General features: G+C 68.3%; 100 protein-coding genes (2 of these 100 only partly in view). 60 read left to right on the top strand and 40 right to left on the bottom strand.

Going from position 1 to position 114,308, the window contains the following annotated elements:
* The 4 genes from aguA to ABIC66_RS12040 form a co-directional block, all read right to left on the bottom strand.
* Positions 1–454: the 5' portion of an agmatine deiminase gene (gene aguA / locus ABIC66_RS12055; protein WP_354070521.1), read on the bottom strand. It extends 671 nt beyond the left edge of the window; 454 of the gene's 1,125 nt are visible here — the first part of the coding sequence; it begins with the start codon at positions 452–454; its stop codon lies off the left edge, out of view.
* Between the two features lie 49 nt (positions 455–503).
* Entirely contained in the window at positions 504–1,943 is a 1,440-nt protein-coding gene (locus ABIC66_RS12050) for an APC family permease (RefSeq protein WP_354070520.1), read from the bottom strand.
* Between the two features lie 4 nt (positions 1,944–1,947).
* A complete protein-coding gene (gene ptcA / locus ABIC66_RS12045; RefSeq protein WP_354070519.1) occupies positions 1,948–2,994 on the bottom strand; it encodes a putrescine carbamoyltransferase in 1,047 nt (348 codons plus the stop codon).
* A gap of 356 nt (positions 2,995–3,350) precedes the next feature.
* Positions 3,351–3,605, bottom strand: a complete 255-nt coding sequence (locus tag ABIC66_RS12040; protein WP_354070518.1) for a hypothetical protein — start codon at positions 3,603–3,605, stop codon at positions 3,351–3,353.
* Positions 3,606–3,929: 324 nt separating this feature from the next.
* On the opposite strand from ABIC66_RS12040, the gene ABIC66_RS12035 reads away from it, so the two are divergent.
* The 3 genes from ABIC66_RS12035 to ABIC66_RS12025 are packed head-to-tail and all read left to right on the top strand — an operon-like array spanning position 3,930 to position 7,251.
* Entirely contained in the window at positions 3,930–5,147 is a 1,218-nt protein-coding gene (locus tag ABIC66_RS12035) for a CDP-glycerol glycerophosphotransferase family protein (RefSeq protein ID WP_354070517.1), read from the top strand.
* Positions 5,147–6,268, top strand: coding sequence for a glycosyltransferase family 4 protein (locus ABIC66_RS12030; RefSeq protein ID WP_354070516.1), 1,122 nt, complete (start codon positions 5,147–5,149; stop codon positions 6,266–6,268). The genes ABIC66_RS12035 and ABIC66_RS12030 overlap by 1 nt, the downstream gene beginning before the upstream one ends.
* 38 nt (positions 6,269–6,306) lie before the next feature.
* Entirely contained in the window at positions 6,307–7,251 is a 945-nt protein-coding gene (locus ABIC66_RS12025) for a metallophosphoesterase (protein WP_354070515.1), read from the top strand.
* A gap of 110 nt (positions 7,252–7,361) precedes the next feature.
* Here ABIC66_RS12025 and ABIC66_RS12020 read toward each other — a convergent pair whose 3' ends face one another.
* From ABIC66_RS12020 to ABIC66_RS12005, 4 genes are all read right to left on the bottom strand, one after another.
* Complete coding sequence (locus ABIC66_RS12020) at positions 7,362–8,063, bottom strand: VIT1/CCC1 transporter family protein (protein ID WP_354070514.1); 702 nt, start codon at positions 8,061–8,063, stop codon at positions 7,362–7,364.
* Between the two features lie 30 nt (positions 8,064–8,093).
* On the bottom strand, positions 8,094–10,508 hold the full coding sequence (locus tag ABIC66_RS12015; protein ID WP_354070513.1) for a TonB-dependent receptor: 2,415 nt from the start codon (positions 10,506–10,508) through the stop codon (positions 8,094–8,096).
* 29 nt (positions 10,509–10,537) lie between these two features.
* The gene (locus tag ABIC66_RS12010; protein WP_354070512.1) at positions 10,538–11,494 is read right to left on the bottom strand and encodes a FecR family protein; all 957 of its coding nucleotides are present in this window, start codon (positions 11,492–11,494) and stop codon (positions 10,538–10,540) included.
* Between the two features lie 118 nt (positions 11,495–11,612).
* Positions 11,613–12,134: an RNA polymerase sigma factor gene (locus tag ABIC66_RS12005; protein WP_354070511.1), complete on the bottom strand. Its 522-nt coding sequence runs from the start codon at positions 12,132–12,134 to the stop codon at positions 11,613–11,615.
* 184 nt (positions 12,135–12,318) lie between these two features.
* Here ABIC66_RS12005 and ABIC66_RS12000 point away from each other — a divergent pair, with 184 nt between their 5' ends.
* Genes ABIC66_RS12000 through ABIC66_RS11975 form a run of 6 tightly spaced genes read left to right on the top strand, consistent with a single transcriptional unit; the run spans position 12,319 to position 17,383 of the window.
* On the top strand, positions 12,319–13,032 hold the full coding sequence (locus ABIC66_RS12000) for a thermostable hemolysin (protein ID WP_354070842.1): 714 nt from the start codon (positions 12,319–12,321) through the stop codon (positions 13,030–13,032).
* On the top strand, positions 13,029–14,480 hold the full coding sequence (locus ABIC66_RS11995) for an AMP-binding protein (RefSeq protein ID WP_354070510.1): 1,452 nt from the start codon (positions 13,029–13,031) through the stop codon (positions 14,478–14,480). The genes ABIC66_RS12000 and ABIC66_RS11995 overlap by 4 nt, the downstream gene beginning before the upstream one ends.
* Positions 14,481–14,492: 12 nt before the next feature.
* Positions 14,493–15,155: an iron-containing redox enzyme family protein gene (locus ABIC66_RS11990; RefSeq protein ID WP_354070509.1), complete on the top strand. Its 663-nt coding sequence runs from the start codon at positions 14,493–14,495 to the stop codon at positions 15,153–15,155.
* Positions 15,148–15,900, top strand: a complete 753-nt coding sequence (locus ABIC66_RS11985) for an SDR family NAD(P)-dependent oxidoreductase (protein ID WP_354070508.1) — start codon at positions 15,148–15,150, stop codon at positions 15,898–15,900. Before ABIC66_RS11990 ends, ABIC66_RS11985 begins: the two co-directional genes overlap by 8 nt.
* 19 nt (positions 15,901–15,919) lie before the next feature.
* Positions 15,920–16,579, top strand: a complete 660-nt coding sequence (locus ABIC66_RS11980; RefSeq protein ID WP_354070507.1) for a tetratricopeptide repeat protein — start codon at positions 15,920–15,922, stop codon at positions 16,577–16,579.
* A gap of 3 nt (positions 16,580–16,582) precedes the next feature.
* Positions 16,583–17,383, top strand: a complete 801-nt coding sequence (locus ABIC66_RS11975; RefSeq protein ID WP_354070506.1) for a phosphatase PAP2 family protein — start codon at positions 16,583–16,585, stop codon at positions 17,381–17,383.
* 183 nt (positions 17,384–17,566) lie between these two features.
* On the opposite strand, the gene ABIC66_RS11970 is transcribed toward ABIC66_RS11975, so the two are convergent.
* Complete coding sequence (locus tag ABIC66_RS11970; RefSeq protein WP_354070505.1) at positions 17,567–19,855, bottom strand: TonB-dependent receptor; 2,289 nt, start codon at positions 19,853–19,855, stop codon at positions 17,567–17,569.
* Between the two features lie 232 nt (positions 19,856–20,087).
* On the opposite strand from ABIC66_RS11970, the gene ABIC66_RS11965 reads away from it, so the two are divergent.
* A complete protein-coding gene (locus ABIC66_RS11965) occupies positions 20,088–20,552 on the top strand; it encodes a MarR family winged helix-turn-helix transcriptional regulator (RefSeq protein ID WP_354070504.1) in 465 nt (154 codons plus the stop codon).
* A gap of 18 nt (positions 20,553–20,570) precedes the next feature.
* On the opposite strand, the gene mhpT is transcribed toward ABIC66_RS11965, so the two are convergent.
* Genes mhpT through pobA form a run of 9 tightly spaced genes read right to left on the bottom strand, consistent with a single transcriptional unit; the run spans position 20,571 to position 29,321 of the window.
* Entirely contained in the window at positions 20,571–21,788 is a 1,218-nt protein-coding gene (gene mhpT / locus ABIC66_RS11960; protein ID WP_354070503.1) for a 3-(3-hydroxy-phenyl)propionate transporter MhpT, read from the bottom strand.
* A gap of 60 nt (positions 21,789–21,848) precedes the next feature.
* Positions 21,849–23,030, bottom strand: a complete 1,182-nt coding sequence (gene pcaDC / locus ABIC66_RS11955; protein ID WP_354070502.1) for a bifunctional 3-oxoadipate enol-lactonase/4-carboxymuconolactone decarboxylase PcaDC — start codon at positions 23,028–23,030, stop codon at positions 21,849–21,851.
* On the bottom strand, positions 23,030–24,178 hold the full coding sequence (pcaB, locus tag ABIC66_RS11950; protein WP_354070501.1) for a 3-carboxy-cis,cis-muconate cycloisomerase: 1,149 nt from the start codon (positions 24,176–24,178) through the stop codon (positions 23,030–23,032). The genes pcaDC and pcaB overlap by 1 nt, the downstream gene beginning before the upstream one ends.
* 20 nt (positions 24,179–24,198) lie before the next feature.
* Positions 24,199–24,849, bottom strand: coding sequence for a protocatechuate 3,4-dioxygenase subunit alpha (gene pcaG, locus ABIC66_RS11945; RefSeq protein WP_354070500.1), 651 nt, complete (start codon positions 24,847–24,849; stop codon positions 24,199–24,201).
* Positions 24,842–25,546, bottom strand: a complete 705-nt coding sequence (pcaH, locus tag ABIC66_RS11940; RefSeq protein WP_354070499.1) for a protocatechuate 3,4-dioxygenase subunit beta — start codon at positions 25,544–25,546, stop codon at positions 24,842–24,844. Before pcaH ends, pcaG begins: the two co-directional genes overlap by 8 nt.
* A gap of 9 nt (positions 25,547–25,555) precedes the next feature.
* Positions 25,556–26,755: a 3-oxoadipyl-CoA thiolase gene (pcaF, locus tag ABIC66_RS11935; protein WP_354070498.1), complete on the bottom strand. Its 1,200-nt coding sequence runs from the start codon at positions 26,753–26,755 to the stop codon at positions 25,556–25,558.
* Complete coding sequence (locus ABIC66_RS11930) at positions 26,752–27,411, bottom strand: CoA transferase subunit B (RefSeq protein WP_354070497.1); 660 nt, start codon at positions 27,409–27,411, stop codon at positions 26,752–26,754. Before ABIC66_RS11930 ends, pcaF begins: the two co-directional genes overlap by 4 nt.
* On the bottom strand, positions 27,411–28,127 hold the full coding sequence (locus tag ABIC66_RS11925; protein WP_354070496.1) for a CoA transferase subunit A: 717 nt from the start codon (positions 28,125–28,127) through the stop codon (positions 27,411–27,413). The genes ABIC66_RS11930 and ABIC66_RS11925 overlap by 1 nt, the downstream gene beginning before the upstream one ends.
* Before the next feature lie 18 nt (positions 28,128–28,145).
* Entirely contained in the window at positions 28,146–29,321 is a 1,176-nt protein-coding gene (gene pobA, locus ABIC66_RS11920) for a 4-hydroxybenzoate 3-monooxygenase (RefSeq protein WP_354070495.1), read from the bottom strand.
* Positions 29,322–29,468: 147 nt separating this feature from the next.
* On the opposite strand from pobA, the gene ABIC66_RS11915 reads away from it, so the two are divergent.
* The 8 genes from ABIC66_RS11915 to ABIC66_RS11880 all read left to right on the top strand — a co-directional run bounded on the left by ABIC66_RS11915 (position 29,469) and on the right by ABIC66_RS11880 (position 40,663).
* A complete protein-coding gene (locus tag ABIC66_RS11915) occupies positions 29,469–30,359 on the top strand; it encodes a helix-turn-helix domain-containing protein (RefSeq protein WP_354070494.1) in 891 nt (296 codons plus the stop codon).
* A gap of 110 nt (positions 30,360–30,469) precedes the next feature.
* Positions 30,470–31,882 (top strand): aldehyde dehydrogenase, encoded by a 1,413-nt coding sequence (locus tag ABIC66_RS11910; RefSeq protein ID WP_354070493.1) that lies wholly within the window; start codon positions 30,470–30,472, stop codon positions 31,880–31,882.
* Between the two features lie 53 nt (positions 31,883–31,935).
* On the top strand, positions 31,936–32,763 hold the full coding sequence (locus ABIC66_RS11905; RefSeq protein ID WP_354070492.1) for a p-hydroxycinnamoyl CoA hydratase/lyase: 828 nt from the start codon (positions 31,936–31,938) through the stop codon (positions 32,761–32,763).
* A 42-nt stretch (positions 32,764–32,805) separates the two neighbouring features.
* Positions 32,806–34,296 carry an AMP-binding protein gene (locus tag ABIC66_RS11900; protein WP_354070491.1) on the top strand — a complete coding sequence of 497 codons (1,491 nt, stop codon included), beginning with the start codon at positions 32,806–32,808 and terminating at the stop codon, positions 34,294–34,296.
* A gap of 50 nt (positions 34,297–34,346) precedes the next feature.
* Complete coding sequence (locus ABIC66_RS11895) at positions 34,347–35,288, top strand: AraC-like ligand-binding domain-containing protein (RefSeq protein WP_354070490.1); 942 nt, start codon at positions 34,347–34,349, stop codon at positions 35,286–35,288.
* 116 nt (positions 35,289–35,404) lie between these two features.
* A complete protein-coding gene (locus ABIC66_RS11890; RefSeq protein WP_354070489.1) occupies positions 35,405–37,978 on the top strand; it encodes a TonB-dependent receptor in 2,574 nt (857 codons plus the stop codon).
* Between the two features lie 108 nt (positions 37,979–38,086).
* Positions 38,087–39,550, top strand: a complete 1,464-nt coding sequence (locus ABIC66_RS11885; RefSeq protein ID WP_354070841.1) for a benzaldehyde dehydrogenase — start codon at positions 38,087–38,089, stop codon at positions 39,548–39,550.
* Between the two features lie 12 nt (positions 39,551–39,562).
* Positions 39,563–40,663 (top strand): NAD(P)-dependent alcohol dehydrogenase, encoded by a 1,101-nt coding sequence (locus ABIC66_RS11880; protein ID WP_354070488.1) that lies wholly within the window; start codon positions 39,563–39,565, stop codon positions 40,661–40,663.
* A gap of 60 nt (positions 40,664–40,723) precedes the next feature.
* Here ABIC66_RS11880 and ABIC66_RS11875 read toward each other — a convergent pair whose 3' ends face one another.
* A complete protein-coding gene (locus ABIC66_RS11875; protein WP_354070487.1) occupies positions 40,724–41,674 on the bottom strand; it encodes a PDR/VanB family oxidoreductase in 951 nt (316 codons plus the stop codon).
* Entirely contained in the window at positions 41,671–42,747 is a 1,077-nt protein-coding gene (locus tag ABIC66_RS11870) for a Rieske 2Fe-2S domain-containing protein (RefSeq protein ID WP_354070486.1), read from the bottom strand. Before ABIC66_RS11870 ends, ABIC66_RS11875 begins: the two co-directional genes overlap by 4 nt.
* 125 nt (positions 42,748–42,872) lie before the next feature.
* On the opposite strand from ABIC66_RS11870, the gene ABIC66_RS11865 reads away from it, so the two are divergent.
* From ABIC66_RS11865 to ABIC66_RS11795, 15 genes are all read left to right on the top strand, one after another.
* Complete coding sequence (locus tag ABIC66_RS11865; RefSeq protein WP_354070485.1) at positions 42,873–43,607, top strand: GntR family transcriptional regulator; 735 nt, start codon at positions 42,873–42,875, stop codon at positions 43,605–43,607.
* Positions 43,608–43,704: 97 nt separating this feature from the next.
* On the top strand, positions 43,705–44,154 hold the full coding sequence (locus tag ABIC66_RS11860; protein WP_354070484.1) for a MarR family winged helix-turn-helix transcriptional regulator: 450 nt from the start codon (positions 43,705–43,707) through the stop codon (positions 44,152–44,154).
* Between the two features lie 126 nt (positions 44,155–44,280).
* Positions 44,281–44,793, top strand: a complete 513-nt coding sequence (locus ABIC66_RS11855; RefSeq protein WP_354070483.1) for an RNA polymerase sigma factor — start codon at positions 44,281–44,283, stop codon at positions 44,791–44,793.
* Complete coding sequence (locus ABIC66_RS11850) at positions 44,790–45,767, top strand: FecR family protein (RefSeq protein WP_354070482.1); 978 nt, start codon at positions 44,790–44,792, stop codon at positions 45,765–45,767. Before ABIC66_RS11855 ends, ABIC66_RS11850 begins: the two co-directional genes overlap by 4 nt.
* A gap of 88 nt (positions 45,768–45,855) precedes the next feature.
* Positions 45,856–48,363 carry a TonB-dependent receptor gene (locus ABIC66_RS11845; RefSeq protein ID WP_354070481.1) on the top strand — a complete coding sequence of 836 codons (2,508 nt, stop codon included), beginning with the start codon at positions 45,856–45,858 and terminating at the stop codon, positions 48,361–48,363.
* A 61-nt stretch (positions 48,364–48,424) separates the two neighbouring features.
* Entirely contained in the window at positions 48,425–50,137 is a 1,713-nt protein-coding gene (locus ABIC66_RS11840) for a sulfatase-like hydrolase/transferase (RefSeq protein WP_354070480.1), read from the top strand.
* The gene (locus ABIC66_RS11835; protein WP_354070479.1) at positions 50,134–51,783 is read left to right on the top strand and encodes a sulfatase family protein; all 1,650 of its coding nucleotides are present in this window, start codon (positions 50,134–50,136) and stop codon (positions 51,781–51,783) included. The genes ABIC66_RS11840 and ABIC66_RS11835 overlap by 4 nt, the downstream gene beginning before the upstream one ends.
* 7 nt (positions 51,784–51,790) lie before the next feature.
* A complete protein-coding gene (locus ABIC66_RS11830) occupies positions 51,791–52,732 on the top strand; it encodes a formylglycine-generating enzyme family protein (protein ID WP_354070478.1) in 942 nt (313 codons plus the stop codon).
* Positions 52,733–52,861: 129 nt separating this feature from the next.
* Positions 52,862–53,926 (top strand): LacI family DNA-binding transcriptional regulator, encoded by a 1,065-nt coding sequence (locus ABIC66_RS11825; protein ID WP_354070477.1) that lies wholly within the window; start codon positions 52,862–52,864, stop codon positions 53,924–53,926.
* 348 nt (positions 53,927–54,274) lie between these two features.
* Positions 54,275–56,464 carry a TonB-dependent receptor gene (locus ABIC66_RS11820; RefSeq protein ID WP_354070476.1) on the top strand — a complete coding sequence of 730 codons (2,190 nt, stop codon included), beginning with the start codon at positions 54,275–54,277 and terminating at the stop codon, positions 56,462–56,464.
* A gap of 76 nt (positions 56,465–56,540) precedes the next feature.
* Positions 56,541–58,496: a glycoside hydrolase family 3 protein gene (locus tag ABIC66_RS11815; RefSeq protein WP_354070475.1), complete on the top strand. Its 1,956-nt coding sequence runs from the start codon at positions 56,541–56,543 to the stop codon at positions 58,494–58,496.
* 16 nt (positions 58,497–58,512) lie between these two features.
* A complete protein-coding gene (locus ABIC66_RS11810) occupies positions 58,513–60,714 on the top strand; it encodes a beta-glucosidase family protein (RefSeq protein ID WP_354070474.1) in 2,202 nt (733 codons plus the stop codon).
* A 14-nt stretch (positions 60,715–60,728) separates the two neighbouring features.
* Positions 60,729–62,291: a carboxylesterase/lipase family protein gene (locus ABIC66_RS11805; protein WP_354070473.1), complete on the top strand. Its 1,563-nt coding sequence runs from the start codon at positions 60,729–60,731 to the stop codon at positions 62,289–62,291.
* A complete protein-coding gene (locus tag ABIC66_RS11800; RefSeq protein ID WP_354070472.1) occupies positions 62,288–62,476 on the top strand; it encodes a hypothetical protein in 189 nt (62 codons plus the stop codon). The genes ABIC66_RS11805 and ABIC66_RS11800 overlap by 4 nt, the downstream gene beginning before the upstream one ends.
* Positions 62,477–62,651: 175 nt before the next feature.
* Positions 62,652–63,506: an alpha/beta fold hydrolase gene (locus ABIC66_RS11795; protein ID WP_354070471.1), complete on the top strand. Its 855-nt coding sequence runs from the start codon at positions 62,652–62,654 to the stop codon at positions 63,504–63,506.
* A gap of 101 nt (positions 63,507–63,607) precedes the next feature.
* On the opposite strand, the gene ABIC66_RS11790 is transcribed toward ABIC66_RS11795, so the two are convergent.
* From ABIC66_RS11790 to ABIC66_RS11780, 3 genes are all read right to left on the bottom strand, one after another.
* On the bottom strand, positions 63,608–66,589 hold the full coding sequence (locus ABIC66_RS11790; protein ID WP_354070470.1) for a prolyl oligopeptidase family serine peptidase: 2,982 nt from the start codon (positions 66,587–66,589) through the stop codon (positions 63,608–63,610).
* 172 nt (positions 66,590–66,761) lie between these two features.
* A complete protein-coding gene (locus ABIC66_RS11785; protein WP_354070469.1) occupies positions 66,762–68,114 on the bottom strand; it encodes an ATP-binding protein in 1,353 nt (450 codons plus the stop codon).
* A 2-nt stretch (positions 68,115–68,116) separates the two neighbouring features.
* Complete coding sequence (locus tag ABIC66_RS11780) at positions 68,117–68,824, bottom strand: response regulator (protein WP_354070468.1); 708 nt, start codon at positions 68,822–68,824, stop codon at positions 68,117–68,119.
* Between the two features lie 154 nt (positions 68,825–68,978).
* Here ABIC66_RS11780 and ABIC66_RS11775 point away from each other — a divergent pair, with 154 nt between their 5' ends.
* From ABIC66_RS11775 to ABIC66_RS11765, 3 genes are all read left to right on the top strand, one after another.
* A complete protein-coding gene (locus ABIC66_RS11775) occupies positions 68,979–69,386 on the top strand; it encodes a hypothetical protein (RefSeq protein WP_354070467.1) in 408 nt (135 codons plus the stop codon).
* Positions 69,387–69,451: 65 nt separating this feature from the next.
* Positions 69,452–69,871, top strand: coding sequence for an EF-hand domain-containing protein (locus tag ABIC66_RS11770; protein ID WP_354070466.1), 420 nt, complete (start codon positions 69,452–69,454; stop codon positions 69,869–69,871).
* Entirely contained in the window at positions 69,868–70,800 is a 933-nt protein-coding gene (locus ABIC66_RS11765; RefSeq protein WP_354070465.1) for an alpha/beta hydrolase, read from the top strand. Before ABIC66_RS11770 ends, ABIC66_RS11765 begins: the two co-directional genes overlap by 4 nt.
* Before the next feature lie 125 nt (positions 70,801–70,925).
* Here the strand turns inward: ABIC66_RS11765 and ABIC66_RS11760 are convergent, their stop codons facing one another.
* A complete protein-coding gene (locus tag ABIC66_RS11760) occupies positions 70,926–73,598 on the bottom strand; it encodes a TonB-dependent receptor (protein WP_354070464.1) in 2,673 nt (890 codons plus the stop codon).
* A gap of 599 nt (positions 73,599–74,197) precedes the next feature.
* Between ABIC66_RS11760 and ABIC66_RS11755 the strand changes: the two genes are divergently transcribed.
* From ABIC66_RS11755 to ABIC66_RS11725, 7 genes are all read left to right on the top strand, one after another.
* Positions 74,198–75,289, top strand: a complete 1,092-nt coding sequence (locus ABIC66_RS11755) for an aldose epimerase family protein (RefSeq protein WP_354070463.1) — start codon at positions 74,198–74,200, stop codon at positions 75,287–75,289.
* 312 nt (positions 75,290–75,601) lie between these two features.
* Positions 75,602–78,424, top strand: coding sequence for a TonB-dependent receptor plug domain-containing protein (locus ABIC66_RS11750; protein ID WP_354070462.1), 2,823 nt, complete (start codon positions 75,602–75,604; stop codon positions 78,422–78,424).
* A 79-nt stretch (positions 78,425–78,503) separates the two neighbouring features.
* Positions 78,504–79,163: a putative 2OG-Fe(II) oxygenase gene (locus tag ABIC66_RS11745; protein ID WP_354070461.1), complete on the top strand. Its 660-nt coding sequence runs from the start codon at positions 78,504–78,506 to the stop codon at positions 79,161–79,163.
* Positions 79,164–79,203: 40 nt separating this feature from the next.
* Positions 79,204–81,513 carry a heparinase II/III domain-containing protein gene (locus tag ABIC66_RS11740; RefSeq protein WP_354070460.1) on the top strand — a complete coding sequence of 770 codons (2,310 nt, stop codon included), beginning with the start codon at positions 79,204–79,206 and terminating at the stop codon, positions 81,511–81,513.
* A gap of 152 nt (positions 81,514–81,665) precedes the next feature.
* Positions 81,666–82,136, top strand: coding sequence for a DUF2147 domain-containing protein (locus tag ABIC66_RS11735; protein ID WP_354070459.1), 471 nt, complete (start codon positions 81,666–81,668; stop codon positions 82,134–82,136).
* A gap of 7 nt (positions 82,137–82,143) precedes the next feature.
* The gene (locus ABIC66_RS11730) at positions 82,144–82,980 is read left to right on the top strand and encodes a helix-turn-helix transcriptional regulator (RefSeq protein ID WP_354070458.1); all 837 of its coding nucleotides are present in this window, start codon (positions 82,144–82,146) and stop codon (positions 82,978–82,980) included.
* 82 nt (positions 82,981–83,062) lie between these two features.
* Entirely contained in the window at positions 83,063–83,845 is a 783-nt protein-coding gene (locus ABIC66_RS11725) for a DoxX-related protein (RefSeq protein ID WP_354070457.1), read from the top strand.
* Here the strand turns inward: ABIC66_RS11725 and ABIC66_RS11720 are convergent.
* From ABIC66_RS11720 to ABIC66_RS11700, 5 genes are read right to left on the bottom strand one after another with little or no spacing between them, the layout of a single operon-like run.
* Entirely contained in the window at positions 83,839–84,159 is a 321-nt protein-coding gene (locus ABIC66_RS11720) for a plasmid stabilization protein (RefSeq protein WP_354070456.1), read from the bottom strand. The two genes, ABIC66_RS11725 and ABIC66_RS11720, sit on opposite strands and share 7 nt — an antisense overlap.
* Before the next feature lie 51 nt (positions 84,160–84,210).
* Positions 84,211–84,546: a hypothetical protein gene (locus ABIC66_RS11715; protein WP_354070455.1), complete on the bottom strand. Its 336-nt coding sequence runs from the start codon at positions 84,544–84,546 to the stop codon at positions 84,211–84,213.
* Positions 84,543–86,075: an FAD-dependent oxidoreductase gene (locus tag ABIC66_RS11710; RefSeq protein WP_354070454.1), complete on the bottom strand. Its 1,533-nt coding sequence runs from the start codon at positions 86,073–86,075 to the stop codon at positions 84,543–84,545. Before ABIC66_RS11710 ends, ABIC66_RS11715 begins: the two co-directional genes overlap by 4 nt.
* Before the next feature lie 45 nt (positions 86,076–86,120).
* Positions 86,121–87,587 carry a M56 family metallopeptidase gene (locus tag ABIC66_RS11705; RefSeq protein ID WP_354070453.1) on the bottom strand — a complete coding sequence of 489 codons (1,467 nt, stop codon included), beginning with the start codon at positions 87,585–87,587 and terminating at the stop codon, positions 86,121–86,123.
* On the bottom strand, positions 87,577–87,960 hold the full coding sequence (locus tag ABIC66_RS11700; protein WP_354070452.1) for a BlaI/MecI/CopY family transcriptional regulator: 384 nt from the start codon (positions 87,958–87,960) through the stop codon (positions 87,577–87,579). The genes ABIC66_RS11705 and ABIC66_RS11700 overlap by 11 nt, the downstream gene beginning before the upstream one ends.
* Before the next feature lie 130 nt (positions 87,961–88,090).
* Between ABIC66_RS11700 and ABIC66_RS11695 the strand changes: the two genes are divergently transcribed.
* The 16 genes from ABIC66_RS11695 (at position 88,091) to ABIC66_RS11620 (ending at position 99,970) form a co-directional block, all read left to right on the top strand.
* A complete protein-coding gene (locus tag ABIC66_RS11695) occupies positions 88,091–88,669 on the top strand; it encodes a 2'-5' RNA ligase family protein (RefSeq protein ID WP_354070451.1) in 579 nt (192 codons plus the stop codon).
* Positions 88,669–89,340: a DNA alkylation repair protein gene (locus ABIC66_RS11690; RefSeq protein WP_354070450.1), complete on the top strand. Its 672-nt coding sequence runs from the start codon at positions 88,669–88,671 to the stop codon at positions 89,338–89,340. Before ABIC66_RS11695 ends, ABIC66_RS11690 begins: the two co-directional genes overlap by 1 nt.
* A gap of 82 nt (positions 89,341–89,422) precedes the next feature.
* On the top strand, positions 89,423–89,770 hold the full coding sequence (locus ABIC66_RS11685; RefSeq protein ID WP_354070449.1) for an ArsC family reductase: 348 nt from the start codon (positions 89,423–89,425) through the stop codon (positions 89,768–89,770).
* Between the two features lie 106 nt (positions 89,771–89,876).
* Complete coding sequence (locus ABIC66_RS11680; protein WP_354070448.1) at positions 89,877–90,563, top strand: HAD family hydrolase; 687 nt, start codon at positions 89,877–89,879, stop codon at positions 90,561–90,563.
* Between the two features lie 47 nt (positions 90,564–90,610).
* Entirely contained in the window at positions 90,611–90,793 is a 183-nt protein-coding gene (locus ABIC66_RS11675) for a hypothetical protein (protein WP_354070447.1), read from the top strand.
* 9 nt (positions 90,794–90,802) lie between these two features.
* The gene (locus ABIC66_RS11670) at positions 90,803–91,219 is read left to right on the top strand and encodes a hypothetical protein (RefSeq protein WP_354070446.1); all 417 of its coding nucleotides are present in this window, start codon (positions 90,803–90,805) and stop codon (positions 91,217–91,219) included.
* Positions 91,219–91,734 (top strand): RNA polymerase sigma factor, encoded by a 516-nt coding sequence (locus ABIC66_RS11665; RefSeq protein ID WP_354070445.1) that lies wholly within the window; start codon positions 91,219–91,221, stop codon positions 91,732–91,734. The genes ABIC66_RS11670 and ABIC66_RS11665 overlap by 1 nt, the downstream gene beginning before the upstream one ends.
* A complete protein-coding gene (locus ABIC66_RS11660) occupies positions 91,731–92,039 on the top strand; it encodes a hypothetical protein (protein ID WP_354070444.1) in 309 nt (102 codons plus the stop codon). The genes ABIC66_RS11665 and ABIC66_RS11660 overlap by 4 nt, the downstream gene beginning before the upstream one ends.
* Before the next feature lie 113 nt (positions 92,040–92,152).
* Positions 92,153–92,545: a DUF6249 domain-containing protein gene (locus ABIC66_RS11655; protein WP_354070443.1), complete on the top strand. Its 393-nt coding sequence runs from the start codon at positions 92,153–92,155 to the stop codon at positions 92,543–92,545.
* A gap of 21 nt (positions 92,546–92,566) precedes the next feature.
* Positions 92,567–93,151, top strand: coding sequence for an RNA polymerase sigma factor (locus ABIC66_RS11650; protein ID WP_354070442.1), 585 nt, complete (start codon positions 92,567–92,569; stop codon positions 93,149–93,151).
* On the top strand, positions 93,144–93,524 hold the full coding sequence (locus ABIC66_RS11645; protein ID WP_354070441.1) for a hypothetical protein: 381 nt from the start codon (positions 93,144–93,146) through the stop codon (positions 93,522–93,524). Before ABIC66_RS11650 ends, ABIC66_RS11645 begins: the two co-directional genes overlap by 8 nt.
* Before the next feature lie 190 nt (positions 93,525–93,714).
* Positions 93,715–94,542 (top strand): 3-methyl-2-oxobutanoate hydroxymethyltransferase, encoded by an 828-nt coding sequence (gene panB, locus ABIC66_RS11640; protein WP_354070840.1) that lies wholly within the window; start codon positions 93,715–93,717, stop codon positions 94,540–94,542.
* Between the two features lie 153 nt (positions 94,543–94,695).
* On the top strand, positions 94,696–95,457 hold the full coding sequence (locus tag ABIC66_RS11635; RefSeq protein ID WP_354070440.1) for a tetratricopeptide repeat protein: 762 nt from the start codon (positions 94,696–94,698) through the stop codon (positions 95,455–95,457).
* Entirely contained in the window at positions 95,454–96,884 is a 1,431-nt protein-coding gene (locus ABIC66_RS11630; protein ID WP_354070439.1) for a PQQ-like beta-propeller repeat protein, read from the top strand. Before ABIC66_RS11635 ends, ABIC66_RS11630 begins: the two co-directional genes overlap by 4 nt.
* 118 nt (positions 96,885–97,002) lie before the next feature.
* Positions 97,003–98,769: a ribosome biogenesis GTPase Der gene (der, locus tag ABIC66_RS11625; protein WP_354070438.1), complete on the top strand. Its 1,767-nt coding sequence runs from the start codon at positions 97,003–97,005 to the stop codon at positions 98,767–98,769.
* Between the two features lie 58 nt (positions 98,770–98,827).
* On the top strand, positions 98,828–99,970 hold the full coding sequence (locus ABIC66_RS11620; protein WP_354070437.1) for a serine hydrolase domain-containing protein: 1,143 nt from the start codon (positions 98,828–98,830) through the stop codon (positions 99,968–99,970).
* On the opposite strand, the gene ABIC66_RS11615 is transcribed toward ABIC66_RS11620, so the two are convergent.
* The 6 genes from ABIC66_RS11615 to radA form a co-directional block, all read right to left on the bottom strand.
* A complete protein-coding gene (locus tag ABIC66_RS11615; RefSeq protein WP_354070436.1) occupies positions 99,967–101,478 on the bottom strand; it encodes a methyl-accepting chemotaxis protein in 1,512 nt (503 codons plus the stop codon). The genes ABIC66_RS11620 and ABIC66_RS11615 overlap by 4 nt on opposite strands.
* Positions 101,479–101,671: 193 nt before the next feature.
* Positions 101,672–102,427, bottom strand: coding sequence for an SDR family NAD(P)-dependent oxidoreductase (locus ABIC66_RS11610; protein WP_354070435.1), 756 nt, complete (start codon positions 102,425–102,427; stop codon positions 101,672–101,674).
* Between the two features lie 49 nt (positions 102,428–102,476).
* Positions 102,477–103,454, bottom strand: coding sequence for a bile acid:sodium symporter family protein (locus ABIC66_RS11605; RefSeq protein ID WP_502910342.1), 978 nt, complete (start codon positions 103,452–103,454; stop codon positions 102,477–102,479).
* A gap of 125 nt (positions 103,455–103,579) precedes the next feature.
* The gene (gene purF / locus ABIC66_RS11600) at positions 103,580–105,082 is read right to left on the bottom strand and encodes an amidophosphoribosyltransferase (RefSeq protein ID WP_354070433.1); all 1,503 of its coding nucleotides are present in this window, start codon (positions 105,080–105,082) and stop codon (positions 103,580–103,582) included.
* Positions 105,079–105,696: a CvpA family protein gene (locus ABIC66_RS11595; RefSeq protein WP_354070432.1), complete on the bottom strand. Its 618-nt coding sequence runs from the start codon at positions 105,694–105,696 to the stop codon at positions 105,079–105,081. The genes purF and ABIC66_RS11595 overlap by 4 nt, the downstream gene beginning before the upstream one ends.
* Positions 105,693–107,075 carry a DNA repair protein RadA gene (gene radA, locus ABIC66_RS11590; RefSeq protein WP_354070431.1) on the bottom strand — a complete coding sequence of 461 codons (1,383 nt, stop codon included), beginning with the start codon at positions 107,073–107,075 and terminating at the stop codon, positions 105,693–105,695. The genes ABIC66_RS11595 and radA overlap by 4 nt, the downstream gene beginning before the upstream one ends.
* Positions 107,076–107,198: 123 nt before the next feature.
* Between radA and ABIC66_RS11585 the strand changes: the two genes are divergently transcribed.
* Positions 107,199–107,822 carry a hypothetical protein gene (locus tag ABIC66_RS11585; protein WP_354070430.1) on the top strand — a complete coding sequence of 208 codons (624 nt, stop codon included), beginning with the start codon at positions 107,199–107,201 and terminating at the stop codon, positions 107,820–107,822.
* Here the strand turns inward: ABIC66_RS11585 and ABIC66_RS11580 are convergent.
* The 5 genes from ABIC66_RS11580 to ABIC66_RS11560 all read right to left on the bottom strand — a co-directional run.
* Positions 107,812–109,986: a DUF6311 domain-containing protein gene (locus ABIC66_RS11580; RefSeq protein WP_354070429.1), complete on the bottom strand. Its 2,175-nt coding sequence runs from the start codon at positions 109,984–109,986 to the stop codon at positions 107,812–107,814. The two genes, ABIC66_RS11585 and ABIC66_RS11580, sit on opposite strands and share 11 nt — an antisense overlap.
* Positions 109,987–110,028: 42 nt before the next feature.
* A complete protein-coding gene (alr, locus tag ABIC66_RS11575; protein WP_354070428.1) occupies positions 110,029–111,132 on the bottom strand; it encodes an alanine racemase in 1,104 nt (367 codons plus the stop codon).
* Between the two features lie 39 nt (positions 111,133–111,171).
* Positions 111,172–111,858, bottom strand: coding sequence for a MarC family protein (locus ABIC66_RS11570; RefSeq protein ID WP_354070427.1), 687 nt, complete (start codon positions 111,856–111,858; stop codon positions 111,172–111,174).
* Positions 111,859–112,025: 167 nt separating this feature from the next.
* Positions 112,026–113,540, bottom strand: a complete 1,515-nt coding sequence (locus tag ABIC66_RS11565; RefSeq protein WP_354070426.1) for a replicative DNA helicase — start codon at positions 113,538–113,540, stop codon at positions 112,026–112,028.
* Between the two features lie 214 nt (positions 113,541–113,754).
* Positions 113,755–114,308, bottom strand: the final stretch of a protein-coding gene (locus tag ABIC66_RS11560) for a TonB-dependent receptor plug domain-containing protein (protein WP_354070425.1). Its footprint extends 1,873 nt past the window's final position; the window shows 554 of its 2,427 coding nt (coding positions 1,874–2,427); its start codon lies off the right edge, out of view; it ends in the stop codon at positions 113,755–113,757.

Here is a 114,308-nt window from a genome sequence, read left to right as displayed (position 1 = left end):
AGTCCGGCCCGTAGCGATCGTCGCGCTCCAGCTCGATGACCTTCTCGCCGACGAGGTCGTCCTGATCCCAGGGGAAGTAGAGCCCGCCAATCAGCCCGCCCCAGGCGTTGAACTTCCAGTCGACGCCGCGCACGCAACCGGCCGCGTCGATCACGAAGGTTGGGCCGCAATCTCGGATCCAGCTGTCGTCGCTGGTCATCTCCACCACGCGCACCGCCGGGACAAGCATTTCGCGGGCGATGACGTACTGCGCCGGCGAGACGCAGACGGTGACGGGTTCGCCCTGAACGATCGCCGCGGCCACGGCGGCGAAGGCATGCTGCGCCGGCTTGGCGCCGCCCCGCCAATTGTCCGAACGCTCGGGCCAGAGCATCCAGCAGCCGGCATGGGGCTCCCACTCGGCGGGCATGTGAAAGCCGTCGGCGCGCGGCGTCGTGGTCAGAAGGCGGCTCATGGAAGGACTTGTCCGTTCGCGGGCTGTTGGTCGGAGCGCGCTTGGCCGCTCAGGCGGGCGGGGTTTGGGGCCGGGGCGGCGGCGGCGTCGCGGCGCGGCGATTGGTTTTCATCGCGCCGATCACCCCTTCTCCGATCACCAGGGTAAGGGCGATCCCGCCCAGGATCGGGCCGGTCTTGCTCCAGTCGACCGCCACGCCGGGAACCCAGAGGAAGAAGACGATGGCCTGGACGATGAACAGGGTGCACACGACCGCCAGGATCCAGGCGCCCAAGGCGCCGCCGGGGACACGATAGGGGCGGGGCGTGAGCGCATCCTTGCGTCGAAGGCGCAGAAAGGCCGGAAAGAGCGCCAGATAAGGCAGCAGGAAGATCACCGAGCTGAACGCGAACAAGGACCAAAACAGATCCTCGGCGCTCCGGGCCAGCACCCCGTAGGCGATGATGACGCCGGTCGAGACCAGGCCCGTGAGCACATAGGCCCCGACCGGAGTCTGGTTGGATTTGCGCAACAGGCCGAACACCTTGGGCAGCTCGCCATCGGCGGCGGCGGCTTGCGCGGCGCGGTTGGCCCCCATGGACCAGGTCACGAGGTTGGCCAGGATCGTGAACACCGCCGCGACACCCAGCACGATGATGATGACGTCGAGCGCTGGCGCGCCGGCGAGCAGGGCTCGCAAGGTGTCGAGGAGGCCCTTGATCAGGCCAATGTCGGCGATCGGCAGCGCCACAAGGATGCCGAAGGTGGCCAGAAGATAGAAGGCCGAGATCAGCAGGCCGGCGGTGATCACCGCGATGGGGATGTCCCGTCCCGGATTGCGCATTTCCTCGCCGGCCCCGGAGACGAGCTCAAAGCCCATGAAATTGTAGACGATGACCGGAAGAAAGCCCAAGCCGGCGTCCCAACGCGGCGTCAGGCTGGACCAGGACAGATCATTGGCCGCGCCGCGCGTGAACAGGACATAGAGTCCCGCGCCGCCGATTAGCAGCATGATCGCCGCCTTGATGAAGGCTCCAAGGTTGGGCACCCACTTGGCGGCCGACAGCCTGGTGATCCCGATCAGTACGGTCAGCCAGGTCGCTACGATCCCGATCAGGATCTTGCTCCACAGGCCCATCTCCACGCCCGTGATCTGCGAGATCAGGCCGGCCAAAAGGATATAGCCCGAGGGCATCCACAGGGCGACGTTGACCCAATAATACCAGGTGGCGCGGGCCGCCCAGCGGTCGCCAAACGCGCGGCGGATCCAGGTCTGGATCCCGCCTTCGCCCGGATAGGCCGCGCCGAGCTCCGCGGCGATCAGGCCATAGGGAATGAAGAAAAGGCCGAAGGTTATGACCCACCAACTCAGGGCCGAGGCGCCGATCGCCGCCGAGGCGGCCAAGGTGTCGATCACCAGGATCGCGCACACGGTGAAGAGGGTGACATCGAACAGACCCATGACCCGCGCGAAGCGCGGGCGGGCTCGAGCGGAGGAAGGCTCGGTCATGGCTTCAATCCTCATGCTGCGTGGCGGGCGTTTCAGCGCCCGCCAGTCTGTGGTCATGCAGGAAAGCGCCCAGCGCGTGGGCGTATTGCGCCGATCGCCGGGCCGAGGGGATTTTGAGGTGAGGCCGCACGAACGCTACGAGGATGGCCTTCTCGGCGTGCAGTCGGTTCTCGGCCTGGTCGTAGATGATCGACCTTGGGCCATCCATCACCGCATCGGTGACCTCGACGCCGCGAGAGGCCGGCAGGCAATGCATGAACTTGGCGTGCGGCGAGGCTTTGTCCAGCAAGGCGGCGGTGATCTGATACGCCGGCATGAACGCGGCCGTCCGGTCGGGGATCTCGGCCTCCTGGCCAATCCACCACCAAAGATCGGTGTAGACGAAATCGGCCCCGGCGACGGCGGCCACCGGGTCGTCCGTGGTCCAGAACCGGCCGCCAGATTGCGCGCAATTGGCTCTCGCGACCGATTGCCAAGCGTCCGGCGCCTGATAGCGGGGCGGCGCGCAGTGCACGAACTCCATGCCGATCTGGGTGCAGATCATCATCAGCGAGGAGCAGACGTTGGTCGCGTCGCCGATGAAGGCCACCTTGAGGGCTTCAAGCGCCTTTCCGGGTGGGCGGTGCTCGCGCATGGTGAAAAGATCGCAGAGCACCTGGGTGGGATGATTGTAGTCCGTCAGGCCGTTGATCACGGGCACGCTGGCGTAGCGGGCGAGCTCGGTGACCGTAGCGTGCTTGAGCGTGCGGGCCTCGATCGCATCGACCATGCGGCTAATCACGCGCGCGGAGTCCTTGATGCTTTCGCGCACGCCCAAATGTATCTCGCCGGGTTTCAGATAAAGCGCGTGGCCGCCAAGCTTGGTCATGGCCACCTCGAACGAGATGCGCGTGCGCGTCGAGGGCTCCTCGAAAATCATGCCCAGGGACGCGCCGGCGAGCAGGGGCGGAAGGGCGCCTTCGCGGTCCGCCGTCTTCAGAAGACCGATCAAGTCCATGAGCCACACGAGCTCAGCCTTGGAGAAGTCCTGGGTATCGATGAAGTGGCGCACGGCGAGGCTCGCATGAAGATTTCTACCCAGCCTAGGCCGGCCAAGACGTCGCGGACTGATCTGGATCAAACGGCCGAGTCTCTGTGCGCCGCTCACACCACGGCCCTGGCCCGCATGACCGGACCCTGCGCCGTCCGTGATCTGGCCGGTCGCCGCCGGAAGCGCGCTCACACACGGGGCGCGAGCGCGGTTCGGCCGACCCCTTCCGCGGCCGCGGACCGCTCTCTGGCGTACGGGATGGTGGCGCTAGGGCCGAGACGGCGCGGTCGGCGAGAGGCCGGCTGGGGCCTCCGCGCAGGCCGCAGCGCGATAGGCGCCGGATCACCGCTTGGTTGGGACGGTACCGCTGGCGCGGGTCAGGCGTCATTCAAAAGCGGCGCCGAAACGCCCGCGGCGCGCAGGCGCGTCGCCGCCAAGCGATCGCCGAGGCTCAAACTGTCATCGAGGAGCTGGGCTCCGGCCTCGAAGACCGCGAGCGGACTGGCGGCCTGTGTCAGGCGCGTGAGATAATCGACCCAGGCTTCGCAGGCGCAGGCCCACGCATGACAGGATTCGTCCAGCACTTCGGAACCGGTGATTGCGCGTTCCGCGTCGGCGGTGTCTCGGGACATGGCGATCTCCATTCGCGGGTCCAGCTTCGCATCGTCGTCGAACGCGCGGCTTGACGCAGGTCAACGCCGCCGGACCAACGCCGGACGGACTCACGGGCTGCCGCGCGATCGTCGATGGTCATTCTGGCGCCGATCGCGGCCAGCGGAGCGCGACCATGGTCAAGAACTGACGACCGTTCGCCCCAGCTTCAACCCATCGGGCGATGATCGTGCGGCGCCCAGCCTGAATGACTCTCCCGGGCGGCCCGGAGAACCGCGCCCAGGGACTTTGGGTCAGAAACTTTTGAGGCGCCTCGAAGGGCATGGCGTCGTTGGGCCATGCGCATGGGGTTTCTCTTCAACCACGATCAGGTTCATCAGGTGGCCCACAGCCTGCCGATCGCGCTGGCCCTGGCCCGGCGCGCGCGCGATTTCGAGGTTGTGGTGGCCACCACCAACAGGCGCCTGACCGCCGAAGTTATCCGTCTGGGCGGCGGCATGGTTGGCCATGAGGTGCGCCTGATCGAACTGGCCTTGACCAAAAGCACCTCAAGGCTTGTGGCCGCCACGGCGGAGGCGGTGCTGCCCGCGACCAAGCTTCTGGTCTATGGCGACAACCTCGACTTCTTCCGATCGCTCGACATTTTGGTCGTCGCCGAGAAGACGTCGCTGGTCCTCAAGACCCGTTACGGCCTTCGCGACCTCAAGATCGTTCACACCCGTCACGGCGCCGGCGACCGCGCCATCGGTTTCGACAAGGCCAGCGCCGGCTTCGACCACGTGCTGGTCTCGGGTCGCAAGATCCGCGATCGGCTGGTGCGCGAGACGGGTATCGATCCCGACAAGATCTCGGTTGTCGGCTATCCCAAGTTCGACCTGACGCCGGCGCGGAGCACGACCCATCCGCTGCTCGATGATGGCCGGCCGGTGGTTCTCTACAATCCGCACGTCTCGCCACACCTATCCTCTTGGTACAAGGCCGGGCGCCAGGTGCTGGACTGGTTCGTCGAGCATGACGACCATCACCTGATCTTCGCGCCGCACGTGATGTTGTTCGAGCGCCCCTTCGTGGCGACGATCGACAAGCTGCGGCTGGACCGAGCGGGGCGGATCGAGGAACGCTATTTGCGCGCCCCCAACATCCACATCGATCTGGGTAGCCGGGCCTCGACGACCATGGCCTACACCCAGCGCGCCGACCTTTATCTCGGCGACGTCAGCAGCCAGGTCTACGAATTCCTGCTCAGGCCTCGGCCTTGCGTCTTTCTTAACAGTCATCGCTTCGTCTGGGGCGACGATCCCAATTTCGACCACTGGCGCGCCGGCCCGGTAATCGAGGACGTCACCGATCTAGGCGCGGCCATGAGCCGCTCGCGCCAGCAGCACGAAAGCCTGTGGCGCCCGGTGCAGGAGGCGTTGTTCAGCCAAAGCTTCGACCTGACCGAAGAGCCGTCCGCTGAGCGCGCGGCCCGCGCTGTGGCCTTGTTCGCCGGCCAGGCCTGGCCCGATCCGCCAAGGACCGACCTCGCCGCCGCGGCCCTCGCCCGAACGGGGACCTCCTGATGCGGATCTTTTACGTGATCAACTCGCTCGAGGGCGGTGGCGCGGCCCTACCAGTCCCCGCCGTGGCCCGAGCGCTCGCGGCCCAGGGCGCCAAGGTCGAAATCCTGGCTCTGACCCGACGCGACGGCCGAGCACTGGCGCCGATGATCAGGGAGGGGTTGAACGTCCGCGTCCGCCCCGGCGGCGAGAGGGACCATCTCGACGCCCTGACCTGGCTCGACCGGATCGTCGCCGAGGAGCGGCCCGACCTGCTGTGGACCTCTTTGACCCGCGCGACCCTGCTGGGCCAGATCGTCGGCTTGCGCCGGGGCGCGCCGGTGGTCAGCTGGCAGCACAACGCGTTTCTGAAGCCAGCCAACCGTCTGCTGCTGCGCGCGACACAGCGGCTGTCGGGCCTGTGGATCGGCGACTCCCATAGCGTCACGGCCCTGACGGCGTCGCGCCTGAAGGTGAGGCCTGACCGTCTGGTCACCTGGCCTCTGTTCGCCGCCGATCCGGCCGCGCCGCAGGCCAGGCCCTGGCGGTCGGGCGAAACGCTCCAACTGGGCGCCTTGGGGCGCTTGCACCCCGCCAAGGGCTATGACCTGCTGATCAAGGCCCTGACGCATCTGCGCGCCACGGGCTTCAAGGCGCCCACGCCCTTCGAGGTCCGGATCGCGGGGGAGGGCGGCCAAAGGGCGAGGCTTCAGGCGATGATCGACGCGGCCGGCCTGGACAACGTCTTCCTCACCGGGTTCTGCGACACGCCGCGTGCGTTCCTGGCGGGGTTGCACCTCTATATCCAGCCGTCACGGCGCGAAGGCCTGTGCCTCGCGGCGCACGAGGCGATGCAGGCCGGTCTGCCCACGCTAGTCACCGCCGTGGGCGAAATGCCCTACAGCGTGGTGGATGGCTTGACCGGACGGGTCGTTCCGCCTTGCGATCCCGAGGAATTGGCCAAGGCGCTGAAGTGGTTTCTGCAGGCGCCCGACAAACTGGCGGGCATGGGCGAGGTCGCCCGGTCGCGGGTGCTGGACCGGTTCGGTCAGGCCCAGTTCGCCGCCAAGGGCGCCGAGATCTTCGCCCGGCTGCCGGTCCGCCGCGACGTCACGCCTGCGGCCGTCGCGAGGCCGGCGGCGTGACGCGTCCCACGATGTCGGCGCGGAGGCCTACGGTCGCAATGGCCTCGTCGCCCATTTACCGCCGCACGGTCCTGCAAGGGCTGGCCGCCTGCGCCGCCTGGCCCGCGACCGCCGCTGCGGCCGATCACGAGGTGCTCAACTTCCTGGCCTTCGGCGATTGGGGACGTGAGGGCCAACGATCGCAAGGCGTCGTCGCCGAGGCGATGGGCGCCGCCGCCGCGGAGATCGCCAGCCGCTTCGTTATCTCGGCCGGCGACAACTTCTATCCGGCGGGCGTCCGGTCCGTGACCGATCCTCATTGGCGGCGCTCGTTCGAGGACGTCTATACGGCGACCGCCCTGCAAACGCCCTGGTACGCCGCGCTCGGAAACCACGACCACCGGGGTCTCGCCCAGGCCCAGATCGACTACACCCACCTGAGTTCCCGCTGGCGGATGCCGAGCCGCTACTACAAGGTCGCCGGCCAGGCTCTGGGGACGAGCATCCTGGATCTCTTCGTGCTCGACACCTCGCCGCTGGCCGATCGCGGCAATTACGACGAGATGATGCAGCAGCTGGCCCGTGGGCATCTGGAGGCCCATGACGGCCGGCGTCAGATCGCTTGGCTCGAGGACGAACTGCGCCGGTCGACCGCGCCGTGGAAGATCGTAGTGGGGCACCATCCGATCTATTCTGGAGATCATGGCGATTCCGCCGCGTTGGTCGCCCAGGTCGCGCCGCTGCTCGAAGCCCATGGCGTTCAGGTCTATATCAACGGCCATGACCACAACTTGCAGCATATCCGTCGGGGTCGTGTCGACTACGTCTGCGCGGGCGCGGGGGCGGACGCCGTCGGCCGGGTGGTCGCGGTGGAAGGCACTCGCTATTGCCTCTCGCGGCCGGGCTTTGCGATGTTCGGGCTGGACGGCGAAACCCTTCGATTGGAGTTCCGCGACCTGACGGGGCGCACGCTTTATCGGATGCAGCGGCGATGTGTGGAATGAATTCGGCGCGGGAAAGCGGCCGGTCTGGCCCGATCGCGCTTGCTCGTTGCCTGGCGGTGGCGCCCTGGTCGATCGTTTGAAAGCATGCGCTCTTCAAGGCCGTAGCGCCGCTAGATCGCCGTCCCGACCAACCGGCCGATGCCGGCCGTTACGCTCATGGCCAGCGCGCCCCAAAGCGTGACTCTCGCCGCCGCGCGCCAGGCCGGGGCTCCGCCGGCCTTTGCTCCCGCCACGCCCAAGAGCGCCAGGCAAGCCAGGGCCGTCAGCACGACGGTCGGTAAGATCATCGACGCCGGCGCCAGGGCGGCGACGAACAGGGGCAGGGCCGCCCCGACCGTGAAGCTAGCCGCCGAGGCCAGGGCGGCCTGTACGGGCCGCGCCGTCGTCGCCAGCGAGATGCCCAACTCGTCGCGGGCGTGGGCGTCGAGCGCGTCCCTGGCCATCAGCTGCTGAGCCACGACCCTGGCGGTCTCGGGCTCGAGGCCACGCTGGACATAGATCTGGGCCAGTTCGGCGTGCTCGGCGTCGCTGTCGCTGCTGAGTTCGGCGGTCTCGCGCGCGATGTCGGCCTTTTCGGTGTCCGACTGCGAGCTGACTGAAACATACTCCCCGGCCGCCATCGACATGGCGCCAGCCACGAGGGCCGCCGCGCCAGCGACCAGCACCTCGCTAGGTTTGGCCGAGGCCGATGCGACGCCGACGATCAGGCTGGCGGTCGAGACCAGACCATCGTTGGCGCCCAGGACGGCGGCGCGCAGCCAGCCGATCCGAGAGACGAGGTGGGCTTCGGCATGGCGATAGGATCGGGGCATGCGTCTTCTCTGGAAGCGCGTCCGGCCTGCCTAGTAGGCGACGCGGACGCTGAGGGAGAGGGTGCGGGGGCGGAGCGGCGTCACTTGGTCGGTCGATCTTAGCGAGAACGGATTGCCGTAGGCGAAGGTGTCGCCGCGCGCATTGGTCGGATTGTCCAGGGCCAGGGTCGTCCGCCAGCGCTGGGCGGCCAGACCCACGGCCAAGCGGCCCGTCGCGTAGCCGCCCATCAAGGGCGCGGTCGCGGCGTCGAAGGTGAGGTGGGAGTGGCCGACATAGGCGTAGCGACCGTCGAACTCCAAGGTCATGTCGGAGCCCAGTGGGCGCTCATAGTGCGCCGTCACGCCGCCGGCGCGATGGGGCACGCCAGCCAGGCTCACATCCTTGCGGACGGGGAAGGCGGGATTGGCCTTCTCCAGTTCGGGCGCGTTGAATAACAGGTTGGCGCTCAGTTGCAGTCCGGCCACGCGGTAGCTGCCTTCGACCTCCAGGCCCAGGTTGCGCCCGTCGCCGATGTTGGCGGTGAAAGGCAGGCCCGACGGCGACAACTGATCGCTCTGGATGTCCTTCCAGCGGGCTTGGAAGGCCGCCGCTCGCAGACGCAGCCGGCCGTCGAGCAGCGAGACCTTGCCGCCGGCCTCCAGGCTCCACAACTCGTCGCCGTCGTAGCGGCGGCGCGGTTCGGCCTCATTGTTGGGCGAAAACACCTGACCGGGCGGTCCCGTTGTGTTGAAGCCGCCGGCCCTATAGCCCTCCGTCGCTTGGACATAGATCAGGGCGTTGGACGACAAGGTATAGGACAGCACCAGTTTCGGCGCGAAGCCGGAGCTTTCAAGCGCGCCGGCAAACGAGGTGAGCGTTCCGCCGAAGGCCGTCGTATGGCTTGTCACCCGTGTCTTGGACTTGAAAAGCCGCCCGCCCAGCGTCGCGCTGAAGGACCGCCCGAAGGGCAAGGTCGTCTCGCCGAAGAGCGCGGCCTCGTCCAGCGTGTCGCGCCGCCTCTCCGCCAAGGCACGAACGGGGGCGTCGGCCAGACGCGTCAGCGCCAGGTCGATGTCCTGATGAGTGCGCGCCACGAAGGCGCCGACCAACCATTGCACCCGAGCATCTTCCGGCGAGGCCAGGGAGCCCTCGGTCACCAGGCTATGGGTCCGGTCGTCGTCGTCATAAGCGGCGGGGCCCGGCGCCAGGGCGATCGGCGGCGCTGAGCTGGCGTCGTAGCGGCTGGTGATGTCGTGATCGACCGCCGAGATCGTCCACCGCGCCTGGATCCCACCGATCTCGCCCTTCAAATTGAGGTGCGCTTCGGCGAAGTCGTTGTCGTGCGGCTCGCGCACTCGGTTTCGGCGATTGTAGGGCGGTTCGGTCGTCAGGGCGTATTGGGTGTCGTCGGAATTGATGAACTGGGCGGCCCCGCCGCCGGTCAGGGTCCAGCCGCCGCCCAGGCCGACCTTTACGTTCAGGCGGCCGCCGGAGCGAAGGGCGCGATTGACGGTCTTCAGGTCGAGGCCGGCATCGTCGATATAACCGCCTTGTTGGTCGCGATAGACCACGGCGCGGACCGCGCCTCGGCCCCGGAAGATCGGCAGGTTGACCATGGCGGACAGGCCGTTCGAGCCGTCGCCGCCTTGTGTCGCGCCGACATCGCCCGCGATCCAGGCTTCGAAGCGATCGGGGGCGGGCGGCTCGGTGACCAGGTGCAGAACCCCGCCCAGCGAACCGGACCCGTAGAGCGCGCCCTGCGGTCCGCGCAACACCTCGACCTGGGCCATGTCGACCAACAGCAGGTCTGGATCGGGCGCGTTGTAGGTCAAGCGGGTGTCGTCGAGATAAAGCCCGACCATCGCCTGGGTTCGACCGGTCAGCGGCCCGTCCGACAGGCCGCGCAGCATGATCTTGTCGCGGCCGGGACCCAGGTTGGTCACCGTCATGGCCGGGACCGCATACGCCAGGTCGTTGGCGTCGCGCAGGCCTTGCCCAGCGATCGCCGAGCTCTCGACCGCGCTGACGGCGTAGGCCAGTCGGTCGGCGAGGGTCGGGCGGCGGGTGGCGACCACGACCAGCTCGTCGAGCGCGGCGGACGAATGGGGCTCTTCCCGGGCGACTGTTCGGGTGACGGGCGAGGCGGGCGGCAACCTGACGATCTCGACGGCGCTGGCGTCGATCATCCGATAGCCGCAGCCTGTGCCCGCCAGCATTCTGGCCAGGCCGTCCTGAAGCGTGAAGCGCCCCCGCACGGGCTGGCTGGTCGGCGCGCAGCCGGCCGCGGCCTGAGTGCTGATCGAGGCGCCGGCCTGGACAGCCAGATCGACCAGGGCCGCCTTCAGCGGCTTGCTGGGAATGTCGAAGCTCAAGCGGGGTTGGGCCGCCGAGGCGGGGTCGCCCCATCCGGCCACGCACACGACGCTGGAAGCCAGCGCCCAGCGCCGCCATGCCTCAGCTCGCAACGAAACGCCCTCCGACTTCCAGGACGGCGCTACCGTAGTTCGATTTGTCGGTCGGTGCGATGCACGGACAGCGAGAAATAGCCGGCCAGCCGTTTGACCACCAGATCCTGGTCGCCTAGCTCCAGCACGCCCGAAAAGCGCCTGCTAGCCAAGGCCGGCGAGATCCTGATCGGCGTCGGATAGCGGCGGTTCAGATAGGCGACCATGTCGCCGAGGGTTTCGTCGTCACAGACCAAACGGCGCTGGGTCCAGGCGAAGGCGGGGTCGGGGTCGGCGGAGGTCTGCACCGATTTGGGCGCGCCTTCGACATGGCTCAGGCTCTGGCCGGCCACCAGGCGGGCCACCGGAGTCGAGCCCAAGGCGGGCTGGCGCACTTCGACGATCCCGCGACGCACGGTCACCCGAACGGTCTTGTCGTAGTGGCGAATATTGAACTCGGTGCCGACGACCCGGACCTGCTGGTCGCCCACCGAAATCAGGAAGGGCCGTCCCGGGTCCTTGGCGACGTCGAAGGCCGCCTGGGCCTCGGCCATCTGGACGCGCCGCTCGCGCCAGCCCAGCTGGACCCTCAGGGTCGAGGCCGCGTCCATTCGGATGCGCGAGCCGTCGGCCAGGACGATCTGGCGCGTCTCGCCGGGACGGGTCTGATAGACTGTCGGGGTTCCCTGGTAGTCGCGCCAGACCATCGGGCCGACAATGGCCGCGAGGACGGCGGCGGCCGCGGCGGCGGCCCAGACGGGCAGGGCGGCGCGGCGGCGCAGCGGTACGACCAGTGAAGCCGTCGTGTTGACCGCCGGGGCGATCTCGGCGGCGCGGGCGTCCAGCTCGGCGGCGAGGTCTTCAATCTCCTCGAAGGCGGCCAGATGGTCGTTGGACGCCTCCAGCCAGGCGGTCAGGGCGGCCCAGTCGTCGGCCGTGGCTTGGTCCGACTGCACGCGGATCAGCCACGCGACGGCCTCGTCGCGCAGGGCGTCAATCGCCCTCATGCCGTCCGCGCCGCTCATCGGTGCTCACCGTTCCTCAAGGCGCATGCCTCGTTGCTCGCCCCAATGACGCCATAAACGCCCAGGCGCCTCCAAACTTTCTTGAGACTGTCTCCGGACCTCATCGGCCCACCTTGGCGAGGATGCGCTTGAGGCTGGTCATGATGTACTTCTCGACGCTGGATCGCGACACGCCCATGGCCGCCGCCGTCTCCGCGTGACTGAGGCCCTCCAGCTTGTGCAGCCGGAACGCTTCCTGGACGGCCGGCGGCAGGTCGTTCACCACCGCCACGATCTGGGCCAGCCGCTGGCGGGCGGCCAGGGCGTCATCGGCCCGGGGCTCGTCCGCTGTTTCCCAATCGGTGACGCTGGGACCGCCCGCGCCGCGCCACTGGGCCTCGCGCTGGCCCGCGCGCCGCTTGGTCTTGATCCGGTCCAACATCAGGTTCGTGCCAAGCCGATAGAGATAGGCGGCGGGATTGTCGATCGGCGCGACCGGTGGCGGCGTGATCTTCAGATAGATGTCCTGCACCAGGTCCTGCGCGGCTTCCTCGGATCGCAGCCGCACGCGGAAATAGCGCACCAACTCGTCCCGTCGTTCGAGATAGCAGGCGAGCAGGGGATGGACGTCACTGTCGTCCAAGGACTCGATCGCGCTCCGGGCTCATGGCCGTTCGACGGCGGGAATCCGACGTCCAGCGCAGTGTTTCCGATGCGGTCTCCACACGCAATCGCAATCCGTTTGAGGAGGTCTCGAGGTCGCGTCGTCATGGCTCATCGAAGAGCGTCCCAACGCTCGCCAGGATGTGGAGACCGCCTTGCTGGAAGTGATGATGCTGGACGACGGGGCCCCACGCGGCAGCCTGCGGTTCGATGAGGCGCGGATGCGGCGCTTCAGCGGTCTGGCGCCCAAGGTGATCTCGATCCATCACTTGATGCGACCGGAGCGCCGGAGGGTGGAGGCATATCTGGAGGCCGCCTACGCCGCGGCGTTCAATGGCATGATCCGCAACCACTATCCGACGCTGATGAGCGTGCAGGACGGCGAGGGCCGCATCCACGCCGCCGTCGGCTTCCGGTTTGCGGCCGCGGAATCACTGTTCCTGGAGCAATATCTCGACGAGCCTGCGGAGTCCGCGATCGCCCGCAAGCTGGGCGAACCGGTGATCCGCGGCGGCGTGGCGGAGATCGGCAACCTGGGTTCGGACAGCGCGGGCGCCTCGATGTTCCTGTTCCTGGCCCTGGCCCGTCATCTCGACCAGAACGGCTGCACACACGCGGTGGCCACGGCCACGCGTCAGCTGCGCCGCAGTTTTGGCCGGGTCGGCTTCGAGACGCAGGTCCTGACCCGCGCCGAGCCCTCACGCCTCGGCGAGGCGGCCGCCGAATGGGGCGCCTACTACGAGCGTGACCCGGAAGTGCTGGCCGGTGCGATCGGCCCGGCCTTGCGACCCTTGAGCCAGATGCTGGTGGCCGAACCCGTCCAGGTCGAGGCTATTCGCCCCCGCCTTCATCCGACCTGCCCGGAGATTGGCCAATGAGCCGGATCCTCCGGGCGATCGACGCCCACGCCGCCGCCACGCCCGACGCCATCGCGCTGAGCACGTCCTCGGCGACCTGGACCTACGCCCAGTTGGGTGAGGCGGTGAGCGAGGCGGCGAGGGCCCTGTTCGCCTTCGCGCCGCTTGTCCGGCCCGGTTCGCCGGTGGCCGTTCGCCTGCCCAACGGGCCGGCCTGGGTAGTCCTGGACCTGGCCCTGATCCGGCTGGGCTGGCCCAGCCTGCCCCTGCCGGACTTCTTCACCCCCGCCCAACGCGACCACGCCCTGGCTGACGCCGGCGCGACCCTGTTGATCGAGGCGGCGAGCGGGGCGGGGCAGTTGGCCGTGGCGGGCGCGGCGATCACCGTGACGCCTTGCCTGACGGCCGCGGTTCCGCTCCCGGCGGGCACGGCCAAGATCACCTATACCTCGGGCTCCACGGGCCAGCCCAAGGGCGTCTGCCTGTCGCAGGCCCAGATGGAGGCGGTGGCCGGGGCCCTGGTCGAGGCGATCGGCGCCGACTATGCCGGCCGGCACCTGCCGTTGCTGCCGCTATCAATCCTGCTGGAGAACGTGGCGGGACTCTACGCCACGCTGATCGCCGGCGGGCGCTACCACGTGTTGCCGGCCGCGGCGCTGGGCCTGGATACTCCGTTCCGACCCGACCTGGCGGCCCTGGCCGGCGCGATCGCGGCCGAGGCGGCCTCCAGCCTGATCGTCGTGCCCGAGCTGCTGCGGGCCCTGCTGATGGTCATGACCTTCACCGGCGCGCGGTTCCCCGCTCTGAAGCTGGTGGCGGTGGGCGGGGCCAAGGTCTCGCCGCAGCTGCTGAACCAGGCCGACGCCCTGGGCTTGCCGGTCTACGAAGGTTACGGCCTGAGCGAATGCGCGTCGGTCGTGGCGCTCAACACGCCAGCCGCCCGCAAGATGGGGATGGTGGGCCGGCCGCTGACGCACCTGACTGTCGAGATCGCCTCGGACGGCGAGATCGTCGTTGGACCTCGCCCGTTCCTTGGCTACGCCGGCGGCGAGTTGAACACGGGAAAGGTCCGCACCGGCGACCTGGGAGCGTTCGACGCCGACGGCTTCCTGCGCATCGAGGGGCGTCGCAGCAACACCATCATCACCGCCTTTGGCCGCAACGTGGCGCCCGAATGGGTCGAGAGCGAGCTCTTGGCCCAGCCCGAGATCCGCCAAGCGGTGGTGTTTGGCGAGGCCCAGGCCGCCTTGGGCGCGCTGATCGTGCCGCTGCTGCCGGACATGGACGAGGCCGCGATCGCCCAGGCGGTGGCCCGCGCCAACCAGGCCTTGCCCGACTACGCCCAGGTCAAGCGCTGGCGGATCCGCGCGCCGTTCGACCCGGCCGCCGGCGAACTTACCGACAACGGCCGTCCGCGTCGGGCGGTCCTGCTGTCGCGTCACCGCGACTTCATCGAAGCCTCGCTATAGGAGCCCGACTTGATGTTTTTCCAGAGACTGGTCGCCGAGACCGCCGAGGGGCAGCAGACCCTGGCCGGCGTGCCGCAGATCCAGGACGGCCTGAACGGCCAGATTTCGCGCGAGACCTACATCGCCTACCTCACCGAGGCCTATCATCACGTCAAACACACCGTGCCGCTGATGCAGGCCGCGCGCGCGCGCCTCGACGAGGCCCATGACCGTTTTCGTCACGCGCTGGACGAATACATCGCCGAAGAGACCGGTCACGAGCACTGGATCCTCAGCGATATCAAGAACGCTGGGGGCGATCCTGAAGCGGTGCGGCTGGGTCAGCCGCGCGAGGCCACCGCTCGCATGGTCGCCTTTGCCTACGACTACATCGCCAAGGTCAATCCGATGGGCTTTTTCGGCATGGTCTTCGTGCTGGAGGGGACCAGCGTTCGCCTGGCGACCCAGGGGGCCGAGGCGGTGGCCAGGAACCTGAACCTGGGGCCTGAATGCTTCAGCTACCTGACCTCGCACGGCGCGCTCGACATGGAGCACCTGGTCTTCTTCCAGAAGCTGATGGACGAGGTGACCGACCCTGACGACCAGGTCGCGATCATCGAGGTCGCCAAGGCGATCTTCGAGCGCTTCGCCGACGTCTTCCGGTCGATCCCGCACGATCAGGTGGCCTATGTTTAAGGACAAGACTGTACTGCTGACCGGCGGTTCAGGCGGCCTGGGTTCACGGATCGCCGCGCAATTGGCGCAAGAAGGGGCGCAGGTCGTGATCCTGGGGCGCTCGCTCCCCGCCGGCGGTGGCGCCTTCCTGCGACATGACCTGTCGACGGTCGAGGGGATCGAGGCGGCCGCTGCGGCCGTGGCGCTTCGCGACTGGGACATTGTCGTCAACCTGGCGGGCGCCCAGCATTTTGGGCCGCTCGAGCGCCAAGCCCCTGACCATCTCGTCGCCAGCTACATGATCAACCTCGTGGCTCCGGTTCGCCTGGTTCAGGCCGTGCTGCCGCGCATGAAGGCGGCGGGCGGCGGCCAGATCGTCAACGTCGGCTCCATCTTCGGGTCGATCAACTTCGCCCATTTCGTGACCTATTCCAGCGCCAAGGCGGGGCTTCGCGGCTTTTCCCAGGCGCTGCGGCGCGAGCTGTCGGGCACGGGGATCGATGTGACCTATGTGGCGCCGCGCGCGGTCAGGACGGCGCTCATAACGCCAGCCGTGATGGAATTCGCCAAGCTCACCCAGATGAACATGGATCCGCCAGAGCGGATCGCCAGGCGGATCGTCGAGGCCATGCGGACGCGTGAACGCGACGTCTATTTCGGCTTTCCCGAAAGCCTGTTCGTCCGGATCAACGCCCTCTTCCCGCGCCTCGTCGACGGCGCGCTTTCCGCCAACGACCGCAAGGCCGCGCGGCTGTTCTCTCATTGACGGTCTGGAGTTCTCGACCATGAAACTTTCCATCCTGGCCGCGATGACGGCCATGGTTTTGGCCGCCACGCCCGCCCTGGCCGCCGACCCGGCCTTCGACGCGCGGATCGACGGCTTGGCCCGCGCCTGGGCCCACGTGAACTATGAGGTGCGCGACAAGGCGGCCCAGGCGACCGAGGCGGCCAAGCTGGCGGCCGAAGCCGACGCCATGGCCAAGCAGTATCCCAACCGCGCCGAGCCGCTGGTCTGGGAAGCGATCTCCACGGCCACGGAGGCCGGCGCCGCCGGCGGCATGGGTGGTCTGGCCTTGGCCAAACATGCCCGGCGCATGCTGGAACAGGCCGAGAAGATCAATCCGGCCGCTTTGGGCGACGGCTCGGTCTACACCAGCCTAGGCTCGCTCTACGCCCAGGTGCCGGGCTTCCCGATCGGGTTTGGGGACGCCGGCAAGGCGCGCGCTTACCTAAACAAGGCGCTGGCGGCCAATCCGAACGGCGTGGATCCCAACTTCTTCTACGGCGACTTCCTGATCCGCCAGGGCGACTATGCCGGAGCCGAGGCCGCCCTGCAGCGCGCCGTCAACGCGCCGCCGCGCCCGGGGCGCGAGGTGGCCGATCGCGGACGCAAGGCGCAGGCGGCCGCGCTCCTGGCCACCGCCCGTCAAAAGGCGCATGGCTAGGCGATGGCCACGGCACGCGCCTTCGACACGACTCCGCGACACGCGTCCCTCAAGCGAAGCGGGGCGCTCGTCGCCGCGCTGCTGCTGATCGTCATGGTGCTCGGCGTCGCGGTTCGCGCGTCGGGCGGGACGACGGGGGTCGACGAGGTCTTCGCCGCGGCCGTCTGGCGCCTTCGTCAGCCCTGGCTGGACGAGGCCGCGATGGCGCTATCGGGGTTTGGCGATGGCTTGCCGCGCTGGTGCGTCACCGCCCTGGTTTCGGCCTATCTGGTGATGACACGACGGCGCGGCTGGGCCTTCGCGCTCGTCGCGGCCATGGGCGCATGCGCTTTGCTTGCTCCGGCCTTCAAGCTGGCGTTCCACACGCCCCGGCCTTCGCCGCTCTACACCGGGGTCGATGCATTCAGCTTTCCCAGCGGCCACGCGGTCTCCGCCGCTGCGCTCTATGTCATGCTGGGCGCTCTGGCCGCGGAGGGCCTGACGACCGCTTGGAGGCGCCTGGCCGTGGGTTTGGCGGCGGGGATGGTCCTGTCGATCAGCCTGTCGCGGGTCTATCTCGGCGCCCACTGGTTGTCCGATGTCGTGGCGGGCGCTGCTCTGGGGGGCGCCATCGCCATCGCCGCCATCGCGTTGGCGCGACGCGCGCAGGCCGGGCGCTCCCTCGCCGAGGGGCGCGACAGCCTAGCGATCGTCATCTGTCTTGCCATCGTGGCCGCGGGGACGGGGCCGATCGTCGTCGCCAAGGCGCATCGACTTTATGCGCCCTTTCTGAGCCGAACCGTGACGCCGCCTCCGCCGCCCTGAAGGCCAGCGTCTCGACGACGTCGCCCCGCGCCTTTGCCGCACGCCGAGCCGTTAGGCGAAGCCTGCCGGGAGGTGTTCGGACGCTGGCGGTGGAAGCCGCCAGCGTCCAGACGGCGCTATCATCGTCCGACCCAAAGGCGTGATCAGACATATCGAGGGCTGCCGCGAGCGCGGCGTTCGGACTCAGAACTTGCGGCTGAGGCTGACCCCCCATTCGCGGGGACGGCCAAAGCTTGCCTCCTTCAGGCCGAAGCCGCTCGAGGCGTTACCCGACACCATGTAGCGCTCGTCAGACAGGTTCGTGCCGAACAACGCCGCCTGCCAGACTCGGCCGGGCGAGGCGTAGGCCAGCCGCGCGCCGAATAGATCGTAGGCGCCCTGGGTCAGGTCCGGATCGTTGGCCACGTCGTTGTAGACGGTGCTGTAGTGCGACCAGTCGACCCGGGCGGTCAGGCGACCGCCGCCCGGCAGCTCATGGCCGTACTCGACCCCGCCGTTCAGCGTCCACTTGGGCGCCTTGACGAAGTGGGTGGCCAGGGTGATCGGCAGCACCTGGCCCGCCGCCAGGCCGGACCCGACCTCGGTATATTTGGCGTCCATATAGCCGCCGCCGAAGTTGAAGCTCCAGTTGGCGGTCGGCTTGGCCTGCAGTTCGACCTCGACGCCCTTGACCTCGCCCGCCGCGGCGTTGGCCACGAAGTTGCGCGGCGTCTGGTTCACCGTCACCTGGATGTCCTGATAATCGCTGAAATAGCCGGCGACGTTGAGGATCAGGCGGCGGTCCAGCCAGGCGGTCTTGGCGCCGGCCTCGTAGGTCAGCAGGGTCTCGGGCTGGTACTCGGTGACCTCGCTGGCGTCGTTGAGCGGGCGGGCGTTGAAGCCGCCGCTCTTGAAGCCCTTGCCGACCGAGGCGTAGAGCAGCACGTCCGGCGTGGCCTTGAACTCGAGGCCCACCTTGGGCGTGAACGAATTCCAGGATCCGCCAGGGCTGACCTGGGCGATGACGCCGCCGTCGCGAATGCGGCGGTGGTCGAGCACATAGTCCTTCTCGTCGCGGTTATAGCGGGCGCCGACCGTGGCGCTGAGCCGATCGGTCAGGGTCAGACTGCCCTGGGCGAACAGCGCATAGGTGGTGCTGGTCACCTTGGTGTAGACGGCCGCCGACGGGCTATAGGGCGGCGGCGAGGCGCCCGGCGCCAGGCCCAGCGCCAGCTTGGCGTAGCCGGAGTCGGTGCCGCGCTCGCGGAACACATAGGCGCCGGTCACCCAGGTCAGGCGATCGCTGAACGACTGGCCGCTGAACTGGAACTCCTGGCTGTATTGCGCCTGGACGTCATGATTGAACGTCTCGCGGAACGTGAACGGCGTGTTGTCGCCGTCGCGGGCGAAGGTCGCCTTCAGGCCGCGCACGGCGGTGATGCTCTTGAAGCTGACCTCGCCGAGGTCCCAGTCCACGGTGGCGGAAGTCCCCCACAGGTCCAGGTCGTTGATGTTGGGGCCCGTACCATAGGTCGTGAACGGGCTGTCCGTCAGGAACGAGGTGTTCAGGCTCTTGGCCCCGTTCGGCGCGGTGATCCCCAGGCCGGGCGCGACATAGGTGTTGAAGTTGGCCATGAACGGCCCGACCGCGAAGCCCGGGACCGCGCCGATCACCAGCAGCTTCTGCGGCGCGGAGTGCTCCCGCGCCCGCGTGTAGTCGGCCGACAGGCTGACGGTCACCGCGTCGGACGCTTCCCAACGCAGCTGGGCGCGGGCGGCGGTGGCGTTGCGGTCGCCCAGGTCGTCGCCGGTCAGCAGGCGCTTGCCGTAGCCGTCGCGGGTGAGGCGCGCGGCCGAGAGCCGGGCCGACACTTTCTCGCCCAGCGGGATATCGACGTGACCCTTGACGTCCAGCCGGTCGTAGCTGCCCGTAACGCCCTCGATCTTGCCCCCGAATTCGGTCTTGGGCTGGTCGGTGGTGATGATCACCGCCCCGCCGATGGTGTTCTTGCCGAACAGCGTGCCTTGCGGCCCGCGCAGCACCTCGATGCGGCTGACGTCGAAGGCGTCCAGCGTGCCGCCGATCGAGCGGGCGTAGTAGACGCCGTCCACATAGACGCCCACGCCGGGGTCGCTGAAGATGGCGAAGTCGTTCTGACCCACGCCGCGAACAAAGACCGTGGCGTTGTAGTTGCCGCCGCTCAGCGCCGCCGCGCCGTCGAAGCGGATGCTGGGGGCGAATTTGGCGATCTGATCGACGCTGTCGACGCCCCGGCTTTCCAGAGCCTCGCCGGCCAGAGCGGTCACGGCGACCGGCGTGTCTTGCAGCCGCTCCTCGCGCCGGCGGGCGGTGACGACGACTTCCTCGATCTGGACGGTGGGCGTCTCGGCCTGGCCGGCGGCGAAGGCGGGCGAAGCGATCGCCTGCGCGCCGGCGGCGGCGCAGATCAGCAGGCTTCCGGCGCGCAGGCGGCCGGAAATATCCGTGGGCATTGTTTCCTCCTCATACGTCGTTGTTTCTCGACGACTCCGGGGAGTTCGCCGGCACGCGCATTTTGTTATGAGTACTAATTATCACAGATCATGATTGTATGGCGTGTACAATCGGTGATCTGCTGACGCTCGCCCATTCAAAGACCGTTGTTGCGCGAGGGCCACTAGCGACACGGGCGCTCCGAATCCGCCCGGTGTGCTACGAGGATCGGAACGACGGAAAGAACCGAAAATGATCGAGGCGAGCGGGCGCAAGGAGGTGATCGACGAGCAGGTTTCGCTCGGCGGCCTGGAATCCACCGTGGGGTTCATACTGCGCCTGGCTCAGGTGGCGGTCTTCAAGGATCTACTGGCCGCGTTGAAGCCATTCGACCTGCGTGTCACCGATCTCTCCGTGCTGCTGGTCATCGAAGCCACCCCCGGCCTGCAGCAGCGCGCCATCGGCGAGGTGCTGCGGATCCAGCGTCCGAACCTAGTGACCATAATCGACCAGCTCGAGACCCGCGGCCTGGTGCGGCGGGGGCCTGTTCCGGGTGACCGGCGCGCCTACGCCTTGTCGTTGACGCCCGCGGGTGAGGCGCTGCTGAAGAAGGCCAAGGCCGCGCACGCCCGACACGATCGTAAGGTCCTCGACGCCCTCGGCGACCTCGATAAGGACCGGATGCTGGCCGCCCTGGAGCGGATCGCCGCCCTGTGAGGCCGCGCAGAGGGCGCGTCAGTCCTCCGCACGCGGGCGGGTCGCCAGCCACAGGCTGGTTAGACCGCCCACGGCGATGACCGGCAGCAAGGCCAGCAGCACCTGGTTGGAGGATCCGCCAGCGCCGATCAGTGTGGCGGCCAGCAGCGGACCGGCGGCCGAGCCGAGCCGTCCCATGACCACGGCCGCGCCCACGCCCGTGCCGCGCAGGCGAGCGGGATAGAAGCCCGGCGCCAAGCCGTAGACCACCGACTGGACGCCCGAGACGGTGGCCCCCAGCGCCGCGCCGACGCCGAGGAAGACCGTCAGCGAGGCCGGCGCGCCAGCGGCCGCCGCCACGGCCGCGGCGGACGCGCCGAACACGACCAGGATCGTCAGTGTCCGCCAGCGGCGGTGGTCCATCAGCCAGCCGGTGGCGACGCTGCCCGCCGCGCCCGCCAGGTTGAAGGCCATCTGGATCAGCCCCGCCTCAGGGCGGCTCAGGCCTCGCCCGATCATCAGCGACGGCAGCCAGCTGAGCAGCAGGTACATGATCAGCAGGGCCAGGAAGAAGGTGATCCACAGCAGGAGCGTCGTCGGGCCTCGGCCGTCGCCAGCGAGCGCCTCGGCGAAGCCGGATTTGCGATCTTGGGGGTCCGCGGCGTCTGCCCTGGGCGGGTTGGGCAGCAGGGCCAGGGCCAGCACCATGGCCAGCAGCGGCCCGACGCCGCCGACAAAGAAGATCACGCGCCAGTCCGAGGGCGCGGCGCCGGCAAGGCTGACCAGGCTGGCCAGGGCGCCGCCGCAGGGCAGGCCGGCATAGAGGAAGCCGACCGCCCGTCCACGCAGCTTGGGCGAGACGCTCTCGGCCACGATGGCGATCAGATTGGGCAGGGCCCCGCCCAACCCGACTCCGGTCAGGAAGCGGGCCAGGAGCAGGCTGTTCAGGTCATGGGCCAGGCCCGTGGCGATCGACAGCACGCCGAACGCCCCCACCGAGACCAGGAGCGTGGCCTTGCGCCCGAAGCGGTCGGACAGTCGCCCGCCAATGGCGGCGCCGGCCATCAGGCCGAAGGTGCTGATGCTGAAGAACCAGCCCAGGTCCTGGGGCTTCAGGCCCAGATCAGGCGCTAAGCGCGGCGCGGCGACGCCGGCGGCCTGGAGGTCGAACCCCTCGAACAGCGCGAGCAGGCAGCAGATCGCGACGGCGATCAGGCCGCCGTGGTTTCGGGACTCGGATCGGTCGCCAGTGGTCATCGGATCTCCTGGGGTTTCCTCGGCGTCGAACTCTTCGGTCCGATCTGGGTGGGGCGGCGATCAGCCGAGGTCGGACATCACGTCCGCGGCCTCGGTAAAGGCGGTGTTGGCGGCGGGGACGCCGGCGTAGATGGCGATCTGCATCAGCGTCTCCTTGAGCTCGTCCTGGGTGAAGCCGCCCTGTTCCAGCCCGGCGCGGACATGGAGACGGAACTCTTCCCAGCGGGCCAAGCTGGCGCAGATCGCCAGCACCAGCAGGCGGCGCGTGCGATGGTCCAAACCGGGGCGGCCCCAGATCTCGTTCCAGGCATAGCGGGTGATCATCGCCTGGTAGTCGGCGGTGAGGGCCGTGCGGTTGGCCAGGGAGCGGTCGACCCAGGCGTCGCCCAGCACCTTGCGCCGGGTGACGAGGCCCGCCTCGAACAGGACATCCTGGGCGTCGCGGACGGCGGTCCCGTGAAGAACCTCGCTCAGGAAGCCGCGCACGGCGCCGGCGAACGCGGCCGGGGCTTCCAGGCTGGGCAGGTGGGCGCCGTCGACCACGGCGTGGCGGGCGCGGGGAACAGCGGCGACGATCCGCTCCCCGTGGCCTTCGAACGGCGTCGCCGCGTCCTTGGCGCCGGTCAGGACCAGGGTCGGCGCGGTGATGGCCGGCAGGCGGTCCAGCAGGGCCATGTCGCGGATCGCCGCGCCGCAGCCGCAATAGCCGTCGGGGTTCTGGGCCAGCATGCCGGCGCGGACGGTCTCGACCACCTCGGGATGCCGGGCGCGGAAGTCGTCGGAGAAGAACCGCCCCATCACCGCCTCGACGATCGCTGAGAGCCCCTCGGCGCGGATCAAGGCCAGGCGCTGATCCCAGGTCGACGGATCCATCGCCGGCGAGGTGCAGGCCAGGATCAGGGCCTCGACCCGTTCGGGCGCCTTCGGGGCCAGCGCCATGGCGATCATCGCGCCCAGCGAGGTGCCGCAGATTGCGGCCTTGGCCACGCCCGCCACGTCCATCACCGCCAGCACGTCGTCGGCCAGTAGGTCGAGGCTGTAGTCGCCGGCCGGGGCGTCCGAGGCGCCGTGGCCGCGCGTGTCGATGCGCAGGACGCGGAAGTCGGGCGTCAACAGCGGGACGACAGGATCGTACAGCGACAGATCGCAGCCGATCGAGTTCAGCAGCACCAGCACGGGCTTGTCGGCCGCGCCGTCGAACCGCCAGTAGAGCTTCGCGCCGTGCGAAGAAGCGAAGGGCATCAGCGGTTCTCTCTGTGGGTGGTAAGGGCGCGGGCGGCGAATATGGCGGACTCGCCGGTGTCGGTCCCGACCTCGGCGGCGGCGAGGTTCTCGGCCATGCGGTTGGTGTCGACCTCGAGACCTTCGATCACCTGGACCATGGCGGCCAGGGCGCCGTGGGTTAGCTGGAACAGCTCGGCCAGCACCGGCCCCTCGGCCTGCCATCCGCCCAGGCCGCGCTCGTGCTGCTGCGGCAGGGCGGCGACGATGGTCGCGGCCAGATGCGGCGCGCGCAGGGCGGCCGAGAGGGCGATCTGGCAGCCGGTCGGATTGCGCTTGTGCGCCATGGCCGAGGATCCGCCGCGGCCGGCGACCCTGGGCTCGAAGGCCTCGGCGACCTCTGTCTGGGCCAGCAGGGCGATGTCGCCGGCGATCTTGCCGACCGCGCCGGTCAGTATGGCGAGGCTGGAGGCCAGGCCCGCCAGGCCCTCGCGACGCGCGTGCCACGGCGTCTCGGCCCGGGGCAGGCCGAGCAGGGCGGCTAGGCGTTCGGCGATCTCGCCGGCGCGGCCGTCCAGCCCGGCCAGCGAACCGGTCGCGCCGCCCAGTTGCAGCTGAATGGCGGCGGTCTCGCGTTCGAACCGGGCGAGCGCGCCATCGACGCCCTGCAACCAGCCGGCGGCCTTGAGGCCGAAGGTGATGGGCATAGCGGCTTGCAGTAGGGTCCTGCCCAGCATCGGCGTCGCGGCGTGCCGTTCCGCCATCGTCGCCAAGGCCTCGGCGAGACGGCGCGCCTCGCGAACCACCAGCGCGGCGCCGGCCTTGGCCTGCAGCATCAGGGCGGTGTCGGCCAGGTCCTGGCTGGTCGCGCCCTTGTGGACCAGGCGGGCGATTTCGGGGTCGGCGATCCGTTCGCGGATCAGCGCGACGAGCGGGATGGCCAAGGTTCCGGCATGGGCCGCAGCCTCGGCCAGGCTCTCGATGTCCGGAAGCTCGGCGCAGGCGGCCGCAATCGCCTCGGCCGCCGCGGCCGGGATCAGACCCGCGTCCGCCTGAGCGCGCGCCAGCTTGGCCTCGAAGGCCAGGGCCGCGCGCAACAAGGACACGTCGCCGAACGCCTCCAGCATTTCGGGCGTTGTGGCCGGGCGATCGCGCAGCAGGCAGGTCAAGATGGCGACTCCGTTCGGCCTCAGATGTCGAAGAAGACGGTTTCGCCTTCGCCTTGCAAGACGATGTCGAAGCGCCAGACCGAACCGGCCTCGCGGGCCATCAAGGTTTCGCGACGCTGGGCGGGAACCAGAGCCAGGACCGGATCGGCGGCGTTGGCGGGGTCATCCTCGAAATAGATCCGCGTCGCCAGCCGCTTGAGCAGCCCGCGCCCGAAGACGCCGACGGCGATGTGCGGCGCCTGTCGATCATCGACGCGGCCGGGGCGGACGGTGACGAAGCGATAGACGCCGTCCTCGCCGGTCGAGGCGCGGCCCCAGCCGATGAAGCCGGTATTGCTGGAGCCGTCGGCGTAGCGGCCGGCGGCGTCGGCCTGCCAGATCTCGACCATGGCGTCGGGCACCACCTTGCCGTCGGCGTCCAGCACGACGCCCTCGATGACGATCGGCTCGCCCGCCACCTCGCCCTTGGCGCGGGGCGTGGCCAGGACATAGTGCTCGGCCGGGAACAGCTCGGGGCGGGCGCCGATGTCGCTGTCGCCGATCAGGTCGGCGCAGCCCTTCCACGGCAGACCGTAGTGGAAGAAGGGACCGACGGTCTGGGAGGGGGTCTGGCCGAACAGGGCCGGATCCTGGTTGTCGAGGCGCGGGGCGGGGTTGATCTGATCAGTCATGGTCGTCCTCGAACGGCGTCGCCTCGCGCCCGCGCAGCACCACGTCGAACAGATAGCCCAGCGCCCAGTTGGGCTTGGTGGTCTCGATGTCGAACCGCGAGACCAGCCGCTGGCGATAGGGCAGGGGCACGGCGTTGGCGATCGGATCGATCTCGATCAGCGGGTCGTCGGGGAAATACATCTGGGTCACCAGGCGTGTGGCGAAGGCCGGGCCCAGCAGCGACAGGTGGATGTGCGCCGGCCGCCAGGCGTTGTGGTGGTTGCCCCACGGATAGGCGCCGGGCCGGACGCTGATGAACTGGTAGCGGCCCTCGTCGTCGGTGATGACCCGGCCCGCGCCGGTGAAATTGGGATCGAGCGGGGCGTCCCACTGGTCCTTCTTGTGGATGTAACGGCCGGCGGCGTTGGCCTGCCAGATCTCCATGACGGTATTGGGAACGGGACGGCCGTCCTCGTCCAGCACGCGGCCCGAGACGATGATCCGCTGGCCCTGGGGCATGGCTTGGTGCTGGGTCGTCAGGTCCGCCATCGCCCCGCCCATCAGCCGGGGCCAGGCGCTGGTCGGCCCCGTGGTCTCGGTCAAGGTGTGCGGGATCCTGACCAAGGGCTGTCGCGGCGACCGCGCGACGGTCGAGGCGTAGGGCGCGTGCAGCGACGGCGGCTGGCCGGCGTCCTCGCGCTTGAAGCTCTGGCTCATCGGGAACTCCTAGACGCGTTCGAAGGCCAGGGCCGCGCCCTGGCCGACGCCGATGCAGAGGGTGGCGAGGCCGCGCTTGCCGCCGGTCGCCTCCAGCTGCCGCAAGGCGGTCAGCACCAGCCGCGCGCCGGACGCGCCGAGCGGATGGCCCAGGGCGATGGCCCCGCCGTTGGCGTTCACATGCGCCCCGTCGTCGGGCAGGCCCAGTTGGCGCAGCACCGCCAGGCCCTGGGCCGCGAAGGCCTCGTTCAGCTCGACGGTGTCGAAGTCGCCGATCGAGAGGCCCGTCTTGGCCAGCAGCTTGCGGACCGCCGGGACCGGCCCGATCCCCATCACCTGCGGCGGGACGCCGGCGGTGGCGTAGCCGGTAATGCGGGCGCGCGGCGTCAGGCCGTGGCGCTTCACGGCGTCTTCGGACGCGATGATCAAGGCAACCGCGCCATCGTTGACGCCCGAGGCGTTGCCGGCGGTCACCGTGCCGCCCTCGCGGACGACGGGCTTCAGCTTGGCGAGAGCCTCCAGCGTGGTCTCGCGCGGGTGTTCGTCGCGAGCGACGATCGTGGGCCCCGCCTTGCCCGGAATCTCGACCGGCGTGATCTCGCCGGCCAGGAAGCCCGAGTCCTGGGCGGCGGCCGCCCGCTGCTGGCTGCGCAAGGCGAAGGCGTCCTGGTCCTCGCGGTTGACGCTATGGTCGGCGGCGACGTTCTCGGCGGTCTCGGGCATGGAGTCGACGCCATAGGCCTTGCGCATGGCCGGATTGACGAAGCGCCAGCCGATCGTGGTGTCGAAGATCTCGGCGTTGCGCGAGAAGGCGCTGTCGGCCTTGCCCATCACGAACGGCGCGCGGCTCATGCTCTCGACGCCGCCGGCGATCAGAAGGTCATTGTGGCCTGACAGGATGGCCCGGGCGGCGTAGCCGACGGCCTCCAGGCCCGAGGCGCAGAGCCGGTTGACGGTCACGCCCGGGACCTCGACGGGATAGCCCGCCAACAGCAGGGCCATGCGGGCGACGTTGCGATTGTCCTCGCCGGCCTGGTTGGCGCAGCCCAGCACCACCTCGTCGACGGCCGAAAGATCCAGGCCCGGATTGCGGGCGACCAGGGCCTTCAGCGGGATCGCGGCCAGGTCGTCGGGCCGGACCTTAGCCAGCGCGCCGCCGTAGCGGCCGATCGGGGTGCGGATCCCGTCACAGATGTAGGCGGTGGTCATGCGAAGGCTCCCAGTTCGAAGTCGGCCTCGGTCTTGGCCTCGACCTCGTCGAGCGTGACGCTGGGCGCAAGCTCCAGCAACGTCAGGGCCTTCTCCCCCTTGGCGCCTTTTCGGTTGAGGTCGAAAACGCAGAGGTCGGTGATGACCAGGTCGACGCAGCCGGCCCCTGTCAGCGGCAGGGCGCAGCGCTTGAGCACCTTGCTCTGGCCGGCCTTGTTGGCGTGGTCCATGACCACGATCACCCGCTTGACGCCGGCGACCAGATCCATGGCCCCGCCCATGCCCTTCACCATCTTGCCGGGGATCGTCCAGTTGGCGATGTCGCCATTCTGGGCCACTTCCATCGCGCCCAGCACCGTCAGGTCGATGTGGCCGCCGCGGATCATGGCGAAGCTCTGGGCGCTGTCGAAGAAGCTGGAGGTCGGCAGTTTGGTGATCGTCTGCTTGCCGGCGTTGATCAGGTCCGGATCGGCTTCGCCCTCATAGGGGAAGGGACCCATGCCCAGCATGCCGTTCTCGGACTGCAGGGTGACATGCACGCCTTCCGGAATGTGGTTGGCCACCAGGGTCGGGATGCCGATGCCCAGGTTGACGTAGAAGCCGTCCTTTAGCTCTCGGGCGGCGCGGGCCGCCATCTCGTCGCGGGTCCAGGCCATCAGACGGTCTCCGTTTCGCGAGGGCGGGTGGTCAGCTTCTCGATCCGCTTCTCGTTGATCGTCGAGCGGATGATGCGGTCGACGTAGATGCCCGGCGTGTGGATGACGTTGGCGTCTAGTTCGCCGGCCTCGACGATCTCCTCGACCTCGACGATGGTGATTTTGCCGGCCGTGGCCATCACGGGATTGAAGTTGCGGGCCGTCATCCGGAACATCAGGTTGCCTTCCGGATCGGCCTTCCAAGCCTTGATGATGGCGAGGTCGGCGCGCAGCCAGGTCTCGCGGACATAGGTCTCGCCCTCGAAGTCCTCGACCGGCTTGCCTTCGGCCACCACCGTGCCGACGCCGGTCTTGGTGTAGAAGGCCGGGATGCCCGCGCCGCCGGCTCGGATGCGCTCGGCCAGGGTGCCTTGCGGGTTCAGCTCCAGTTCGAGTTCGCCCGACAGGTAGAGCTGTTCGAACAGCTTGTTCTCGCCGACATAGGAACTGATCATCTTCCGGATCTGGCCGTTGTCGAGCAGCATCCAGAGGCCGAAGCCGTCTGCCCCGCAGTTGTTGCTGATCACGGTCAGGCCCTTGACGCCGGTGTCCTTCAGGGCCGGGATCAGGGTCTCGGGATTGCCCGACAGGCCAAAGCCGCCGGACATCAGGGTCATGCCGTCGAAGACGACCCCTTCCAGGGCGGCCGCGGCGCTGTCGTAGATCTTGCTTTTCATGATGTCTCCAAGGCGCGGCTAGACGAGCGGCAGGCCGACATAATTCTCGGCGAGGGTCACCTGGGCGGCGCGTGAGCTCTTGATGTAGGCCAGTTCCGCGACCTGCATCTTGCGGTCGAAGCCGTCGCGGTCGGGAAAGCGGTGGGTCAGGCTGGTGAACCACCAGGAGAACCGCTCGGCCTTCCAGACGCGGGCCAGGGCCCGGGCCGAATAGCCGTCGATCCCCGCGCCGGAGCGCTCGGCATAGTGCTCGATCAGGGCCTCGGACAGCATGATGACGTCCGAGACGGCCAGGTTCATGCCCTTGGCGCCGGTGGGGGGCACGATGTGGGCGGCGTCGCCGGCCAGGAAAAGGCGACCATGGCGCATCGGCTCGGTGACGAAGCTGCGCAGGGGGGCGATCGACTTCTCGAACGACGGCGCGCGCACGATGCGAGCGGCCGCCTCGGGGCCCAGCCGGATCGACACTTCGTCCCAGAAACGCTCGTCGGGCCAATCCTCGACGTGATCGTCCAGCGCGCACTGCACGTAGTAGCGGCTGCGGGTCGGCGAGCGCATCGAGGCCAGGGCGAAGCCGCGTTCGTGGTTGGAATAGATCAGCTCGTGATCGCAGGGCGGAGCCTCTGTCAGTATGCCCAGCCACCCGAACGGATAGACGCGCTCGAAGGTCTTGAGCACGCTCGCGGGGATCGCCGCGCGGCTAACCCCGTGATAGCCATCGCAGCCGGCGACGAAGTCGCAGTCCAGCCGATGCTCGATCCCGTCCTTGCGCCAGGTGACGTGCGGGTGGTCGCCGTCGACATCATGGAGTCGCACGTCGTCGGCGTCGAACACGATCCGCAGATCGCGCTGCTCGGCGGCGTCGAACAAGTCCTTCATCACCTCCTGCTGGCCATAGACCATCACGGTCGAGCCGCCGGTCAATTCGGCCATGTCGATGCGGAAGACGTCGCCGTCGCTGGCCAGGTTGGTGCCGGCGTGGACCAGCCCCTCGCGCCGCATCCGCTGGCCGACGCCCAGCCGGTCCATCAGGTCGACGGTGACCTGCTCCAGCACGCCGGCGCGCACGCGGCCTTCGACATAGGCGCGGTCCTTGCGCTCCAGGATGACCGCGTCGACGCCGGCCTGTCTCAGGAGATGTCCGAGAAACAACCCGGCCGGACCGGCGCCGATGATGGCGACCTGGCTTCGCACGATGCAATTCTCCACCCTGGCGCCGCTTTCGCGACTTGCGTCAAACCTGACCCTGGCGGTCAGCTTTTAGGATGGACAGAGCATCACAAAAGTTGGACTTTTCGCACAGGCCTGATGGCCGGCCAGCCTCGGCTCGGAGTTTTGGACTTGTTAAAAACGCAAGCAGTACCGAGCTTTTTCCTCTTCGGGGAGCCTTTGCGCACCGTCGAAGGCAAGTTCATCCATCTGGAGGAATTGGACGATCGCACCAGGCCAAACGATTGGAAGATCCGCGCCCACGCGCACGCGGACCTCAACCACGTGTTCCACATCGCGGCCGGGGGCGGCGTCATGCATGTGGACGGAGACGCGATCGCCTTTACCGCGCCATGCCTGGTCCTGGTCCCGTCCGGACGGGTTCACGGCTTCACCTACGAGGTCGAGACGACGGGTTCGGTGCTGACGATCGCCGACAGCTATCTGCGCGACCTGACCGCGCGCGAGCCGGCGTTCGCCAGTCTGTTCCGCGCGCCGCGTCAAGTGCCGCTCGAGGCGGGATCCCGGATCTCCTCGTCTCTGGGCGAGTTGTCGCGGGAGCTGGTGTGGACCGCGCCCGCCGGCGGCGCGGCCGTCGAGGGGCATCTGCTGACCATCCTGGTCGAAGCCTTGCGGCGGCTGGTCCGGGACGAGGCCGCCGCGCCGGCCGTCCAGGGCGGGCACGTCACGCTCGTCGCCCGGTTCCGTGAGCTGGTCGAGGCGCACTATCGCGAGGGCCTGCCCATGGAAAGCTACGCCGGACGGCTGAACGTCACGGTGGCTCGCCTCCGCGCCGCATGCCTGCGGGCGGCGGGCGCCTCGCCGCTGCGCCTGGTGCAGGATCGGCTGCTGCTGGAGGCCAAGCGCGCGCTTCTGTATTCGAACATGACGGTGGCCGAGGTCGCCTACCATCTGGGCTTCGAGGATCCCGCCTACTTCTCGCGTTTCTTCGCCAAGGCCGAAGGGGTTTCGCCCAAGCGCTATCGCGTCGAGCGCGCGGGCCATGCGCCGTCCATCGTCTAGCGACGGCCAAGCAAGCAGTGACTTGCGCATATTGTTTGCTTAGCGTACAAAATCACAAGCATACAATAAACGGCGCCGCGACGCGCTTCGCGCCAAGGGAAGGAACGACCATGAGCTCGACCCAGGCCGTCTTCGAACGCCTTGACCCCGTCACCGGCGCGGTCGCCACGACCTCCGTCGCCATGACGCCCGCTCAGGCGTGCGCCGCCGTCGACGCCGCTCAAGCGGCCTTGCCCGCCTGGAGCGCCTTGGGGCCGAACGCCCGCCGCGCCCTGCTGTCCAAGGCGGCCTTGGCGCTGGAAGCCCGGGCCGACGACTTCGTCGCCGCGATGATGGGCGAGATCGGCGCCACCGAGGGCTGGGCCCGCTTCAACCTGATGCTGGCCGCCTCGATGATCCGCGAGGCGGCGTCCCTGACTACCCAGATCAACGGCGAGGTCATTCCTTCGGACAAGCCGGGCTGCCTGGCCATGGCCGTGCGCGAGCCGGTCGGCGTGATCCTGGGCATCGCCCCCTGGAACGCGCCGATCATCCTGGGCGTGCGGGCGGTGGCCACGCCGCTGGCCTGCGGCAACACCGTGGTGCTGAAGGCGTCCGAGAGCTGCCCGCGCACCCACGGCCTGATCGCCGAGGCCTTCGAGGCCGCCGGCCTGCCGCCGGGCGCGCTGTCGATCGTCACCAATGCGCCGAAGGACGCGGCCGAGGTGGTCGGCGCGCTGATCGACCATCCGGCCGTGCGACGGATCAACTTCACCGGCTCGACCGCGGTCGGCAAGATCATCGCCAAGCGCGCGGCCGAGCACCTGAAGCCCGTGCTGCTGGAGCTGGGCGGCAAGGCCCCGCTGATCGTGCTGGACGACGCCGATCTGGACGAGGCGGTCAAGGCCGCGGCCTTCGGCGCCTTCATGAACCAGGGCCAGATCTGCATGTCGACCGAGCGGATCATCGTCGTGGACGCGATCGCCGACGCCTTCGTCGAGAAGTTCGCCGCCAAGGCCGCCAGCCTGGCGGTCGGCGACCCGCGCGAGGGCAAGACGCCGCTGGGCGCGGTGGTCGACCTGAAGACCGTCGCCCACGTCCAGGGCCTGGTGGCCGACGCCGTCAGCGCGGGCGCCGTGCAGGTCAGCGGCGGTCCGGCCAACGGCGTGCTGATGCCCGCCACGGTCGTCGACAAAGTCACGCCCCTCATGCGCCTGTTCCGCGAGGAGAGCTTCGGCCCGGTGGTCGGCGTGATCCGCGCCCGCGACGAGGAGCACGCCATCGCCCTGGCCAACGACACCGAATACGGCCTGTCGGCCTCGGTCTTCACGCGCGACATCGCCCGCGGCCTGAAGGTGGCGCGGCGGATCCAGTCGGGCATCTGCCACGTCAATGGCCCGACCGTGCACGATGAGGCCCAGATGCCGTTCGGCGGCGTCAAGGCCAGCGGCTACGGCCGCTTCGGCGGCAAGGCCGGCATCGACGCCTTCACCGAGCTGCGCTGGATCACGGTCGAAACGCAACCGGGCCATTTCCCGATCTGACTTCCCAAATTCGGCGCCTCGCCGCGCCTGGCTTCGATTTCCAAGGACCGATCATGACCGACGCCAATGACACCGTGACCTTCCGGGTCGAGAACCGCATCGCCTGGGTGAAGTTCAACCGCCCTGAAAAGCGCAACTGCATGAGCCCGACCCTGAACCGGCGCATGATGGAGGTGCTGGACGCGCTGGAGTTCCGCGACGACGTCGGCGTCCTGGTGCTGACCGGCGAAGGTTCGGCCTGGTCGGCGGGCATGGACCTCAAGGAGTATTTCCGCGAGACCGAGGCCAAGGGCCTGGGCGCGACCCGCCAAGCCCAGCGCGAGTCCTACGGTTGGTGGCGGCGCCTGCGCTGGTACCAGAAGCCGACCATCGCCATGGTCAACGGCTGGTGCTTCGGCGGCGGTTATGGTCCGCTCTATTCCTGCGACCTGGCGATCGCCGCCGACGAGGCGCAGTTCGCGCTGTCGGAGATCAACTGGGGCATTCTGCCGGGCGGCGGCGCCACCAAGGTGGTGGTCGACCTGATCCCGATGCGCGACGCCATGTACCACGCCATGACCGGCGAGCTGATCGACGGCCAGAAAGCCGCCGCCTGGCGCCTGGTCAATGAGAGCGTGCCGCTGGAGCGCCTCGAGGCGCGGGTGCGCGAACTGGCCGAGGTGCTGCTGAAGAAGAACCCCGTGGCGCTGAAGGCGACCAAGGACGCGGTCCGCCGGGTCAAGGAAATGACCTACGACAACGCCGAGGACTTCCTGGTCCGGGCCCAGGAGGCGGCCAATTCCTTCGACAACGACGGTCGCAAAGAGGGCATCAAGCAGTTCATAGACGACAAAACCTATAAGCCCGGCCTGGGCGCCTACGATCTCGCCAAGCAGAGCTGAGACGGGCAGGGGGAGGAAACGACGACGGGAGGGACGAGCACGATGACCCCCATGGACCACGTCGCCCTCCAGGCGCGTCTCCAGCCGCGAGGCTTGGCGGCGGTCGAGCTGGCCGACGGCCGTCGCTGGACCTATGCCGAACTCGACGCCGACATCGCCCGCGCGGCGAGCGTGCTGCGGCGGCACGGGGTGGGCGAGGGCGATCGGCTGGCGGTGCTGGCCAAGAACAGAGTCCTGCTGGCGGTCCTGCATCTGGCCTGCGCCCGGGTCGGGGCGATGTTCGTGCCGCTGAACTGGCGTCTCTCGCCGGCCGAGATCGCGGCCTTGGTCGAGGACGCCGAGCCGGCCCTGATCGTCGGCGACGCGCTGCTCGGCGCGTTCGGCGTGGAGGGCCTCGACCTCGATGTCCTGCAAGCCGAGATCGACACGGCCCAGCTCGCGGCGCCGACATTGGCCGACCGCGAGCGGCCGTCGCTGATCCTCTACACTTCTGGCACCTCGGGCCGGCCCAAGGGCGTGCTGCTGTCCGAGCGCAACCTGGACCAGACAGCGATCAATTTCGGCCGGCTGGGCCAGGTCACGCACCGAAGCGCCTTCCTAGTCGACGCGCCGATGTTCCACATCATCGGCCTGATCACCTCGATCCGTCCGGCCCTGCTGCACGGCGGAACCATCCTGGTCTCCGACGGCTTCGAGCCGGGCCGGACGCTGAGCCGCCTGGGCGATCCGGCGCTGGGCGTCACCCATTATTTCTGCGTGCCGCAAATGGCCGCCATGCTGCATCGCCATCCAAGCTTCGACGCCGCGTCGCTGCGAGGCCTGACGGCCGTCTTCACCGGCGGCGCGCCGCATCCGGCCCCCGACATCCGCGCCTGGCTGGCCGACGGCATCCCGGTGGTCGACGGCTACGGCATGAGCGAAGCCGGGACCGTGTTCGGCATGCCGGCCGACCCGGCGCTGATTGATGCGCGGGCCGGCTCTGCGGGCCTGGCCATGTCCTCGGTCGCGACCCGCATCGTCGACGAGCAGGACAACGACTGCCCGCCCGGCGTCGCCGGCGAGCTGCTGCTCAAGGGCGACAATGTCTTCACGGGCTATTGGCGCCGTGCCGACGAGACCGCGCGCGCCTTCACCGCCGACGGCTGGTTTCGCACCGGCGACATCGCCCGCGCCGACGCCGAGGGCTATCACTGGCTGGTCGACCGCAAGAAGGACATGTTCATCTCCGGCGGCGAGAACGTCTATCCAGCCGAGATCGAGGCGGCGCTCTCCGACCATCCGGCCATCGCCGAGTGCGCGGTGGTCGGCATGCCCGACCCGCGCTGGGGAGAGATCGGCCACTTGGTCGTGACCTGTCGGGACGGGGCCGTCCTGGATCTGCCCCTGATCCTGAGCCACCTCGAAAATCGGCTGGCGCGCTATAAGATGCCCAAGGCCCTGACCCTGGTCGCCGCATTGCCGCGCACGGCCTCGGGCAAGCTCCAGAAGACGATCCTGCGCGAGCGGCTGCTCGCCGAGGAGACAAGAAGCTGAACGCCGGCGGTCTCTGGGGGGAGCGACCGGCGAGCCTGAGGGAGGATCAGATGGCGTCCAGTCTCGACGAACAAGACGGCGCGACTCGGACCGGCGTCGGGCTCGACGCGTGGAACGCGATGGTCGCCTCGACCTTCGACAATCTGGTGGTCGACGCCGACCGCGAGGGGTTCGAGGGCCGCATGGACGTCCGCGACCTGGGCGGCATGGACCTGTCGCGGGTCGTGTCTAGCGCCGCCGTGGTGCGGCGAGGCCGCTCGGCCCTGGCGCGGCGGCCCTATTTCAAGCTCCACGTTCAGGATGTGGGTCGCAGCCTGAACCTGCAGGACGGCCGCGAAGCCGTGTTGGACGAGGGCGATCTGATGCTGTGCGATCCGGCGCGCCCCTATACGATCCGGTTCGATGACCCCAACCGCATGCTGGTGCTGCGGATCCCGTCCGAGCGCTTGGCCGACCGGGTGAGCGATCCCGAGGCGCTGTGCGGCCGGCGGCTGGCCGGGGACGGTCTGGCGGGCGCTTTGCTGACGTCGTTCATCCGCACGCTGTGGACCAACGCCGGCCACGGCGTCGCGCCCGTGGGCGAGCCGGTGCAGGATGCCGCGCTCAGCCTCCTGAGCGCCGTCGCGCGCGAAAGCGACGGCGCGGCGCCGGCCGCCCGCGATTCCGACCCGGGCCAAGGCGCGGGCGTGCGGATCAAGCGCTTCATCAACGAGAACCTCTGCGATCCCGATCTCAGCGTCGGCCGAGTGGCCGGGGCGCTGGGCGTGTCGCCGCGCTACGTCCAGATGGTGTTCGCTGGCATGGCCACCACGCCTCTGGCCTATATCCGACGCAAGCGGCTGGAGCGCGCGGCGCGGGCCCTGCGCGAGGATGGCGCGGCCTGCAACATCACCGAGCTGTCGTTCGGCCTGGGCTTCAACGACCTTTCGCATTTCAGCCGTGCTTTCAAGGCCTTCTACGGCGTGGGGCCGCGCGAGTTCAGGGCCAGCTGACCCTAAAAATCGACGTTGGGCTTCGCATCCGTGAAAGTCCCCTTCGCGCCTGGCCAAGTTTGACGCCGTCGCCCGTGCTCCTCTGTCGACAACGACATAAAAGGGAGGTTCGGGCCATGGGGCGTAAGCTCTGGTTACATCAGGTGTTCGGGGCGGCCTCGGCGCTGGCCCTGGCGGCGGCCGGCGCCGCGCACGGCCAGGTCGTCGAGGAGGTGGTCGTCACCGCCCAGAAGCGGGCCGAGAACGTCCAGGACGTGCCGATCGCCATCTCGGCCTTCACGGCCAACGCCCTGCAGGAACGCGCGGTGGGCAACGTCGCCCAGCTGTCCAACCTGGCCCCCAATGTCACCCTGGATGGCGGCACGCCCTTTTCGGGCTCGCCCTCGGTGCTGTCGGCCTATGTCCGCGGCATCGGCTCGGACGACTTCGCCTTCAATATCGACCCAGGTGTCGGCATCTATGTCGACGGCGTCTATCTGGCCCGCACGGTCGGCGCCAACCAGGACCTGCTGGACGTCGAGCGGATCGAGATCCTGAAAGGCCCGCAAGGCACGCTGTTTGGCCGCAACACCATCGGCGGCGCGATCTCGATCGTCACGCGCGAGCCGGGCGATGCGTTCAAGTTCAAGGGCGACGTCACCGCCGGCAGCTTCAACCTGATGCAGGCGCGCGGCAGCGCCGACCTGCCGCTGACCGAGGGGCTGTCGTCGTCGATCACCTTCGGGATCAAGAGCCGCGAGGGCTATGTCGAGCGGATCCCCTATCCGGACGCGCGCGCCCGCAACACGACGTCGTACACGGCCTTTCCATCGTCCGACTTCGACACCGCCTCGGAGGAAGGCGGCGAGAACAGCTGGAACCTGCGCAGCAAGCTCAAGTGGAAAGGCGAGGCGACCAAGCTCGTCTTTTCGGCCGACTACACCCGCGAGAGCAGCGGCGGCCTGGCCAACACCCTGATCAGCACGACCGAGCGCACGCCAGGCAATTTCGCGGGCTCGGCCAACCTGCCGGGCACGGCCTTCGACCCGACGGGGACGACCGGCTTCCTGTTCGGCGGGCTCTACAATTTCTGCATCGGCGCGACCCCGGCCCAGATCGCGGCGCGCAACGCTCAGGCCCTGTGCGGCGTGCGCGGCACGCAGTATAGCCCCGGCCTGCACGTCGCCTCGCTGGCGGGCGTCAATGTCGACGCCGATCCGAACAACGACCGGCTGCCCTATGACGGCCGCTTCGTCGCCAAGGACATCGACAAGAGCTACGCCACCGGCAACAGCTTCTCGAACCTGGTCAACTGGGGCGCGGGCCTGACGGTCGAGCACAGCCTGACCGACGACGTGACGCTGAAGTCGATCAGCGCCTATCGCAAATTGCTGTGGAAGAGCGGCACCGACGCCGATGGCTCGCCGCTGAACATCGCCCAGCTGAGCTTCGACATGAAGCAATGGCAGATCAGCCAAGAGCTGCAGCTCCTGGGCTCGGCGTTCGACAAGAAGTTGAACTACGTCCTCGGCGGCTACTACTTCAAGGAAAAGGGCTCGCTGCACGACTTCGTCACCTTCGACGAGGGCTTGTTGCAGGTCGACGGCCCCAACCAGCTGCAGACCAAGAACTATGCGGCCTTCGGCCAGATCGACTGGCGGCCGATCGATCTGATCGGGATCACCATCGGCGGTCGTTACACCAAGGAAAAGAAGCGGTTCGAGGGCGGCCAGCAGGACCTGAACGGCTTCAACTACAAGCTCTTCGGTTGCTCCGACGCCAACGGCAACATCACGCCGAACGGCCCCTTCCCACTGGCTCCGATATCGTGCCAGACGGGTCTTGGCTATCCCGATCCGGCCAATCCGGTGCGGGTCTACGCGCCGGGCGTCAACGCCCAGACGTTCAGCAACTTCTCGCCCAAGGTCGGGGTGCAGCTGCACCCGGCCGACGATCTGATGGCCTATGTCAGCTGGTCCAAGGGCTACAAGACCGGCGGCTGGACGACCCGCCTGACCAACCCGCAACTGCTGGCCCAGCCGTTCGGCGAGGAGACGGCCACCACCTGGGAGGCGGGCTTCAAGTCCAAGCTGCTGGACCGGCGCCTGCAGCTGAACGGTTCGGTGTTCCAGACCCAGTACGATGGCATCCAGCTAAACTTCCAGCAGGGCACTTCGCCAACCATCCGCAACGCCGGCGACGCCAAGATCAAGGGCGTCGAGTTCGAGGCGGTCGCCGTGCCGTTGGAAGGCCTGACCCTCAACGCCTCGGTCGGCTATCTGCACGCCCGATACACGTCCGTCTTGGCCGGGGTGCAGGCGGTCAGCGGTCCCAATCCGTTCCAGGCGGGCACCTTCGCTGGGGCGCCGCTGCCCAAGACGCCGACGTGGAAGATCAACTTCAGCCCGCGCTACGAGGTCAAGCTGGCCAATGGCGGGTCGATCACGGCCATCGGCGACTGGACCTACACGTCCAGCATCTGGAACAACGCCCAGCGCACCTATCTGCTGAGGCGCCCGGCCGTGCAGGTGGTCAACGCCAGCCTGGCCTACGCCGATCCCGGCGGCGCCTGGAGCGTCACCGTCGGCGGCGCGAACCTGACCGACAAGCGCTACCTGACGACCGGCAACGAGAACATCGCCGCCGGCGCGATCTTCGGCACCTACAGCCGGCCGCGCGAAGCCTATGTCCGCCTCGGCGTGACGTTCTGACGAAGGCGGGGTGAGCGCCCGCGTCGCTCGCCCCTTTCGCCCTCCGGGGCTCGGTGAATTGGAGCGCAAGACGTCATGAACGACATGAGCCCGCGACCCGGCGTGTTGATCGATACGCCCCTGCTGTCGGCCGCGCAGTGGAACGAGCGACTGTTCTCCAACGGTTGGCGAACGCCCCAGGGCGGCGTGATCGAGGTGCTAGAGCCGGCCACCGAGACGGTGCTGGCCAAGGTGGGGCGCGCCGACCGCTCAGACGTCGCCCGCGCCGCCGCCTCGGCCAGGGCGGCGCAACCGGCCTGGGCGGCGGTGACCGCCGACGCGCGCCAACGGATCCTGCTCCGCGCCGCCGACCTGCTGATCGATCGCGCCGACGAACTGGCGACGTGGATCATGCGCGAGAGCGGCTCGGTCGGGGGCAAGGCCGCCGTCGAACTGGAGCATGCCGCCGGCTTCGTGCGGCAGGCCGGCGCGATGGCGACCGAGGCCGCCGGGCTGGTCTTGCCCGCCTCCCCGGGCAAGACCAGCATCGCCCGCCGCGTCCCCCTGGGCGTGGTGGCGGTGATCTCGCCGTTCAACTTCCCGCTGGTGCTGTCGATCCGCGCGGTCGCGCCCGCCTTGGCGACCGGCAACGCGGTGGTGCTGAAGCCCGATCCGCGGACGCCGATCAGCGGCGGCTTCCTGATCGCCCGGGTGTTCGAGGCGGCTGGCCTGCCCGAGGGTCTGCTGCACGTCCTGCCCGGCGACGCCGAGGCCGGCGACGCCCTGTGCCGCGATCCTAACATCGCCATGGTCGCCTTCACCGGCTCCACCGGCGCGGGCCGCAAGGTCGGCGAGGTGGCGGGCGCGCATCTGAAGAAGGTGGCGCTGGAGCTGGGCGGCAAGAACCCGCTGATCATTCTCGACGACGCCGATCCGGACGTCGCGGCCTCGAACGCGGCCTGGGGCGCCTGGCTGCACCAGGGGCAGATCTGCATGACCGCCGGGCGGCTGCTGGTCCAGCGCGGCGTCCACGACGCGGTGGTCGAGCGCCTGGCCGCCAAGGCGGCGCGCCTGCCGGTCGGCGATCCGATGCGAGGCGACGTGGCCCTGGGTCCGCTGATCAGCCGAAGCCAGCTGGACCGCGTTCATGCGATCGTCTCCGACACGGTGGCGGCTGGAGCGCGACTGGTCGCCGGTGGAACTCACGACGGCCTGTTCTACGCGCCGACCGTGCTGGCCGGCGTGACGCCGGGCATGCGGGCGTTCGAGGAGGAGATCTTCGGCCCCGTGGCGGCGGTGACCGTCTTCGACGACCTGGACGAGGCCGCGCGCCTGGCCAACCATGGCCCCTACGGCCTGGCGGCGGGGATCATCACCGGCTCGGTGGGACGCGGAATGAGCCTTGGGAGCGCGCTCGAGGTGGGGCACCTGCATGTCAACGATCAGACGGTCGACGCCGGGCCGCACTCGCCGTTCGGCGGCATGAAGGCCTCCGGCAACGGAACCCGCATCAGCGGACCGGCCAATCTGGACGAGTTCACCACCTGGCGGTGGGAGACGGTCAAGGCCGCCGCCACGTCTTATCCGTTTTAGGAATTGTTCCGCATGCAGATCACCGCCGCCGTCACGCGCAGCCCGGCCGGGCCCTTCAGTCTCGAGACGCTCGACGTCGAGGCGCCGCGGGCGGGCGAAATCCTGGTCCGCGTGGTCGCCACCGGCGTCTGCCACACCGACATGGTGATGCGCGACCAGCACCTGCCCACGCCTCAGCCCGTGGTTCTGGGCCACGAGGGGGCGGGGGTCGTCGAGCGGGTCGGACCCGGCGTGACCAAGGTCGCGCCGGGCGACCACGTGGTCATGACCTTCAACTCCTGCGGCCGGTGTCCGTCGTGCGCCGACCACGCGCCGACCTATTGCCACGAGTTCTTCCCGCGCAACTTCATGGGCGCGCGCGAGGACGGCTCGTCGGGCCTGTCGAGGAGCGGGGAGGCCATCCACGCCAACATCTTCGGCCAATCCTCGTTCGCCACCCACGCCCTGTGCCACGAGCGCAATGCGGTGAAGGTCGACAAGGCCGCGCCGCTGGAGATCCTGGGGCCGCTCGGCTGCGGGGTGATGACGGGCGCCGGGGCGGTGATGAACGCCCTGAAGGTTTCCGCCGGCCGCTCGCTGGCGGTGTTCGGCGCCGGCGCGGTGGGCCTGTCGGCGGTGCTCGCGGCCAAGGCCATGGGCGCGGGTCCGATCATCGCCGTCGACATCAATCCCGACCGCCTGGCTCTGGCGCTGGAGCTCGGCGCCGACCACGCCCTGAACGGCGCCGAGGGCGGGGTGCTGGAGAAGATCCAGGCGATCACCGGAACCGGCGCGCACTTCTCGATCGACACGACCGCCAACCTCAAGGTGATGCGCCAGGCCGTCGATTGCCTGGGCGCGCGCGGCGTCTGCGGCCTGGTCGGCGCGTCCAGGATGGGCGACGAGCTGGCGCTGGACGCGGTGTCGGTGATGAGCGGCGGCAAGGTGGTGCGCGGCGTGGTCGAGGGCGACGCCGACCCCGACGTGTTCATCCCGGAGCTGATCGCCCTGCACCGGGCCGGGCGCTTCCCGTTCGACCGCCTGATCCGGTTCTATCCGTTGGCGGAGATCAACCAGGCCGTGGTCGACGGCGAGGCCGGGCGGGTGATCAAGCCGGTGGTGCGGATGGGCTGACCCTTCGGGGTTCCGAAACACTTCAGCCCGGCGCGGACCTCGCGCCGGGCTTTTCTTTTGTCAGAGATCCACCACCAGGCGCGGCGTGCGGGCGCGCGAGCAGCAGGGGGTGAACTGGTCGTTAGCGGCCTTTTCGGCGTCGGTCTGGAAGGCGTCGCGATGGTCGGGCTGCCCCTCCGTCACGCGGGTCAGGCAGGTGCCGCAGACGCCCTGCTCGCAGGAGACCGGCACGAAGACGCCTGCGGCCTCCAGCGCCTGGGCGGCGGTCTGGTCGGCGGCGACGGCCACGACCTGGCCGGTGCTGGCGATGACTAGTTCGAAGGGCCGGTTCTCACCCTCGGGCGCCGGCGCGGCGGCGAAATGCTCCTTGCGGATCTGGTCCGGCGCCCAGCCGCGCGCCAGGGCGCCGTCGATGACGTGGCTCATGAACCCGCCGGGACCACAGACATAGAGGCGACGGCCGGGCGCGGGATCAGCCAGGGCAATGTCGAGGTCCAGCCGGGTTTCCGGCTCGGCGTCGAACGACAGCCGCACCGCGTCGGCGAACGGCGCGGCCGCCAGCTCGTCCAGAAACGCCGCCCGCGAACGGTCCCGGGCGCAATAGTGGAAGCGGAAAGGACTCCCCAGGGCGTGCAGCCGCCGGGCCATGGCCAGGATGGGCGTGACGCCGACGCCGCCGGCGAACAGCAGGTGCTCGCGCGCCGTCTCGTCCAGCGCGAACAGGTTGCGGGGGAGGCTGATGTCCAGCATCGCGCCTTCGATCAGCCTCTCGTGGACATAGGTCGAGCCGCCGCGCGAGCTCGGCTCGCGCAGGACGGCGATCCGATAATGGCCGCGATCGGCCGGGTCGTTGCACAGCGAATATTGCCGCGTCAGGCCGTTGCGCAGGAACAGATCGACATGCGCGCCGGCGTCGAAGGCCGGCAGGTCGCGGCCTTCGGGGCAGACGAGGTCGAGCCGCACGATGTCCTGGGCGGCCTGGGCGCGGGACGCCACCCGGACCTTGATCATCCGGCGACCGTCACCAAGCCGGTCTCGGCGGCGATCGCCTTGTCGATGGCCATGCGCGAGCGCACGCCGCCGGCGTCGATGTTCAGCTTCAGGAGCTTGCGGTCGGGATGCGCCAGCAGGTTCTTCTGCTGCCGCTCCAGCATCTCCAGGTCCTCGGAGAAGATCTTGCCCTGGCCCGCGCGGATGGTGTCGGTCAGGGCCGGATCGCCGACCGCGAAGCTGCGCGCCATGCCCCAGAAGTACCAGTGCGAGGTCTCGGTCTCGGGCGTGATGAAGTCGACCACGACGCTGGAAACCTTCTTGTCGAGCGGAGCGTGATAGCCACCGTGGCCGGCCAGGGCGACGCCGACCTCGATCATCACATGGCTGGGCAGGGAGAAACGGCAGATCTGCCAGCGGTCCACCAAGGCGTCCTCGGGCAGGCCCGCGCCGCGCAGCGCCATGCGCCAGAACGGCGGCGCGTGGATGCCTTCCATGAACCGGCTGGTCACGACCTCCTCGCCGTCCAGCCGGGTGGTCACCGGGGCTTCATCGATCTCCTTCTGGCCGATGCTGGTGGCGTGGACATAGGTCTCGTGGGTCAGGTCCATCAGGTTGTCGACCATCAGCCGGTAGTCGCAGGCGATGTGGTAGAGCCCGCCGCCATAGGCCCAGTCGGGACTGTCGGCCCAGAACAGCGGATGCAGCTTGGCCGGGTCGGCCTGGGCCGGATCGCCGGGCCAGACCCAGATGAAGCCGTGACGCTCCAAGACCGGAAAGGCGCGGATGGCGGGGAAGGCGGCGACGCGCTGGCCCGGCATCGACGTCGCCCGCCCTTCGCAGCCCATGGTCAGGCCGTGATAGCCGCAGACCAGTTCGCCATCGCGGACGAAGCCCAGCGACAGCGGGGCGCCGCGGTGCGGGCAGAAATCCTCGAGCGCGACGGGCCGGCCGTCCTTGCCGCGGTGGAACACCATGGCCTCGCCGCAGACGCGGCGGCCCAGCGGCTTGTCGGCGATCTCGTCGGGCGTGCAGGCGACGTACCACGCGTCGCGGGGCCAGGGCGCGGCCTTGGTCGTCGGTTCGGGACCCATCGTCGTTTCCTCGCACTGGTCTATCGACCTATTGGATCCAATCTCCATTGCAATCGCGGCCGCGTCAAGATTGGATCCAATAGAAGGCTTGTGAGCGTCTCGACGGGTCGGCTAGGGTCCCCGCCATGGACATGCCGCGCATGAAGCCGGGCCAGCGGGTGATGATGGCCCTCCGCAAGATGATCGCCTCGGGCGAGATTAAGAGCGGCGAACGGATCGCCGAGATCCCGACGGCGGCGGCGCTGGGCGTCTCGCGCATGCCCGTGCGCACGGCGCTGCGGAGCCTGGAACGGGAAGGGCTGGTCGTGCGGCTGGGCGCGCGGGGCTATGCGGCGCGGGGCGTGTCCAGCGACCAGATCCGCGACGCCATCGAGGTGCGCGGCGTGCTGGAAGGCTTCGCGGCGCGGCGCCTGGCCGAGCGCGGCCTGACGCCCGAGACCCACGCGCGGTTCGCCGCCCTGATCGCCGAGGGCGAGGCGCTGTTCGCGACGGGACGATTGTCCGCCGAGGACGTCGATCGCTACGCCGCCTACAACCAGGCCTTCCACGACACCTTGGTGGCCGCCGCCGGCAACGGCGCGGTGGAGGGGGCGTTGGCGCGCAACAGCTTCGAGCCGTTCGCGGGCGCGGGGGCCTTGGCGCTGGACCTGACGGACCTGGCGGCCGAGTACGACCACCTGCTGGCCGCTCACCGCCAGCATCTGGCGGTGCTGGACGCCGTCGCGCGCGGTGACGCCGACAACGCCGAGCGGATCATGCGCGACCACGCCCTGGCCGCCATCCGCAACGCCAAGGTCTTCGAGGCGGCGGCCAGCGCGGGCGCGCCGCTGGGCGCGGCGTGGACCATTCGCGCCGACTGACGAGGCGGCGGCGCGAAGCATCTGGAGGTCTCGTCAGAAACGCTATAAGGCGGTTGGGATACAGTTTCCTTGGCGTGCTAGTTAGGATTCGCGGACAATGGAAGAAGCCGCCGCCTTCGGCGCTCTGGGACAACGGCTGGGGCTGCAACTGCACTCGACGGACGTGCGGATCATGGCCGGTCTGACGGCCCGCCTGACACCCCTGAACGTGACCCCGGCGCGCGCCACGGCGATCGTCTACATCGCCCTCAACGCCGGCTGCGACCAGGTCACCCTCGGGCGGGCCCTGGGGATCAACCGCGCCAGCACGATGAAGGCCGTCGACGAACTGGAGGCGTTAGGCGCGATCGAACGCCGCCCCGGTCGCGACCGCCGCACTAACGCCCTGCACCTGACGCCCGCCGGCGAAACCCTGCGGGTTCAGATCGAGGAGGCGACGCTGGCGCATGATCAAGAGGCCTTCGCCGCCCTGACGCCGGCTGAACGGGCCGAGTTCAGTCGTCTGCTCGCCAAACTGCGCCACGAGGGGAAGGGCGAGGGCCTTTAGGCGGGGCGAAAGCGCCTCGGGCCCTGGCGGCCGCTCGCGTCCGAACTCTTTCTTGCCGATCTCGCTGAGGTGTTCGACCTTCCCGGACTCTAAGCCTGCGGAGCAGTCTCCCAAGGCCGGTGAATCATGGCGTCCGATCCGCTGAAGACACGACTGGAGATCTCGCAGCTGGATCTGGTCCGGTATGAACCGGGCTTGCGCCGCTATCTGCGTCGACGCGCGCCGGCGGGGCAGGTGGACGATCTCGTGCAGGAGGTCTTCACCCGGCTCCTGACCCTGCGGGATCCCGCGGCCGTGGTCGATCTGGAGCGTTACATCTTCGTGGTCGCGTCCAGCGTGCTGTCCCGCCAGCGGCGCCGCGCGGCGCCCTGGGAGAGCTTCGGAGAGGTCGAGCCGCCCGAACTGCACGATAATCTGACCCCGGAGCGCTCGCTGATCGGCAAGGAGGGGGTGGAAGGGGTCCTGGCCGTGCTGGATGGCTTGTCGCCCCGGACACGGCACGTATTTCTGCTGCATCGTTTCGAGGAAATGACCTATCAGCGCATCGCGCGCGAGCTTGGGATCTCGGTCAGCGCCGTCGAGAAACACATGATGGCCGCCCTCAAGGTGTTGTTTTCGCGCGCGAGGTCGGACCGATGAGCGCTCTGCTGCATGAGCGAGCGGCCGAGGTCGCCGAGTGGCTGGCGCGGCGCCGGGCCGGCCCGCTTCCGCCAGAGGACGAAGCGGCCTTCCAGGCCTGGCTAGAAACGGCCCCGGGGAACCGGACGGCTTTCGACGAGGCCTCGGCGCTGTGGGACGGCCTGGACGGGCTAAGAGGGGATCCGCGCCTGATGCGGCTGCGCGAGGAAGCGCGATCGGCCGTGGGCTGGAGAAAGAGACGCCGGCTGACCGCCGCGATCGCCGCCTGCGCGGTCGCGGCGCTGGGCGGCGCGGCCGCGTGGCAGGGCGGCCGCTATCTGCTGAAATTGACCGCGCCGCAGCCGACGACCTACGCCACGCGGATCGGGCAGACGATGAGCGTCAGCCTGCCGGACGGCAGCCTGGCGGTTCTCGACACCAATTCCGAGCTACGCGCCTGGGCGCCGGGCCAGGAGCGCCGCCTGCAACTGGTCCGGGGACGCGCCTTCTTCAAGGTCGCCAAGGATCCCACGCGCCCCTTCGTGGTGCGGGCTGGCGAGCACAGCGTGACGGCGCTGGGCACCCAGTTCGACGTCGATCTGCGCCCGGAAAGCTTCAAGGTAGTGTTGGCCGAGGGCAAGGTGCGGGTGCGTTCGGATCGCGCGGCGATCGGGCCGGCGACCTCGGTCGACATGAACGCCGGCTACCAGCTGGTGGCCCGCGGCGGCGGTTGGAATCTGACCCGCACCGACACCCGCAGCGCCGAGGGATGGGTGTCCGGACGCCTGGTCTTCGACGACACGCCGCTGGGCGTGATCGCCGCCGAGCTCAACCGCTACTCGCCCCAGCCGATCGTGGTGGCGCCCGAAATCGCCGGACGCCGCATGAGCGCGGTGCTTCCCGCCACCGACCCGGGCGCCTTCATCGCGTCGGCCGAGGCGCTCGGCCTGGCGCGCCGCGCGCCGGGCCCGGGCCTTGGATTGGTGACGCCGTAATTTTTCCCGAAAAGCCCTGAGGTGTTTCGCCGCCCTCGACTCTAACCCTGAAACGGCAGCCAACATGCCGTGGGGAGGGAACAGAGAGATGATGCACCGTTCGACGGGCGGCGTGGCGCCGTGGCTGATGGGAAGCGCCCTGGCGGCGCTGGTTGCGACAGCGGCCCATGGCGAGGCTCGCAACTACCAGATCAAATCCCAGGACCTGGCGCGGGCGCTGAAGGAGTTCGGCCTGCAGAGCGGACGTCCGATCTCGTTCACCGAGGATCGCGTGCGCGGCCGCCGTTCGGCCGAGGTGATCGGCGCCTATGACGACGAGGTCGCGCTCCGGCGTCTGTTGCAGGGCGCCGGGGGCCTGACGTTCGTCCGCGCCCAGAACGGCTTCGCCGTGGTCCGGGCCGACGCGCCCGAGATGATCAAGGTGGCGACCCAGGCCGCGCCAGAGGCGCCGGCGCCCGCTCAGGTCCGGGCCGAGGCGCCGGCCGCGCCGATCACGGTGGAAGAGGTCGTGGTCACCGCGCAGCGTCGCGCCGAGACCGTGCAGTCCGTGCCGCTGTCGGTATCGGCGGCGACTGGCGACTCCCTGGCCAGGCAAGGCGTCAAGAACATCGTCGACCTGTCGAGCCAGGCGCCTAGCCTGCAGATCAGCAACGGCGGCGGCGGCAACGCGCAGGTCTTCATGCGCGGCGTGGGCAGCACCAACACCACGGTGGTCGGCGACCCGGCCGTGGCCGTGCACGTCGACGGCATCTATGTTTCGCGCGCCAACGCGATCAGCGGCCTGTTCTACGATCTCGATCGCGTCGAAGTGGTGCGCGGGCCGCAGGGCACGCTCTACGGCCGCAACGCCACCGCCGGCGCCATCAACATCATCACCAACGCCCCCAAGCACGACTATCAGGGGGCGGTTGACGTCGAGGTCGGCAACTACGCCGCCCTGACCACCACCGGCATGATCAACGTGCCCCTGGGCGAGGCCCTGGCCGTCCGGGCGGCGTTCCAGACCAGCCGCCACGACGGCTATCTGAAGGCGGTCAACATGGGGCCTGGGACCGGCGGTAACGATCGCAACGACCAGGACGATTCCTCGGCGCGACTGTCGGTGCTGTACCAGCCCAATGAGAAGCTGAAGGTCCTGGTGCGCGGCGACTATCTGCACCGAGGCGGCGCCGGCTTCGGCGACGTGGCCTATCCGTTGGAGACCGGTAATCCCTACACGACCAACGCCAAGGTCAACGTCTCGCAGGACAATACCTTCAAGAACATCACGCTGGAGGCCAGCTACGATTTCGACTGGGGCACCCTGACCTATCTGGGCGGCCATCGCGATGTGGACGTCAACACGGTCACCGAGAACCTGGCCTCGGACAATCATCGCCCGACCTATCAGACGCAGGACAATTGGAGCGAGACCCAGGAGCTGCGCCTGGGCGCCGACAGCGGCAAGCTCAAGTGGGTGACCGGGCTCTACACCTTCAAGGAAAAGAGCGCGACCGACACCCGCATCCTGCAGGCCAACGGCAACTACCTGGCGTTCTTCCAGCCCTACATCTTCTCGCGTTCGGCCGCCGCCTTCGGTCAGGCGACCTATTCGGTGACCGACAAGCTGCGGCTGACCGCCGGCGCGCGCTACACCCACGACCACAAGGGGCGCAACGGCAACACCTATCTGCTGAAGCCGGACTTCTCGATCCTGTCGCTGGTGGTGCGCAATCTCTCCGACGAGACCTGGAATGCGACCAACTGGAAGCTCGGTCTCGATTACGACATCAACAGTACGTCGATGCTCTATGCCCAGGCCTCGACCGGCTACAAGGCCGGCGGCTATTTCGACGGTCTGCCGCCGAACGCCTACGACCCCGAGCATATCACCGCCTACGAAATCGGCTCGAAGAACCGGTTCTTCGACCGACGGCTGCGTCTGAACGTGGCCGGGTTCTACAACGAGTACAGGGATCTGCAGGTCTCGGCGGTCGAGAACATCGCCGGGCAGAACGCCCTGGTGACCCGCAACGCCGGCAAGGCGGTGATCTACGGCGTCGAGGTCGAGAGCGACTTCAAGATCTCGCGCGCCGACGTCGTCGACCTGAACCTGTCGTGGCTGCACGCTCGCTACGAAACCTTCGTGCTCCCGCTGGGGGATCCGTTCGTCAACTATGCGGGCAATGCCTCGGTCGAGCGCTGCTACGCCGCCAACTACGCCCTGCCGTCACCTCGGAGCGGGGACTTCGCCGGCTGTCACATGGCGCGGACGCCGACCTGGAGCCTGACCGCCGGTTACGCTCACACCTTCGAACTGGCCAATGGCGCCACCCTGACCGGTCGGGCGCAGAGCCACTACGAGAGCGAGAAGGAGCTGGAATTCCACGGCTTCGCCTCGAACCGCCAGAAGGCGTTCACCAAGACCGACCTGTCCCTGACCTACGCCAGCGAAGACGGCCACTGGTCGCTGATGGCCTATGTCCGCAACCTCGAGGACAAGGCGGTGCGCACCAACTCCAACGCCAACGCCACCACCGGGGTCACGACCAACGGCACGGCGTTCTACGCGCCGCCGCGCCTGTACGGCCTGCGGCTGTCGGCGAAGTTCAACTGAGAGCGCGAAGGGCGCTCGCCCGCGCGGGCGCCCGTTTTCCCCGTCGTGATGTGAGGCGTGCATGAACATGAAGGCGCTCTGGTTGATTGGCGCGGCGGCCCTGGCCTTGGCCGCGCCGTCCTTCGCCGGCGAGGTGAAGGGCAGGGTGGTCGGGCCCGACGGCGCGGCCGTCGCGGGCGCCAAGGTGGTGGTCAACGACCTGCTGCGGGGGGACACGACCGGTCGGGACGGGGGCTTTGACCTGCCGCGCCTGCCCGCCGGCCAATACGACGTGCTGGTCACCGCCATGGGGCTGGCCAGCCAGCAACGGACGGTGACGATCCCCGAGACCGGCGCGGCCACGTTGGACTTCCGGCTGGGACCCGATACGGCGCTGACCAAGGCCGCGGCGATGAACGCCGAGCCGGCGGCCGATCATTCGGCGCAAAAGCAGGCCTATCTGGCGTCGGTCAAGCCCGTCACCGGCCATCGGCCCAACATCGTCGTCCTGCTGTTCGACGACCTCGGCTACGGCGACCTGTCCTCGTACGGCAATCGCCTGATTAAGACGCCCAACATCGACGCCCTGGCGTCGCGGGGGCTGAAGCTGACCCAGTTCTATTCGGGCTCGCCGGTCTGCACGCCGTCACGCGCGGCGCTGCTGACGGGTCGGTATCCGACGCGCTCGCGGGCCGCCAATCACGTCTTCTTCCCGACCGACAATCCGATGGCGCGGATTCGCCGCTCGGCGGGCTATGCGAACGCCATTCCCGCCGACGAGATCCTGCTGCCCGAGGTGCTGTCGCGCGCGGGCTACCGGACTGGGGCCTTCGGCAAATGGCACCTGGGCGACACGCCGGGCCATCGCCCGACCGACCTGGGGTTCCAAACCTATTTCGGGGTGCTCTACAGCAACGACATGACCCCGCTGCCGATCTATCGGGGCGAGGCGGTGGACACCCCGCCCGACAAGACCGATCAGCACACCCTGACCGAACGCTTCACCGACGAGGCGATCGGCTTCATGCGGGCCAACGCCGGCCAGCCGTTCTTCGCCTATGTGCCGTTCACCGCGCCGCACCTGCCGCACTATCCCAATCCCAAGCATCAGGGCGTCTCCGAAGGCGGTGTCTATGGCGACGTGGTCGAGGATCTCGACGCCAATGTCGGCCGGATCATGAAGGCGATCGACGAGCTGGGGATCGCCGACGACACCATCGTCATCGTCACCAGCGACAACGGCGGCGACCAGGGCGGCAGCGTCGGCGACCTGCGCGGCCGCAAGGGCGAGACCTATGAAGGCGGCATGCGCGTGCCCGGCTTCGTGATCTGGCCCGGCAAGACCAAGCCAGGATCGGTCAGCGACGCCATGGCGATGAACATCGACCTGTTCCCGACGCTGCTGGCCATGCTGGGCGTTCCGTCGCCGACGGACCGGATCCTCGACGGCCGCGACATGACCTCGATGCTCTCGGGCGGGCCTTCGCCGCACGACTATCTCTACTACGTGACCGCCTATTCGGGCGAGTTCCAGGCGGTGCGCGACGCGGACTTCAAATACCGGACCGTGATTTCGGAGAAGTGGCCGCTGGCCCCGACCGGGACCGCCGCCCCCTACGGCGCGCGGCCGGCCCTCTACAATCTGAGCGGCGACAACGAGTCCCACGACGTCAGCCTCAAGCACCCCGACGAGGCTAAGAAACTCGCCGAACGGCTGGCGGCCTTCCGCGCCGACGCCGAGCGCAATCCGCGTGGCTGGGCGTCGGCCAATGCGAGCTCCCAGGAGACCCGATGATCAAGCCCATGACCTCCCTGCTGCGCGCGCTGGCGGCGGCGTTTCTCGCGACCGCCTGGGCGGTCGCCGCGCGCGCCGAGCCGCCGCCCGCGAGCCGCCCCAACATCGTGTTCATCCTGGTCGACGACCTGCGCTTCGACGCGATGGGCTTTCTGAACCCGGGCCTGCGGACGCCCAATATCGACTTCCTGGCCAAGAACGGGGTCTATTTCCCCAATGCCGTGGTCACCTCGTCCCTGTGTTCGCCCAGCCGGGCGACCATCCTGACCGGGATGACCGCGCGCAATCACGGGGTCATCGACAACAACAACTCGTCCGAGGCGGGGCTGACCTTCTTCCCGACCTATCTGCAAGGCGCCGGCTACCAGACCGCCTTCGTGGGCAAGTGGCACATGGGCGACGCCAGCGACGGGCCAAGACCAGGCTTCGATCACTGGATCAGCTTCCTGGGACAGGGCAACTATCTGCCGACCGACGGGCTGTCGCCGCAGCAGGTGGCGACTGGCCAGCGCAACATGCTGAATGTCGACGGCAAGCCCACGCCGCAGAAGGGCTACATCACCGACGAGCTGACCGACTATTCGATCGACTGGCTGGAGCACGGCCGCGACAAGTCCAAGCCGTTCTTCCTCTATCTCTCGCACAAGGCCGTGCATTCCGACGTCAAGGCGGCCGATCGCTACGCCGACCAGTACAAGGATCTCGACATCAAGCTGCCGGCCAGCATGGCCGATACGCCCGAGAACAACCGCGGCAAGCCGATGTGGGTGCGCAACCAACGCAACAGCTGGCACGGGGTGGATTTCTTCTACAACCAGGACAAGCCGCTGAAGACCTACATGCGCGACTACTATCGCGGGCTCAGCGCGGTGGACGACAGCGTCGGGCGGGTGCTGGCCTATTTGCGCGCCAACCACCTGGAGGACAACACCATTATCGTCTTCTTCAGCGACAACGGCTTCCAGTTCGGGGAACACGGCCTGATCGACAAGCGCGACGCCTACGAGGCGTCCATCCGCGTGCCGATGGTCGCCTATGCGCCGGGGCGGTTCCCCAAGGGCGCGGTCGTCGAGAGCCGGGTTCGCAACCTGGACCTGGCCCCGACCTTCCTCGACGCCGCCGGCGCGGCGGCCCCGCCGCAGTTCGAAGGCCAGAGCGTCCTGCCGCTGGCGACCGGCCGGATCAAGCCGTCGGACTGGAAAGAGGACGACTTCGTCTACGAATACTATTGGGAATGGACCTTCCCGCAGACCCCGACCACCTTCGCCATCGAACGCGGGCGGTTGAAGTACATCCAGTACCATGGGGTCTGGGACCTCGATGAGCTGTACGACCTCTCCAAGGATCCGGACGAGATGCACAACCTGATCGACGATCCAGCCTATCTCCAGGCCAAGATCGATCTGCGCAAGGCGCTGTTCGCCAAGCTGGCCAACAACAAGGGACAGCACGCCGTGCCCTTCACCGAGCGCTCCAGCGCGGGTCAGGTCTTCCGCAGCCTGGCCGGCGCCAAGGCGGCCGACTTCCCGGAAACCTGGCTGCGGCCGGCCAATCCGGTCGACCGCTTCGATGGACTGTTCCCCGACTCGCCGGCCAAGCTGGAGGCCGAGAAGAAGGGGCAGCCATACTTCCCTCGGCGTCAGTGAGGCGGAGATGAGCGCGGCGGATCGGACGGCGGGGATGATCAGGATCGAGGGGCGCGACTTCGCCATGGGATCGGCGCGCTTCTATCCGGAAGAGGCGCCGGTCCGCCGGGTGCGGGTGGACGGCTTCTGGATCGACGAGATCCCTGTCACCAACCGGCAGTTCGCCGCCTTCGTCCGCGAGACCGGCTATGTCACCGAAGCCGAGATCGCGCCGGATCCGCGCGACTATCCGGGCATGGCCCCCGCCATGGCCAAGGCGGGATCCCTGGTGTTCCAGCCGCCGAAGGGGCCGGTATCGCTGGACGCGCCGCTATCGTGGTGGGCCTTCACGTTCGGCGCCCATTGGCGCAAGCCCAATGGCAAGGGCAGCTCGACCCTGAACCTGCAGGATCACCCCGTGGTCCACGTCTCGTACCGCGACGCCGAGGCCTACGCCGCCTGGGCGGGCAAGTCGCTGCCGACCGAGGCGGAGTGGGAGTTCGCCGCGCGGGGTGGGCTCGACGCCGCGGAGTTCGCCTGGGGTGACGACCTGGCGCCCGACGGCGCGATGATGTGCAACTACTGGCAAGGCGCCTTTCCGCGCGAGAACCTGCGGCTGGATGGTTTCGAGCGCACCTCGCCGGTGCGGCGCTTTCCGGCGAACGGCTACGGCGTCCATGACATGATCGGCAACGTCTGGGAGTGGACCTCGGACTGGTGGTCGCTGCCGGTTCCGAAGGGGGCGAGCTGCTGCGTGCCCAGCAATCCTCGCGGCGGTCCCCCGGAGGGAAGTCTCGATCCGAGTCAGCCCCAGACGCCGATCCCGCGCAAGGTGCTCAAGGGCGGCTCGCACCTGTGCGCCGAGAACTACTGCCAGCGCTACCGGCCCGCCGCCCGCATTCCCCAGACCATCGAGAGCGCCACCAGCCACCTTGGCTTCCGCTGCGTGGTTCGCGAAGCCGCCGCGTAGCCGCCTTCCCCCCGGAACCTCGAGCCCTCGGCCACCCCTTGTCCGGCCGAGGGCCGCTTTTTCGACCATCACGGTTTGGGAGAAGGGGATGTCTCGCGCCGTGAGGCCGTTTCCGCTAGGTGTCGTCGCATGCAGCAGGACGAGCGAGGCGAGCCGGTCACCATCGTCGACATCGCCCGCCAGGCGGGGGTGTCGATCAAGACCGTATCGCGGGTGATCAACCGCGAGGAGGGCGTGGGGGCCTCGACCCGGGCGCGGGTGCAGGCGCTCGTCGACAAGCTCGGCTATCGCCCCAATGTTTCGGCCCGCTCGCTGTCCAGCCGGCGCAGCTATCTGATCGGCGTGATCTTCATGCGGGTCGGCGCCTACCACTATGTGGGCGAGGTGCAGGTGGGGGCGATGCGCGCCTGTCGCCGTGCCGGCTATCACCTGGTGGTCGAGCAGGCCCAGCCGCCGGAGGCGGTCGGTGGCGTCCAGGGGTTCGCCGACGTGTTGCGCGACGCTCGGTTCGACGGGGTGGTGCTGACCCCGCCCACCTGCGACGACCGCGAGGTGCTGGCCGCGATCGAGGCGGCGGGCCTGCCCTATGTCCGGATCGCCCCGCACCGGGAGTTCGAGCGCTCGCCCTATGTCTTCATGGACGATCGGCAGGCCGCCTTGGAGCAGACCCTGCGCCTCTGGGACATGGGCCATCGGCGGATCGCCTTTATCGACGGACCCGACGATCACGGCTCGGCCGCGCGCCGTCGGGAGGGCTATGTCGCCGCCCTGCGAGAACGGGGTGTCGAACCCAGGCCGGACTGGATCGCCAAGGGCCAGTTCCTGAGCCTGTCGGGCTTCGACGCCGCCGAGACGCTGCTGCGCCTGCCCGAGCCGCCCACCGCGATCTTCGCGGCCAATGACGAGATGGCCGTGGGCGTGCTGGCCGCGGCCGTCAAGCACGGCCTGTCCGTGCCGAGGGATCTGTCCGTGGTCGGGTTCGACGACACCCCCGCCGCCGAGGCGGCCTGGCCGCGCCTGACCACCATCCACCAACCGACCGCCGAGATGGCCGAGGCGGCCGTGGAAATGCTGATTCAGGGCTTCGGCGACGAGCGGCACCGGGCGCGGGTAGCGGTCCGGCAGCTGGACTATCGGCACATGTCCCGCGACTCCGCGGCGCCGCCGCGCGACGTGAGCGACCGACAGGGCTGAGCCTCTGGAAGCGCTTCCTTCGGAACGGATTTTCGGTTCGAGGGCCCGGCGGGAATAAAGCTTCGCCTCCGCGCCGCTGGAGCGCAAATCCGCCTCTGTAATCGGTTTCATCGAGACAGCGGTGTCAATAAAATCGTTATAGACAACGTTGTCTGAGCGTGATGTCTGATTACGACAACGTTGTCGTAATCGCCATGAAGCGGTGCGGAGCGAAGTCAGGAAAGGCCTCGAAACAAGGGGCCGGAGGAACCGCAATCAGGCGTCCACCCGGGCGTCGACTGGACGTCTCCGACGTTTCGGCGCTCGCGCCGCCGCGCCCGATCGTTCAGGCAGGACAAGGGGAAAGACATGCGTAGTCTGTTGTTCGCGTCGGCCGCGCTCGCGGCCGTGAGCCTTCACGCGCCCATGGCCATGGCTCAGGACGCCAATGTCGTGAAGCTGGACGAGGTCGTCGTCACCGCCCAGCGCCGCAGCGAGAACCTGCAGAAGACCCCGCTGACGGTTTCGGCCGTCACCGGCGACAAGCTGGAATCGCAAGGCATCAAGACCGTCGTCGACCTGTCGGCCCAGGTGCCGGCGTTGCAGATCAGCTCCAGCGGCTCCGGCGCCGCCGTGGTCTTCCTGCGCGGCATCGGCAGCACCAACACCACCGAGGTCGGCGACCCGGCGGTGGCTTACCATATCGACGGCATCTACATCGCCCGGTCCACCTCGGTCGGCGCGCTGTTCTACGACGTCGACCGGGTCGAGGTGCTGCGCGGCCCGCAGGGCACGCTCTACGGCCGCAACGCCACGGCCGGGGCGATCAACGTGATCACCAAGCAGCCCAAGTTCGCCTACGAAGGCAACGGCGCGCTCGATGTCGGCAACTACGGCGCCTTCACCACCTCGGGCATGGTCAATGTCCCGGTCGGCGACACCCTGGCGATCCGGGCGGCCTTCCAGCAGTCGCGCCATGACGGCTACGTGCGGGCCTTGAACAAGGGCCCGGGCACCGGCGGCAACGACCGCTACGACCAGGACGACAAGTCGGCCCGGATCCAGCTGCTGTGGAAGCCCAGCGACACGTTCCAGGTCCACCTGGGCGCGGACTACCTGCACCAGGGCGGGGCCGGCGGCGGCGACAAGACCTACGGCACGGCCCTGGCCACCAGCGATCCGTGGACCTGCAACTGCGCCACCAACATCTATCGCAACAACAAGTTCTTCGGCGCGCACGGCCAGGCCGATCTGGACCTGGGGTTCGCCACCCTGACCTACCTGACCGGCTACAACTTCTCGCGCCTCGATCGCAGCGGCGAGAACGCCAGCACCGGCGCGCCCAACTACTTCAAGGGCAAGGACTACACCTGGTCGCACGAACTGCGCCTGGGCGGGGACACCGGAAACCTGAAGTGGGTGGTCGGCTTCTACCGGTTCACCGAGGACAACAACGTCGACTTCCGGGTGTTCCTGGCGACCAACTCGTACCTGTCGTTCATCCAGCCCGAGGTGTCGGCCAAGTCGATCGCCGCGTTCGGCCAGGGCACCTATACGGTGACCGACCGGTTCCGGGTGACCGGCGGCCTGCGCTACACCGAAGACCACAAGGCCCGCGACGGCGGCACCTTCCTGACCAATTCGGCCGGAGCCATCACTTCGGTCGTGGTCAAGAACCTGGCCGACGCCAAGTGGAACGCCACCAACTGGAAGCTCGGCGCCGACTTCGACCTGACCAGCAGCTCGATGCTCTACGCCAACGTGGCCACCGGCTATAAGGCCGGCGGCTATTTCGACGGCGTCGGGGCCAACACTTACGAGCCCGAGAAGATCACCTCGTACGAAGCCGGGGTGAAGAACCGCTTCTTCGATAACCGCCTGCAGCTGAATGCCACGGCGTTCCTGTACGACTACAAGGACTTCCAGGTCTCGGCTGTCGGCGTGATCGCCGGCCAGAACGCCACGGTCACCCTCAACGCCGACAAGGCCCGGGTCTATGGCGCGGAGTTCGAGAGCAACCTTGTCCTGACCGAGAACGATCGGATCGACGCCACGCTCGGCTACCTGCACGCCCGCTACACCGACTTCGTGCTGCCGCTGGGCGACGCCTTCGCCAACAACGCGGCGAACGCCAGTGTGGCGGCGTGCTTCAAGGCAAACTTCACGGCTCCGTCGCCCCGATCGACGGACTTTTCGGGTTGCCGCATGGCCCGCACGCCGACCTGGACGCTCAATGTCGGCTACCAGCACACCTGGGAGATCGCGTCGGGCGCCAAGCTCGTCGGCCGCGTGCAGACGCACTACGAGAGCGGCAAGAACCTCGAATATCACGGCTTCGCCCAGAACCGGCAGGACAGCTTCACCAAGACCGACGTCAGCCTGACCTATTCCAGCGCCGACGACCGGTGGACCCTGCAGGGCTACGTCCGCAACCTCGAGAATGACGACGTCCGCACCGCTTCGTCGCCGAACTCGACCACGGGCCTGTCCACCAACGGCAACGGCGAGTTCTACGCGCCGCCGCGCACCTTCGGCATGCGCCTAGGCGTGAACTTCTAACCACCCGGTGACCCTCGCCCTCGGCGGTCCCTGCGCCGCCGAGGGCGCTTCTTTGTTCAGCGTTCAGGAGTTTGGCGTGCCGGTCCTTCAACGTCTTCTGCTTTCGACGGCCCTGGCGATCGTGGCTGGGTCCTCGGCCTTGGCGGCCAGCCAGCCGGCGCTGGGTGCCCGCGGCGGCAAGGTCCTGGCCATCGACGGTTTGCGGTTCCGAGACCTGGACCGCGACGGCCGGCTGTCGCCATTCGAGGACTGGCGCCGCTCGCCCGCCGCGCGCGCCGACGACCTCGTCTCGCGCATGACGCTGGAGGAGAAGGCCGGCCAGATGATGCACGGAACCTTGCCGGCCGTCGGCGGCATGATCCCGGGACGAGGCCAGGGTTACGACCTGGCCAAGCTGACGCCGCTGATCATCGAGCGCCACGTCACGACCTTCATCACGCGGCTGTCGGGTGATCCGGCCTGGCTAGCCGAGCAGAACAATGCCGTCCAGGCCATCGCCGAGCAGGGCCGCCTGGGCGTTCCGGTCACCATCAGCACCGATCCGCGCCACCACTTCCAGTTCGTCGCCGGGGCTAGCGTCGCCAGCGGCGGCTTCTCGCAGTGGCCCGAGGCCACGGGCCTGGCGGCGATCGGCGACCCGGCGCTGGTTCGCCGCTTCGGCGACATCGCCCGCCAGGAATACCGCGCCGTCGGCATCCACCAGGCCCTGTCACCGATGGCCGACCTAGCCACCGAGCCCCGCTGGTCGAGGATCAACGGCACGTTCGGCGAGGATCCCGAGCGCGTGGGCCAACTGGTCAAGGCCTACGTCCAGGGCTTCCAAGGCGGCGAAACCAATCTCGCGCGGAACGGCGTCTCGGCCGTGGTCAAGCATTGGGTCGGCTATGGCGCCTCGGCCAAGGGCTTCGACGGCCACAACAGCTACGGTCGCTACGCCGTCTTTCCGGCGGGCCAGTTCGACCTGCACGTCAAGCCGTTCGACGAGGCCTTCGCGGCCGGGGTGGTGGGCGTGATGCCCACCTACGCGGTGCTCAAGGACCTGGGCCTGGAGCAGGTCGGCGCCGGCTTCTCGAAGCAGTTGCTGACCGACCTGCTGCGCGACAAGCACGGTTTCAAGGGGATCGTGCTGTCGGACTGGGCGATCACCAACGACTGCGGCGACACCTGCCTGAACGGCTTCCCGCCGGGCGTGAAGCCGACCTTCGCCGGCCTCTCCACCGCCTGGGGCGTCGAGACCCTGACCAAGATCGATCGCTACGCCAAGGGCGTCAACGCGGGCCTCGACCAGTTCGGCGGCGTCGAGGACACGGCCGAGCTGGTGGCGGCGGTCAAGGCGGGCAAGATCGCGCCGGCCCGCATCGACGCCGCCGCCCGCCGCATCCTGGCGATCAAGTTCGAGCAGGGTCTTTTCGAGAACCCCTATGTCGACGCCAAGGCCGCCGCGGCCCTAGTCGGCTCCAAGGCCTTCGTCGCCGAGGGGCGGGCGGCCCAGAGCGCCGCCCTGACCCTGCTGGAGAACAAGGATCACCTGCTGCCGTTGAAGGCCGTCGGCCGCAAGGTGTGGCTGAAGGGCGTTTCGCCCGACGTCGCCCGCGCGCACGGCCTGGTCCCGGTCGAGGATCTCGCCCAGGCGGACCTGGCAATCATTCGCGTGGCCGCCCCGTTCCAGACCCTGCACCCGAACTACATGTTCGGCAGCCTGCAGCACGAGGGCGACCTGTCGTTCAAGGACGGCGCGGCCGACTACGAGGCGATCAAGGCCGCGTCGGCCAAGGTCCCGACCATCGTCGCGGTCTATCTGGACCGTCCGGCGATCCTGACCAATGTCCGCGACAAGGCCTCGGCCCTGATCGGCGATTTCGGGGCCGGCGACGACGCCTTCCTCGACGCCCTGACTGGCGTCGCGCCGCCGCGCGGCAAGTTGCCGTTCGAGCTGCCCTCGTCGATGGCCGCCGTCGAGGCCCAGGCCGAGGACGCGCCGCACGACTCCAAGAGCCCCCTCTATTCGATCCATTTCGGCCTGACCTATTGAGCCCGAGGACCCACGCATGAAGCGAACCCTGAACCTCGCGGCGAGCCTCGCCGTCCTCGCCGTCGCCACCGCTGGCCACGCGCAGGCGCCCGCCGATCGTCCCTGGATGAACGCCAAGCTCTCTCCGGACCAGCGCGCGGCGCTGCTCGAGAAGGAGCTGACCCTCGACGAGCGCATCGGCCTGGTCCACGGGCCGATGTCGATGCCGATCTTCGGGATCAAGAAGCCCGAGGGCGCGATCGGCTCGGCCGGCTATATCCCTGGCATCCCGCGCCTGGGCGTGCCGGCCGTCAACGAGAGCGACGCCAGCCTGGGCGTGACCAACCCGCTGGGCGTGCGACCCGGCGACGGCGCCACGGCCCTGCCGTCGGGCCTGGCGCTGGCCGCCACCTTCAACACCAGACTGGCCTATGAGGGCGGGGCGGTGGTCGGACGCGAGGCGCGGGCCAAGGGCTTCAACGTCCAGCTGGCCGGCGGCGTCAACCTGGCCCGCGACCCGCGCAACGGCCGTAACTTCGAATATGTCGGCGAGGATCCCTGGCTGGCCGGCAACCTGGCCGGGGCGTCGATTAAGGGCATCCAGGACCAGGGCGTGGTCTCGACGATCAAGCACTTCGCCTTGAACGGCCAGGAGACCAGCCGCCACTTCGCCAATTCGGTGATCGACGAGGCGGCCCTTCGTGAGAGCGACCTGCTGGCTTTTGAAATCGCCATCGAGAAGGGCCAGCCGGGCTCGGTGATGTGCGCCTACAACCTGGTCAACGGCGACTACAGCTGCGGCAACAACCACCTGCTGAACGAGGTGCTGAAGCGCGACTGGGGCTACAAGGGCTGGGTGATGTCGGACTGGGGCGCGGTCCACGCCACCGACTACATCGTCAAGGGCTTGGACCAGCAGTCGGGCGAGCAGCTGGACGCCAAGGTCTGGTTCGGCGCGCCGTTGAAGGCCGCCGTCGAGAAGGGCGAGATCCCGGCCGCGCGTCTGGCCGACGCCAGCCGTCGCATCCTGCGCTCGATGTTCGCCGCCGGCCTGTTCGACAAGCCGGTCGCCCCGGGCGGCGCCATCGACTATGACGCCGGGGCCGAGATCGCCCGCGCCGCGGCGGCCGAAGGGATCGTGCTGCTGAAGAACCGCGAAGGTCTTCTGCCGCTGGCCAAGACCGCCAAGACGATCGCCGTGATCGGCGGCCACGCCGACGCCGGCGTGCTGTCGGGCGGCGGCTCGTCTCAGGTGGTCCCTCCGGGCGGCGCCAAGACGATCATCCCGCTGGGCGGGGAGGGCATGATGGGCCCGTTCCGCAGCCAGTACTTCAATGGCTCCTCGCCCCTGGCCGCCATCCGCAAGGCCGCGCCGGACGCCAAGGTCGTCTTCGACGACGGCCGCTACCCGTCCGCCGCCGCAGCCGCCGCCAAGGCCGCCGACATCGTCGTGGTGTTCGGCAACCAGTGGATGGGCGAGGGCGAGGACGCCCCGGACCTGTCCCTGCCGGACGGTCAGGACGCACTGATCGCCGCCATCGTCGCGGCCAATCCCAACACGGTCGTCGTGCTGCAGACCGGCGGGCCGGTGACGATGCCCTGGCTCGACAAGGCCGGCGCGGTCGTCGAGGCCTGGTACTCGGGCGCCAAAGGCGGCGAGGCGATCGCCGACGTGCTGTTCGGCGCGGTCGACGCCTCGGGTCGTCTGCCGATGACCTTCCCGACGTCGATCGACCAGTATCCTCGGGCGCAGCTCCCCGGCCTGGGCCTGCCGGAAAAGACCCAGTTCGACGTGGTCTATTCCGAGGGCGCGGACGTCGGCTATCGCCGCTTCGCCGCCAACGGGGCCAAGCCGCTGTTCCCGTTCGGCTACGGCCTCTCCTATACGACGTTCGCCTATTCGAACCTGAAGGTGACGGGCGGCGACACCCTGAGCGTCAGCTTCGACGTCGCCAACACCGGCCAGCGCGCCGGCAAGGACGCGCCGCAAGTCTATCTGACCGGGGCGGCGGGCAAGGCGACCCAGCGACTGATCGGCTTCGACAAGATCGAGCTCAAGCCCGGCGAGACACGCCGCGTCACCCTGACCGCCGACCCGCGCCTGCTGGGCGGCTTCGACGCCAAGGCCAACCGCTGGAGCTTGACGGGCGGCGACTACCAGGTCGCCGTGGGCGCGTCCTCGGCCAATCTGACCCTGAAGGGCGCGGCCAAGGTCAAGGCGCGAACCCTGAAGCCGTGAACGGGAGGAACCTCATGAGCATCCGCATCGCCACCCTCGTGGCTTCCATCATCCTGGGCGCCGGCCAGGCGCTGGCCGCCGATCCAACGGTGATTACGACGTCCGGCCCCGTGGTCGGCGAAACCGTCCAGGGCGTGGCCGCCTTCAAGGGCGTGCCGTTCGCCGCCCCGCCGCTGGGCGCCCTGCGCTGGCGCGCGCCGCAGCCGCCGAAGGCCTGGACCGCGCCGCGCGACGCCAAGACCTATGGCGCCGACTGCATGCAGAACCCGTTCCCCGGCGACGCCGCGCCCCTGGGTGTCAAACCGGCCGAGGACTGTCTCTATGTCAATGTCTGGACGCCGGAAGCAGCGCTAAAGGACAAGGCCAAGCGGCCGGTCATGGTCTGGATCTACGGCGGCGGCTTCGTGAACGGCGGCAGCTCTCCCGCCGTCTATGCCGGCGACCGTTTCGCGCGCGACGGCGTGGTGCTGGTCAGCTTCAACTACCGCGTCGGCCGCTTCGGCTTTTTCGCCCATCCGGCCCTGACGGCGGCCGGCGCGGACGGCGGCATGCTGGGCAACTACGGACTGATGGATCAGATCGCGGCCCTGAAGTGGGTGCGTGACAACGCCGCCGCGTTCGGCGGCGACCCCGGCAACGTCACGGTGTTCGGCGAGTCGGCCGGCGGCCTGTCGCTGCACGCCCTGCTGACCGCGCCACAGGCCAAGGGCCTGTTCCACAAGGCGATCATCGAGTCCGGCGGCGGGCGGCCACGCCTGCTGCCGACCCTGCCTCTGACCGCGCCGGCCGGCCAGCGCTCGGCCGAGGGGGCGGGCCTGGCCTTCGCGGCCAAGGCCGGAGTTTCGGGAACCGACGCGAGCGCGTTGGACGCCCTGCGCGCCCTGCCGGCCGAGGCGGTGGTGGACGGCCTCAACATGGCGACGTCCAACACCCCGACCTGGGGCGGCGGGCCCATGCTGGACGGCAAGATCATGACCCGCGAGCCGCTCAAGGCCTATCAGGCCGGGGCGTGGAGCAAGATGCCAGTGATGGTCGGGGCGACCAGCGCCGACGGCTTCTTCTTCGGCGGAACTAGAGATCAGGTCTTCGCGCCGTTCGGCGCCCGCCGGCCCGAGGCCGAGGCGCTGTACGACCCCAAGGGCGACGGCGACCTCAAGGTCTATGGCTGGAAGGCGGCGGGTGATCGCATGTTCATCGAGCCGGCCCGCGCCGTGGCGCGGGTGATGTCGGGCCAGGGCGCGCCGGTCCACGTGTTCCGCTTCTCCTACGTCGCCGAAAGCCAGCGCGGTCAATGGTGGGGCGCGCCGCACGCCACCGAGATCCCGTTCGTGTTCGACACCGTCGACGCCCGCTATGGCGCGGCCCTGAGCCCGGCCGACGCGGCGGCGGCCAAGGCAGCCCACGCCTACTGGATCGGCTTCGCCAAGACCGGCGTCCCCGCCGCGTCCGGCGGTCCGGCCTGGCCGCGCTACGAGGCGGCGTCGGATAAGATCCTCGACTTCAGCCTGGAAGGGCCGAAGGTCGTGGCCGATCCGCTGAAGGCGCGCCTGGACCTGGTCGAGGCGACCACGCCATGACCATGATCGTCGTGGATACGGACCAGGTTCGGCGTCTGCGCGACCTGCTGCCGGCGCTGACCAAGGCTCACCTGCAAGACACGCTGGGGATCAGCGAGACGACTTGGGTGCGTCTGCGCGACAAACGGCCGATCCGGCGATCGACCTACGAGCGGCTCATGCGCCGATGCGGCGCGAAACCCTAAGGGCGACGGCTCCGCGATCCTGGCGAGCCGATACGCGGATGCGCCATCGGGAGGGGCGTCGTCTGGAGCTTAATTGGGCGCCCGGCGAATGCAGTTGAGGCTGGGCTGAGCCCGACGACATGCGCATTCAAGCGCCAATCTTGAAACCGCCTCGCGGGCGGGGTGTTATTTCGCGATGCGCCGCCAACTCTCCGTTGAAGTCGGCTCTTCGCGCCTCTCGGCGCTTGCCGCCGGCTCGCCCGATCAACCCGCCATTGTTCTGCTTCATGGCTGGCCGCTTTGCAGCGCCGTTTGGAGCCCCGTCATCGACGTGTTGGGCCAGGAGCATTTCGTCTTGGCGTTCGACCTTCCCGGGACGGGCCAGTCGGTTGGCCAGCCGATCCCGATCCTGAAGGCCGACATCGCTCGGACGATCATCGCCGGCGCGGAAGCCGCCGGCGCCAGGAACATGGTCGTTGCGGGCGTCGATGTCGGCGGCATGATCGCCTTCGCCGCCGCCCGCGATTTTGGCGACCGGCTCGCCGGCGCCGTGATCATGAATACGGTGGTGCCCGGGCTAGACCCGTGGGAGGCGCTGCTCGCCAATCCGCAGATCTGGCATTTCGCGCTGCACCAGATTCCCGGCCTTCCGGAAACGCTCGTCTCTGGACGTGAGCGTTCGTATTTCGATTTCTTTCTTGATGCTCTGGCGGGCGACAAGACGAAGATCGGGGAAGCGTTCCGCCAGGCGTGTGTCGAGCAGTATTCGACTCCGGAGGCGCTTCGTACGGGTTTCGACTGGTATCGCGCCATGCCCGAGGACGCCAAACACAACGCCGTCCCCAGGACGATCGACACGCCGATCCTCTATCTACGCGGCGACGCTGATCACCGCCCGATCGAGCCCTATCTGGACGGCTTGCGCGGGGCGGGCGCCAGCCAATTGCAGGGGCGAACCATCGCGGGCAGCGGTGAGCTCCTGTCCATCGAAGCGCCGGAACCGCTCGCCGCGGCGCTCGTGGAGTTCACGCGCGAGCTCTCTTGCAGGTGATCGCGAATTTGCCGTCGATGGTGTCGGCCAGCGAGCCGCGCGTCCTCGCCACCCTTCGCGACGAGTCGCCGGAAAGAGCTGAGCGAGGACATGCGCGCCGACTATTTCGGGATGGGCCGCCAAGCCGATGCGCCGGCCCCCTCGCCGAAGCGGATTTCGACGACCTTGCTGGTCGAATCCAAGGTCACCTCCGCCAGCGATCCGTCCGAGGCCAAGCGGAACCGGGTCGGACCCTCAGCCACGAGCTTATCGCTGGGCAAGCCGGCTGGCGGATCGACGATCAGTGTCTCGCCGTCGCGCCGCACCGCCAACGTCGCCTCGGGCCGGCCGACCAGGGCATAGCGGCCGACGTAGCGATCCAGCACGGCCGGCGGCAGCGTGGCCGCCTTGGGTCGTGTCAGCAGCGGTGCGGCCGCCCGCAGCGCTGGATCGCCCAGGAAGGTCCAGCGGTCGTCGCGCCGCCAGGTCTGGTCGAAGACGCCGGACGCGATCCAGGCGCGATCAGGAGCCCGGCCTCTGGGCTGCACGGGTCGCCGCCCGTCGGCGATCCACCAGTCGTAGGGATTGCCAATGGAATCGCCCATCACGGTCAGCAGCGAGAACGGCTCCCACAGGAACAGGCCCGCGGCCGAGTTGCCGGCCACCGACAGCACGTAGCGATGGGGCGCGCGCGGGCTGGGACGCAGCATGACGGCGTAGGCGTCCTTGGCCGTGAAGCGTCGGCCGTCGACCGTGATCGCCTCCGACGACAAGCGCAGCGGCAGGTCGCGGCGCAGCCGGGCCGCGACGGCGTTGTCGTCGGGGCCGCCCAGGAGGATCAGCGACAGGCTTTTTTCCTGTTCCGTCGTAAGGGCCTTGTCCTCCACGACGCGCGCTTCGCCGCCGTAGATCGCTCGCCACATGCCGGCCAGGCGTTTGGCCTTGTCGCGGATCAGGGCCCGCATGTCGGGATCGCGGGCGGTCGTGCCGACCACGATGACGAAGGGTGTCGACAGAACGTCCATGGCGCCGCCGGGCAGGGCCGGTGTCTTGAGGACGGCGCCCGTCGGCGCGTCGGGAGTGGTCAGCGCGAAGCGGCCGTCGGCGCCGGGCGCGGCGTCCAGAGCGCGGCCGTTCCACACCACCTTCAACGGTGCGTTGGTCTTCAGCAGAGCCGGCGGCGGGGTCAGGGACAGGCGGGCGACGTTGCGGGTGTCCAGCCGCAGCACGCCCGGCTCGGTCATCTCGGCGTCGACCTGGATCATCGCCAGCGGCGCCGTCGCGCCTTCGACGGTCAGCCAATGGGCCTGGGCGTCGCGCAGCCCGACGGCGCGCAGGCGGATCTTGATCGGGGCCTCGGCCCGGCGATGACCCAGGAGCCAGCCGACGATATCGTCCTGCTCGCCGAGCGCCTCATGACCCCATCCAGGGTATTCGTGATAGCGCACGTCGTAGCCCCAGCGCTGCAGCAGCGTGGCGGCGTGGCGGGCGTAACGGACATCGATGGCGGCGTCCTCGTCGCCCTGGTGGATGAAGACGGGCGTGTTGTTCAGCGCCTCTAGCCCGACGAAATCGCTCTCGGCCTCGCCCAACCAGCGCTCGATCGGACGATCGGCGGCGGGATCGTCGCGGCCCGCCTTGGGGTCGAGGCGCGGGTCGGAGCCACCGAACACCGGGGCCAGGGCCGCGAACCGGCCGGCGTGGCCGACGCCCAGTTGCCACGTCCCCTTGCCGCCCATCGAGCCGCCGGTGAGGTAGATGCGGGCGTCATCCAGGCCAAGACGGGCGCGCGCGGCTTCCAGGCAGTTCATCACATCCTGCCCGCCGGGGCCGAGATAGCCGTTGGAGCCGCGCCCATGAGGCTCGATCCAGACCACCGGCCAGCGCTCGGGTGGGCCGGCGTGGCGGACATCGACGTTCCAATAGCGAACATAGGGCGGCGAACCGGGATTGGCGCCGTGCAGATAGAGCACGACCGGCCAGGCCCGGCCGGGATCGTAGTCGCCCGGCAGGTAGGCGCGGCAGAACTGGGGAGAGCCGTCCAGCGGATCCACCCAGGCCAGGCGCACGAAGCCGGAGGGGCGGATCGCCGCCTTTGGCCCCATCCGCATTTCGGCCGCCTCCATCAGCGCTGAATGGACTGACCCGTAGGCGTCCTTCAGGCGCGAGAGGTCCGCGCCGGCCCGGTCTGTGACCAGGGTGGCGAGCAGCCGCCAGTGGCCGGCCTCGGCGCCGCTCCCGGTCGCGGCGGCGGCCTGGGCGAGCAGGGCCTTGGCGGCCGCCGCCATATCGCCCTTGTACCAGGACGCGAAGGCCAACAGGGGCTTGCCGGAGGCGCTGGTCGTCCGCACGGCGACGTCATAAGGCCCGTCGGGCCAGTCGACGGTCGGCAGCGACGCGATCGCGCCGCGCGGCGCGCTGGCGCGGCCGACCTCGCGTCCGCCCGGCCCGGTGACCACCACCTCGACGGTTCCCGGGCGCGCCAAGGCGTCGGTACGGACCTTCAACTGGCCGTCCTGGTCCCAGGCGCCGGGCTCGAGACGGATATCGGGCAAGGGCTGGCCTGGTGAAAGGATCCGCGCCGACAGCAAGGTCGCGCCGGCGCCGCGTTCCGCCCGTAACAGAATGGCGTTGGCGCCGGCCCGCAGCCGCACCGGGACCCGGACAGCGTCGTAAAGTCCCGAGGGCTTGTCGGGAAGGGCGATCGGCTGGCCGTTGAGCCAGACCGAAAGCGGTCCTCCGGTCCCTAGCGACAGCTCCGCGGCGCCTTCGGCGTCCCGCACCACAAGCGCCGAGGCGTAGAGCCAGCGCCCGTCGACGCTGGCCGCGGTGAGATCGATAAGATCGTCCCAGGTCGCTAGAGGCTTCCAGTCGGGGCCGGCCGCCAGCCCGGCTTCGTCGGGCATAGGCTCGGCCGCACCCTTCACCATCCAGCGCCGCAGGTAGCGCGCGTCGCCCGGCGTCCAGAGAAGGCGTTCGGCGTCACGGACGGCTTGGCTCTTTTCCGGTGGCGCGGAGGGGGCTGGCTGCGGGGCTTGCGCCAACGCCAAGGTCGTCGTCAGGGCGAGCGCCATCGTCGCCGCCATCAGCCGAAAACCCGTCATGCGCTAGCCTCCCTGTTGATGCTAGCGCTAACACATTATCCCAGGTTGTGCAGGGTGGAGGGGCCAGGGTGGCGATGGCCGGCCTGTCGCGAAGCGCCTCGACCGGCCGATCACCGCCAGCCAATGCGACGCGGGCCCGCGGTTTGGCCCGCATGAAGGCGATCAGGCGGTTCTAGGCGGGCGGCTTCAATGGCGCCGGCAAATCGATCTTGGCGGACAAGCCGCCTTCCGGGCGGTTGGACAAGACAAGCCGGCCGCCCTGAGCGGAGGCCAACGCCTGGACGATCGAAAGGCCAAGGCCGGCCCCGCCGGTGCGCCGGTTGCGCGAAGCCTCGCCGCGCTCGAACGGAGCAACCAAGGTCTTCAGAGCTTCGGCCGGCAATCCCGGGCCGTCGTCCAGCACCATGATTTCCACACGTCCGCCCAGAGGTCTTGCGTCGAGCGTCACCGCGCCGCCGTAGCGGATAGCGTTGTCGATCAGGTTGTCGATCATGCGCCGAAAGGCCAAGGGGGAGGTCCAGGCCACGCCAGCCACCCCAGGCGCCACCGCGACGGTCTGACCCATCTCGCGGCGCAGGGCGACGAGGGCCTCCAGCTCACGCCGCACCTCGATCGCGCGGGCGCCGTCGCCTCGTCCGGCGTCCTGACGAGCGAACAGCAGGGTGTCGTCCAACAACTGGGACATCTCGGCTAGATCGGCTCCGGTCTTGGCGCGTTGGGCCTCGTCGGCGATAAACTCGGCCCGCAACGTCAGGCGGGTCAGATAGGTTCGCAGGTCGTGGGCGATGGCCGCGAGCATGCGGGTGCGCTCGTCCATCAGGTCGCGAATTCGGCCCTGCAGGGTGTTGAAGGCCGCCGACAGCTCGCGCAGCTCGCGCGGGCCCCTCAGCGGAAGGGCTTTGGCGTCCAGGTCGTCGCCGAACCGGGCGACCGCCTGAGCCAGTTGACCGACCGGCCGTGTGGTCTGGCGCACGGCCAGAGCCAGCATCAGGAGGGTGACGACCAGCAGGGCGGCCGCCGCTAACGACACCCGGCCGAAGAACAGCCGTGCTGTCTCCGGCGCGCGGCGACGCAGCACCAGCACTTTGCCATCGGCCAGTCGCACCGATAGCCGAAGGGCGGCGCGGCCGGGCAGGGCGCCCGCCTTCAACTGGCCACCGCGCCGGATGTCGATCCGCAGTTCGCGGTCGCCCAGGGCCTGGCGGTAGGCTTGGTAACCCCGATCGCCAGCGCCGGCGGCGCGGGCGCGGAGCGGCAGGCGCGGCAGATCGGTTTCAAGCGTCGCGCGGATCACGCCGGTGTCCAGCGCCCGAACGACCTTGGCCCGGGTCGCCGGCGAGCTGGCCTCCACCGCCTCGACGATGGCCTGGGCCTCGGACGGTCGCGGCAATTGGTAGAAGCGCACGCCGCCTTCGCCGCCGCCCTGAGGCCAGACCAGCAGGGCCGCGCCGATCACCAGCATGATCGCAAGGCCCGCCAGCAGGATCGCCGTCATGCGAGTGGAGAGATTGTCCGACAGCATCATCGTCAGAGTCGCTCGACCGGCGCGCTGAACAGGTAGCCGCCGCCGCGCACGGTCTTGATCAGGCCGGCGTCGCCCAGCTTGCGGCGCAGGCGGCTCAGCAGCACGTCGACGGCGCGGTCGAACGGCTCGGCGCCGCGGCCGCGGGTCCAGTCCAGCAATTGGTCGCGGCTGAGCACCCGCTGCGGATGGCGCAGAAAGGCCATCAGCAGGTCGTACTCGCCGCCGGTCAGCACCACGGGCTCGCCGTCGGGGGCGGTCAGGTCGCGGCTGGCGGTGTCGAGCCGCCAAGCGGCGAAACCCAGCATTTCGCGCGGTGGCGCGCTGACCACGCGATGGACCTCGCGCGTGCGACGGAGGATCGCCTTCACGCGGGCCAGCAACTCGCGCGGATTGTACGGCTTGGGCAGGTAGTCGTCGGCGCCGATCTCCAGGCCGATCACCCGGTCGATGTCGTCGCCCTTGGCGGTCACCATCAAGATGGCCACGTCGCCGGCCGCCCGCAGGCGCCGGCACATCGACAGGCCGTCCTCGCCTGGCATCATGATGTCCAGCAGCGCCAGATCCACCCGGCGGCGAGCGGCCAAGCGGTCGAAGGCCTCAGCGTCGGCGCAGCCTACGACCTCGTAGCCCTCCCGGCGCAATAGCCCCAACGTCAGGTCCCGGATTTCGGCGTCGTCTTCCACGACCGCGATCAGCGTGTTGTCGGCCATGGTCAAGAGATGCCCCAAGCCTTGGCCTGGCGGAAGCCGCCACTCTGTCCGTTTACACTTCGATACAGTTCGTCGGGTGCGAGCAAACCAGGGATTGCCGAGCGCGGGTCAACTGAGGGCGTCGAGGGACATCGACCATCTCCATGGAGCCAATATGCGTAAGATTTCCGTCCCGGCCGCCAGCCTCGTGTCCCTCGCGGTGCTCGCCGCGATGATCGCCGTGCCAGCTCAGGCCGGGCAGCATGGCCGCTTTGTCAGTGTCCAGGGCGCGCGCGGCCACGGCTACGTCCACAGTCGCGACGTCAGCCGTCAACCCGGCGCGATCTCGGTCTCGCGCGGGACCCAGACCAATTCCGGCCGCGGTGTCGCCAGCAACCGTCACGCCAGCTGGGGCGACGGCGCCTACCATGGCGGCGCAACACGCACGTTCGACAATGGCGTTTCGGCGAGCCGCTCGACCAACGTGGTCAACAACGGCGACGGCACGGTCAGCTACGACCATTCGCGCACCGGCTATGACGGCTCGACGCATTCGACCAGCGGCACGGTAACGCGCCCCTGATTGAACGCCCTGGCCCGCCGCGCCACGGCCCCAGACGCGCGGCGGGCGGTTTTTGGAGACCAAAGTTGAAGATCCTGACCCTGTCCATCATCTGTCTGGCCGCCATGGGCGTCTCCAACGCCAACGCGGCCCCGCGCACGCCCGGCGCGGCGCTCGACAAGGCCGACGCGAATCACGACGGCTACGTCACCCGGGACGAACTGAAAGTCTCGCGCGGGGCGCAGTTCGAACGTCTCGACCGCAATCACGACGGCGTGGTGACGCTCTCGGAGTTTCCCCGCCTGGCCAAGTCGAACCGCCCCAAGGCCCGGACGCTGAAGACCCTGATCACCCACGCCGACCGCGACGGCGATGGCCAGGTGACTCGCGCCGAGTTCGTCGACGGGCAAGCCCCGCTATTCGATCGCGCCGACCGCGACCATGACGAGCGCCTTTCTCGCGACGAGCTCACCGCCGTTCGCGAACAGCTCAAGAGCCTGAAATGACCTTGCGCGGACTGACGACCGTTTTCCTCGCCTTCACGCTGGGCGCTGTGATCGCGCCGGCCGACGCTGGCGCTCAGGCAAGGCTGAACCGGCTGCCGCCGGCCTTGCGCGAGCGTCTGCGGGAGAAGCAGGCCGAGGAGGAGCGCCCGATCGACCTGCAGGCTATCCTGCCCGGCGCCCGCAAGCAGACCGACGCCTATGGAACCGATGCGGCTCAGCGGATGGACGTCTACATCCCTCCAGGCGCGCGCAACGCGCCGATCCTGATCATGGTGCATGGCGGCGCCTGGATGATTGGCGACAAGGCCAACACCGGCTCGGTCGAGAATAAGCTCAAGCACTGGCTGACCCGGGGCTGGATCGTTGTCAGCGTGAACTACCGCATGTTGCCCGACGCCATGGCCTACGAGCAGGCCGAAGACGTCGCCGACGCGGTGCAGTGGGCGCAGGGCTATGCCGAAGACTGGGGCGGTGACCCGAGGAAGATCATCTTGATGGGGCACTCGGCCGGGGCGCATTTGGTGGCGCTGGTGTCGTCGCGGCCACAGATGGTCGGCCAACCCTGGGCCGGGTCGGTCGTGCTGGACTCCGCCGCCATGCGGGTTTCCGCGACCATGGCTGGCCGCCATCCAGGTTTCTACGACCGGGCGTTTGGTGATGATCGCGACTATTGGGCCAAGGCCTCGCCGATGGACCAATGGACACCGAAAGCCGTGCCAATGATGCTGGTCTGTTCGACCAAACGACCGGACGCGCCGTGCGACGACGCCCGCCGCTTTCAGTCCAAGGCGCGCGCGGCGGGACGCGACATGCCGGTCCTGCCTCAGCCGCTGACTCACGCCGACGTCAACCGGACGCTCGGGCTGCCGGGAAGCTATACCAACACGGTGGACGCCTTTATCGCCGCGCGCTTGCAGGAACAGCGCTAGCGACCGCGGCTGTGGAGCCCAGAGCGCGAAAAGAATGCCCGCCGCATCGTCAGAGACCAGACGCGGCGGGCCAAGAGGAGGCGGGGGAGGGCGTCGCGGTTGCGGCCGCGACGCGCCGTTGATCGCTACATCTTGTAGACGAAACTAACTTGGTAGCTGGGACCGAACACGCCGGTCTCCTGCCAGAGGCCGGGGTTGTTCTTGTAGGCCTCTTCCTTCTTGTTGAAGAGGTTCTGGCCCGCTGCGGTGACGGTCATGTGATCGTTCAGGTTATAGCTGGCCGAGAAGTCGACCTGCACGCCCGACTTGATCGTGTGCCCCTCGCGCGCGAAGAAGCTGTCGGCGTTGTTCTGCTCGTAGGCGCTACGGTAGTTGGCCGACACGCGGGTGCTAAACTTGGCGTTTTCCCAGTAGCCGGTCACGTTGCCCGACTTGCGCGACAGGTTGCGCAGCGAGAAGCCCGTGGTGGAGTACTTCGGGTCCACATAGGTGTAGTTGGCGAGGATGCCGAAGCCGTCGATCGGCAGCCAGGCGTCCAGCGACTGCTGCCAGTTGACCTCGTAGCCGCGCAGCTTGACCACGGACGGGTCGTTCTGGGTGACCGTGATGTCGTAGAGCTTGCCGTTGGCGCCCACGCAGTCGCTGGTCGAGGCGCTCTTCGTCAGGTTGACGTTGTTCCACGACGTCGGACAGACCAGCGAGGTGAAGGTGCCGTTCTTCACGTCCTTGGCGAAGGCGCCGAAGCTCAGGCCGCCGCCCTGGCCGTAGTACCATTCCAGGCTGACATCCAGGTTCTTGGCGGTCAGCGGCTTCAGGGTCGGGCTGCCCTGGTCGACGAAGACCGTGGTCTGGCCGGCGCTGTCCTTGGCCTCGAACTGGGTGGTGTTGAGCTTGGAGTTGCTGTCCAGGATCGGCCGGACCAGCGTCTTGGCGGCCGCCAGGCGCAGGATCAGGCTGTCGGTCAGGTCGAACACCACGTTGGCGCTCGGCAGGATGTCGTCGTACTTGGTGGTCGTCGAGATCTTGCCCAGCAGGTTCTGGATGTCGCAGTCGCAGCCGTCGGTCAGGTTGCCGTCGACGGTTTGCTTGGTCGACTCATAGCGCGCGCCGACATTGGCGCGGAACGGGATCGGACCCAGATCGCCGCGCAGGTCGGCCATCGCGTAGAGCGAGTCGATGTTGCGCGAGAGGCTGTACGAGGCCTGCGGGTTGTAGAGCGCCGGAACGCTCACGCCCTTGGCCGCCAGGGCCTTGCGATAGGCCTCGATATCGGGCGTCAGCCAGCTGTTCACGCCCGTGACGCCGCCGTCCAGGAAGTTGGTGACCTTCGGATTGCTGTTCGTATAGGTCGGAACATACTGGAAGTTGTCGTCGAAGAAGTCGCGGCGGGTGACCGTGCGGTCGAAGCCTTCCTTCTTCAGCTTTCCGCCGAACTGGATGTCGCGAACGATCCCCCAGTCGGCGTCGAACTTGACGTCCAGCTGGGCGGACTTGCTGTCGGTGACCTGGTGGTTCTGGGCGCCGTTGGGATAGGTCGACCAGGCCAGGTTCGACGTCGCGTAGATGCTGGGGTCGGTCGCCGCGCTCGACATGGTGAACTTGATGTTGTCGGGGTTGCTGATGTCCAGCACGCCCGAGGCCACCTTCGGTTCGATGATCGCGGCCTCTTCGGTCAGGTAACCGTCGCCCTTGGTGTAGTGGACGATGGCGTTGGCCTGCCACTTGGGCGCCAGGTCCCAGCGGGCGTAGCCGGTATAGGCCCGGGTCGACAGGTCGCGCGTTTCGAGCTGGCGGTTGTTGTCGAACGTGAAGTTGCCCAGGTTGACGACCGTGGCCGCTCCGTTGGACAGCTTCACCGGCGTGACCGACGACTTGCCGAAGTTGCCGAACACCATCTGGTTGACGTTGTACTTGGTGGCGTCCTTCGAATAGACGCCGGTCAGGCCCAGCTTCAGATTGTCGGTCGCCTTGAACTCGACGCCGGCGTTGAACTGGGTGCGATCCGAGGTGCGGTCGATGCGGCGGTAGCGGAAGCGGCGCGGGACCAGCGTGCCCTGCGGCGTCGCGACCGTTCCGGCGAACTCGCCCACCGCGCCCGAGGCGGTGTACCAGCGGTCCAGGAAGGCGTAGTCGGCGCGGTCGTCCAGTTCCTGATAGTTGACGCCGGCATAGACGCCCAGGCGGCCGTCCAGATACTGGTTGGCGTAGACGACGCCGAACGCGGGATTGACGCCGCCATCGGCCAACTTGGCCTTCTGGCCCTTGACCGACAGGATCAGCTTCTGGCCATTAATGTCGAGCGGCTTGGCCGTGCTGATGTCGATGGTGCCGGCCAGGCCGCCCATGTCCATGTCGGCGGTCGGCGACTTGTAGACCTGCACCGAGCTGGCCAGCTCGGTCTGGATGATGTCGAAGCGGAAACCGTCGACGAAGTTGGGATTGGCGAAGTCCTGACCGTTCAGGGTCACCTTGGCGTACTGAGGGCCCAGGCCGCGGATGCTGATCGTCGCGCCGCGTCCGTTGACGTTCTGGATCTGGACGCCGGGAATGCGCTGGATGGCCTCGGCGATGTTGTCGCTGGGGAACTTGCCCAGGTCTTCGGCCGAAATGCCGTCCGAGACGCGAATGTCGTTGCGCTTGGTCTGTAGCGCGGTGGCCAGGCTCTTGCGGAATCCCGTGACGACGACCGCCTCGATTTCGTCGTTCCCCGACGGGGCGGCCTGCTGGGCCGTTGCAGCGCCCGCGAGGAACAGGCCCGACAGGGCGGTGCTCAGCATGGCGAAGTGTCGTAGTTTCATTATATTCCCCATTTGTGCAATTTAGAGCGAATTCTCTGAATTCTTGTCACCGGCATCAGAGATGCTGCGAAGTCGTCCTGTGGACTTTGTTTTTATCTGCTCTTCATTGCTTCTCTAATTCGAGAAGTCCCCCGTGTCGTTTTGAGATCAGCTCATCTTTATCCCCCAAAGCTTCGCGCGCCCGACTCGCCAGGCGACGCCTGCGTGGACCGCCAAGACCAGATCGCCGCCGCGCCATTCGGACCCAGCGTGCCCGCCGGGATCAGAGGTTGGTGAAGGTGGCGATACCAATCTATGACCAACCGAATGTGGCGCGATTTGGACTATTGATATGATCAATCTGGCTTTTGGCGCAAGCGACCTTAGCGCGTGCGTGGCTATTGGGCTTAAAATGGTATTATCGCCCGCGCTTTATGCATCGAGCCTGTTCTGGTGGGTCCGGACCGCGCAAACCGCGCGGCTCACTCCAGAGCTCGGCGCCACATTTCGCTTCCGTCGCCGCGCCGTCGAATTGTAGTTTGCGGGCCCGCCGCCGTGCGTGCTTTGGATCGATGCCTGATCTCGTTTTTCTCAGAGTGCGACTTGGCGTCACGGCGGTGATGACGGCTATCGCCAGCATCGCCCACGCGGCCGCGGTCGAGCGTCTGCCCTTCGGCAAGACCAGCACGGGCGCGATGGTCGTTAAGACGGTGCTGCGCAATGACCTGGGCATGCGCGTCGCGGCGATCGACTATGGCGCCACCTTGACCGCGATCGAGACGCCCGACCGCCAAGGTAAGGTCGCCAACATCGTGTTGAACCGGCCCGACATCGCGTCGTACGAGACCAACCAGCGCCGCTATGGCGCGGTGATCGGACGCTACGCCGGCCGCATCACCGACGCGCGCTTCAGTCTAGACGGGGTCACCCATCAGCTCGAGGTGGGGCGCAACAATATGACTCTGCACGGTGGCTCGCATGGCTACGACAAGCGCGTGTGGTCCAGTTGGCCCGTCACGGACCGCCGCTCCGTCGGCGTCCGCTTCCGCTTGCTGAGCCCGGCCGGCGATCAGGGCTTTCCGGGAGCGCTGCGGCTTACCGTGACCTACCGCCTGATGCGCAAGTCCAACGCGCTGCGCATCGAGTACGTCGCCCGAGCGAGCGCCCCGACGGTGGTCAATTTCACCAACCACGCCTTTTTCAACCTGGCGGGGGCAGGGGCGGGGACGGTCCTCGATCACCGCGTCTGGATCGACGCCGACCGCTATGCCGACGTCGACGCGCGCAAGGCCCCCAGCGGCGCCTTACCGTCGGTGACCGGCACGGTGATGGACTTCCGCTCGCCCCGCCGCCTGGGCGATGTCCTGCGGCTGGATGATCCCTTGCTGGCGCCGTCGAACGGCTTCGACCACAGCCTGGTCCTGCGCGACGCCGTGGCCGACACGCCGCGCCTGGCCGGGTGGATCGAGGATCCCGCCAGCGGCCGGCGCATGACGGTGTTGACCACCGAGCCCTCCGTCCAGTTCAACAGCGGCAACGGCTTCGACGGCGGCGAGACAGGCTCGGAAGGCGTCGCCTATCCACGATATTCCGGCCTGGCCTTCGAGACCCAGCATCTACCTGACAGTCCGAACCAGCCGACGTTTCCGTCCACGGCGCTGCGTCCTGGAAAGCCGTTCAGGTCGACGACGATCCTGCGGTTCTCGCGATAGCTTCACCGCTATCTTCCCAGGCCCTGGCGAGACGCGAAACAGGCTCTTGACAGTCGCCCCCGATCTCTACTTGATATCGATATCAATTAGAGATCGGAAGGATCGGCGGCGCGCTGGTCCCTCATCCTCTGAATTGATATCGATATCATAGTCCGAATCCCGCGGACCGCGCGTTTCGGCCATGGCTAAGGCGCTCGACCGCCGAGGCCCAACAAACCGGACAAAACGTTCGGAGGGGAGGAAGATATGGCTGATCATAGCCCTCGGCGCGGCCGCGGTCAGGCTTCGCAGGTTTCTCAGAGAGCCCTGGCCTTGGCTCTCGCCGCGAGCGCCTTGGTGGCGACGGCGGTGCAAGCCCAGTCGGCGGCGACGTCCGCTGCTCCGGCGCCGGTCAAGGCCGAGACCAACGCCGTCGACGAAGTCATCGTCACTGGCGTCATGGCCGGCACGGCAGCCAAGAAGGCGAATGTCTCGTTCTCCGTGTTGTCCGAAGACGACATGTCGAAGTTCACGCCGATCAGCGCCGACGACATGCTGCGCGACATGCCTGGTGTGGTCGTCGAGTCCAATGACGGCGTGGCCCGCAACGAGGTCTTCACGCGCGGCATGACGATCGGCACGGGCGCCAACACCTCGGGCTACTTCTGGACCACGATCCTGGAAGACGGGCTGCCCGTCGTGCCGTTCAAGTTCAGCGGCTTCCAGGACGGCTATTTCTATCGCGCCGACATCTCGACCAGCCGGGTGGAGTCGGTTCGCGGCGGTTCGTCGGCGACCGGCGTGACCACCTCCGTGGGCGCCACGTTCAACTACATCACCGGTCAGGTGAAGCCCGGCGCGGTCATCCAGACCCGTCTCGGCTTCGAGGGCGAGGACCTGCACCTGTCCTGGAAGCAGGTCGACGCCGCCTATGGCTGGGTCAATCAAGCGGGCGACTTCGGCGTCGGCCTCAGCGGCTTCTATCGCCGGTCGAACGGCCAGGTGAACCCGGGCTGGGATCTGAACCATGGCGGCCAGTTCAAGCTGAACCTCTACAAGGACTACAAGACGGCCAACGGTTCGGGCTCGTTCAATGTCGTGCTCAAGCATCTGGACGACACCAACGCCGAGCTGACCACCTTCCAGCAGCCGACCTACGGTTATCAGAACCCGGAGGAAATCCCCGGTTTCGGCCGTGACGTGAACCTGTTCATGAACGGCGGCAAGCAGACCGTTCCGAACGCCTTCAGGGGCGGAACCCACACGCTCGATCCCTCGGACGGCTACCGCTATCGGCAGGACGCGATCTCGCTGCGCTGGAACCACGACACCGACGGCCCCTTGAGCTTCACGGGGGCGCTGCGTGTCCAGAAGTCGCGGTACCGGGGACAGTCCTACAAGCCCCAGGGCCTGGCCTCGCTGGGCTCGGGGACGGCCACGCGCGAGCGGTACGGATTGAATATCAACAATCTCGACCGCACCCCCGGCTACTACGAGTACTACAACGGCGCCGGCGCGCTGGTCGCCCGGGTCGCTAACAACGTCAACGGCTCGCAGCTGGGCGTGAACTATCGGACGAACGCGGCCTGTCCCCGGGTGACGGCCACCACCTGGCAGTCCAACAGCCTCTGCCTGGTCTCCAACACCCTGCCGAACCGCAATGTCGACATGCGCGGCGGCCTGGTCACCGCCACCATCCCGACCGCGGCCGGCGTCTACAATTCCGGCGTCGTGCCGGTCGACAGCGCCTCGCAGGACCTGATCCTGCTGACGCGGGCCGAGGATAACCAACGTGAGTCCAACGACTACATGGGCAACTTCACGGCCACCTATCACGGCGACAATTATAGCCTGAACCTGGGTGTCTACGTGTCGCGCTCCGAGCAGGAAAACGACAACTGGGCCAACGGTCTGGGCGTCTCGGCCTGGGCGGACGGCCAGGTCCAGAACCTGAACGTCAAGTACGTGACCGACGGTGGAACGACCTATCAGCTGACCGACGCCGGCGGCTGGGGCTCGTACGGCAGCGGTCTTTTCACGACCGTCTCGCAGCGCGCCAAGATCCGCGAGATCTCGCCCTATGCCGGGGCCAGCTGGTCGCCGGGCAAGTGGGACTTCAACGGCAGCGTCAAGTACCAGCGCTTCGACGCCAAGACCTATTCGGAGACCTGGGACACGCGCAACGCCAACGCGGCGTCGCTGACCAATGGCGGGCTCGATGGCGATCCGCTGACCGTTTACGACAATGTCTACATGACGAAGACCGCCGCTAAGGTCATCGAGGCCGACAAGCACGTCGGCACCTGGAACTACAGCGTCGCCGTCGGCTACAACTTCAACGCCCGGAATAAGGTCTATTACCGCTACACCGACGCCAAGCAGCCGGCCGCGGGCGTGATCAATCGGTATTCGTCCGCCGCGGCGCTGGTGCGTCCGCTGGGCCCGACGGCCTTCATCAAGGGCCACGAGGTCGCCTATACGTTCGGCGATCGCAAGTTCAACGGCCAGATCACTTACTTCTATCAGAACTTCGCCGTGAACGATTATCCAACCGCGGTCGACAAGGACAATGTCTCGACCTACCTGCTGCCGGAGAATTTCAACCGCTACTTTACGCGCGGCGTCGAGGCCTGGGCCAAGTGGCGGATCACGCGGGCCCTGGAATGGAACCCGTCGGCGACCTTCCTGAACGGCAAGACGACCGAGGCCTATACTTGGCTCAATACCGGCGCGAACGGCCAAGGCGACGACGACGACGTGCTGCGCATCGACGCGGGCATACTGGCGCGCTCGCCCAAGTGGACGATCAGCAACACGGTCTCCTACAGCTTCAAGGATTTCCGGTTCAACCTTCGTCACCGCTGGATGGACGTGCGCAAGCTCAACAACAACGCACTGGACCACCGCTACCTGCCCAAGCAGGACAACCTGGACGCCTCGGTTCAGTACACCGGCATGAAGAAGACCCTGGTCACCCTGGACGTCCGCAACGTGTTGGATAAGCAATACATCTCGGCCTACGACCCGATGATCAGCACCAATCTGCCCGCCAATGTGCAGATCTACGACGTCGTCGCGCAGCTGCCGGAGTCTGGCTTCCTGCTGAAGCGCAACGCGCCGCGGTCCGTCTGGCTGACCGTGCGCAAGGAGTTCTGATCCTCGCCGAACGTTCCTCTCTTGGCGGCGGGGATCGGGCGATCGATCCCCCCGGATTTCTCCGAGGTTTCCCAGCACCATGTCCGACCACGATCTTAGACTGGTCGCGCCCTTCAGCCCGACGATCATGAAGGCGACCATGACGCCGGCGATGGTCGACACGCTGAACGAGCGCGTGGATGCGATCTTGGCCTCGACCGCCGAAGCGGCGCAGCGGGACTGGTCGGCGCATCTGGCGGGGGCGGTGAGCGCCGAGATCCGGATCACCGACATTCTCCTGGCCCTGCCAGCGCTGCGCGACTTCCTCTATGACGTCGCGCGGACCTACGCCTACCGATGCGAGAACGCGCTGCTGCACTATAGTGACTACAAGCGCACCGAGGAACTCGCGGACAAGCGGCTGGAGGTCCAGATCAAGGAAGCCTGGGCCAACGAGATGGTCGCGGGCGACTACAACCCCGCCCATTTCCATCAAGGGTGCCTGTTCAGCAGCGTCGGCTTCCTGCGTGTGCCGCCGGGCTACGAGGCCGAGTTCCAGGCCGACAAGGCTCGGCAGAACACCGCCGGCTGCCTGCAGTTCATCGACAGCCGCAGCGCCGTGGGCGTGCGCAACCTGTTCACAGTCAAGCCCGTGGTCGGCGAGTTCTATCTCTGGCCGTCATGGATGCTGCACTGCGTCTATCCGTTCAGGAGCCCGGGCGTGCGCCGGTCGATGGCGGTCAATCTGGCGCTGGTCTGATGACCCGTGTCGCGAAAGTAAGAGTATGGGGGAGACCGGCGTGAAGATCCGAGCGAAGAGAGCGGCCTGCCTGGTACTGACGGCGTGTCTCCTAGGCGCGAGCGCTCAGGCCCAGACGCTGCGCGGCGGCCATCCGTATCTGACCTTCAGCGACAAGCACGTGTCCCAGTTCAAGGCGCGGGTCGGTGAGGACGCCGGCGCCAAGGCTGCCTGGGGCCGGGCGCGGGCCAAGGCCGATGAGGCGCTGACGCGGAAGCCCGCCAACGATCGCGAGCTCAACACGGCCTTGATGGGCCTGTCCCTGACCTATCGTATGACCGGTGAGCGTAAATATGCCGACCGCGCCAAGGCGCTGCTGGAGATCTATGCCGGGCGCGCCAACTGGGTGACGGACAAGCCGCTGCTGGCCCGCGCGCCGGTCTGGAACGCCGACCTCGGCATGGGGACCAGCGCCTACGCCTATGGCCTGACCTTCGACGCCATCTACGACGCCCTGACGCCCGCCGAACGGGATCGGCTGGCCAAGGCGCTGGTCAAGGGCGCGATCAAGCCGACGCTGGCCGACTGGATCGACGGCGCGGACCGCATCCATAGCCTCGACACCATGGGCCACAACTGGTTCAGCCACATCGTGTTCGGCGCGGGCGTGGCGGCCATCGCCGTCAAGACCGAGGAACCTCAGGCCGACGCCTGGATCCGCCGCCTCGACGAGGCCGCCGAGGAGTGGGCCAACTACGACGGCAGCGCCATCGAAACCAAGCCCCAGCACTTCGCGACCAATGGAGCCTTCGTCGAGAGCATCAACTACGCGGACTTCGCCGCGGAGGGCTACCTGCGCTTCCGGCGCGCCTGGCTGGACGCCTTCAAGGAGCCGCCTTCGCCGACGCCGCGCCTGGCCGGGATCGCCGACTACTTTATCCAGAACGTCTATCCGACGGCGACCGGCGCCCTGTCGAGCAACTTCGGCGACGGCAATCCTACGGCCAGCGGGGCCCACGCCATCATCAACCTGTGGGCCGCGGGCGATCAGCAGCCGCGCTATCTTTGGTATCTCGACACCGTCGCGCCTAACCCCAACCAAAACGTTCTCGACGAGCCCGAGAACATGGTGCTGTGGCCCACCGCCAAGACTCGCGCAGGCCTCGGGCAGGGACCGGGCCTGGCGACCAGCTGGATCGACAAGGATCTCGGCTCGGCGACCCTGCGCTCGTCCTGGGCGCCGGACGCGACCTTCCTGGCGCTGCGTTCCGGGTTCACCTGGAACCATAACCACGCCGACGCCGGCAGTTTCATTCTCTGGCACAAGGGCAAGCAGCTGCTGATCGACTCTGGCAACGCCAGCTACGCGCGGCCCGAGTACGACGGCTATTACCGCCAGAGCGTGGCCCACAACGTGGTCACGCTGGACGGCAAGGCCGAGCCCTCGAGCAACACTTACGACGGTTCGCACTTCAACGGACGCGTGGACCATCTGGTCGACGCCGGCGACCTGCGCTTCGTCTGGGCCGACGCCACTGGACCCAACGCCAGGAGCTTCGAGCGCAAGTACCGCAGCTTCCTCTGGCTGGGCGGCGCCATTCTGGTGATCGACGATCTGAAGGGCTGGGAGCCGGGCCAGTTCGAGTGGCTGCTGCACTACGAGGGCGAGGCCAAGCGGCAGGGGCAGGTGATCACGATCAGGAACGGCGACGCCGAGGTGGCGGTGCGGCCGCTGTTTCCCGAAACCTTGCCTGACGGCGGTCTGTTCACCGACTATCCCGAACTGCTGCGGATGGCCGAGGGCAAGGGCCTGAAGGATCACGCGCCGGACGAGGCTCAGCCCTACCTGCGCCTGCAGGCGCCGGGCGTCATGGATCGGACGAAGTTCGTGGTGGCCCTGACGCCGAATGGCGTCGATCCCCCGCCCCGCATCGAGCGCGTCGAGACCAAGGACTACCTACTGGTGAAGGTTCGCCAGAAGGGCGAGGTGACCGACGTCTATTTCAATCTGCTGGCCGACGGACGCATCCGTCACCGCAACGCCAACGCCAATCTCGACGGTTGGGAGACCGACGCCTACATCCTGGCGCTGACCTATGCCGATGGCGGAAGCGCCCAGAACCCGAGGCGGTGGTTCGTCGCCGACGGCAGCTATCTGCGCCGCGACGGGCGCGTGGAGCTGGACTCCCTTTCCAAGGCCTTCGTCGTCAAGACCAGGACCGGGCAGGGCGTGACGGCCAGCATCGAGGGCCAGCCGACCTACGCGATCCGCCTGGCCTGCGAGGGCGCGCGGGCCATCAAGGTCGACGGCGTCTCGAAAACCTGCGAACGCGACGTCGCGCTGGTCAGGCGCTCGACCACGCCGCATTGATCGTCGTCAGTCCGACGGCCGCCCAAAGACCGCTGAAAATCCGAAACCGCTTTCTCGCCTCGATTCTGACGGCTTCACCTGATCCTCTCGAACGTCTAGCCTCGCGGCCTGGGGTCGCGTGCGCACACGTCGATGAGAGAAGGACGGACCGGATGAGCCGAACGTTGTCGGGCGGAACGCGATTGGCCGCGATCGGGCTGGCGCTGTGGAGCGTCGCCGGCGCGGCCCTGGCCGCGGACGCCGCGCCGCCTCGGCCGGGCGATATCTATGGCGTCTGGCGCAACCCCAAGGGCAGTGTCCACATCGAGATCAAGCCGTGCGAGACGCGGACGTGCGGCGTGGTCGTCTGGGCCAACGCCCAGGCGCGGGCCGACGTGAAGAAGAAGAACAACCAGGATCTGGTCGGCATGCAGCTGCTGCGCGACTTCGCCGCCTCCGATCCCAACGAGTGGAAAGGCAAGGTGTTCGTGCCTGACCTGGACATGACCTTCTCGGGCCAGGTGCGCCTGCTGGACCGCGCGTCGCTGCGGGCCAAGGGCTGCCTGCTGCCCAACTTCCTGTGCAAGTCGCAGACCTGGACGCGGGTCGATACCGCCAGCACCCTAACCGGACGAGCCTTGTAGGATCGTCATGGGCCAGGCGGGGGACGAGCGGGAGTTCCGGGTTGAGATCGACGGCCCGTTGCTGGCCAACCGCGGCGGCTTTTATGGCGCGGGCGACGTTCGCTGCCGCGCCCCGGCCCAGACCCTGGCCGAGCACCGCTATGCGCGCTCGGCGATCGGGGCGGTGGTGTCGGGCGTATTCAATTACCTGACTCCTCGCGGCGACGCGGCGGTGGCGCCCGGCGCGATCCTGCTGGGCAATGCCAAGGAAAGCTTCGCCTGCCTGCACCTTGACAGCGCCGGCAACCGCCGGGCCGTGCTGGCCCTGGACGACGCGCTGATGGCCGAGCTGGCCGAGGACCTCGACTGCGCCGAAGGCCGGTTCGCGGTCGCGGCCGTCGCTCCCGGACGCGCCACCGCGCCGCTCTATGGCGCGATCCGCCGCCTGGCGCGCGATCCTCGCCCGCAGGAGGAGCGCGTCGTGAGCGTCACGGCCGCCGCCCTCGCCCTGGGACGCCGGGTGCGTCGGCGCGACGCCAGCCGGGTCGAACATCACCGCGTCCGCGACGTAGCCCACGAGATCGAGCGCCGCTATGCCGAAGCCTTGCCCCTGACCGAGCTGGCCGCGAGCGCGGGCCTGTCACGCTACCACTTCATTCGCGCATTCCGCGACGTGACCGGCGAGACGCCCCGGCAGTTCCAGATCGGCGTCCGCCTGAAGGCCGCGGCCGACCAGCTGCTGGACACCAAGGCGCCGATCACGACCATCGCTTTGAACGTCGGCTTCAACGACCTCTCGTACTTCAACCACACCTTCCGCGACGCCTTCGGCCAGTCGCCGCGAGCGTGGCGCAACGCCGCTTAGGATCAGCGCAACAAAACCCAAGTTTGCCGTCGCGACGCCTGTCACCTTGCCCGCACCGAGGTTCAGGGGAGTTGGTCGGGTGATGCGGTCGGTGAAAGCGGTTCCCTATGCGCTGGGCGCGTTCGTGCTGGGCGTCTTGGGCGTAATCTCCGGCGATTTCGCCTTTCAATGGCAGCCCGTGCCGGAACACGTTCCTCTTCGGTCCGTGCTGGCTTCCGTCTCCGCCGTCGCGATGGCCGGCGCCGCCCTGGCGGCGGTGCTGCCGCGCGCGGCGCGCGAAGGTCGACTGCTCCTGGCGATCTTCTTCGGTGTGTGGGCCGTCTTGCTTCACGGTCCCCACGTCGCCGCGAAGCCCGGCTCGGTCGCCGAGTGGCTGGGCGTGGCCGAGAGCACGGCCATGGCGGCGGGCGGCGTCGCTCTCTTTGCTGAAACCCTCGAGGCGAAGATCTGGCGACGCCGCCTAACTTTTTCGGCCCGGATCGCGTTCGGCCTGTGTCTGCTGGTCTTTGGCCTGGCGCACTTCGTCTACTTGGCCTTCACGGCTCAGATGGTGCCGGCCTGGCTGCCCTGGCGGACAGGCTGGGCGGCGGCGACGGGCGCGGGACACGTGCTGGCGGGCTTGGCCTTCCTGTTCAATCGCGGACTGAAGGCGGCCGGACCGGCGGTCACCGGCATGATGGCCAGCTTCGTCGTGCTGCTGCACACCCCGCGCGTGATCGCCGAGCCGACCAGCCGCATGGAATGGACGATGATGGCGGTGGCCCTGACCCTGACCGGCGCGGCCTTCGCGCTTTGGCGGCGGAACGTCGAGCCTGAGCCGGAATCGGCCGAGGCGGCCTTGCCGCCCGAGCCCCCCGTTCAGTGATGCGCGTGGTGCTCGGCGTTGCGCTTGCGGGTCGCGGCGGCCTTCTTGGCCGAGGCTGAGCGAGCGGCGGCGCTGCGGTTGGCCGAGGCCTCGCCGCCTTTCTCGCCGCCCTTGTGGGCCGCCGGATGACCAGTGCTCTTGCCGCGACCGGAACCGCCGGCCTTCTTGCCGCCGCCGTCATCCTTGTTGACCGTCGCCCAGGCGCGCCGCTCCGCTTCCTTCTCCGAGACGCCGCGCGCCTCGTAGCCTTCTGCGATGTGGTCGGCCTTTCGCTCTTGCTTGTCGGTGTACTTGCTCTTGTCGCCTCTGGGCATGGCGAGCCTCCTTGTCCTGGAGAATCTAACCAGCCCGATGCGGCGCGGTTCCTACGGCCGACCTTCCATCGACAGCAGGGCCAGCAGCGCCCCCTCGGTGTCCGACAGACGCCAGCCGCGGTAGGCGAACACCACGCCTTCGCGGAAGTCGGCGGCGGCCCGGGCGCGCAGGCGGGGCAGGGCGTCCGGGCCGCGTCCGGCCGGGAACAGGCGCGTCGCGAGATCGCGGGCGGTGACGCCGGCGTGCTGATCGCGCCAGGCCTTGCCGATCCGGTCGACGGCGGCGGCGTCCAGGCCCGCGAAGACATCCGCTGTTTCGGCCCGGACCAGGGCGGGCGTGGCGGCGAACGCGACGAGGGCGGCCAGGAGATCGCGGCGGCTGGTCATCGGGCGGCTCCTGTCTGGGTCTTGAGGTGATCGGCCAGACGCATGGCCAGGGCCAGAATCGTCAGGGTCGGGTTGGCGATGCCGGAGGTCGGGAAGACCGAACTGCCGGCGATATAGAGGTTCTTGGCCTCATGCAGCCGCAGGTCAGGATCAACGACGCCCTTCTTCGGATCGGCGTGCATCCGCGTCGTACCCATGTGGTGACGCGAGGCGCTGGAGATGGCCAGCAGCTTGCTCCGCTCGATCGACCAACACATCCTGCCTTCGCCGGACGCGCCCAGGGCGTCGGCCAGGCCCGCTACGGAACGCTCGAGGTCGGTGTGGTCCCTCTCGCCATAGGCCCAGGTCAGGCGTATGCGCGGCAGGCCCAGTGGGTCTTTGTGCTCGGGATCCAGGGTCACGCGGCTGTCGGGATTGGGGAAGTGCTCAGCCATGGCGAAATAGCCGAGCAACTGCGCCTCGGTTTGGCCCTTGGCGACGCGACCGCTGGTCCGGCGGATCGTCTGGGTGTCGGCGCCGACCTCGGTTTCGGGACCCGAGGCGGCGGCGCGGAACAGGGTGGCGGTGAAGTTGCCGGTCTTCATCCGCGTTTGGGCCTTTAGCCCCGCGCCAATGACGCAGTGCGCGGCCAAGCGCTTGGCCGGCGCGTAGAGATCCATCGGCGCGTTGCGGGCGATCGCCACGGCCGTGCCCTCGGTCTCGCTATCGCCGTCGCTGGAGTAGGTGACGTGGCCCTGGAAGAAGCGGCCGACCTGATCCTCGCGGTTGCCCAGGTTGTCGGACGCCAGCAGCAGGCGGACGTTCTCGATGCCGCCGACCGCCAGGACGTAGCGCGCGGCCTTGGCCATGTGGCGCTTGCCGTCCAGGCAGGCGACATCCAGGCCGGTGATCTGGTCGCCCTGACGGCGGATTTTCACGACATTGGCGTGCAGATAGACCGTGATGTTGGCCGCTTCGGCGAACTTGGTGCGGAAGGCGTCGAACGCGGCCTTGTCCGTGCCGCCCGAGAACTTCGAGAACGCGCGCGGGGCGGGGAAGAAGCCGTCGGCCGGATCCAGGGCCAGCGGCTGGCGCTCGGGTTCGGTCGAAGCAGGGCGTTCCAGCGGGAAGCGCGGGATTTCCAGCAGGTCGCAGGCCCGGTCGTAGTAGGGCTGCATCTGCGTCCGGGTGATCGGCCAGCCGCTATGCGGGATCCAGGCGCGCTCGGCGAAGTCGGCCGGATCCAGCGGGGCGCACTTGCCGCCCCAGACCATGCCCGAGCCGCCTAGCGCCCGGATTCGCGACTGCGCCGGATAGTCGTCGAAGGGCCGGTCGGGATTGCCGGGGGCCTTTTGGACGCCGGAACCGGCGTAGAGGGACTGGTTCTCGGCGTCGATCTCCAGACCGCCGCTCTCCAGGATCACGACCTTCAGCGGGCCGCCGGCCAATTCCTTGGCCAGGGTGATGCCGGCCAGGCCGCCGCCGATGATCAGCAGATCGGCCTCGAGCGGGCTGGCGTCGGGCAAGGTTCGGGCGTCGATGATCGTCATCGTTGTGAAGCTCGCTGAATTTAAAGGAGGTTTCGGAGCGCGGCCTTAGCCGCGCGCGCCCCGGCTCTTCAGATAGGCCACGACGTCCGCGTGGCCGTTGCGGCGGGCTTCGCTCATCGGCGAGCGGATCTGGCCCGGGTTGGCCGGGACCGCGCGGTTCACGTCGGCGCCGCGCTCGACCAGATAGGTGACGATATCGAGATTGCCGGCCTGGGCGGCGTTGATCAGCGGCGTCTCGTCGCCGGGGACGAAGACCTCGACATTGGCGCCGCGTTCGACCAGCAGGCGGACGATCTGGATATTGCCGGACAGCGAGGCCTGGATCAGCGGGGCGCCATCGCCTCGCACGGCCAGGTTCGGGTCGGCGCCAGCCGCCAGCAGCAACTGAACGGTATCGAGCTGGCCATGACGGGCCGCCTCGATCAGCGGGGAGCCGTCACCGGGAAGCACGGCGTTGGCGTTGGCGCCCAGGGCGATCAACTCGCGCACGGCCGCCACGTCGTGGGCGCGGACAGCGTCGAACAGCGGTTGGCCCAGATGACGGGCGACGGCGCGCTGGGCCTCTTCGGGGCTACGCTCGACCACCTGGGCGGGCTGGGCGGCCCACGCGGCGACGCCGGCCGAGAGGCTGAGCACCGCGACGGCGGCCGCGCCGGCCAGGTGACGGTTACGATTGGCATGGTGACGGGCGAGCATGGTGAAGCGCTCCTTCAGTTGGTGGTTGGCCGAGGCTGGCCAATGGCAGCCCAGCGGCGGGGCGCAGGCGGCCAGCTGGGTCTTCAGCATGGCTTCGCCATAGGCGCGGCGGGTCTTGGGGTGACGGGCGAGAACCGCGGCGTCGCAGGCGATCTCCTGGTCGATGCGTAGGGTGGCCGCACCGACATGGATCAGCGGGTTGAACCAGAACAGGCATTGCATGGCCGTGACGGCGGCGTTGATCTGGGCGTCGCCGACGGCCAGGTGGTTGCGTTCGTGGGCCAGGATCAGGGTCTGCTCCTCGGCGGTGAAACGGTCGGCGAAGTCGGCGGGCAGCACCACGCGCGGGGCCAGGGCGCCGATCACGGCGGGTCCGACACCAGGACGCTCCGATTGGAGGAGACCGGCTTCACCGGTGGCGCTGAGCCGGCCCAAGGCGCGGACGAACCGTCGCTGGCGCTCGGCCTGGACGACGAGGCCGCCGAGGGCGACGGCGACCCACAGGCCCAGCAGGCTCTCGCCGACGGGCAGCGAGCGCAGCGGACGCGGCGCGGGCTTGAGCAGACGCGTGGGCGCGGCCGGCGCTGTCTGGGCGACGATCGCCGCCGGCTTGGCCAGGCTCGGGACAGGCTGGGTGATCGTCCGCGCCGGAATCAGCAGGGCCAGGATCGACAGCGGCGCGATCAGCCACAGCGCATAGGCGCTGCGGGCCCCGAACGCGGCGCGAACCGGCTTGCGCAGGACCAGGATCAGCAGAACCGCCGCCGCCAGGGCGAGATTGGCCTTCAGCAGGAACAGGATCAGGTCACTGGTCATCGTCGATCTTCTCCAGCAGGCGGCGGAGTTCCGCGACGTCCTCGGGGTTCAGCTTCTCGCGCTTGGAGAAGTGGCTGACCAAGGGCGCCAGACGGCCGTCGAACAGGCGGTCCAGCAGGCCCTGGCTCTCGGAGTCGACATAGTCCTCGCGGCCGATCAGCGGGCGGTAGAGGAAGCGGCGCCCGTCCTTGTCGGCGGCGATGGCGTTCTTCTTCAGCAGGCGGTTGAGCAGGGTCTTCACCGTGCCCTCGGCCCATCCCTGGTCCTTGGCCAGGATCGCCAGGATGTCCTCGGCGGCCTTGGGGCTGTCGGCCCACAGGACCTTCATGACTTCGCTCTCGGCGGCGCTGATGCGTTGGGGGGGCGTATCCATGCTTCAACGATTACGCACGTAAACGATCGCGTCAAGCCAACGATTACGCACGTAAACGAAATGTAATGCAGCGGTTGGACCGGACGCCCGAAGCGGCTTACTGCTGACCGTCGACCAAGGAGGGGGCTGGATGGCCGAGACGTTGCAGATGGGCCTGCCGGGCTTCGACCCGCCGACGCCGACCGACCGGCTGATGTTCCTGATCTATCCGGACCCCGCGACGGCCGAGACGATCGCTTGCGAGGCGCGGTGCCTGAGGGATGCGCTGAGGCTTCGTGGTCAGCCGCTGCTGACCGACCGCTTCCACATCACCCTGCAGCACCTGGGAGACTATGTCGGCCTTCCGCGCGACCTGGTCCGCAAGGGCGAGGACGCTGGCCAAGCCCTGACGGCCGCGCCGTTCGAGGTCGTGTTCGACAAGGCGGTCAGTTTCGCCAATCGGCCCGGCAACAACCCCTTCACCTTGCAAGGCGGGGAGGGTGTGCAGGCTCTGGTCGGCTTCCAGCAGGCCCTGGGCCTGCGGATGGCCAAGGCGGGCCTGAAGCCGGACAAGCAGTTCCTGCCGCACATCACGCTGCTCTACGATGGCCAGGTGGTCCCGGCCCAAGACATCGTCCCGATCCGCTGGACGGTAAACCGCTTCGTGCTGGTGCAGAGCAAGCTCGGCCAGACCCAGCACATCGTGCTGAAGGGCTGGGACCTGGCTTGATGGCCACGGCGTCCGAGGTTCTTCTGGAACTGGAGGCGCTCGGCGACCGGACATACCGCGCCGGCATGGCGCGTTACGCGATCGACGCCCCAAAGGCGTTCGGCGTCGCCGTGGGAAAGCTGCGCGTCCTGGCAAAACGGCTGGGTCGTGACCACGCCTTGGCCCAAGCCCTGTGGGAAACCGGCTGGTACGAGGCGCGTCTGTTGGCGGGCATGATCGATGATCCGAAGCGGGTCACGCCCGAACAGATGGACGCCTGGCGCGCCGACTTCGACAACTGGGCGGTCACCGACACGCTCTGCTTCGACCTGTTCGACCGCACGCCCCATGCCCTCGGCAAGATCGACGAATGGGTGAGGTTGGAAGGCGAGTTCGACAAGCGCGCGGGCTTTGTTCTGCTGGCCTGCGTCGCCTTGCATCGCAAGGAGCTGCCGGACGCGCCGTTCGTGGAGCGCCTGCCGTTGATCGAGGCGGCCGCCACGGATCCGCGCAACTTCGTCAAGAAGGGCGTCAACTGGGCCCTGCGGGCGATCGGGACGCGCAAGAGTCCGGCGCTGAGGGCTGCCGCCCTGGAACTGGCCGCGCGACTGGCCGTGTCCGCGGACCCCACGGCGCGCTGGAATGGCAAGGACGCCCTGCGTCAGCTCAACAAGGCCAACAAGACCGGCTGAGCCGGTTGGCGCGGGCCGGGCGCTCGGCTAGGGCAGGGTCCATGGCGCGGCGAGGATTCGCCGCCGCTGAAGGAGCCCCGCCATGACCCCGACGATGTACGGCATCAAAAACTGCGACACGGTCGCCAAGGCGCGGAGATGGCTGGAGGATCGCGGCCAGGCCTACGCCTTCCACGACTACAAGACGGCGGGAGTCGATCGCCCGCGTCTCGAGGCCTGGGTGAAGGAGCTGGGCTGGGAGGTGGTGCTGAACCGCGCCGGCATGACCTTCCGCAAGTTGGACGAGGCCGACAAGCAGGACCTGAATGCCGAGAAGGCCATCGCCCTGATGCTGGCCCAGCCCTCGATGATCAAGCGTCCGATTCTGGATCTCGGCGACCGCCGTCTGGTCGGCTTCAAGCCTGATCTCTACGAAGCGATCTTGCGCTAAGTCCCGGTTTATCCACGCTCTTGGTCGCCCCGTTAGCGAAGTTTAAGACGACAACCTTCGGGGGATCGGTCTATCACTAGACGGAACATCCGCCGGCGGCGGACTCATGAGGGGCTATAGGCGCGTGGGGGAGAACGGCGTCTCGCGGTACGAACTGGTCATATTCGACTTCGACGGCACGCTGGCCGACAGCGCGGCGTGGATGATGCGCGCCGTCAATCCGATGGCGCGCCGATACGGCTTCAAGACCGTCACCGACGAGGAGATCGAGATGCTGCGCGGCCGCAGCACGCGCGAGGTCATCCGCTATCTGGGCGTCTCGCCCTGGAAGCTCCCGCTGATCGCGCGCGCCGGCAAGAAGCTGATGGCCGCCGACGCCCACACCATCCCGCTTTTCCCTGAGACCGCGCGGATGCTGAAGGCGCTGCACCAGGCGGGCGTGAAGATCGCGGTGGTCAGCTCGAACAGCGAGGCGGTAATCCGCCGCGTGCTGGGACCGGATCTCGAAGATCTGGTCAGCCTCTATGCTTGTGGCGCGTCGCTGTTTGGCAAGGCCCGCAAGTTCAAGCAGGTCACCGCTCGCGGCGTGTCCCGCGACAAGGTCATCTGCATCGGCGACGAAACCCGCGACATCGAGGCCGCTCGCGCGGTGGGCCTGGACTGCGGGGCCGTCGGCTGGGGCTACGCCAAGCCCTCGATCCTGGCCGAGCACCAGCCCACCGTGTCGTTCAGTTCGATGTCTGAAATTATTTCGTACGTCGCTGCATCCAGCCCGGCGGTCGGCGGCGACTAACCTTCGAAAGCACGAATGATCGTGCTCGTGATCGAAGGGGCTAACCGATGACCGACCTTTTCCGTGACTTCTGGTGGCTGATGTTCCCCATGGGCTTCATGCTGCTGGGCGCCTTCCGCGCATGGCTGGACTATCGCGCCCGCCGCGAAGTGGTGGAGACCCTCCGCGACCTGGCCAAGGCCGGCCACGAGGCGCCAGAAGCCCTCGTCGCTCAACTCGACGCCCGTTAGGAGGATCCGATGTCCGAGGACATTTTCCGTCAGTTCTGGTGGCTGATCTTCCCGCTCAGCTGGTTCGTGTTCGGGGCCTGGCAGAGCTGGCTGTCGTACCGCGCCAATCGCGAGACGCTGGACCTGATCAAGACCTACGCGGCCGCCGGCCGCGAACCGCCGCCCGAGCTGCTGGCCAAGCTGAACAAGCGCTGGCACGGCGACGACGACGACCGGGACGAGCGTCCGCGCTATCGCCGCCGTCGCGAGCGGACCTGGTATCAGGTCGTGCTGTTCGGGATGCTGGGCGCCGGCTTCGCCTTCGCCGCGGCGACCGACATCTACGGCGCGGGCCAGGCTTTCACGATCGTGGCCTTCGTGATGGCCGCCCTATGCGCGGCGACCTTGGTGCAGGTGCTGCTCGACCGTAACGGGCCGACCATCTGATGGAAGCCGCGCTCGTCCGACAGGCGCGCGCGGGCTCCCAGGCCGCCTTCGCGCGGCTGGTGGCGATCCACGAAAAGCCCCTGCGCGGGTTCTTGCGCAAGAGCGGCTGGATCGACGCCGACGACATCGCCCAGGAGGCCTTCGTGGCCGCCTGGGCGGGCCTGCCCAAGCTGCGCGAGGATGAGGGTTTCCGGGCCTGGCTCTACGGCGTGGCCTGGAAGAAGGCCCTGTCCCAGCGACGCGGCGCCCAGCGCGCCGCGGCCCGGGACGAGGCTTGGCGAGGGGAGCAGGAGCTGGAGGCCGCCGCCGAGGTCGGGGCCGAGGATCGCATGGCGCTCGAAAAGGCCCTGGGGACCCTGCCCGAGGACCAGCGGGCCTGCGTCACGCTCTGCCTGGGGCAGGGCTGGTCGCACGCCGAGGTTTCCGACGCGCTTGGACTTCCTTTGGGCACCGTCAAATCGCATGTTACCCGTGGTCGCGAACGGCTGCTGGCCGTCCTAGGAGGCGCCTCATGAACCTGGACGATCAACTCTCGGCCTTCCTGGGCGAGACGCCCAAGCAAAGCCGCGCTGACATTTTCACCGCCGAGGTCATGCAGCGGATCGAGCGCCGCGCGTTCCTGGACCGTCTGACGGCCACCGCCGCCGGGGCGGTGGTCGTCGCCCTGGTCCTGTGGGCCTGCGCGCCGGTGCTGAACCTGGCCGTCTCGACGATCGCGCCGGGCCTGGCGCCGATCGCCGCGGTCTTCGCCGTGATCGGCGCGGTGGTGGCGGCCGGCGGCCCGACCGTCTGGCGCCGCCTGGGTCTGTCGATCGGTTGAGGCCTTCGGCCGCCTTACGAAAGTTTCATCCCGGCGGGCGCCTCCAAACAGGACCGTGAACGCCTCTTACTAGTGAAGGCGGCGCGGGGGCGTCGTCCACCTAAACTGGAGGATTGAAAATGGGTCCGGAAATCATCGTTCCTGTCGCCGGTTGCATGATGATCGTCGCCATCGTTTGTCTGCCCTTCTACTTCAAGAGCCGCGAGCGCCGCGAAATGCAGGCCACGCTGCGCGTCGCCATCGAGAAGGGCCAGCCGGTGCCGCCCGAGGTGATCGAGGCCATGACCCGCGCCGTGAAGACGCCGCCGACCCGCCTACGCGACCTGCGCACCGGCGTCATCTGGCTGGCGATCGGCATCGGCATCGGCCTGGCCACCTACTTCGGGGACTTCATCCATGGGGACGGCGATTTCGACGGCATCGGCATCGCCTGCATCCCGGCGGTGATCGGCGTGGCCTTCATCGTCCTGAGCTTCTTCAATCCGAACAAGGAAGAGCGGGTCTAGAACCCGAGCCTTGGGAGGGGCTTGAATCCAATGGGCATGGAACGCCCGCCAACTGGCCACGATGTCGAGCTCGCCGCTTCCGCGGCGGCGGGCGACCGACGGGCCTACGGGGAGCTGGTGCGCAGGCACGGCTCGGCCGTCCGGGGTCTCTTGCGGCGCCTGGGCGCCGACTCGGCCACCGCCGACGACCTAGCCCAGGACGCCTTCATGACCGGTTTCGAACAGGCGGCCGAATATCGGGGCGAGGGGACCTTCGGCGCCTGGATCAAGAAGATCGCCGCTCGGCTCTATCTGAAGAAGGTCAAGCGCGATGCGCGGCTGATCTTCTCGGACACCGTGGAGCCCGTCGAAGAGGTGATGGTGCGCGACGCGTCGGGGGACGCCGCGGGCCGCATCGATCTCGACGAGGCGCTCAAGACCCTGTCACGGGGGGAACGTCTGTGCGTTTCCCTCTGCTACGGGGCCGATTGGTCTCATGCCGAGGCGGCGGAGGCCTTGAACATCCCGATCGGCACGGTCAAATCCCATGTCAAACGTGGTTTGGATAAACTCCGGGCAAAACTGGCCCGACCCGAGGAAGGCGCGAGGAGGGAAGCTCATGGCTGAACCCGATTTCGAAGCCCAGCTGAGCCGTATGTTCGCCGAGGCGCCGTCGTTTCCGGACGCGGCGCTGTTCAACGCCGAGGTGGCGGCCAAGCTGGACCGCGGCTGGGCGATGCGGCGGATGTTCATCGGCGCGGCCGGCGTGGCGGCCGGTGTGATCGCCGCATTCCAGATCCTGTCCACCCGCTTTTCCAGCGAGGTCTCTCAGCTGTCGAAGACCAGCAGTCACAGCTTCGAGACCGAGATCAACGCCGGCGTGGCCAAGCTCAATTCGGTGCTGACCACCCCGGCCAGCGCCGAGGCGGTCTGGCTGGCGGCCGGTCTGGCGGTGGTGGCGATCGCGTTCTTCGTGACGCGAGCGGTCGAGGAGTTCTAGGAGTCCAGCGGGGCGGCTTATCGCTGTTCATGTTGCGGTGCGGCGCGATCCGGCCCACATACGACGCCTCGGACTCATCGCTTCGATCGAAGCGATGAGTCCTTTTCTCTTGTTTGTGCGTGGCGGACGCCGAAACCGGTTTCCACTTTCGGCTGCCACGCACGAGCGCGTCGCTTAGGGAGGGTTCGCCCTGTCCGCCCATCGTGAAGAGACGGTTCGCCGTCTGGCCGCCCCCGACATCACCGCCCGCAAGGGCGGCGTGCCAATCGTCTGTCTAACGGCCTATACCGCGCCCGTCGCCGCCGCGCTGGACGACGCCTGCGATCTGTTATTGGTCGGGGATTCGGTCGGCATGGTCGTCCACGGCCTGCCCAATACCGTCGGCGTCACCCTGGAGATGATGATCCTGCACGGCCAGGCGGTCATCCGTGGCTCCAGGAAGGCGATGGTTGTCGTCGACATGCCGTTCGGCTCGTATGAGGCCTCGCACGAGGAAGCCTACGCCAACGCCGTGCGGATCATGAAGGAGACGGGCGCCCAGGCCGTGAAGGTCGAGAGCGGCCCGACCGTGGCCGAGACCATCGCCTATCTGACTCGGCGCGGCGTCCCGGTGATGGGCCATGTCGGCCTGCGGCCCCAGGCCGTGCTGCTGGAAGGCGGCTTCAAGGCCAAGGGCAAGGACGAGGCCGGCCGGGCCAAGGTGCTGGAGGAGGCTCGCCTGACCGCCGAGGCCGGCGCCTTCGCCATCGTCGTCGAGGGAGTGGCCGAGAGCCTGGCGCGCGAGATCACGCAAGCCGTGCCGGTCCCGACCATCGGCATCGGCGCCTCGGCCGGCTGCGACGGTCAGGTGCTGGTCACCGACGACATGCTGGGCCTGTTCGACTGGACCCCGAAGTTCGTCCGCCGCTACGCCGACCTGAAGGGCGAGATCGAACGCGCCGCGGCCGAATACGCGCGTGACGTGAAAGATCGCAGCTTTCCGGGCGAGGCCGAGACCTATTACGCCAAGAAGGCTTAAAAGGGCGCGTTGCGACGCGGCGCGGCACGCTATAGGTTCGCCGCCTCGGCGAGCGGCCCTCCGCTAGCCACAATCTGTCGCCAACCAGCGGCGTCGGCCAAGTTCGGGCGCGACGTCCAAGGGCCTGCAGCGCCCGTTTCGGAGCCTCGTTTCGTGGTCGATGTTTTTGACGAAGTCGAAGAGCAGCTTCGATCGGAGCGCTATCGCAGCCTGGCGGTGAAGTCGCTGCCCTGGGTCGCGGCCGTGGCCGCGGTCGTGGTGATCGGCGTCGGCGGCTACTGGGGCTGGAATTCCTACCAGACCAACCAGGCCGACAAGGCTTCGGAAGGCTACCAGGCCGCGCTGGAGACCGCGCAGAAGCAGAGCCCGGCCAAGGCCTTCGGCCAGTTCAAGGCCATCGCCGACGGCGGCGCCAAGGGCTACAAGGCCTTGGCCCTGCTGCAGATGGGCGACATCCGCCTGGAAGAGAACAAGACCAAGGAAGCGGTCGCCTATTTCGACGAGGCCGCCAAGGCCGCGCCGAGCCCGCTGCTGGGCGACCTGGCGCGCCTCAAATCCGCCTTCGCCCTGATGGACACCGCCTCGTACAAGGACATCGAGTCGAGGTTGACGCCTTTGGCGGGGGAAAAGAGTCCGTACCGCGTGTACGCCAAGGAAGCGCTGGCTTTCGCCAAGCTGCAGGCCGGTGATCTGGCCGGCGCCCGGGCCGACTTCGTGATCCTGGCCAACTCGCTCGACACCAGCACGTCCGAAGAGGTGCGCCAGCGCGCCCAGGCGGCCATGCAACTGATCGACTCGGGGACCGCCAAGGAGCTGGCCGCCGCCGTGAAGGCCGCCGCCAGCCTGCCGACGCCGCCGCTGAGTCAACTGCCGCCCGGCGTCGCCCCGGGCGCCGCCCCCACCGCCGCACAATGAGCCGCCTGATGATCTCCAAGCGTTCCGTCGCCCTGGTCGCGCTGATGTCCGCGTCCGTGGCCGTCAGCGGCTGTTCGACCGTTTCCAAGCTCAATCCGTTCGGCGGCAAGGACAAAAACAAGTCCACGGCCACCCAAGGTCAGCGGATCTCGATCATCGCCTTCGATCAGAAGGTCGAGGCGTCGGAATCGCTGAAGGGCGCCGACTTCTTCCTGCCCGATCCGGTGGTTCAGGCCGACTGGCGCCTGCCGGGCGGCAACGCCGAGCAGTCGATCGAGCACGTCGACGCCGGCAAGGACTTCCAGATCGCCTGGAAGCACGGCTTCGGCAAGAAGGGCGGCCGCAAGTTCCACGTCACCGCCCCGCCGGTGTCGTCGGGCGACCGCATCTATGTGATGGACGGCGAGGCCGACGTTGTGGCGATGGACGCCAAGACCGGCTCGACGATCTGGCGCAAGGACCTGCGTCCGGCCGCCGGCCCGACCAAGAAAGGCGGCTTCCTGGGCCTGATCCCCAAGAAGAATGACCGTCTCGGCTTCGGCGGCGGCGTGGCCCTGGGTCCGGACAACAAGCTCTATGTCGCCTCGGGCTTCCGTTTCGTGGCCCAGATCGACGCCGTGACCGGCAACCTGGGCTGGACCCAGCCGACATCGACTCCGATCCACGGCGCCCCGACGGTCGTCGACGGCCGGGTGTTCGTCGTGTCGACCGACAACGAGCTACTGACCTACGCCGCCGACAGCGGCACGCCGGGCTGGACTTATCAAGCCCTCAGCGAGCCGGCCCGCATTCTGGCCGCCTCGACCCCGGCCGTCAGCGGCGACACCGTCGTCTCGGGCTTCGCCTCGGGCGAACTGGTCGCTCTGCGCGCCACCAACGGCAACGACCTGTGGAGCGAGGCGCTCAGCCGCGCCAGCCGCACCAACGCCCTGTCCGAGATCCGCGACATTCCGGGCCGCCCGGTGATCTACAAGGGCGACGTGTTCGCCGTCAGCCACTCGGGCGTCTTCGCCGCCACCGACCTGCGCACGGGCCAGGCTCGCTGGAGCCTGCCGGTGACCGCGATCACCACGCCCTGGGCCGCCGGCGACGTCGTCTACGTGGTCGACAAGGCCGGTCAGGTGATCTGCGTCTCGCGCGAGAACGGCTCGGTCTATTGGCTGCAGGACCTGAACGACAGCGCCAAGCTCACCAAGAAGCAGAAGAAGAAGCGCGCCAAGCATCCGCGCCTATGGTCGACCCCGATCCTGGCCAATGGCCGCCTGATCACGGTGTCTAGCGACGGCGAGGCCGTGGCCCTGAACGCCAAGACCGGCGCCAAGGAAAAGACCCTGAAGATCGGCGCGCCGGTTCTGTTGAACCCGATCGCCGTCGGCAACATGATCTATCTGGTCACGGACGACGCCGAACTGGTCGCCATCCGCTGATCCACCGGGCCTTTCGAGGCCCGAAACACAACTTGAAACGCTCTCGAGCCCGGGTCCGCGAAAGCTGGCCCGGGCGTTCGCTTTTGCGAGATGGGCCAAAATCGACTACTGGACGCCTATGCCTTTGAAACTCGCCATCGTTGGCCGCCCGAATGTGGGCAAGTCCACGCTGTTCAACCGTCTGGCCGGCAAGAAGCTGGCCATCGTCGACGACCAGCCGGGCGTCACTCGCGACCGCCGCTACGCCGACGGCCGCCTCGGCGACCTGGACCTGCAGCTGATTGACACCGCCGGCTTCGAGGACGTCGCCGACGAGAGCCTGGAGGCGCGGATGCGCGCCCAGACCGAGCTGGCGATCGAGGAGGCCGACCTCTCGCTGTTCATCTACGACGCCCGCGAAGGCGTCACGCCGCTGGACGAGGTGTTCGCGGCCCTGCTGCGCCGTCGCGGCAAGCCGGTGATCATCGCCGCCAACAAGGCCGAGGGCAAAGCCGGCCAGTCGGGCATCGGCGAGGCCTACAAGCTGGGTCTGGGCGAGCCGATCCCGATCTCGGGCGAGCACGGCGAGGGCATGGCCGAGCTCTACGCCGCCATGCTGGAAGCCGTGCCCGAGGACCAGTATTCCGATGACGAGGATGACGAGGACAAGCCGATCCGGCTGGCCATCGTCGGACGCCCGAATGCGGGCAAGTCCACCCTCATCAACCGCCTGATCGGCGAACAGCGCCTGCTGACCGGCCCCGAGGCCGGCATCACCCGCGACTCCATCTCGGTCGACTGGGTCTGGGGCGACAAGAAGGTCCGCCTGGTCGACACCGCCGGCCTGCGCAAGAAGGCCAAGGTGCAGGAGAAGCTGGAGAAGCTCTCCACCCAGGACACCATCCGCGCCATCACCTTCGCCGAGGTCGTGGTGCTGGTGATGGACGCCACCCACCCGTTCGAGATCCAGGACCTGCAGATCGCCGACCTGACCGAGCGGGAAGGCCGCGCCCTGGTGTTCGTGCTGGCCAAGTGGGATCTGATCGAGGACCAGGCCGCGACCCTGGCCGCCTTCCGCGAGCACGCCGAGCGCATGCTGCCCCAGGTGCGCGGCGCGCCGGTGGTGGCCCTGTCGGGCGAGACCGGCAGCGGCGTCAACAAGCTGATGCCGGCCGTGCTGAAGATCCACAAGGACTGGTCGACCAAGGTCAAGACTCGCGACCTGAACGACTGGCTGCAGATGGCCATGCAGCGCCATCCGCCGCCCGCCGTCAGCGGTCGCCGCGTGAAGCCCAAGTACATGGCCCAGACCAAGGCCCGCCCGCCGACCTTCGTGCTGTTCTCCAGCCGCGCCGACCAGATGCCCGACCATTATCGGCGCTATCTGATCAACAGCCTGCGCGAGAGCTTCGACCTGCCGGGGGTGCCGCTGCGCATCACCATCAAGTCGGGCGCCAACCCCTATGCCGACGGCGAGGCCAAGGGCCACAGCGGCCGGGGCAAGCGCGAGTTCGAACGCCGCGAGCGCGAGGAAGAGCGCATCCGCGCCTCGCGCAACACGGTCAAGAAGTCCAAGCGCCTGGCCGACGAAGCCGCCGCCAAGGCCGCGGCCGAAGCCGGCCTGCCGGATCCGACGGTGAAGCAGCCGGTCAAGAAGAAGGCGCCGGCCGCCGCCAAGGCCGCTCCTAAAGCCGCTCCGGCGGTCGAGAGCGCGGCCGAGCCCGGCAAGGGCGCCGTCAAGTCGGTCAAGAAGCTGGGCCCCAAGGTCCAGAAGAAGGTCTCGACCACGCCCAGCTACAAGGTCGGCGCCAAGTCGGCCGGCGGCAAGGCGGCCGGGCCCAAGCGTCCGACCTCCGGAGCCCGCACGGTCCGCGGCAACACCGGGCCGGGCAAACCCAAGCGCTGATCGCCTTATCTTCGCCTCGCGCGTTCCAGCTAGTGAAGCTTGAGCGCGGGAGGCGACGATGGGGCGAGATTGGATCGTGGGGCTGGCGCTGCTGGTCCTACCCGCCGTAGCTGCGGCGGACGACTACAAGCCCGTCGTCTGCAAGAGCGCGGTGGCCTATGTCGGCGCGCCGCTGCATCCGCCGGTCGTTCCGCCGCTGATCCAGGGGATCCCCAAGGCCGCGCTCGATCCGGCGACGGTGACGCGGCTCGAAGCCGCTTTCGCCCAGGCCAGGACCGCCACCCGGGCGCCAGCCTTGACGGCCGCCGTCCTGGTCCCCGGCAAGGGGGGCTGGGAGCGGACCGACAGCGGCGACCAGCCGCCGATGCTGTTCTGGGCCAGCGCCGGCAAGACCCTGACCGCCGTGGTCGTCCTGCAGCTGGTCGAAGCCGGCAAGCTGAAGCTGGAAGACCCCGTCGGCAAGTACGTGGCTGGCGTGCCGAATGGCGATGTCGTGACGATCCGCGACCTGCTCGCCCACACCGGCGGCCTGTTCAGCGCCAACGAGGACCTGAAGGCGAGGGCGGAACACCGCGCCCATACGCTGGACGAGGACCTGAAGATCATCGCCCGCCACGGCGCGTTTTCCTGCCCCGGCGAGCGCTGGCGCTATTCCAACACCGGCTATGCCCTGCTGGGCAAGGTCATCGAGGTGGTCGATGGCCGTTCCTGGCAAGAGGCGATCGACGCCAGGATCATCAAGCCGCTGGGCCTCATGAACTTGCGCGTGCTGGCGGATGGCGACAAGGCCGAGGACGTCGCCAAGCTGGTCTCGGCCAAGGAAGCCCCGATCGAGCCCGCCTGGGCCGGTCCGGCGGGACCAGCCGTGGGCTCGGCGGGCGACATGGCGCGGGTCTGGGCGGCGCTGCTAGGCGGCAAGCTGCTGAAGCAGGAGACGGTCACGACGGCCTTTGGTCGGCTCTATCCGATGTTCGACGGCGGCGGCTTCTATGGCCTGGGCGCCATGGCCGTGGAGGTTCCGGAATCGGACGGCTCCAAGACCCTGTGGCTAGGCCATCTGGGCGGGACGCCGGGGGCGAGCGCGGTCGTGGCCTATTCGGTGCGGGATGGCGCCATCGTGGCCGCCGCCCTGACCGGTGACGGCTCGGCGACGGCCACGGCGAACCTGCTGCTACGGCAGGTCAGAGCCCAGGACCACTAGAACTCTTCCCACTCGGCCGGCGCGGCGGCGGTCGCGGCCGAACCCGGCCGGGCAAAGCTCTGGATTCGCGCGCGTTGCTCGGCGACCGGATTGCGGGCCGGCGCGTGGCGCTGGGCCGGGGCCGATTGCGGCCGTTGACGGGCCACCCCGCCGGTCTGGAAGCGCGACACCAGGCGCGCCAGGTCCTGGGCCTCGCCGCGCAGCGAGGCGGACGAGGTGTTGGCCTGTTCGACCATGGCGGCGTTCTGCTGAGTGACCTGGTCCATCTGGTTGACGGCGGCGTTGACGCCGTTGAGCCCGGTGGCCTGTTCCTGCGAGGACTCGGCGATCTCGCGGATCAGGCCGTCGATCTCGCCGACCTTGCCGACGATGCCGGACAGGGCCGTTCCGGTGTCGCCCACCAGCTTGACGCCGCGCTCGACCTGGGCGGTCGAGTTGGCGATCAGGGTTTTGATCTCCTTGGCCGCGTCGGCCGAGCGTTGGGCCAGGGCGCGGACTTCCTGGGCGACGACCGCGAAGCCGCGACCGGCCTCGCCGGCGCGGGCCGCTTCGACGCCGGCGTTCAGGGCCAGCAGGTTGGTCTGGAACGCGATCTCGTCGATCACGCCGATGATGTTGCCGATCTGCGAGGAAGACTTCTCGATCTCGCCCATGGCGGTGATGGCCTGCTGCACGACCTCGCCCGAGCGGTCGGCGTCGGCGCTGGCGGCCGAGGCAACCGCCGAGGCTTGCTTGGCCCCATCGGCGCTGCGACGGACAGTGGCGGTGATCTCGTCCAGCGCGGCGGCGGTCTCTTCTAGGCTGGCGGCCTGCTGCTCGGTGCGCTTGGACAGATCGTCCGAAGCGCTGGCGATCTCGTTGGCCCCGCTCTCCATGCCGTCGGCCGCCTCGGCGATCGCGCCCATGGCGTCCTTCAGGCTGTCGATGGCCGCGTTGAAGTCGGTCTTCAGCTGCCCGTAGCGGCCGTGGAAATGGTCTTCGATGCGCGCGGTCAGGTCGCCGCTCGCCATTCGGCCCAGATTGTCGGCCAGCACGGAGACCACGTGGTCCTGCTCCCGCGCGACTTCTTCCCGCTCGGCCTCGGCGTGCGCCCGCTCGATCTCGGTCGCGGTGATGTCGGCGGCGAACTTGATGACCTTGACCGGCTTGCCGTGCTTGTCGAACACCGGGTTGTAGGAAGCCTGGATCCAGACCTCCCGGCCGCCCTTGCCCACGCGCTGGAACTTGTCGGCGAAGAACTCGCCCGCGTTCAGGCGACGCCAGAACTCGCGATATTCGCCGCTGGCGGCATAGGCGCTGTCCACGAACAGGCTGTGGCTGCGGCCCTGGATTTCGGAGAGGCTGTAGCCCAGCGTCTTCAGGAAATTGTCGTTGGCGGTGATGATCGAGCCGTCGAGATTGAACTCGATGACGGCCTGGGAGCGCTGGATGGCCGCGACGATCCCTTCGAGATCGGCGACACGCGCCGCGTTTTCACCGGCGTCTCGGCCCAGAGAGAACAGCGCCATCAGATTATCCCCCAGGATCGGCATCGTCGCCGCAGGGAAAGCTCTCGGGCGGAAATGGTTAATGGGAGACTAAATGGTCCCCTCGTCGCAAAACAGTGTTCCTTCAACCCTGCGCCAGGGTGGCATTTTCGACCTCGAAACAACCCAGGCGGCTATTTTCGTAACAATTCCAAGCAGAAGGCTTGGCCAATTCCTAGGCGTCGACGCTGGGTGATTCTTGGCCGCGATCCTTGAAGCGCACGACGCCTTTGGGCGGCTCGCGATCCGGACGGAGCAGGTCGACGATGAAGGGAACGATCGTCTCCGGCGCGGCCACGGTCTTGGGATCCTCGCCTGGGAAAGCGCCGGACCGCATCCGCGTGCGCATCGCGCCGGGATCGACGCAGACGGCGCGGACGGCGGTGTTCTCCATCTCGTCGGCATAGACGTCGACCATGGCCTCCAGCGCCGCCTTGGTCGCCGCATAGGCGCCCCAGAAGGCTGGGCGGGTCTTGGCCACGCTGCTGGTGAAGAACAGGGCTCGGCCCGCGTCGGAGGCGCGCAGCAGCGGATCCATGGCTCGGACCAGCCGCCAGTTGGCCGTCAGGTTGGTGGACAGGATCATGTCCCAGCCCTTGGGCTCCAGATGGCTGACCGGGGTGAGGGGGCCCAGCACCGCCGCCGCGCCGACCAGGATGTCCAGCTTGCCCCAGCGCTGGTGGATCGCCGCGCCCAGGTGGTCCAGGCCGTCGGCTTCGCGCAGGTCCAGCGGGACCAGGGTGGCGCGCTCGCCGGTGGCCTGCAGGATGGCGTCGTCCAAGGCTTCGAGGGCGCCCTGGGTGCGGCCCGTGGCGATCACGTGGGCCCCGGCCTTGGCCAGGCCCAGGGCGACCGCTTCGCCGATGCCGCGCGTGGCGCCGGTGACGAGGGCGATGCGGCCGGCCAGCGGCGTTTGGGAGTCGGAAGTCATGGCGCGGGTTCTAGAACATCGACGGGCGAAACTGAACCGCCTGAAACCCTTAAGCTTCCCGCGCCCGCTTGGCGTAGTGCTGGGCGATGATCGAGCAGGCCATCAGCTGGATCTGGTGGAAGATCATCAGCGGCAGGACGATGATCCCCGCGGTCGGACCCGGGAACAGGATGTTGGCCATTGGTACGCCGGTGGCCAAGCTCTTCTTGGAGCCGCAGAACATGATGGTGATCTCGTCTTCCTTGGCGAAGCCGAGCGCGCGCGGGACGTAGGTGGTGACGGCCAGCACGATGGCCAGCAGCGCGCAGCAGGCGGCCAGCAACACGACCATCTCGGCCACCGAGACCCTATGCCAGATGCCGCCCACCACGGCCTCGCTGAACGCGGCGTAGACCACCAGCAGGATCGAGCCTCGATCGACATAGCCGACCAGCGCCTTGTGTTTCTCCACCCACCTGGCGACCAGCGGGCGGGCCAGCTGGCCGACGATGAACGGCAGCAGCAGCTGGATGACGATGTCCCGCACCGAGCTCCAGCCGCCCGCCGCGCCGCCCTGGGTGTGCATCAGAAGGCCTACCAGCACCGGGGTGATGAAGATCCCGAACAGGTTCGAGGCGCTGGCCGCGCAGACGGCGGCGGCGACATTGCCCCGGGCGATCGAGGTGAAGGCGATCGACGACTGCACGGTCGAGGGCAGGCAGCACAGGAACAGCATGCCCGCCGCCAGGGTCGAAGGCAGGATTCCGGCCTTGCTGGCGATCAGGCCCAGGATCGGGAACATCACGAAGGTGAAGGCCAGGATCAGCAGGTGCAGCCGCCAATGGGTGATCCCGGCGACCACGGCCTCGCGCGACAGCTTGGCGCCGTGCAGGAAGAACAGCAGGGCGATGGCCAGCTTGACGACGAGGCTCAGGCCGTGCGCCGCCCCGCCGCGCACGGGCAGGAACGAGGCCAGCACGACCATGCCGAACAGGGCGACGACGTAGGGCTCGATCTTGAGTTTGGCCAGGACGCTGGAAGCCGACATATCACCGCTCATTCCCGCGAAAGCGGGAAGCTATGGGGGACGTTCAGCGTCTGGAAATCAAGGCCGCCGCCGCTTGGGTCCCCGCTTTCGCGGGGATGAGCGGATTTTGTGAATAGTCGAAAAGCTTAGGCGCTGACCAGCAACGAAAGCTGCTTGTCGTTGGTTTCGTTACGACCCTCGGCGATCTCGCGGTCCGTTAGGCGGGTCGGATAGTCGCCGGTGAAGTAGTGGTCGGTGAACTGCGGGGCGGCCGGGTCGCGGGGCCCCGCCTCCAGGGCGTCGTACAGGCCCTCGACCGACAGGAAGCCCAGGCTGTCCACCTCCAGGAACTTGGCCATCTCTTCCAGCGACTTGTTGGCCGCCAGCAGCTGCTCGCGCTCGGGCATGTCGATGCCGTAGAAGTCGGGCCACTTGATCGGCGGGCTGGCCGAGCGGAGGTGGACCTCCTTGGCGCCGGCCTCGCGGACCATGCGGACGATCTTTAGCGAGGTGGTGCCGCGCACGATCGAGTCGTCGATCAGCACCACGCGCTTGCCGGCCAGGATGGCGCGGTTGGGGCTGTGCTTCATGCGCACGCCCAGTTCGCGGACGCCCTGGGTGGGCTGGATGAAGGTGCGGCCCACATAGTGGTTGCGGATGATGCCCATCTCGAACGGGATGCCGCTCTCCTGGGCGAAGCCCAAGGCCGCCGGCACGCCGCTGTCGGGCACCGGCACGATGACATCCGCCTCGACGCCCGTTTCCTTGGCGAGATTGCGGCCCATGCGCTTGCGCACGCCATAGACCGACCGGCCGTTCACGACGCTGTCGGGACGAGCAAAATAGACGTATTCGAACACGCAGGGGCGCGCGGCTTGGGTCTGGAACGGCTTGGTCGAGGTGATGCCGGTTTCCTCGATCACGACCATCTCGCCGTGCTCGATGTCGCGCACGAAACGGGCGCCGATCATGTCCAGCGCGCAGGTTTCCGAGGCCAGGATCGCCTTGCCGTCCAGGTCGCCCAGCACCAGCGGGCGGATGCCCAGCGGATCACGCAGGCCGATCATCTTCTTGTTGGTGATCGCCACCAGGGCGTAACCGCCCTCGATCTGGCCGACCGCGTCGATGAAGCGGTCGACAATCTTGGCCTTCCGCGAGCGGGCGATCAGGTGAAGGATCACCTCGCTGTCCGAGGTCGACTGGAAGATCGCGCCTTCCTGAACCAGGCGCTCGCGCAGGGTCAGGAAGTTGGTCAGGTTGCCGTTGTGGGCGATGGCCACGCCGCCGGTCTCGAGATCAGCGAACATCGGCTGGACGTTGCGGATGCCGCTACCGCCGGCCGTGGAATAGCGAGTGTGGCCGATGGCCATGCTTCCCGGCAGTCGCTGCACCAGGTCGGCGCCGGTGAAGGCGTCGCCGACATGGCCCATGTGGCGTTCGGTGTGGAAGCGGTTGCCGTCGAAGGCGGCGATGCCGCAGGCTTCCTGGCCGCGATGCTGCAGGGCGTGCAGGCCCAGGGCCGCGATGGCGGCGGCGTCGCGCGTGCCGAACACGCCGAACACGCCGCACTCCAGGCGAAGGGTGTCATCTTCCGGATCACGCCAGGGTGCGGACGAGAAGCGGTCGGTCGACTGGCCCAGGAAGGTCATCGCGATTTCTCCACCAGCTCGTCGAGCTTGCGACGCTGGTCATCATCATAGCCTTTATCCGACGATTTCTCGCCGGACGGATTGTCGCCACCCTCGTGGACGGCGTCCTTGATCGCGGGCGCCAGCTTGCCGGCCAGCGCCTTGCCCTTGGGCGCGAAGACCTTCAGCACTTTGCCGCTGACCTCCGACACCGGGTAGAACATCGAGTCCGCGACCCAGTGCGGCATGCGGTCCGGCGGCGTCGCCAGATGCAGCAGCAGGTTGAAGACGCCTAGAATCACGCAGGCGCGGACCAGGCCGAACGTGGCGCCGACCAGGCGGTCCAGCCCACCGGCCGAGGTCTCGTGCAGACTGGCGGTTAGACGGCCGCCGATCAGGCGGAAGATCAGGAAAAAGACGACGAACACCACCAGCACGGCCGCGGCCGTGGCGGCCCAATCGGGATCCATGAGGCCGCGGAAAATAGGTCCGCTGATCCGCAGGCCGAACAGGGCGATGGCGGCGGCGAAAATGAACGACAGGGCCGAGGTCAGCTCGCGCGAGGCGCCGCGCACCCAGCCGGTGACGCCGGACACCAGCAACAACAGGCCGGCGATGATGTCGAACGGCGTCACGTCAGATTGCTCCAGATCTCGTCGCTGATCCGGCGGACGGCGTCGGTCAGGCGCGCCACGCCCGCCACGGGCAGGGCTCCGCCGCCTTCAGGGAGGCCGGCGAGCGGTCCGAGCGCCCGGCCAAATCCCAGTTTCGCGGCTTCCTTCAAACGCGTCTCCATCCGGCTGACGGGCCGTACTTCGCCCGACAGGCTGACCTCGCCGAACACGACGCAGTCCTGGGGCAGGGCGACGTCCAGGGCGGAGGAGGCTAGGGCCGCCGCCGCCGCGAGATCCGCCGCCGGTTCCGTGATGCGAAGGCCGCCGGCGACGTTCAGATAGACGTCCTTGTCGCCAAAACCAAGGCCGCATCGGGCTTCGAGCACGGCCAGCACCATGGCGAGCCGTCCGGAATCCCATCCGACGACCGCGCGGCGCGGCGTTCCATACGCGGAGGGCGCGACCAGGGCCTGGAACTCCACCAGGACGGGCCGCGACCCCTCGATGCCGGCGAACACCGCCGCGCCGGCCGCCCGCTCGCCGCCCTCGTTGAGGAACAGGGCCGAGGGGTTCTTGACCTCGCGCAGGCCGACGTCGCCCATCTCGAAGACGCCGATCTCGTCGGTGGCCCCGAAACGGTTCTTGGCCCCGCGTAGGATGCGGAACGGATAGCCGCGCTCGCCCTCGAAGCTCAGCACGGCGTCCACCAGATGCTCGACCACGCGCGGGCCGGCGATCTGGCCGTCCTTGGTGACGTGACCGACCAGCAGGATCGCCACGCCCTTCTTCTTGGCCAGGCGGACCAGCTCGGAGGCGCAGGCGCGAACCTGGGTGACGGTGCCGGGCCCCGCCTCGTGGGCGTCGCTCCACATCGTCTGGATGGAATCGATGACCACCAGGTCGAAGCTGTCGCGCTTCAGGCCGTCCAGGATGTCGCGCAGCGCGGTCTCGGCGGCCAGGCTGACATTGGCTTTCGAAAGTCCCATGCGCTCGGCGCGGCCCCGGATCTGCTCAACGGCCTCCTCGCCCGAGATGTAGGCGCACGAGATCCCGCGCAGCGCGGCGCTGGCGCAGACTTGCAACAGCAGGGTGGACTTGCCGACACCAGGGTCGCCGCCGATCAAAATGGCCGAGCCGGGCACGACGCCGCCGCCGCAGACCCGGTCGAACTCGTCGACGCCGGTCATCAGGCGGGGAGGCGGGGCGGTCTCGCTTTCCAGGCCGGTGAACTGCAGGCCGCGCACGCGCGTCGCCTTGGTCGCCGACAGGGCGCCCGGCGGCTTGGCCCCGACCTCCTCGACCAGCGTGTTCCAGCTTTGACAGGCGGGGCACTGGCCGGACCACTTGGTCTGGACCGCGCCGCAGGACTGGCAGGCGTAGACAGCGCCGTCGCGGGCCATGGGGTCTCCTGATTCTCGAATGGATGCAGACTACAGGCTGGCGAGCGGCTGCGCCAAAGCCGGACGCAGCCAAGGTTCGTGAACGGCGTTTGTCTGTGGACGCGGCAGGGTGAGGCGCAGGTCATGGCGAGAAACACGGTAGGGCGTTGGAGCGCGGCCATCGCCCTCGCGGTGCTGACGACGGCGTGTGGTCGCCAGGGCGAGCGCCAGGCGTCGGCGCCGGTCGAGGTCGACGGTCGCCAGGTCGACCTGAAACAGCTCCAGAAAGAGTCCGAACGCGCCGAGAAGGCCGCGCGCGAGGGGACTCGACCGCTGGCGCCCGCCAGCCTGGCCAGCCTGCTGCCGGCCAGCGTGGGCGGCCACGCGCGCGCCGGTCTAAAGACCGAGACGGGGCCCGAGCCCGGCATGGTCAGGGCCAGCGCCCGTTACGTAAAGGGGACCGCGGTCTTCGTGCTGGAGGTCACCGACCTGGGGGCGATCGGCGTGGTCGACGCCTCGCCGGACGCCGTCGGCGCGCAGACCACTAGCCGCACGGCCACAGGCTACGAGACGATCACCACCGCCGGCGGCCGCATGGTCACCGAGCAGTGGGACAACTCCTCGAAGAGCGGCCGCTACGCCGTGGTCGCCGCCGACCGCTTCTCGATCTCGGCCGAGGGCGAGGCCGCCGGCGTCGAGGTGCTGAAGGCGGCGGTCGAGACGGTCAACGCCGCGCGCCTCCGCGCCCTGGCGCCGCCTACTGGCTGATCACCAGCTTCTGGACGCCGAGGCCCAGGGCGCGCGGGTCGTCAGCGGTGCGCGGCTTGGGTTTGCCGACCGTAAACTGCACGGTCAGGGGTTCGCCCGGCTTGATCAGCTCGGCGGGAACGCTGGCGCGATAGGGGCGCCAGTTACCTTTCTCGACGTTCCACGTCGCCAGCTCGCGGCCTTCCACCGAGACGTGGACGGTCTGCATCACGTCCGGCGGCAGGGTGAAGCTGAGCGCGTGCAGTTCGAGGATCAACGGAGCGCCGGCCGCCGCGTTGGGGACCTTGACCGTCATTGTCGCGACCGGGTCGCTGGACCAGATGCCGGTCGGGTCCGCCGAGGCCCATCCGGAGACCAGTTCGGGCGGGTTGACGCCCTTGTCGAAATCGACCTGGGCCACGATGCGGCTGCCATTGGGCACGTAGGGGGCGATCTTGGTCAGGCCCGGGATGGTCTCGACGCCGCGTCCGCAGATCAGGCCGCGCAAGAAGCGACGACAGTCGGCGCGCTGGGTGAAGCGGGCATAGTCCGCCCCGGCGCTGCCTTCCATCACCACCGTGATGCGAGGATCATTCGGGCCAGCCACGGCGAAAGCGTCCTCGGGCGTCGTACAGGACGAGCCCTGGCCGCGCGCGGTCGAGGCGCCGTTGGACGAGCCGCCGTTGCGCACCGCGACCAGGGTCAACTGGGCGATCTCCATCTGGTCGATCTTGTCGGCGGCGCAGAAGAAGATCGGCGCGAACACCCAGGGGCGGTTCTTCAGCACCGGGGCCTTCTCGAGGTCGACCGGGTGGAATGAGGGCGCGGATTCACTGAACGTATGGCGCACGCCGGCCCGCATCTCGTGGCTGTCGGCCCATTGCAGCGCCAGGGCTGCGACCGCGATGGCCAGCAGGGTGTTTGGGCGGGCGTAGCGACCGATCTGGACGATGGACACGGCGATCAGCAGATAGGCCACGCTCCAGAAGAAACGGCCGTGGGCGCGGAACAGGCTCAGCCATTCGAACACACCGGCCAGCTTGGGCCCGGTGAACAGCAGGCGCTGGGCCAGGTAGGGGTTGGGACCGATGGCCCACAGGGTCAGGACGACCATGGCCAGGGTCAGCGGCAGCCAGCGGCGGCTCCATTCCCGGACCGGGGTCGGCAGCCAGCCGTGGCGCACCGACAGTAGGGCGCCGGCGACGATGGTCAGCAGAACGCCCGCGCCCAGATAGTTGTAGCCCTCGAACCACTGGCCGCCATTGGGGTCCAGGGTCTGGGCGAACCAGCCGCCCTGGAACGTCTGACCGAACAGCGAAGACCCCTGCGGGATCAGCGGGGCCAGGATGTTCATCGAGTAGAAGCCGATCGGGCTCTTGCCGCCGCTTTCGCCCTGGCCGATGCCGTAGCCCAGCAAGACGGCGGCCACGGCCATACCGCCCAGCACCATCGCCGAGGCGATGGCCGAGTTCACCCACGCCTTCGGACGGCGCTGGGCGATTTCCGAGGCCATGGCCGCGGCGAAGCACAGGCCGATCGGCGGCAGGTGATAGGCGTGGACCCCCATGGCCAGGACGGCCAGGCCCGCGAAGGCCAGGCTTTTGCGTAGGGTCAGGCCCGTGCGCGCGCTCTCGACCGAGACGGCAAGCGCCAGAATGATCAGGAAATGGCCGGTCAGAGCCACATGACCGTGGCGCATCAGCCAGGCCGGCAGCAGCAGGGCCAGCAAGGCGCCGAGGACCTGCAGCACGATTTGGCGCACGCCGCAGGCGCGCAACAGGGCCAGCATGGCCAGGGGCTGCAGCGCATAGGTGATCATGAAGAACAGGCCCAGGCCGTTCAGGGCCTTCCACAAGCCCGTCGCCTTCAGACCGATCGTCAGCCAGGGGATGCTGTCGGTATAGACGGTCGAGAGATCGGCGGGCGACAGAAGCCGGTTGGTGGCCACCAGCGGAAAGCGCCAGGGATGGCGGAACACCGCCTCCTGGCCGGCCAGCATGGCGGCCATGTCGTTATGCGGCGCGCGCCAGAACGGGGCGTGGGCGCCGACGATCGGAAAGCCGATGATGTGGTTGAACAAAGCGAGACCGATCAGGACCACGGCCAGCGCGACCCATCGCAGGCCCTTGTCTTGCCGCGCGATCGAATCGGCGGCGCGTTTGGTCCGTTGCAGAAACTCGGTCATCTATACGCCCCGGCCGTCGCTTGGGCGGGTTCTATCCAAGGTTCAAGCCTGTCCGCCCCGTAACCCCACATAGCGGCGCGTCGCCCGGAGCGTCAATCGCGTGAGCAGTTCATAGGCGTTGGTTCCGGCCGCGCGAGCGGCGTTGTCGAGAAGCATATTAGGTCCGAACAACTCGACCATCGCCCCCGGGCGCGCGGCGTCGCAGTCGGTGACGTCGACGGCCATCAGGTCCATCGAGACGCGACCCAGCAGCGGGCGCGGCGCGCCGTCGAACCAGACTTGTCCGTTGGGCCAGCTGGCGCGCGGCACGCCGTCGGCATAGCCAGCCGCCAGGATCGCGACCCGCATCGTGTCTGTCGCGACGAAGCGGGCGCCGTAGCCGATGCTCTCGCCGCGCGGCGTTACGCGAACTTGCAGGATCGGCGCCTCGACCGTGGCCACCGCGCGGATCTCCGGATGCGGATAGCCTTCCGGCCCGCCGCCATAGAGCCCGATCCCGGGACGGGCCTGATCGAACCGATAGGCTTCGCCCAGGAACAGGCCGGCCGAATTGGCCAGGCTGCGGCGGGCGTGGGGGAGGAGGGCGGCGACCTCCTCGAACAGCGCCAACTGGCGAGTGTTCAGCGGGTGGGCAGGCTCGTCCGCGCAGGCCAGGTGGCTGATCACGAGGTCCAGGTCCAGGCGCTTGAGACGGTCGGTCGCCCCGACCAGCACCTTGACCTCCTCGGGACGCAGGCCCAGGCGGTTCATGCCGGTGTCGACGTGCAGCGCGGCCTTCAGCCGGCCCGAACGCGCCTGGGCGTTCCAGGCTTCGATCTGTGGCAGGCTGTTGAGCACCGGAACCAGGTCGGCGCCTTGCAGGGTGTCGCCCGAGCCCGGCGTGGCGCCGTCCAGGACGTAGATCGTCGCCTCACGATCGCCTAGCGCTCGGCGCAGGGCGACCCCCTCGGCGAGGCGGGCGACATAGAAGGACCGCGCGCCTTCCGCCCATAACCGGTCGGCGACCTCGGCCGCGCCCAGGCCATAGCCGTCGGCCTTGAGCGCCGGCGCCAGCTCGGCGCCGCCGGCCCGCGCGCGCAAGGCCGCGTGGTTGGCGGCCAGGGCGTCGAGGTCGATGGTGATGCGGGCGTCGTGGAGGTCGGTCACGGCCTGGGCCTAGCGGAGGCGGCCTTGCGGTTCAACGCCTTAACCGTGATGGGTCGCCAGAAAACGCCCGACCAGGTTCTCCGCTCCCGAGGCGATGATCTGGACGCCGATGCACAGCAGCAGGAAGGCGACCAGCCGCGAGAGCACCCGCGCGCCGGACGGGCCCAGCAGCCGCATGACCTGGCCCGAGGCGCTGTAGAGCAGCCAGACCATGACCGCCACCAGGGCCGCGGCCAGGCTCGCGCCGATGAAGAACGGCGCCACGGCGCTGCCTTCGGACGGGCGCTGCGAGGAGAGCGCGATGGCCACCGAGATCGAGCCGGGGCCGGTGGTGAACGGCATGGTCAGCGGGAAGAAGGCCACGTCCTCGTGGGTCTGGGCCGGCTCGGTCTGGCTGGTCTTTCGATCTTCGTTCTCCTGCGGGTCCATCAGGAGGCCCCAGGCGCGGATCGCCACGACTAGACCGCCCGCGACCCGCAGGGCCCCCAGGCTGACGCCGAAGAAGTTCAGGATATAGCCGCCCAGCAGCAGCGACCCCAACAGCACCAGGAAGGCGTAGAAGCCGATCGCCCGGGCCAGCTTCAGCCGCTCGGCCCGCGCGCGACCGCCCATGGCCTGGTGGAAGATCAGCGAAGCCCCGACCGGATTGACGATCGAGAACAGCGCCGGGAACGCCAGCAGGAAGGCGCCGACCAGGCTGGAGGTGGGCAGGGGGCTGAAGTCCATGCGACTCGTCGGCTCGGGCGGCGGGAGGCCGACCCTGGCTTAAACGCCCAAACTTGTCATCCCGGCCGCAGCGAAGCGAAGAGCCGGGACCACGGCAAGCGCCAGCGCTTCCGGCGGTCCCGGCTCGGCGCGCTGACGCGCTTGGCCGGGATGACAGTTTTGAAGACCTATTCGTCCGACGGAATATTCCGCGCCTGGGCGAAGTAGTGGTCGCGCGCCAGATTGCCGAAGCGGGTGGTGTCGCTGTTGAACGACAGGCGCACGGTGCCGATGGGACCGTGACGCTGCTTGGCGATGATCACCTCGGCCAAGCCCTGCAGGCGATCCATCTCTTCCTGCCAAGTCAGGTGTTCGGGCGTGCCCTCGCGCGGCTCGGCGCGCCCGACGTAGTAGGCTTCGCGATAGACGAACCAGACCATGTCGGCGTCCTGTTCGATCGAACCGGATTCGCGAAGGTCGGAGAGCTGGGGACGCTTGTCCTCGCGCTGTTCGACCTGACGCGACAGCTGCGAAAGCGCGATGACCGGACAGCCCAACTCCTTGGCCAGGGCCTTGAGGCCCATGGTGATCTGGCTGACTTCCTGCACGCGGTTGGCGTTCGACCCGAGGTCGGAGCCGGTGACCAGCTGCAAATAGTCGACGACCACCAGATCGAGGCCGACCTGACGCTTCAGGCGACGGGCGCGGGCCGTGAGCTTTGCGATCGAGATGCCGCCGGTGGCGTCGATATAGAGCGGCGCTTCCTGCAGCTCCATGGCCGCGTCGCGGACCCGGCCGAACTCGCTGGCGTCGATCTCGCCCTTGCGGAGGCGGTCGCCCGACACGCCCGAGGCGTCGGCCAGCATACGCAGGGCCAGCTGCTCGGCGCTCATTTCCAGCGAATAGAAGGCCACCACGCCGCCCTGGACGGTCTTCTTGGTGCCGTCCGGCTGAATCTCGTAGGCGTACTTCTTGGCGATGTTGAAGGCGATGTTGGTCGCCAGGGCGGTCTTGCCCATCGACGGGCGGCCGGCCAGCACGATCAAGTCGGACGGGTGCAGGCCGCCGATCTTCTGGTCGAGGTCGACCAGGTCGGTCGAGACGCCCGACATGCCGCCGTCGCGGCTGTAGGCTTCGGCGGTCATCTCGACCGCGCCGCGCAGTGCGTCGCCGAACGACACGAAGCCCGAAGAGGCCGCGCCGCTTTCGGCCAGGCTGTAGAGGCTCTGTTCGGCCGCCTCGATCTGGTCGCGGGCGGAGCGCTTCTCCTCGACCGCGCCCTGCGCGGCCGTAGCGATGTCGCCGCCGATGCGGATCAGTTCGCGGCGCAGCGAGAGGTCGAAGATCACCCGGGCGTAGTCGCCGGCATTGGCCGCCGGCGGGGCGCGGTCGACGAGGTCGGCCAGGTAGCGCAGGCCGCCCAGTTCCTCGAACGCGGGGTCCTTCTTGAACTCGTCGGCCAGCAGGATCGGTTCGGCCAGCTGGCCCTTGCGGACGTGAGTCTCGATCGACTGGAACAGCCGCTGGTGGAACGGCTCGTAGAAGCAGCGCGCCTGCAGACTGTCGGTCAGGCGTTCGTAGGCCGCGTTGTCGTAAAGCAGGACTCCGAGCAGCGCCTGCTCGGCTTCCATGTTGTGCGGCGCCACATTGATCGTGAGCTCTTCGTGGGGAGGGCGCAAATCGAGCGCGGGGACGAGGGACATCACTGGAAGTTAACGCGACAGGGCTTTCGACGCGCGGGCGACGTGGCCCGGCGACTCAGATGAACGGGGATATTCTGTGTATGTTCTGAGCCCTCGAAAGTGCAAGCGCACCGTCCTGCGCGGACGTCCGTTTCTGACGTGAGGGGCAAAGGAAAGGGCGCGGAGATCGCTCTCCGCGCCCAAACGTTTGCGGGCTTTTCAGGGCCCTAGAGGCTTACCAGTTGACGCTGACGCGGGCGTACAGGAAGCGCCCGTTGAAGCCGAACGGCGAGTAGCTGGGGAAGCCGATCGACCCGCTGGGCGAGTTGATCAGGGCCGGGGTCTTGTTGGGATACTGGTCGAACAGGTTGTTGACGCCTAGGGCCAAGCCCGCCGGGCCGAGCTTGCGGCGGCCTTCCAGGTCGACGATCCAGGTATGGCCGGTGTTGTAGTCCAGGATCGGGTTGTTGTTGGGCACCAGGACGCTGTCGTAGAAGGTGCCCTTCAGGGTCGCGCCCCAGTCGCCCAGAGACCAGTCGGTGTTCAGCACGAATTTCTGGTTGGGCGTGCCTTCCTCGTAGGTCTTGACGTTGCCGCGGTCGAACAGGAACGGCGGCTGGCTGACCGAGGTGATGGTCGGCAGGCCGGGCGTCTTCTTCACCTCGGTGCCGTTGAAGTTGGCGGCCACGGTGAAGTCGAAGCGGCCGGTGTCGACCGTGTCGAGGCGATAGCGGCCGACGATGTCGACGCCGCGGGTCTGGGTCTCGACGCCGTTCAGGAAGAAGCGGG

Source organism: Caulobacter sp. 1776 (assembly GCF_040545685.1).
In the GTDB taxonomy this organism is placed as follows: Bacteria; Pseudomonadota; Alphaproteobacteria; order Caulobacterales; family Caulobacteraceae; genus Caulobacter.
The sequence above is the reverse complement of the archived record's forward strand: the minus strand, read 5'-3'. Positions and strand labels throughout refer to the sequence as shown.

Coding starts and splice junctions, on each gene's coding strand:
- ABIC66_RS11925 (WP_354070496.1), bottom strand. CDS start 28,127: ATGAAAAGCAAGATCTACGACAGCGCCGCGGCCGCCCTGGAAGGGGTC.
- ABIC66_RS11680 (WP_354070448.1), top strand. CDS start 89,877: ATGAGGGGCTATAGGCGCGTGGGGGAGAACGGCGTCTCGCGGTACGAA.
- ABIC66_RS11565 (WP_354070426.1), bottom strand. CDS start 113,540: ATGTCCCTCGTCCCCGCGCTCGATTTGCGCCCTCCCCACGAAGAGCTC.
- ABIC66_RS11735 (WP_354070459.1), top strand. CDS start 81,666: ATGAGCCGAACGTTGTCGGGCGGAACGCGATTGGCCGCGATCGGGCTG.
- ABIC66_RS11865 (WP_354070485.1), top strand. CDS start 42,873: ATGGACATGCCGCGCATGAAGCCGGGCCAGCGGGTGATGATGGCCCTC.
- ABIC66_RS11890 (WP_354070489.1), top strand. CDS start 35,405: ATGGGGCGTAAGCTCTGGTTACATCAGGTGTTCGGGGCGGCCTCGGCG.
- ABIC66_RS11670 (WP_354070446.1), top strand. CDS start 90,803: ATGTCCGAGGACATTTTCCGTCAGTTCTGGTGGCTGATCTTCCCGCTC.
- ABIC66_RS11645 (WP_354070441.1), top strand. CDS start 93,144: ATGGCTGAACCCGATTTCGAAGCCCAGCTGAGCCGTATGTTCGCCGAG.
- ABIC66_RS11880 (WP_354070488.1), top strand. CDS start 39,563: ATGCAGATCACCGCCGCCGTCACGCGCAGCCCGGCCGGGCCCTTCAGT.
- pcaG (WP_354070500.1), bottom strand. CDS start 24,849: ATGACTGATCAGATCAACCCCGCCCCGCGCCTCGACAACCAGGATCCG.
- ABIC66_RS11705 (WP_354070453.1), bottom strand. CDS start 87,587: ATGACCAGTGACCTGATCCTGTTCCTGCTGAAGGCCAATCTCGCCCTG.
- ABIC66_RS11745 (WP_354070461.1), top strand. CDS start 78,504: ATGTCCGACCACGATCTTAGACTGGTCGCGCCCTTCAGCCCGACGATC.
- ABIC66_RS11870 (WP_354070486.1), bottom strand. CDS start 42,747: ATGGGTCCCGAACCGACGACCAAGGCCGCGCCCTGGCCCCGCGACGCG.
- ABIC66_RS11660 (WP_354070444.1), top strand. CDS start 91,731: ATGAACCTGGACGATCAACTCTCGGCCTTCCTGGGCGAGACGCCCAAG.
- ABIC66_RS11585 (WP_354070430.1), top strand. CDS start 107,199: ATGGCGAGAAACACGGTAGGGCGTTGGAGCGCGGCCATCGCCCTCGCG.
- ABIC66_RS11875 (WP_354070487.1), bottom strand. CDS start 41,674: ATGATCAAGGTCCGGGTGGCGTCCCGCGCCCAGGCCGCCCAGGACATC.
- ABIC66_RS11755 (WP_354070463.1), top strand. CDS start 74,198: ATGACGGCTATCGCCAGCATCGCCCACGCGGCCGCGGTCGAGCGTCTG.
- ABIC66_RS11985 (WP_354070508.1), top strand. CDS start 15,148: ATGTTTAAGGACAAGACTGTACTGCTGACCGGCGGTTCAGGCGGCCTG.
- ABIC66_RS11715 (WP_354070455.1), bottom strand. CDS start 84,546: ATGACCAGCCGCCGCGATCTCCTGGCCGCCCTCGTCGCGTTCGCCGCC.
- ABIC66_RS11710 (WP_354070454.1), bottom strand. CDS start 86,075: ATGACGATCATCGACGCCCGAACCTTGCCCGACGCCAGCCCGCTCGAG.
- ABIC66_RS11995 (WP_354070510.1), top strand. CDS start 13,029: ATGAGCCGGATCCTCCGGGCGATCGACGCCCACGCCGCCGCCACGCCC.
- ABIC66_RS11910 (WP_354070493.1), top strand. CDS start 30,470: ATGAGCTCGACCCAGGCCGTCTTCGAACGCCTTGACCCCGTCACCGGC.
- ABIC66_RS12040 (WP_354070518.1), bottom strand. CDS start 3,605: ATGTCCCGAGACACCGCCGACGCGGAACGCGCAATCACCGGTTCCGAA.
- ABIC66_RS12030 (WP_354070516.1), top strand. CDS start 5,147: ATGCGGATCTTTTACGTGATCAACTCGCTCGAGGGCGGTGGCGCGGCC.
- ABIC66_RS11805 (WP_354070473.1), top strand. CDS start 60,729: ATGAGCATCCGCATCGCCACCCTCGTGGCTTCCATCATCCTGGGCGCC.
- ABIC66_RS11765 (WP_354070465.1), top strand. CDS start 69,868: ATGACCTTGCGCGGACTGACGACCGTTTTCCTCGCCTTCACGCTGGGC.
- ABIC66_RS11990 (WP_354070509.1), top strand. CDS start 14,493: ATGTTTTTCCAGAGACTGGTCGCCGAGACCGCCGAGGGGCAGCAGACC.
- purF (WP_354070433.1), bottom strand. CDS start 105,082: ATGACCTTCCTGGGCCAGTCGACCGACCGCTTCTCGTCCGCACCCTGG.
- ABIC66_RS11965 (WP_354070504.1), top strand. CDS start 20,088: ATGATCGAGGCGAGCGGGCGCAAGGAGGTGATCGACGAGCAGGTTTCG.
- ABIC66_RS11860 (WP_354070484.1), top strand. CDS start 43,705: ATGGAAGAAGCCGCCGCCTTCGGCGCTCTGGGACAACGGCTGGGGCTG.
- mhpT (WP_354070503.1), bottom strand. CDS start 21,788: ATGACCACTGGCGACCGATCCGAGTCCCGAAACCACGGCGGCCTGATC.
- ABIC66_RS11730 (WP_354070458.1), top strand. CDS start 82,144: ATGGGCCAGGCGGGGGACGAGCGGGAGTTCCGGGTTGAGATCGACGGC.
- ABIC66_RS11905 (WP_354070492.1), top strand. CDS start 31,936: ATGACCGACGCCAATGACACCGTGACCTTCCGGGTCGAGAACCGCATC.
- ABIC66_RS11725 (WP_354070457.1), top strand. CDS start 83,063: ATGCGGTCGGTGAAAGCGGTTCCCTATGCGCTGGGCGCGTTCGTGCTG.
- ABIC66_RS11855 (WP_354070483.1), top strand. CDS start 44,281: ATGGCGTCCGATCCGCTGAAGACACGACTGGAGATCTCGCAGCTGGAT.
- ABIC66_RS12035 (WP_354070517.1), top strand. CDS start 3,930: ATGGGGTTTCTCTTCAACCACGATCAGGTTCATCAGGTGGCCCACAGC.
- ABIC66_RS11830 (WP_354070478.1), top strand. CDS start 51,791: ATGAGCGCGGCGGATCGGACGGCGGGGATGATCAGGATCGAGGGGCGC.
- ABIC66_RS11970 (WP_354070505.1), bottom strand. CDS start 19,855: ATGCCCACGGATATTTCCGGCCGCCTGCGCGCCGGAAGCCTGCTGATC.
- ABIC66_RS11800 (WP_354070472.1), top strand. CDS start 62,288: ATGACCATGATCGTCGTGGATACGGACCAGGTTCGGCGTCTGCGCGAC.
- ABIC66_RS11895 (WP_354070490.1), top strand. CDS start 34,347: ATGGCGTCCAGTCTCGACGAACAAGACGGCGCGACTCGGACCGGCGTC.
- radA (WP_354070431.1), bottom strand. CDS start 107,075: ATGGCCCGCGACGGCGCTGTCTACGCCTGCCAGTCCTGCGGCGCGGTC.
- ABIC66_RS11900 (WP_354070491.1), top strand. CDS start 32,806: ATGACCCCCATGGACCACGTCGCCCTCCAGGCGCGTCTCCAGCCGCGA.
- ABIC66_RS11760 (WP_354070464.1), bottom strand. CDS start 73,598: ATGAAACTACGACACTTCGCCATGCTGAGCACCGCCCTGTCGGGCCTG.
- ABIC66_RS11785 (WP_354070469.1), bottom strand. CDS start 68,114: ATGATGCTGTCGGACAATCTCTCCACTCGCATGACGGCGATCCTGCTG.
- ABIC66_RS11790 (WP_354070470.1), bottom strand. CDS start 66,589: ATGACGGGTTTTCGGCTGATGGCGGCGACGATGGCGCTCGCCCTGACG.
- ABIC66_RS11795 (WP_354070471.1), top strand. CDS start 62,652: ATGCGCCGCCAACTCTCCGTTGAAGTCGGCTCTTCGCGCCTCTCGGCG.
- ABIC66_RS11615 (WP_354070436.1), bottom strand. CDS start 101,478: ATGGCGCTGTTCTCTCTGGGCCGAGACGCCGGTGAAAACGCGGCGCGT.
- ABIC66_RS11835 (WP_354070479.1), top strand. CDS start 50,134: ATGATCAAGCCCATGACCTCCCTGCTGCGCGCGCTGGCGGCGGCGTTT.
- pcaDC (WP_354070502.1), bottom strand. CDS start 23,030: ATGCCCTTCGCTTCTTCGCACGGCGCGAAGCTCTACTGGCGGTTCGAC.
- ABIC66_RS11780 (WP_354070468.1), bottom strand. CDS start 68,824: ATGGCCGACAACACGCTGATCGCGGTCGTGGAAGACGACGCCGAAATC.
- ABIC66_RS11570 (WP_354070427.1), bottom strand. CDS start 111,858: ATGGACTTCAGCCCCCTGCCCACCTCCAGCCTGGTCGGCGCCTTCCTG.
- ABIC66_RS11720 (WP_354070456.1), bottom strand. CDS start 84,159: ATGCCCAGAGGCGACAAGAGCAAGTACACCGACAAGCAAGAGCGAAAG.
- ABIC66_RS11825 (WP_354070477.1), top strand. CDS start 52,862: ATGCAGCAGGACGAGCGAGGCGAGCCGGTCACCATCGTCGACATCGCC.
- der (WP_354070438.1), top strand. CDS start 97,003: ATGCCTTTGAAACTCGCCATCGTTGGCCGCCCGAATGTGGGCAAGTCC.
- ABIC66_RS11665 (WP_354070445.1), top strand. CDS start 91,219: ATGGAAGCCGCGCTCGTCCGACAGGCGCGCGCGGGCTCCCAGGCCGCC.
- ABIC66_RS11630 (WP_354070439.1), top strand. CDS start 95,454: ATGAGCCGCCTGATGATCTCCAAGCGTTCCGTCGCCCTGGTCGCGCTG.
- ABIC66_RS11850 (WP_354070482.1), top strand. CDS start 44,790: ATGAGCGCTCTGCTGCATGAGCGAGCGGCCGAGGTCGCCGAGTGGCTG.
- ABIC66_RS11675 (WP_354070447.1), top strand. CDS start 90,611: ATGACCGACCTTTTCCGTGACTTCTGGTGGCTGATGTTCCCCATGGGC.
- ABIC66_RS11695 (WP_354070451.1), top strand. CDS start 88,091: ATGGCCGAGACGTTGCAGATGGGCCTGCCGGGCTTCGACCCGCCGACG.
- ABIC66_RS11580 (WP_354070429.1), bottom strand. CDS start 109,986: ATGACCGAGTTTCTGCAACGGACCAAACGCGCCGCCGATTCGATCGCG.
- ABIC66_RS12020 (WP_354070514.1), bottom strand. CDS start 8,063: ATGCCCCGATCCTATCGCCATGCCGAAGCCCACCTCGTCTCTCGGATC.
- pcaF (WP_354070498.1), bottom strand. CDS start 26,755: ATGACCACCGCCTACATCTGTGACGGGATCCGCACCCCGATCGGCCGC.
- ABIC66_RS11980 (WP_354070507.1), top strand. CDS start 15,920: ATGAAACTTTCCATCCTGGCCGCGATGACGGCCATGGTTTTGGCCGCC.
- ABIC66_RS12050 (WP_354070520.1), bottom strand. CDS start 1,943: ATGACCGAGCCTTCCTCCGCTCGAGCCCGCCCGCGCTTCGCGCGGGTC.
- ABIC66_RS11810 (WP_354070474.1), top strand. CDS start 58,513: ATGAAGCGAACCCTGAACCTCGCGGCGAGCCTCGCCGTCCTCGCCGTC.
- ABIC66_RS11930 (WP_354070497.1), bottom strand. CDS start 27,411: ATGGCCTGGACCCGCGACGAGATGGCGGCCCGCGCCGCCCGAGAGCTA.
- ABIC66_RS11845 (WP_354070481.1), top strand. CDS start 45,856: ATGATGCACCGTTCGACGGGCGGCGTGGCGCCGTGGCTGATGGGAAGC.
- ABIC66_RS11775 (WP_354070467.1), top strand. CDS start 68,979: ATGCGTAAGATTTCCGTCCCGGCCGCCAGCCTCGTGTCCCTCGCGGTG.
- ABIC66_RS11605 (WP_502910342.1), bottom strand. CDS start 103,454: ATGTCGGCTTCCAGCGTCCTGGCCAAACTCAAGATCGAGCCCTACGTC.
- ABIC66_RS11840 (WP_354070480.1), top strand. CDS start 48,425: ATGAACATGAAGGCGCTCTGGTTGATTGGCGCGGCGGCCCTGGCCTTG.
- ABIC66_RS11620 (WP_354070437.1), top strand. CDS start 98,828: ATGGGGCGAGATTGGATCGTGGGGCTGGCGCTGCTGGTCCTACCCGCC.
- pcaH (WP_354070499.1), bottom strand. CDS start 25,546: ATGAGCCAGAGCTTCAAGCGCGAGGACGCCGGCCAGCCGCCGTCGCTG.
- ABIC66_RS11700 (WP_354070452.1), bottom strand. CDS start 87,960: ATGGATACGCCCCCCCAACGCATCAGCGCCGCCGAGAGCGAAGTCATG.
- ABIC66_RS12010 (WP_354070512.1), bottom strand. CDS start 11,494: ATGAGGGCGATTGACGCCCTGCGCGACGAGGCCGTCGCGTGGCTGATC.
- ABIC66_RS11975 (WP_354070506.1), top strand. CDS start 16,583: ATGGCCACGGCACGCGCCTTCGACACGACTCCGCGACACGCGTCCCTC.
- ABIC66_RS11820 (WP_354070476.1), top strand. CDS start 54,275: ATGCGTAGTCTGTTGTTCGCGTCGGCCGCGCTCGCGGCCGTGAGCCTT.
- ABIC66_RS12025 (WP_354070515.1), top strand. CDS start 6,307: ATGGCCTCGTCGCCCATTTACCGCCGCACGGTCCTGCAAGGGCTGGCC.
- ABIC66_RS11690 (WP_354070450.1), top strand. CDS start 88,669: ATGGCCACGGCGTCCGAGGTTCTTCTGGAACTGGAGGCGCTCGGCGAC.
- ABIC66_RS11685 (WP_354070449.1), top strand. CDS start 89,423: ATGACCCCGACGATGTACGGCATCAAAAACTGCGACACGGTCGCCAAG.
- ABIC66_RS11610 (WP_354070435.1), bottom strand. CDS start 102,427: ATGACTTCCGACTCCCAAACGCCGCTGGCCGGCCGCATCGCCCTCGTC.